At 44.8% G+C, this 115,343-nt stretch carries 111 protein-coding genes, 1 pseudogene and 2 riboswitches (1 of these 114 running past the window's edge); of the genes and pseudogenes, 73 read left to right on the top strand and 39 right to left on the bottom strand.

Going from position 1 to position 115,343, the window contains the following annotated elements; genetic code table 11:
• Both LCM00_RS14035 and mscL read right to left on the bottom strand, forming a co-directional pair.
• Positions 1-606, bottom strand: the 5' portion of a protein-coding gene (locus LCM00_RS14035) for a Bax inhibitor-1/YccA family protein (protein ID WP_224903089.1). The gene continues 33 nt to the left of window position 1, outside the view; the window shows 606 of its 639 coding nt (coding positions 1-606); it begins with the start codon at positions 604-606; the stop codon falls past the left edge of the window.
• Between the two features lie 56 nt (positions 607-662).
• On the bottom strand, positions 663-1,052 hold the full coding sequence (mscL, locus tag LCM00_RS14030) for a large conductance mechanosensitive channel protein MscL (RefSeq protein ID WP_224903086.1): 390 nt from the start codon (positions 1,050-1,052) through the stop codon (positions 663-665).
• Positions 1,053-1,385: 333 nt separating this feature from the next.
• Between mscL and queF the strand changes: the two genes are divergently transcribed.
• Genes queF through panF form a run of 5 tightly spaced genes read left to right on the top strand, consistent with a single transcriptional unit; the run spans position 1,386 to position 4,697 of the window.
• A complete protein-coding gene (queF, locus tag LCM00_RS14025) occupies positions 1,386-1,883 on the top strand; it encodes a preQ(1) synthase (protein ID WP_009792185.1) in 498 nt (165 codons plus the stop codon).
• A gap of 15 nt (positions 1,884-1,898) precedes the next feature.
• Positions 1,899-2,528, top strand: a complete 630-nt coding sequence (locus LCM00_RS14020; RefSeq protein WP_224903083.1) for a queuosine precursor transporter — start codon at positions 1,899-1,901, stop codon at positions 2,526-2,528.
• Positions 2,529-2,575: 47 nt separating this feature from the next.
• On the top strand, positions 2,576-2,914 hold the full coding sequence (locus LCM00_RS14015) for a hypothetical protein (RefSeq protein WP_224903079.1): 339 nt from the start codon (positions 2,576-2,578) through the stop codon (positions 2,912-2,914).
• A 47-nt stretch (positions 2,915-2,961) separates the two neighbouring features.
• On the top strand, positions 2,962-3,252 hold the full coding sequence (locus LCM00_RS14010; RefSeq protein ID WP_224903076.1) for a YhdT family protein: 291 nt from the start codon (positions 2,962-2,964) through the stop codon (positions 3,250-3,252).
• Positions 3,249-4,697 carry a sodium/pantothenate symporter gene (gene panF, locus LCM00_RS14005; protein ID WP_224903073.1) on the top strand — a complete coding sequence of 483 codons (1,449 nt, stop codon included), beginning with the start codon at positions 3,249-3,251 and terminating at the stop codon, positions 4,695-4,697. The genes LCM00_RS14010 and panF overlap by 4 nt, the downstream gene beginning before the upstream one ends.
• 46 nt (positions 4,698-4,743) lie before the next feature.
• Here the strand turns inward: panF and LCM00_RS14000 are convergent, their stop codons facing one another.
• Positions 4,744-5,019, bottom strand: a complete 276-nt coding sequence (locus LCM00_RS14000) for an acylphosphatase (protein WP_224903069.1) — start codon at positions 5,017-5,019, stop codon at positions 4,744-4,746.
• A 352-nt stretch (positions 5,020-5,371) separates the two neighbouring features.
• Between LCM00_RS14000 and LCM00_RS13995 the strand changes: the two genes are divergently transcribed.
• A complete protein-coding gene (locus LCM00_RS13995; protein ID WP_224903066.1) occupies positions 5,372-6,553 on the top strand; it encodes a DUF4309 domain-containing protein in 1,182 nt (393 codons plus the stop codon).
• A gap of 510 nt (positions 6,554-7,063) precedes the next feature.
• On the opposite strand, the gene LCM00_RS13990 is transcribed toward LCM00_RS13995, so the two are convergent.
• The 4 genes from LCM00_RS13990 to LCM00_RS13975 form a co-directional block, all read right to left on the bottom strand.
• Complete coding sequence (locus tag LCM00_RS13990) at positions 7,064-8,296, bottom strand: aminopeptidase (protein ID WP_224903062.1); 1,233 nt, start codon at positions 8,294-8,296, stop codon at positions 7,064-7,066.
• 198 nt (positions 8,297-8,494) lie between these two features.
• Positions 8,495-9,775, bottom strand: coding sequence for an MDR family MFS transporter (locus LCM00_RS13985; RefSeq protein WP_224903059.1), 1,281 nt, complete (start codon positions 9,773-9,775; stop codon positions 8,495-8,497).
• Between the two features lie 106 nt (positions 9,776-9,881).
• On the bottom strand, positions 9,882-11,198 hold the full coding sequence (locus LCM00_RS13980) for a short-chain fatty acid transporter (RefSeq protein ID WP_224903056.1): 1,317 nt from the start codon (positions 11,196-11,198) through the stop codon (positions 9,882-9,884).
• A 472-nt stretch (positions 11,199-11,670) separates the two neighbouring features.
• Positions 11,671-13,767, bottom strand: a complete 2,097-nt coding sequence (locus tag LCM00_RS13975; protein ID WP_224903054.1) for a DNA topoisomerase III — start codon at positions 13,765-13,767, stop codon at positions 11,671-11,673.
• Between the two features lie 282 nt (positions 13,768-14,049).
• Here LCM00_RS13975 and LCM00_RS13970 point away from each other — a divergent pair, with 282 nt between their 5' ends.
• The 5 genes from LCM00_RS13970 to hutH all read left to right on the top strand — a co-directional run bounded on the left by LCM00_RS13970 (position 14,050) and on the right by hutH (position 18,086).
• A complete protein-coding gene (locus tag LCM00_RS13970; RefSeq protein ID WP_224903052.1) occupies positions 14,050-14,595 on the top strand; it encodes a sigma factor-like helix-turn-helix DNA-binding protein in 546 nt (181 codons plus the stop codon).
• Positions 14,588-14,752: a YvrJ family protein gene (locus tag LCM00_RS13965; RefSeq protein WP_094769799.1), complete on the top strand. Its 165-nt coding sequence runs from the start codon at positions 14,588-14,590 to the stop codon at positions 14,750-14,752. The genes LCM00_RS13970 and LCM00_RS13965 overlap by 8 nt, the downstream gene beginning before the upstream one ends.
• Positions 14,733-14,954 carry a hypothetical protein gene (locus LCM00_RS13960; protein WP_224903050.1) on the top strand — a complete coding sequence of 74 codons (222 nt, stop codon included), beginning with the start codon at positions 14,733-14,735 and terminating at the stop codon, positions 14,952-14,954. Before LCM00_RS13965 ends, LCM00_RS13960 begins: the two co-directional genes overlap by 20 nt.
• Positions 14,955-15,177: 223 nt before the next feature.
• Positions 15,178-15,879 (top strand): CDP-diacylglycerol--serine O-phosphatidyltransferase, encoded by a 702-nt coding sequence (pssA, locus tag LCM00_RS13955; protein WP_224903048.1) that lies wholly within the window; start codon positions 15,178-15,180, stop codon positions 15,877-15,879.
• Positions 15,880-16,598: 719 nt separating this feature from the next.
• Complete coding sequence (gene hutH / locus LCM00_RS13950) at positions 16,599-18,086, top strand: histidine ammonia-lyase (protein WP_224903046.1); 1,488 nt, start codon at positions 16,599-16,601, stop codon at positions 18,084-18,086.
• A 23-nt stretch (positions 18,087-18,109) separates the two neighbouring features.
• On the opposite strand, the gene LCM00_RS13945 is transcribed toward hutH, so the two are convergent.
• Positions 18,110-18,268, bottom strand: a complete 159-nt coding sequence (locus LCM00_RS13945; RefSeq protein WP_170939608.1) for a hypothetical protein — start codon at positions 18,266-18,268, stop codon at positions 18,110-18,112.
• Between the two features lie 191 nt (positions 18,269-18,459).
• Here LCM00_RS13945 and LCM00_RS13940 point away from each other — a divergent pair, with 191 nt between their 5' ends.
• Positions 18,460-19,029 (top strand): peroxiredoxin, encoded by a 570-nt coding sequence (locus LCM00_RS13940; RefSeq protein ID WP_224903263.1) that lies wholly within the window; start codon positions 18,460-18,462, stop codon positions 19,027-19,029.
• Positions 19,030-19,124: 95 nt separating this feature from the next.
• Here the strand turns inward: LCM00_RS13940 and LCM00_RS13935 are convergent, their stop codons facing one another.
• The gene (locus tag LCM00_RS13935) at positions 19,125-20,957 is read right to left on the bottom strand and encodes a solute:sodium symporter family transporter (RefSeq protein WP_224903044.1); all 1,833 of its coding nucleotides are present in this window, start codon (positions 20,955-20,957) and stop codon (positions 19,125-19,127) included.
• 149 nt (positions 20,958-21,106) lie between these two features.
• Here LCM00_RS13935 and LCM00_RS13930 point away from each other — a divergent pair, with 149 nt between their 5' ends.
• From LCM00_RS13930 to motB, 3 genes are all read left to right on the top strand, one after another.
• Positions 21,107-21,484, top strand: coding sequence for a DnaJ family domain-containing protein (locus LCM00_RS13930; RefSeq protein WP_224903041.1), 378 nt, complete (start codon positions 21,107-21,109; stop codon positions 21,482-21,484).
• Between the two features lie 187 nt (positions 21,485-21,671).
• Positions 21,672-22,466 carry a flagellar motor stator protein MotA gene (motA, locus tag LCM00_RS13925; RefSeq protein ID WP_224903038.1) on the top strand — a complete coding sequence of 265 codons (795 nt, stop codon included), beginning with the start codon at positions 21,672-21,674 and terminating at the stop codon, positions 22,464-22,466.
• Positions 22,459-23,268 (top strand): flagellar motor protein MotB, encoded by an 810-nt coding sequence (gene motB, locus LCM00_RS13920; protein ID WP_224903035.1) that lies wholly within the window; start codon positions 22,459-22,461, stop codon positions 23,266-23,268. Before motA ends, motB begins: the two co-directional genes overlap by 8 nt.
• 434 nt (positions 23,269-23,702) lie before the next feature.
• Here motB and LCM00_RS13915 read toward each other — a convergent pair whose 3' ends face one another.
• Positions 23,703-24,905: an MFS transporter gene (locus LCM00_RS13915; RefSeq protein WP_224903032.1), complete on the bottom strand. Its 1,203-nt coding sequence runs from the start codon at positions 24,903-24,905 to the stop codon at positions 23,703-23,705.
• Positions 24,906-24,983: 78 nt separating this feature from the next.
• The gene (locus LCM00_RS13910; protein ID WP_224903029.1) at positions 24,984-25,403 is read right to left on the bottom strand and encodes a MarR family winged helix-turn-helix transcriptional regulator; all 420 of its coding nucleotides are present in this window, start codon (positions 25,401-25,403) and stop codon (positions 24,984-24,986) included.
• A gap of 155 nt (positions 25,404-25,558) precedes the next feature.
• On the opposite strand from LCM00_RS13910, the gene LCM00_RS13905 reads away from it, so the two are divergent.
• From LCM00_RS13905 to LCM00_RS13895, 3 genes are all read left to right on the top strand, one after another.
• On the top strand, positions 25,559-26,944 hold the full coding sequence (locus tag LCM00_RS13905; protein ID WP_224903026.1) for an alanine/glycine:cation symporter family protein: 1,386 nt from the start codon (positions 25,559-25,561) through the stop codon (positions 26,942-26,944).
• Positions 26,945-27,101: 157 nt separating this feature from the next.
• Positions 27,102-28,199: a carbohydrate kinase gene (locus LCM00_RS13900; protein WP_224903024.1), complete on the top strand. Its 1,098-nt coding sequence runs from the start codon at positions 27,102-27,104 to the stop codon at positions 28,197-28,199.
• Positions 28,200-28,216: 17 nt separating this feature from the next.
• A complete protein-coding gene (locus LCM00_RS13895; RefSeq protein WP_224903021.1) occupies positions 28,217-29,128 on the top strand; it encodes a pseudouridine-5'-phosphate glycosidase in 912 nt (303 codons plus the stop codon).
• A gap of 35 nt (positions 29,129-29,163) precedes the next feature.
• Here LCM00_RS13895 and LCM00_RS13890 read toward each other — a convergent pair whose 3' ends face one another.
• Entirely contained in the window at positions 29,164-29,511 is a 348-nt protein-coding gene (locus LCM00_RS13890; RefSeq protein ID WP_224903018.1) for a helix-turn-helix domain-containing protein, read from the bottom strand.
• 215 nt (positions 29,512-29,726) lie between these two features.
• Between LCM00_RS13890 and LCM00_RS13885 the strand changes: the two genes are divergently transcribed.
• Positions 29,727-29,924: a hypothetical protein gene (locus LCM00_RS13885; RefSeq protein ID WP_224903015.1), complete on the top strand. Its 198-nt coding sequence runs from the start codon at positions 29,727-29,729 to the stop codon at positions 29,922-29,924.
• Positions 29,925-30,167: 243 nt separating this feature from the next.
• Positions 30,168-30,274: riboswitch (cyclic di-GMP riboswitch) on the top strand.
• A 35-nt stretch (positions 30,275-30,309) separates the two neighbouring features.
• Complete coding sequence (locus tag LCM00_RS13880; RefSeq protein ID WP_224903012.1) at positions 30,310-30,444, top strand: anti-repressor SinI family protein; 135 nt, start codon at positions 30,310-30,312, stop codon at positions 30,442-30,444.
• 145 nt (positions 30,445-30,589) lie between these two features.
• Here the strand turns inward: LCM00_RS13880 and LCM00_RS13875 are convergent, their stop codons facing one another.
• Positions 30,590-30,913 carry a helix-turn-helix domain-containing protein gene (locus LCM00_RS13875; protein WP_009792142.1) on the bottom strand — a complete coding sequence of 108 codons (324 nt, stop codon included), beginning with the start codon at positions 30,911-30,913 and terminating at the stop codon, positions 30,590-30,592.
• A 232-nt stretch (positions 30,914-31,145) separates the two neighbouring features.
• Here LCM00_RS13875 and LCM00_RS13870 point away from each other — a divergent pair, with 232 nt between their 5' ends.
• The 5 genes from LCM00_RS13870 to LCM00_RS13850 all read left to right on the top strand — a co-directional run bounded on the left by LCM00_RS13870 (position 31,146) and on the right by LCM00_RS13850 (position 37,628).
• A complete protein-coding gene (locus tag LCM00_RS13870; RefSeq protein ID WP_224903009.1) occupies positions 31,146-31,529 on the top strand; it encodes a MerR family transcriptional regulator in 384 nt (127 codons plus the stop codon).
• A complete protein-coding gene (locus LCM00_RS13865; RefSeq protein ID WP_224903006.1) occupies positions 31,526-33,043 on the top strand; it encodes a class I adenylate-forming enzyme family protein in 1,518 nt (505 codons plus the stop codon). The genes LCM00_RS13870 and LCM00_RS13865 overlap by 4 nt, the downstream gene beginning before the upstream one ends.
• Positions 33,044-33,055: 12 nt before the next feature.
• A complete protein-coding gene (locus tag LCM00_RS13860) occupies positions 33,056-34,729 on the top strand; it encodes an acyl-CoA dehydrogenase family protein (protein ID WP_224903003.1) in 1,674 nt (557 codons plus the stop codon).
• A 593-nt stretch (positions 34,730-35,322) separates the two neighbouring features.
• Entirely contained in the window at positions 35,323-36,642 is a 1,320-nt protein-coding gene (locus LCM00_RS13855) for an FAD-dependent oxidoreductase (protein WP_224903000.1), read from the top strand.
• A complete protein-coding gene (locus LCM00_RS13850) occupies positions 36,639-37,628 on the top strand; it encodes a class I SAM-dependent methyltransferase (RefSeq protein ID WP_224902997.1) in 990 nt (329 codons plus the stop codon). The genes LCM00_RS13855 and LCM00_RS13850 overlap by 4 nt, the downstream gene beginning before the upstream one ends.
• Positions 37,629-37,681: 53 nt before the next feature.
• Here LCM00_RS13850 and LCM00_RS13845 read toward each other — a convergent pair whose 3' ends face one another.
• Positions 37,682-40,975 carry an EAL domain-containing protein gene (locus LCM00_RS13845; RefSeq protein ID WP_224902993.1) on the bottom strand — a complete coding sequence of 1,098 codons (3,294 nt, stop codon included), beginning with the start codon at positions 40,973-40,975 and terminating at the stop codon, positions 37,682-37,684.
• A gap of 50 nt (positions 40,976-41,025) precedes the next feature.
• A riboswitch (cyclic di-GMP riboswitch) is annotated at positions 41,026-41,108 on the bottom strand.
• 116 nt (positions 41,109-41,224) lie between these two features.
• Here LCM00_RS13845 and treR point away from each other — a divergent pair.
• From treR to map, 4 genes are all read left to right on the top strand, one after another.
• Positions 41,225-41,950, top strand: a complete 726-nt coding sequence (treR, locus tag LCM00_RS13840) for a trehalose operon repressor (RefSeq protein ID WP_224902990.1) — start codon at positions 41,225-41,227, stop codon at positions 41,948-41,950.
• Positions 41,951-42,058: 108 nt separating this feature from the next.
• The gene (locus LCM00_RS13835; RefSeq protein ID WP_224902987.1) at positions 42,059-43,378 is read left to right on the top strand and encodes a lysine N(6)-hydroxylase/L-ornithine N(5)-oxygenase family protein; all 1,320 of its coding nucleotides are present in this window, start codon (positions 42,059-42,061) and stop codon (positions 43,376-43,378) included.
• 61 nt (positions 43,379-43,439) lie between these two features.
• Positions 43,440-43,964: a type 1 glutamine amidotransferase domain-containing protein gene (locus tag LCM00_RS13830; RefSeq protein ID WP_224902984.1), complete on the top strand. Its 525-nt coding sequence runs from the start codon at positions 43,440-43,442 to the stop codon at positions 43,962-43,964.
• A gap of 370 nt (positions 43,965-44,334) precedes the next feature.
• The gene (map, locus tag LCM00_RS13825) at positions 44,335-45,084 is read left to right on the top strand and encodes a type I methionyl aminopeptidase (protein WP_224902981.1); all 750 of its coding nucleotides are present in this window, start codon (positions 44,335-44,337) and stop codon (positions 45,082-45,084) included.
• Positions 45,085-45,334: 250 nt separating this feature from the next.
• Here the strand turns inward: map and LCM00_RS13820 are convergent, their stop codons facing one another.
• Together LCM00_RS13820 and LCM00_RS13815 are read right to left on the bottom strand one after the other, a co-directional pair.
• A complete protein-coding gene (locus LCM00_RS13820; protein WP_224902978.1) occupies positions 45,335-46,156 on the bottom strand; it encodes an MBL fold metallo-hydrolase in 822 nt (273 codons plus the stop codon).
• Positions 46,157-46,229: 73 nt separating this feature from the next.
• Complete coding sequence (locus tag LCM00_RS13815) at positions 46,230-46,454, bottom strand: DUF1128 domain-containing protein (RefSeq protein ID WP_224902975.1); 225 nt, start codon at positions 46,452-46,454, stop codon at positions 46,230-46,232.
• Positions 46,455-46,622: 168 nt separating this feature from the next.
• On the opposite strand from LCM00_RS13815, the gene LCM00_RS13810 reads away from it, so the two are divergent.
• The 4 genes from LCM00_RS13810 to LCM00_RS13795 all read left to right on the top strand — a co-directional run bounded on the left by LCM00_RS13810 (position 46,623) and on the right by LCM00_RS13795 (position 49,925).
• Positions 46,623-47,090 carry a low molecular weight protein-tyrosine-phosphatase gene (locus LCM00_RS13810; protein ID WP_224902972.1) on the top strand — a complete coding sequence of 156 codons (468 nt, stop codon included), beginning with the start codon at positions 46,623-46,625 and terminating at the stop codon, positions 47,088-47,090.
• A 25-nt stretch (positions 47,091-47,115) separates the two neighbouring features.
• On the top strand, positions 47,116-47,502 hold the full coding sequence (locus LCM00_RS13805) for a YtxH domain-containing protein (RefSeq protein WP_224902969.1): 387 nt from the start codon (positions 47,116-47,118) through the stop codon (positions 47,500-47,502).
• A gap of 17 nt (positions 47,503-47,519) precedes the next feature.
• The gene (locus tag LCM00_RS13800; RefSeq protein WP_404802164.1) at positions 47,520-48,332 is read left to right on the top strand and encodes a YihY/virulence factor BrkB family protein; all 813 of its coding nucleotides are present in this window, start codon (positions 47,520-47,522) and stop codon (positions 48,330-48,332) included.
• Between the two features lie 600 nt (positions 48,333-48,932).
• On the top strand, positions 48,933-49,925 hold the full coding sequence (locus LCM00_RS13795) for a DUF3231 family protein (protein WP_224902963.1): 993 nt from the start codon (positions 48,933-48,935) through the stop codon (positions 49,923-49,925).
• Between the two features lie 35 nt (positions 49,926-49,960).
• On the opposite strand, the gene LCM00_RS13790 is transcribed toward LCM00_RS13795, so the two are convergent.
• Together LCM00_RS13790 and LCM00_RS13785 are read right to left on the bottom strand one after the other, a co-directional pair.
• On the bottom strand, positions 49,961-51,880 hold the full coding sequence (locus LCM00_RS13790; RefSeq protein WP_224902960.1) for a heavy metal translocating P-type ATPase: 1,920 nt from the start codon (positions 51,878-51,880) through the stop codon (positions 49,961-49,963).
• A 244-nt stretch (positions 51,881-52,124) separates the two neighbouring features.
• Positions 52,125-53,306, bottom strand: coding sequence for an MFS transporter (locus LCM00_RS13785; RefSeq protein ID WP_224902958.1), 1,182 nt, complete (start codon positions 53,304-53,306; stop codon positions 52,125-52,127).
• Positions 53,307-53,455: 149 nt separating this feature from the next.
• Here LCM00_RS13785 and LCM00_RS13780 point away from each other — a divergent pair, with 149 nt between their 5' ends.
• The gene (locus tag LCM00_RS13780) at positions 53,456-53,842 is read left to right on the top strand and encodes an OsmC family protein (protein ID WP_224902956.1); all 387 of its coding nucleotides are present in this window, start codon (positions 53,456-53,458) and stop codon (positions 53,840-53,842) included.
• A gap of 45 nt (positions 53,843-53,887) precedes the next feature.
• Here LCM00_RS13780 and LCM00_RS13775 read toward each other — a convergent pair whose 3' ends face one another.
• Positions 53,888-54,304, bottom strand: a complete 417-nt coding sequence (locus LCM00_RS13775) for a pyridoxamine 5'-phosphate oxidase family protein (RefSeq protein ID WP_224902953.1) — start codon at positions 54,302-54,304, stop codon at positions 53,888-53,890.
• A 224-nt stretch (positions 54,305-54,528) separates the two neighbouring features.
• Between LCM00_RS13775 and cax the strand changes: the two genes are divergently transcribed.
• The 5 genes from cax to LCM00_RS13750 all read left to right on the top strand — a co-directional run bounded on the left by cax (position 54,529) and on the right by LCM00_RS13750 (position 59,532).
• The gene (gene cax, locus LCM00_RS13770) at positions 54,529-55,593 is read left to right on the top strand and encodes a calcium/proton exchanger (protein ID WP_224902950.1); all 1,065 of its coding nucleotides are present in this window, start codon (positions 54,529-54,531) and stop codon (positions 55,591-55,593) included.
• 333 nt (positions 55,594-55,926) lie between these two features.
• Positions 55,927-56,538: a YczE/YyaS/YitT family protein gene (locus LCM00_RS13765; protein ID WP_224902947.1), complete on the top strand. Its 612-nt coding sequence runs from the start codon at positions 55,927-55,929 to the stop codon at positions 56,536-56,538.
• Between the two features lie 65 nt (positions 56,539-56,603).
• Positions 56,604-57,425, top strand: a complete 822-nt coding sequence (locus tag LCM00_RS13760) for a YfkD famly protein (RefSeq protein ID WP_224902943.1) — start codon at positions 56,604-56,606, stop codon at positions 57,423-57,425.
• A gap of 159 nt (positions 57,426-57,584) precedes the next feature.
• Entirely contained in the window at positions 57,585-58,562 is a 978-nt protein-coding gene (locus LCM00_RS13755) for a ring-cleaving dioxygenase (protein ID WP_224902940.1), read from the top strand.
• A 490-nt stretch (positions 58,563-59,052) separates the two neighbouring features.
• Positions 59,053-59,532 carry a GNAT family N-acetyltransferase gene (locus LCM00_RS13750; RefSeq protein WP_224902937.1) on the top strand — a complete coding sequence of 160 codons (480 nt, stop codon included), beginning with the start codon at positions 59,053-59,055 and terminating at the stop codon, positions 59,530-59,532.
• Between the two features lie 171 nt (positions 59,533-59,703).
• On the opposite strand, the gene LCM00_RS13745 is transcribed toward LCM00_RS13750, so the two are convergent.
• Positions 59,704-60,159: an AraC family transcriptional regulator gene (locus LCM00_RS13745; RefSeq protein ID WP_224902934.1), complete on the bottom strand. Its 456-nt coding sequence runs from the start codon at positions 60,157-60,159 to the stop codon at positions 59,704-59,706.
• Between the two features lie 155 nt (positions 60,160-60,314).
• On the opposite strand from LCM00_RS13745, the gene LCM00_RS13740 reads away from it, so the two are divergent.
• Positions 60,315-61,328: an NAD(P)-dependent alcohol dehydrogenase gene (locus LCM00_RS13740; RefSeq protein WP_224902931.1), complete on the top strand. Its 1,014-nt coding sequence runs from the start codon at positions 60,315-60,317 to the stop codon at positions 61,326-61,328.
• Between the two features lie 121 nt (positions 61,329-61,449).
• Here LCM00_RS13740 and LCM00_RS13735 read toward each other — a convergent pair whose 3' ends face one another.
• On the bottom strand, positions 61,450-61,785 hold the full coding sequence (locus LCM00_RS13735; RefSeq protein ID WP_224902927.1) for a hypothetical protein: 336 nt from the start codon (positions 61,783-61,785) through the stop codon (positions 61,450-61,452).
• A gap of 100 nt (positions 61,786-61,885) precedes the next feature.
• Between LCM00_RS13735 and LCM00_RS13730 the strand changes: the two genes are divergently transcribed.
• On the top strand, positions 61,886-62,059 hold the full coding sequence (locus tag LCM00_RS13730) for a hypothetical protein (RefSeq protein ID WP_224902924.1): 174 nt from the start codon (positions 61,886-61,888) through the stop codon (positions 62,057-62,059).
• A gap of 50 nt (positions 62,060-62,109) precedes the next feature.
• Here LCM00_RS13730 and LCM00_RS13725 read toward each other — a convergent pair whose 3' ends face one another.
• Positions 62,110-62,424 (bottom strand): hypothetical protein, encoded by a 315-nt coding sequence (locus tag LCM00_RS13725; protein ID WP_224902921.1) that lies wholly within the window; start codon positions 62,422-62,424, stop codon positions 62,110-62,112.
• A 60-nt stretch (positions 62,425-62,484) separates the two neighbouring features.
• Positions 62,485-63,600 carry a radical SAM/CxCxxxxC motif protein YfkAB gene (gene yfkAB, locus LCM00_RS13720; protein ID WP_224902918.1) on the bottom strand — a complete coding sequence of 372 codons (1,116 nt, stop codon included), beginning with the start codon at positions 63,598-63,600 and terminating at the stop codon, positions 62,485-62,487.
• 157 nt (positions 63,601-63,757) lie between these two features.
• Here yfkAB and LCM00_RS13715 point away from each other — a divergent pair, with 157 nt between their 5' ends.
• The gene (locus tag LCM00_RS13715; protein WP_224902915.1) at positions 63,758-64,642 is read left to right on the top strand and encodes a hypothetical protein; all 885 of its coding nucleotides are present in this window, start codon (positions 63,758-63,760) and stop codon (positions 64,640-64,642) included.
• 172 nt (positions 64,643-64,814) lie between these two features.
• A complete protein-coding gene (gene ggt / locus LCM00_RS13710) occupies positions 64,815-66,503 on the top strand; it encodes a gamma-glutamyltransferase (protein ID WP_224902912.1) in 1,689 nt (562 codons plus the stop codon).
• Positions 66,504-66,543: 40 nt separating this feature from the next.
• Here the strand turns inward: ggt and LCM00_RS13705 are convergent, their stop codons facing one another.
• Complete coding sequence (locus tag LCM00_RS13705) at positions 66,544-67,053, bottom strand: DUF421 domain-containing protein (RefSeq protein ID WP_318247615.1); 510 nt, start codon at positions 67,051-67,053, stop codon at positions 66,544-66,546.
• Between the two features lie 179 nt (positions 67,054-67,232).
• Between LCM00_RS13705 and LCM00_RS13700 the strand changes: the two genes are divergently transcribed.
• From LCM00_RS13700 to rlmD, 5 genes are all read left to right on the top strand, one after another.
• A complete protein-coding gene (locus LCM00_RS13700) occupies positions 67,233-67,418 on the top strand; it encodes an SE1561 family protein (RefSeq protein ID WP_224902908.1) in 186 nt (61 codons plus the stop codon).
• 411 nt (positions 67,419-67,829) lie between these two features.
• Positions 67,830-69,353 (top strand): fumarate hydratase, encoded by a 1,524-nt coding sequence (locus tag LCM00_RS13695; protein ID WP_224903260.1) that lies wholly within the window; start codon positions 67,830-67,832, stop codon positions 69,351-69,353.
• Between the two features lie 114 nt (positions 69,354-69,467).
• Positions 69,468-70,265, top strand: a complete 798-nt coding sequence (gene pdaA, locus LCM00_RS13690) for a delta-lactam-biosynthetic de-N-acetylase (protein WP_224902905.1) — start codon at positions 69,468-69,470, stop codon at positions 70,263-70,265.
• A gap of 112 nt (positions 70,266-70,377) precedes the next feature.
• Complete coding sequence (locus LCM00_RS13685) at positions 70,378-71,223, top strand: DNA-3-methyladenine glycosylase family protein (protein ID WP_224903257.1); 846 nt, start codon at positions 70,378-70,380, stop codon at positions 71,221-71,223.
• 18 nt (positions 71,224-71,241) lie between these two features.
• Positions 71,242-72,636, top strand: a complete 1,395-nt coding sequence (rlmD, locus tag LCM00_RS13680) for a 23S rRNA (uracil(1939)-C(5))-methyltransferase RlmD (protein WP_224902902.1) — start codon at positions 71,242-71,244, stop codon at positions 72,634-72,636.
• A 278-nt stretch (positions 72,637-72,914) separates the two neighbouring features.
• Here the strand turns inward: rlmD and LCM00_RS13675 are convergent, their stop codons facing one another.
• Entirely contained in the window at positions 72,915-73,445 is a 531-nt protein-coding gene (locus tag LCM00_RS13675) for a helix-turn-helix domain-containing protein (RefSeq protein ID WP_224902899.1), read from the bottom strand.
• 159 nt (positions 73,446-73,604) lie between these two features.
• Between LCM00_RS13675 and LCM00_RS13670 the strand changes: the two genes are divergently transcribed.
• From LCM00_RS13670 to LCM00_RS13660, 3 genes are all read left to right on the top strand, one after another.
• On the top strand, positions 73,605-74,729 hold the full coding sequence (locus LCM00_RS13670; RefSeq protein ID WP_224902896.1) for a hypothetical protein: 1,125 nt from the start codon (positions 73,605-73,607) through the stop codon (positions 74,727-74,729).
• A gap of 422 nt (positions 74,730-75,151) precedes the next feature.
• Complete coding sequence (locus tag LCM00_RS13665; RefSeq protein WP_224902893.1) at positions 75,152-75,352, top strand: hypothetical protein; 201 nt, start codon at positions 75,152-75,154, stop codon at positions 75,350-75,352.
• Positions 75,353-75,371: 19 nt separating this feature from the next.
• Complete coding sequence (locus LCM00_RS13660; RefSeq protein ID WP_224902890.1) at positions 75,372-75,956, top strand: DnaA N-terminal domain-containing protein; 585 nt, start codon at positions 75,372-75,374, stop codon at positions 75,954-75,956.
• 256 nt (positions 75,957-76,212) lie between these two features.
• Here the strand turns inward: LCM00_RS13660 and LCM00_RS13655 are convergent, their stop codons facing one another.
• The gene (locus LCM00_RS13655; RefSeq protein WP_148973543.1) at positions 76,213-77,766 is read right to left on the bottom strand and encodes an ABC-F family ATP-binding cassette domain-containing protein; all 1,554 of its coding nucleotides are present in this window, start codon (positions 77,764-77,766) and stop codon (positions 76,213-76,215) included.
• Between the two features lie 270 nt (positions 77,767-78,036).
• Between LCM00_RS13655 and LCM00_RS24670 the strand changes: the two genes are divergently transcribed.
• Complete coding sequence (locus tag LCM00_RS24670) at positions 78,037-78,453, top strand: ATP-binding cassette domain-containing protein (protein WP_263623358.1); 417 nt, start codon at positions 78,037-78,039, stop codon at positions 78,451-78,453.
• A 115-nt stretch (positions 78,454-78,568) separates the two neighbouring features.
• On the opposite strand, the pseudogene LCM00_RS13645 reads toward LCM00_RS24670, so the two are convergent.
• Positions 78,569-78,864: pseudogene (locus LCM00_RS13645) on the bottom strand (ATP-binding protein); the annotation flags it as partial.
• A gap of 215 nt (positions 78,865-79,079) precedes the next feature.
• Positions 79,080-80,504: a DNA-methyltransferase gene (locus tag LCM00_RS13640; RefSeq protein ID WP_224902887.1), complete on the bottom strand. Its 1,425-nt coding sequence runs from the start codon at positions 80,502-80,504 to the stop codon at positions 79,080-79,082.
• A 1,438-nt stretch (positions 80,505-81,942) separates the two neighbouring features.
• On the opposite strand from LCM00_RS13640, the gene LCM00_RS13635 reads away from it, so the two are divergent.
• The 7 genes from LCM00_RS13635 (at position 81,943) to LCM00_RS13605 (ending at position 89,850) form a co-directional block, all read left to right on the top strand.
• Entirely contained in the window at positions 81,943-82,404 is a 462-nt protein-coding gene (locus tag LCM00_RS13635) for a BglII/BstYI family type II restriction endonuclease (RefSeq protein WP_224902884.1), read from the top strand.
• 12 nt (positions 82,405-82,416) lie between these two features.
• On the top strand, positions 82,417-83,733 hold the full coding sequence (locus LCM00_RS13630; protein WP_224902881.1) for a hypothetical protein: 1,317 nt from the start codon (positions 82,417-82,419) through the stop codon (positions 83,731-83,733).
• Positions 83,734-83,736: 3 nt separating this feature from the next.
• A complete protein-coding gene (locus tag LCM00_RS13625; protein ID WP_224902876.1) occupies positions 83,737-85,638 on the top strand; it encodes an SNF2-related protein in 1,902 nt (633 codons plus the stop codon).
• Positions 85,619-86,473, top strand: coding sequence for a DUF3883 domain-containing protein (locus LCM00_RS13620; RefSeq protein ID WP_224902873.1), 855 nt, complete (start codon positions 85,619-85,621; stop codon positions 86,471-86,473). Before LCM00_RS13625 ends, LCM00_RS13620 begins: the two co-directional genes overlap by 20 nt.
• Before the next feature lie 1,075 nt (positions 86,474-87,548).
• Positions 87,549-88,070, top strand: coding sequence for a hypothetical protein (locus tag LCM00_RS13615; protein WP_224902871.1), 522 nt, complete (start codon positions 87,549-87,551; stop codon positions 88,068-88,070).
• Positions 88,071-88,102: 32 nt separating this feature from the next.
• On the top strand, positions 88,103-88,744 hold the full coding sequence (locus LCM00_RS13610) for a hypothetical protein (protein ID WP_224902867.1): 642 nt from the start codon (positions 88,103-88,105) through the stop codon (positions 88,742-88,744).
• Between the two features lie 20 nt (positions 88,745-88,764).
• A complete protein-coding gene (locus LCM00_RS13605) occupies positions 88,765-89,850 on the top strand; it encodes a hypothetical protein (RefSeq protein ID WP_224902864.1) in 1,086 nt (361 codons plus the stop codon).
• 535 nt (positions 89,851-90,385) lie between these two features.
• On the opposite strand, the gene LCM00_RS13600 is transcribed toward LCM00_RS13605, so the two are convergent.
• The 3 genes from LCM00_RS13600 to LCM00_RS13590 form a co-directional block, all read right to left on the bottom strand.
• On the bottom strand, positions 90,386-90,670 hold the full coding sequence (locus LCM00_RS13600) for a hypothetical protein (RefSeq protein WP_224902861.1): 285 nt from the start codon (positions 90,668-90,670) through the stop codon (positions 90,386-90,388).
• Positions 90,671-90,854: 184 nt separating this feature from the next.
• The gene (locus LCM00_RS13595; RefSeq protein WP_224902856.1) at positions 90,855-91,100 is read right to left on the bottom strand and encodes a helix-turn-helix domain-containing protein; all 246 of its coding nucleotides are present in this window, start codon (positions 91,098-91,100) and stop codon (positions 90,855-90,857) included.
• Between the two features lie 373 nt (positions 91,101-91,473).
• Entirely contained in the window at positions 91,474-92,394 is a 921-nt protein-coding gene (locus LCM00_RS13590) for a DNA/RNA non-specific endonuclease (protein ID WP_224902853.1), read from the bottom strand.
• A gap of 360 nt (positions 92,395-92,754) precedes the next feature.
• Here LCM00_RS13590 and LCM00_RS13585 point away from each other — a divergent pair, with 360 nt between their 5' ends.
• The 5 genes from LCM00_RS13585 to LCM00_RS13565 all read left to right on the top strand — a co-directional run bounded on the left by LCM00_RS13585 (position 92,755) and on the right by LCM00_RS13565 (position 97,322).
• Complete coding sequence (locus LCM00_RS13585) at positions 92,755-92,922, top strand: hypothetical protein (protein ID WP_224902850.1); 168 nt, start codon at positions 92,755-92,757, stop codon at positions 92,920-92,922.
• A gap of 305 nt (positions 92,923-93,227) precedes the next feature.
• Entirely contained in the window at positions 93,228-93,779 is a 552-nt protein-coding gene (locus LCM00_RS13580) for a hypothetical protein (protein WP_224902847.1), read from the top strand.
• Between the two features lie 322 nt (positions 93,780-94,101).
• Entirely contained in the window at positions 94,102-94,425 is a 324-nt protein-coding gene (locus LCM00_RS13575; protein ID WP_224902844.1) for a nucleoside triphosphate pyrophosphohydrolase, read from the top strand.
• Positions 94,426-94,429: 4 nt separating this feature from the next.
• Entirely contained in the window at positions 94,430-96,868 is a 2,439-nt protein-coding gene (locus LCM00_RS13570) for a DEAD/DEAH box helicase family protein (protein ID WP_224903254.1), read from the top strand.
• Positions 96,869-96,926: 58 nt separating this feature from the next.
• Positions 96,927-97,322, top strand: a complete 396-nt coding sequence (locus tag LCM00_RS13565) for a (deoxy)nucleoside triphosphate pyrophosphohydrolase (RefSeq protein WP_224902842.1) — start codon at positions 96,927-96,929, stop codon at positions 97,320-97,322.
• A 130-nt stretch (positions 97,323-97,452) separates the two neighbouring features.
• On the opposite strand, the gene LCM00_RS13560 is transcribed toward LCM00_RS13565, so the two are convergent.
• Positions 97,453-100,602: a DEAD/DEAH box helicase gene (locus LCM00_RS13560; protein ID WP_224902839.1), complete on the bottom strand. Its 3,150-nt coding sequence runs from the start codon at positions 100,600-100,602 to the stop codon at positions 97,453-97,455.
• A 91-nt stretch (positions 100,603-100,693) separates the two neighbouring features.
• On the opposite strand from LCM00_RS13560, the gene LCM00_RS13555 reads away from it, so the two are divergent.
• The 3 genes from LCM00_RS13555 (at position 100,694) to LCM00_RS13545 (ending at position 103,448) form a co-directional block, all read left to right on the top strand.
• Positions 100,694-101,206: a hypothetical protein gene (locus tag LCM00_RS13555; RefSeq protein WP_224902836.1), complete on the top strand. Its 513-nt coding sequence runs from the start codon at positions 100,694-100,696 to the stop codon at positions 101,204-101,206.
• A gap of 109 nt (positions 101,207-101,315) precedes the next feature.
• Positions 101,316-102,329 (top strand): HNH endonuclease, encoded by a 1,014-nt coding sequence (locus LCM00_RS13550; protein WP_224902833.1) that lies wholly within the window; start codon positions 101,316-101,318, stop codon positions 102,327-102,329.
• A gap of 276 nt (positions 102,330-102,605) precedes the next feature.
• Positions 102,606-103,448 carry an Nmad3 family putative nucleotide modification protein gene (locus LCM00_RS13545; RefSeq protein WP_224902830.1) on the top strand — a complete coding sequence of 281 codons (843 nt, stop codon included), beginning with the start codon at positions 102,606-102,608 and terminating at the stop codon, positions 103,446-103,448.
• Between the two features lie 198 nt (positions 103,449-103,646).
• Here the strand turns inward: LCM00_RS13545 and LCM00_RS24665 are convergent, their stop codons facing one another.
• Positions 103,647-103,781 carry a hypothetical protein gene (locus LCM00_RS24665; protein WP_263623357.1) on the bottom strand — a complete coding sequence of 45 codons (135 nt, stop codon included), beginning with the start codon at positions 103,779-103,781 and terminating at the stop codon, positions 103,647-103,649.
• 259 nt (positions 103,782-104,040) lie between these two features.
• On the opposite strand from LCM00_RS24665, the gene LCM00_RS13540 reads away from it, so the two are divergent.
• From LCM00_RS13540 to LCM00_RS13525, 4 genes are all read left to right on the top strand, one after another.
• Entirely contained in the window at positions 104,041-104,934 is an 894-nt protein-coding gene (locus LCM00_RS13540) for a hypothetical protein (RefSeq protein ID WP_224902827.1), read from the top strand.
• A complete protein-coding gene (locus LCM00_RS13535; protein ID WP_224902823.1) occupies positions 104,931-105,239 on the top strand; it encodes a hypothetical protein in 309 nt (102 codons plus the stop codon). Before LCM00_RS13540 ends, LCM00_RS13535 begins: the two co-directional genes overlap by 4 nt.
• A complete protein-coding gene (locus LCM00_RS13530) occupies positions 105,190-106,506 on the top strand; it encodes a replicative DNA helicase (RefSeq protein WP_224902822.1) in 1,317 nt (438 codons plus the stop codon). Before LCM00_RS13535 ends, LCM00_RS13530 begins: the two co-directional genes overlap by 50 nt.
• A 517-nt stretch (positions 106,507-107,023) precedes the next feature.
• A complete protein-coding gene (locus LCM00_RS13525) occupies positions 107,024-108,346 on the top strand; it encodes a DUF3238 domain-containing protein (RefSeq protein ID WP_224902820.1) in 1,323 nt (440 codons plus the stop codon).
• A 27-nt stretch (positions 108,347-108,373) separates the two neighbouring features.
• On the opposite strand, the gene LCM00_RS13520 is transcribed toward LCM00_RS13525, so the two are convergent.
• The 4 genes from LCM00_RS13520 to LCM00_RS13505 form a co-directional block, all read right to left on the bottom strand.
• Positions 108,374-108,739 (bottom strand): hypothetical protein, encoded by a 366-nt coding sequence (locus tag LCM00_RS13520; protein ID WP_224902817.1) that lies wholly within the window; start codon positions 108,737-108,739, stop codon positions 108,374-108,376.
• A 450-nt stretch (positions 108,740-109,189) separates the two neighbouring features.
• Positions 109,190-109,636, bottom strand: coding sequence for an AAA family ATPase (locus LCM00_RS13515; protein WP_224902815.1), 447 nt, complete (start codon positions 109,634-109,636; stop codon positions 109,190-109,192).
• A 152-nt stretch (positions 109,637-109,788) separates the two neighbouring features.
• A complete protein-coding gene (locus LCM00_RS13510; RefSeq protein ID WP_224902813.1) occupies positions 109,789-110,910 on the bottom strand; it encodes a hypothetical protein in 1,122 nt (373 codons plus the stop codon).
• 224 nt (positions 110,911-111,134) lie between these two features.
• A complete protein-coding gene (locus LCM00_RS13505) occupies positions 111,135-111,587 on the bottom strand; it encodes a MarR family winged helix-turn-helix transcriptional regulator (protein ID WP_224902811.1) in 453 nt (150 codons plus the stop codon).
• Between the two features lie 148 nt (positions 111,588-111,735).
• Between LCM00_RS13505 and LCM00_RS13500 the strand changes: the two genes are divergently transcribed.
• Both LCM00_RS13500 and LCM00_RS13495 read left to right on the top strand, forming a co-directional pair.
• Positions 111,736-112,488, top strand: a complete 753-nt coding sequence (locus tag LCM00_RS13500) for an SDR family oxidoreductase (RefSeq protein WP_224902807.1) — start codon at positions 111,736-111,738, stop codon at positions 112,486-112,488.
• 73 nt (positions 112,489-112,561) lie between these two features.
• A complete protein-coding gene (locus LCM00_RS13495; protein ID WP_224902802.1) occupies positions 112,562-113,533 on the top strand; it encodes an aldo/keto reductase in 972 nt (323 codons plus the stop codon).
• Between the two features lie 67 nt (positions 113,534-113,600).
• Here the strand turns inward: LCM00_RS13495 and LCM00_RS13490 are convergent, their stop codons facing one another.
• Both LCM00_RS13490 and LCM00_RS13485 read right to left on the bottom strand, forming a co-directional pair.
• Positions 113,601-114,257, bottom strand: a complete 657-nt coding sequence (locus LCM00_RS13490) for a hypothetical protein (protein ID WP_224902799.1) — start codon at positions 114,255-114,257, stop codon at positions 113,601-113,603.
• 254 nt (positions 114,258-114,511) lie between these two features.
• On the bottom strand, positions 114,512-115,111 hold the full coding sequence (locus LCM00_RS13485) for a TetR/AcrR family transcriptional regulator (RefSeq protein ID WP_224902796.1): 600 nt from the start codon (positions 115,109-115,111) through the stop codon (positions 114,512-114,514).
• Positions 115,112-115,343: the final 232 nt, after the last annotated feature.

Here is a 115,343-nt window from a genome sequence, read left to right as displayed (position 1 = left end):
AAGAATATTGATAAACAGATTGATAAAATCGAGATACAGATTCAGCGCCATGAGCGGCACTTCCTCAGCGCTTACTCCGAACTGCTTCATACGGTTGAAGTCAAACAGGACGTATCCGCTGAAAACAAGCACGCCGATGAAAGAAAAGGCGAGCATGGCAGTGGAGCTTAACGGCCAGATAATATTGAAGATTGAAATGCAGATCAGTGCCAGCAGGGCTGCCATCAGCATGCCGCCAAGAAATGACAGGTCGCGCTTGGTCCTTGTTGCATAAAAAGCAAGTCCGCCAAATACAACAGCTGTCGTTCCAACCGCCATCAGGACAGTATTGGCACCTGTTGCCGCAATATAATGCGCAATGATCGGGTAGGTTGTAATTCCAGAAACAAAGGTGAAGCTGTACAGAAAAGTGTAAGATATTGATTTTTTTCGCCTTAAAAAAAACGCTCCGATCAGCATGGCCGCTTCAAGGATGACGAGCGGCAGAAACAGCGCCGGCGGGACATAGACGCCAGCCATCGTCCCGAGAAAGGCAAACGCCAGTGAAAGGGCAAAGGCTCTTAAAACAGATGGAAGATAGCCGGTGTTGGCAGTTTGTGCATACATATGTTTCACCTCATGTGAATTGATTACCTTTTATACGAAGAAGATTGGATAAGGTTTCAATTCATTTTTTCTTCTTTTAATAGATCGCGGATTTCTTTCAGCAGTTCTTCCTTCGCATCGACGGTCGGTGCTTCCTCTACATGTTTTTCCTGTTCGTGCCTGCTCTTCAGCCTGTTGATGAACCTGACAAAGAGAAAGATGGAAAAGGCGATGATAACAAAATCAATGATAGATTGGATGAATGCACCATATTTGATAGTAGCGTCCTCGATTTTTACAGAACGCTCGGAAAAATCAACTCCTCCGGTCAGCAGTCCGAGAAATGGCATGACAATATCATTGACGAGCGAGGTGACGATTTTTCCAAAGGCTCCGCCGATGATGACACCGACTGCCAGATCGACCACATTGCCTTTGATGGCAAATTTCTTGAATTCCTTCAGCATACAGGTCATTCCTTTCTTTATTATCCAAGTTGTATAGCGATAAAAGTTATTATACTTCCAAAAGGGCCGGTTGTTAAGGAGAGAGAAGCTTCGGCGCATAGTATTGACAGAATCCGGCTTTTTCACTATAGTTACAGAGGACAAAAAAATATACGACATTCCTGCATCATGCAGGAGAGGTTCATAGCAACAAACCCTCTATAAAAAACTATGGTTCTGATAAAATTGATCAGCCATATCCGCGGGGATATGGTTTTTATTTTTTTCGGGCTGATTTTTATATATCGAGGAGCCTCTCTTGTATGCGCAGTACCATATGAGGAGGCTTTTTCTATGTCTGGAAGAAAAGATGAAGAATTGAAGGATGTTACTTTGCTCGGCAATCAGGGGACACAATATTTGTTTGAATACTCGCCGTCCATCCTGGAGGCTTTTGATAATAAGCACCCGAACCGCGACTATTTTGTAAAATTCAACTGCCCTGAATTTACAAGCCTGTGCCCGAAAACGGGACAGCCTGATTTTGCTACGATTTATATCAGCTATATCCCTGATCAGCGAATGGTAGAAAGCAAGTCACTGAAGCTGTATCTGTTCAGCTTCCGCAATCACGGCGACTTCCATGAAGACTGCATGAACATCATTATGAATGATCTGATTGAGCTGATGGACCCTCGCTATATCGAGGTTTGGGGCAAATTCACTCCGCGCGGCGGCATTTCCATCGATCCGTATACAAATTACGGAAAGCCGGGCACAAAATATGAAAAGATGGCAGAATACAGGATGATGAACCACGATCTGTACCCTGAAACCATCGACAACCGCTAAAAGGAGATAGACGTTTTGCTATTATATTTAAATGCCGCATTTGCCGGCCTGCTTATCTTATCCAATATTCTCGCCGTCAAGCTGTTCAGCCTGGGATCCTGGGCTGTTCTGCCGGCGGCTGTCATTGTCTATGTTTTCACGTATCCGATCACTGATATCATCGGTGAAGTTTATGGAAAAGAAGCTGCCAGGAAGACCGTGCTGGCCGGGTTCGTCACGCAGCTGCTGTCAGCCGTTTTCATTTTTGCAGCGATCCATCTGCCATCTGCACCGTTCTTCGGGGCGCAGGCAGAATTCGAGACGATCCTGAGCGGAAGCTTCCGCATCACCATTGCAAGCCTTATTTCTTACTTGGTCAGCCAAAACCTCGATGTGTACGTCTTCCATAAGCTGAAGGAAAAGCATGGCAGTAAGAAACTGTGGATCCGCAACAATCTGTCTACAGTCTCAAGCCAGCTGATCGATACTTCTGTTTTCATTCTGATCGCTTTTTACGGCACAATGCCGGCAGGAGCGCTCCTGGCGATGATTGGAACACAATATGTCTTTAAGTTCCTTGTCGCGCTGATTGACACACCACTGGTTTACCTGCTGGTCGGCATGGCCAGGAAAGAGAAGAAGCAGCCTGCCGAGCTGGCAGGCTGACAGCAGAATCTGCCCTATGAAAACAGCCTCTTGAAGGGGGCTGTTTTTTGATGCTGCCGTCTGATGGTGCCAGGTACCATAAAAGGACAAACATGGCCGAAGTGTCCACGGATGGTGTCAGGTACAGTGAAAAGACAAAAATGGCCAAAGTGTCCACGGATGGTGCCTGGCACCGCGAAAAGACAAAAATGGCCGAAGTGTCCGCGGATGGTGCCAGGCACCGCGAAAAGACAAATGGCCGAAGTGTCCACGGATGGTGCCTGGCACCGCCAAAAGACAAATTGGTCAAAAGTGTCCACCAATGGTACCTGGCACTGAAACGGGCACCGAAACCAATTTTTTGTTTCTGGCTGGGTGTTTTTGGTTTACAATCAAGGTGGAAATAATTCTTAATTTTTCAGTGAAGGATAAATGGAATGAGGGGGGAAAGGACTTGGATAATAAAGCCGGGGGAAGGGATCCCCGTTTTAAGGTGGCGAAGAGGGAAGCCTGGATCGGTATCGGTCTTGTCCTTTTTAATTTTCTATGGTGGTTTGGCTTTGCCTACGGGATGGGATCAGGGCCTGTTGAAGAGTATACATATATCATGGGGCTGCCTGCGTGGTTTTTCTATAGCTGTGTGGCAGGATTTGCAGTTGTGTTTGTCCTTGTTTGGGCAGCCGTGAAGTTTCTGTTTAAAGAAGTTCCTTTCGATGACAGTGAAGAAGGGGGGAAGGCGGAATGAATATAGGTGTCATTATCCCGCTTCTTGTGTTCCTGGTGGCGATTTTTCTGGTAGGCTTCTGGGCGAGCAGGCATGTCCGCTCGACAGATTCCTTCCTGCAGGAATATTTCCTTGGCGGAAGGGAGCTGGGCGGATTCATCCTGGCGATGACGATGATTGCGACCTACGGCAGCGCCTCAAGCTTCATCGGCGGACCCGGTGTCGCTTATACCCAGGGTCTCGGCTGGGTGCTGCTTGCGATGTCACAGCTTGTGACAGGCTATTTTGTGCTGATGGTGCTCGGGAAAAAATTTGCGATTGTCGCCAGGCAGTATAAGGCTGTCACACTGATCGACTTTTTGAAAGAAAGGTATCAGAGCAAATGGGTGGTGCTGCTGTCAGCGCTCAGCATCATCATTTTCCTGTTCGCCTCCATGGCGGCCCAGTGGGTAGGCGGCGCCCGCCTGATCGAATCGCTGACAGGCCTTTCCTATGGGACTGCCCTGTTTATTTTCGCGGCATCGGTCCTTGTGTATGTCATCATCGGCGGCTTTAGGGCCGTGGCTGTGACAGATGCGGTCCAGGGGGTCATCATGTTTGCGGGGACCCTGATCCTTCTGATCGCTGTCATTATTGCGGGCGGAGGAATTGGAAATATCATCACAGACCTAAGGACGGAAAATCCGGGGCTTGTTTCGCCGTATGGCTTTGACGGCGGACTGTCCCCGCTCTATGTGTCTTCCTTTTGGATTCTTGTCGGCGTCGGGGTGGTCGGCCTGCCGCAGGTGACTGTCAGGGCGATGAGCTACAAAAACTCCAGGGCCATGCACAGAGCGATCATCATCGGAACGTTTGTGGTCGGCTTCATCATGCTTGGCATGCATCTGATCGGTGTATTCGCCCGTCCGATCCTGCCGGGGATTGAGGTCGGGGACAAGGTGATGCCGCTCATTGCAATGGAAGTTCTGCCTCCGTGGCTGGCAGGGGTAGTATTGGCCGCCCCGATGGCAGCGATCATGTCGACTGTCGATTCCCTGCTCCTCCTGGTCAGCTCGGCTGTCGTGAAGGATGTGTATTTAAATTATATTAAGCCTGATGCAAGTGAAGGAACTGTTAAGAAGCTTAGCCTGGGCGTTACAGCGGTCCTTGGGATTCTGGTCTGCCTGATGGCGCTCAGTCCGCCTGATCTGATCATCTGGCTCAATCTGTTTTCCTTTGGCGGGCTTGAGGCCGCCTTCATTTGGCCGGTCGTTCTCGGCCTCTACTGGAGCAGGGGAAATAAGCATGGGGCCATTGCTTCCATGATCACAGGTGTGGTCTCGTATATCCTTTTTTATACGTACTATCCGAACGCCTTTGGCATGAACACAGTCATCATGCCGATCATCCTGTCTTTTGCCGCCTACATGCTCATCAGCATGCTGACGGCCGGGACAGCACAGAAGGATATGGGGCAGCCAGCCTGAAAAAAGACGGGACAGCTTTTGCTGGTCCCGTCTTTTTGTTTATAAACTAATATTTTATCTTAAAGGAAGAAGATAATCCGTCCTGTCCATCCAGTTCATCCACTTGCATATGATCGATCGCCGAGAAAGGGTTCCCTCTCTTCAAATCCCTCATAAAGGAATCCATCTGCTTTTTGTCACCCATTGCCCGGATTTCCACAGAACCGTCATCCAGGTTGCGCACCCAGCCATTGATGCCGTATTGAACAGCTTTTCTTTGCGTAAAAAAGCGGAATCCCACTCCCTGCACCTTTCCGGAAACTATAATGTTCAAATGGATCATCTTCTTCTCCTCCGGCATCATAATTACCTACATCGTCCCACAAAAGACAGGCTAATGCAATATTCAAGAGAACGGAAAAAATAGAGGACGGCCCCCATAAAATTTTTCGGGATAACGAAAAATGTAGATAGTCTTTAAAAAGCAAGACGCTGGAAATGTCTGCCTGTAAGAGAAGGGGTTAAAAAAGTTTCCGGTTTTATGTTACAATTAGATTACAAACTGTTTAAAAAGCAATTAAAACAGATTTGTAGAATATAAACGCTTTTGTTAAACTTTAGAAATGTGACCGGCCATGACAAGGAAAATGCGTCAGCCGGCATAATAAATCAAGCTTAAATGAGTGGGAGATAAAATGAATAAACTTATATATGCAATGCTTATGCTGCTGTCAATGTTAACCGCCGCGTGCAGCAATCAGATCCACACATCACTGGCAGAAGAAATTTCGAATAAAGCCGAGAAGCAGGAAGACGACTCTGCTGTCCTGACAATCCAGACAGAAGGCAAGGATAAAAAGGATACTTCATGGCTCAAGGAAAAGTCCCTTTACAGCTTTGAAGCGGCCGATGAAGGCCTGGCTTATGAAATCTATATTTATGCGGAAAATGAAACAAGCGTCAAGCTTGAACAGGCAGGCGTCCTGGGAGATAAACAGGACACCGTGCATGAAGGGAACTACTCAGTCTATATGGCCAAAAAAGGGGCGAAGGCTGCCTTTAAGCAGGATATTCTTTCTACCCTGCCGCTTGTTTTCAATGAAGAGGTGAAAGGGGCGTATCCGCTTAAGCTTGGTGATAAGACCCTGCTTGCCATCGTCCAGCCTGAGGGGGACAGCCGGTTCTCGGCAGAGCTGTACAGCATCCAGCATGGAGAGCTGAAAATGGTCCAGTCCGGTGAAGGAATCCGATCCATACTCGGACCTCAAATCAAAGCAATCAAACAGGAATACATCCAGACAGTCCAGTCCATTGATGGCAATGGGGGATTTGTTTTTTCAACATGGGCATTTGACAAGCAAAAGCTTGAGATCAATCAGGTCAGCGAGACGGTTTACGATGATTCTGCAATGAAGGACGGCCTGAGCGAAGGGGAGAAATGGTTTAAAATCTGGAGTGCAGCCGAAGAGAACTATCATCCTTTCTACAACATCCAGCTTGAAAAGGGCATTATCGATAAAGCCTCCCAAGGCATACTGGCCGGGAGCCAATATCCGATCGGCACAAATATCAATGATGTTAAAAAGGCAAGCCCCCCTTCTATTGAAGCAGGGAAAAAAGGCAAATATGCGTATCTGAAATATCCGGAAGTGACGTATTTTTATGATGAAGCGACACAGGAAGTAGCAGTTGTTTCAATTCCGGGAATCCGCCTGCAGTCAACGCTTGCAGATATCAAGAAAATGTTCGGCGAGCCGTTCAGGGAGAGCAGGAGAGGAACAGAGGTGCTGGCAATCTATGCTGCCGGAAAATACAATATTGATGTGTATGCAGACCGGTCAGGAAAAATAAAGTCTGTTCAGCTGAGGAAGCTTTAAAGGATGCAGAAAAAATCCCGCGGGTGCATGGCCTATTGAATGGAACAGTTGAACTGGCCACTGTTGGCCATAGTTCGAGAACGGATCATTTAAGCATAAAGGTTATTTTTTAGTAAGGTATTTTAATTTGAGTCTTAAAATAAGCGGAGAATTTCCGGTTACGCTGCTGAATATGGCAAAAGTGGGTGTAAATAAGCGGAGAAATTCCGGTTAAACGGAGCGAAGCAGCCCGTTTTCCTGTTTTTTAAATCGATAGGTGGAATTTCTCCGTCTATTTGAGCTATTTTTAGAATTTTTTTAAAAATAGGGGGAATTTCTCCGCTTATTTTTCAACTCATTCGGGTCCGGAAAGGTGCGCTCTTTTATGGCTGGGCGGAGGAAATACCTCTCCAGAAGAATACTTTTTCTCACGTCTTATACGGATGGCAAGATAGCAACGATATATGCGAATAAAGCTAACATAAAAAGCTGCAGGCCTAAATGGCCCGCAGCTTCCTTTTGTTATATCAATTAAAACGCCCAGTCGCCTTTACGGAAAACTGGTTCTGACTGGCCGTCTTCCTTAATGCCGTCAATATCCATCTCGGCTGAGCCGATCATGAAATCGACATGTGTAAGGCTTTCGTTCAGGCCATTTTCAGCAAGCTCTTCAGAGGACATTTTCTTGCCGCCCTCGATGCAGAATGCATAAGCGCTTCCGATTGCCAGGTGATTAGAGGCATTTTCATCAAATAATGTATTGTAGAAAAGCAGATTGGATTGTGAGATTGGCGAGTTGAACGGTACAAGGGCCACTTCTCCAAGATAATGGGAGCCTTCATCTGTCTCAACAAGCTGCTTCAGGATCTCTTCGCCTTCTTCAGCCTTCACGTCCACAATGCGGCCGTTCTCAAAAGTGATGGTGAAATTATCAATGATATTGCCGCCATAGCTGAGTGGCTTTGTGCTGGAAACATGCCCGTTGACACCGGTTTTAAGCGGAACGGTGAAGACTTCCTCTGTCGGCATATTAGCCATGAATTCGTGGCCTTTTTCATTGACGCTGCCTGCCCCGACCCATAGATGCTTCTCAGGAAGCTCGATGGTCAAATCGGTGCCTGGCGCTGTATAATGCAGTTTTTTATAGCCTTTGCTGTTCAGATAATCGACTTTTTCATGCAGGGAAGCGTCATGATCCTTCCATGCCTGCACAGGATCTTCAAGATCTGCACGTGTTGCTTTGAAGATGGCATCCCAAAGCTTTTCCACACGGCTTTCCTTAGGCTCGTCTGCGAATACTTTGTCTGCCCAGCCTTCAGATGGGACAGCGATGACTGTCCAGCTCACCTTATCAGACTGTGCGTAGCGGCGGTATTTGCTCAGTGCCTTTCCGGCTGCCTTCTGGAAATTGGCGATTCTTTCAGATTTGACCCCTTTTAACAGGTCAGGGCTTGCTGATACGATCGACATGAACGCAGCGCCCTTTTCTGCGAGGTCTTCCATTTCCTTGGCGCGGAACTCAGGATACTCTGTAAAAGACTCCTCAGGAGCCAGATCATACTTCAGGCGTGTCACTGTATCATCAGACCAGTTGACAACCACATTGGCTGCGCCTGTTTCATAGGCTTTTTTCACGGCCAGGCGGACAAACTCTGCTGCATCAAGTGCTGCATTGATTACAAGCGTCTGGCCCTCCTGGACATTGACGCCGACCTTGACTGCCAGCTCGGCATATTTTTCTAGATTTTGCTGGAATTGGCTCATAGTATGTATCTCCTTTTTCAGAATCTTCCTCCTCATTTTATCGGTTTCTGCGGGAAAAAGAAACAGTTTGGCCTGATTCCTTTTTTTACGGGAGATACGCAAGGCCCCTGAAAGGATCTGCATTAAGAGCACCAGGATCCCTCCCCTGGAAATGGGGCAAGGCACTTTACAAATGAAAAAGCCGGCTCATGGCCGGCTTTAAATCGAGTTTTGCTTGGCAGGTGTCTTTGACTGCTTTTCATATAATGCAAACATGAGCCAATAAAGAAATGCGCTTATAACTGCGAGCACAGCGAGAATGGCAAAGGTCCAGTCATAGCCGATCCAGACGGTCAGCGGGATGGAAATGGGAGCGATCGTCTTTCCGACGGTAAAACGAAGGCTGGCCGCTGCGAAATATTGGCCCCTCATATTCTCCGGGGCGATGCGCGACACAAAGCTCTGCTGAAGCCCGACCGCCATCAGCTCTCCTAAAGTAAAGACCGCCATGGCAATGATCAGGCCCCAAATCCACTGCGTCTGCCCGAACATAATGATGCTGGCAGCGTAGAAAAGGGACGAGGTGACAAACACATTCCGCTCTTTAAATCTGGCTACATATCTAGTGACGGCTACTGTGAATAAAGCCACAAGAAAGCCATTTTCCGAAAGCAGCACGCCAAAGGCCTGCTCGCCGTGGACAGTGAACGACCAGCTGCCGATGCTGAAGAGGGACTGGTTCTCGACGGCCTCTTTCGTATAAACAGGGATCAGCAGGTCCAGCTGCATGAATGTCTGGGCAGCAAGGACGCCTGCGATGATGAAAAGCAGGAAGGTCCTGTCCCTGAAAATGATGCCGTAATCCTTCACCTGTGCACCAAGGAAGCTGTACCATTTATCATTTTCCCCTGCTACAGCTGTATTCTCCGGTACCGTTTCGCGGGTCCACTTCGCAAGAACCAGGGCGAGCAGGATACAGACGATGCCGGCGATCAAAAGGAGCTGTGAACGGTACTGCACGTAAAAGAGGGCCCCAAGGATCGGCCCTACAACCACCGCTATATTGATGGAGGTATAAAAGATTGCAAACACATCGCTGCGGTGCTTTTCCTCCACAACATCAGCCACCATCGCCTGGCTCGCCGGCCAGTAGAAGGCGCCGAACACTCCTACAAAGGTGAAGCAGACAAAGCCGAGCCAATAGGATTCGATGGCAGGGGAGCTGGCGATGGCAAACAGGATAAAGCAGATCCCCTGCCCGAAGGCCGACAGCACCATCATCATCTTCCTGCCGAAACGGTCGGCGCAATAGCCGCCCATCAGGTTCGCCAATACTGAAAACACCTGCGATAAGATAAGCAGAAGGCCGGCCTTATCCTTGCCGAACGCCTCCGCAAAATAAATCGTCAAAAACGGAAAAAACATCCAAAATGTAATATTCATCAAAGATTCGCCAAACAGGCGCACCTTCAGGTTAAAATCCCAATCTCTGATTCTCATGCTGAAATCCTCACTTCTCTGGTCAATATCGCTATCATACTACCTTTTTGAAAAAAATGACAGGTGCATGAGTACGGAATTGGTTTTTGAAGAGAGGATGATGCTATTAATAGACAAAGAACATCATAACGGTAGTAACGGCTCCAACCCAGATGGCCAGGAGGATGCAATATCCCATAATATGGCGGATATGCAGGCCGACCACGCTCAAGATCGGAAGTGCCCAGAAAGGCTGGATCAAATTAGTCCAGGCATCCCCCCAGCCGACAGCCATTGCAGTGACAGCGGGATCAACCCCAAGCTGGAGGCCTGCCGGAACCTGCAGGGGACCCTGAAGCGCCCATTGGCCTCCGCCTGAAGGAGCAAGAATATTCACAAGGCCGGCTGACCAGTAGGTGAAAATATCAAAGGTATCCTTGCCTGCAATGGAAGCCATCCCGTTAATCATCGACTCGGCAATTCCGGAACTGCCGAGCATGGCAATGATGCCTGCATAAAAAGGGAACTGCAGGATGATGGGCGATATCGCCCCCGCAGCATCCTTGAAGGCTGCTGCATAACTGGCAAGGGAACCGTGGAAAAGGAGCCCGAGCGATAGAAAAGCAATATTGATCAGATTCAAGTCAATGTCCCGGCCATTCCAAAATTCATAAACCAAATATCCGAGCCCGATGATTCCAATCAGACTTCCTAATATTCTTGTTTTTTCAAGAGAGGAAGCAGGGGTGCTTTCTACAGGAGCTATCGCACTTTTTTCTGTCTTTGCCTCGTCTGCCGGCTTATAAGGAAGAATCCCTTCCTTAGGGGCCATGAAATAAATGAAGAGCGGAATCGTTGCCAGCAGCACGAGAAAAATCGCTATGGTTCCAGGATGGAAAATAGTTTCTGAAGTCGGTATTACACCGGTCAATTCTTCAAGAAAGTGGCCCTTCGTCGCTACAGTCAGGCCGATGGAACTGGACAGGCCGGCTGTATACAGGACGGTCGGCGCATAGGCAGCCGCGACGAGCAAAGGAAAATGGGCATTCTGGTTTCTTCTGCCGACCTCCCGCGCCATAATGGCGCCGACGACAACAGCCAATCCCCAGTTCACATAATAAGCAGCCGCAGACACAAGAAAAGTCAGAATATAAGCCTGGCCGGCTGTTTGCGCTTTTGATGAAATTACAGCAAGCAGTCTCTGCACAAAAGGCACCGAAGCAAGCGCCATCCCTGTCATGAGCAGCAATACCATCTGCATCGTGAATGCCAGATACACCCAGAACCCATCTCCGAAAGACTTAACAAGCTCCATCGGCTCCTGCGGCTTCATCAGGAAACCTGCAGCAAAAACAGCTAAAGTCATCAGCACAGCAATGACAAAAGCATCCGGCAAATACCTTTCTACCAGTCTCGAAAATCGGTCTGCCAGTTTTGTCAGCATCTTATCACTCCTTCCATAATTAGTAGATGACTATGGACTGAGAGGTGGAAATATTCCGTTAAAAGTGGAGAAATGGGGGAGGAAGACTGGCAGGGGAGATATGCAGATGGGGATGCCAAGGAGAATGAAGGAGAATGTCAGGCACCGCAAAAGGACAAATAGGGTAAAAGTGTCTTTTGAAGGTGCCAGGCACTCTCGGGTTCGAAGGTGCCTTCCGAAAGCTTCGCAGCCCCCCTCCGAACAGAATGGCCTTTCGCGCAAAAGCCCTCCGAGGCATTCGGAACCCTTTTCGGAACTTGTCAGCTTATCTGAAAACCCTCGGAACCTCCCTCCGAAAGCTTCGGAGGCGCATCATAAATGTCCCTTGGGCCGCGCTAATACTGCCGTCACGGGGGGCGAGGGGAATCGGAACCTGCCGGAAGTGTTCAGCCAATAAAAAAGACCCCGGCCGCTGCCGGCCGGGGTCCTGCTATCAATCGTCGTCCTTCATGGCCGCTTTCAGCAGATCGCCGAGGCTGGTTCCGAAGGATTCTTCGTTTTTGCTGTATTTCTGCACAAGCTTGCGTTCTTCGCGCTTGTTGACTGCTTTCTTTTTATTCTGCGCTTTTTCCACAACATTGCACGGGCGGCACTGGAAGTAGGTGCCGGCCTTGCCATTATGGATTTCCATCTTTTTATGGCATTGCGGGCAGCGGCGGTTGGAGAGCTTTGGATCTTTGCGCTTCCGGTAGCTGCATTCCATGTCAGAGCAGACGAGCACTTTGCCGTCCTTGGTGTTGCGCTCTTTCAGGAAGGAGCCGCATTCCGGGCATTTGCTGCCGGTCAGATTATGGGCTCTGTACGATTTGTCGCTTGTCTTGATTTCAGATACCAGCTGCTGGGTCTGCTGGCGGATCTTTTTCAAAAATTCCTTCGGGCTTGCCTTGCCGCGGGCAATCGCTTCAAGCTCCTGCTCCCATTTGGCTGTGAGCTCAGGTGATTTAAGGTCCTCGTTCACAAGGTCCATCAGCTGCTTGCCTTTGCCTGTTGGGTGGAGGCGTCCGCCGGCCTGGCGTTCAACGGCTTCGGTCGTAATGAGGCGTTCGATGATTTCTGCCCTTGTCGCAGGTGTGCCAAGGCTGTATTTTTCCATTTGTGATAAAATGTCGGCCTCGGTATAGCGTGCAGGCGGCTCAGTCAGCTTTTGCTCGGAAGAGACTGATTTTACTGTCAGAGACTGTCCTTTAGCCAGTGAAGCAAGATTCAGCTTAACTTCCTTTTCTTCACCTTTTCCTGTCACCTGCCGGAAGCCTTCTTCGATAACGGCGGTTTCTCTTGTTGAGAATGATTCGCCGTTCAGGTCAAAGGAAGCCTGGATCGTTTCATATTTGTACGGCTCATGGAAAAGAGCCAGGAAGCGGCGGACAATGATGTCGTACAGCTTTTTCTCATCATTATCCAGGTCGCTCAGGATGAGGCGCTCCTCGGTTGGGATGATGGCATGGTGGTCGGTTACCTTTTCATTGTTGAACACGCGCTTGGCAAGGACCTTCCCTTTTTTGGCCAGAAGCGGCTTCACCTCGTCCCTGTAGCCGGAGGCGATTCCATGCAGGCGGTCCAGCATCGTTGCTTCCATATCCTTTGTCAGGTAGCGGGAATCGGTCCTCGGGTAGGTGACAAGCTTGTATTGCTCATACAATCGCTGCAGGACATTGGATGTCTTTTTCGCCGAAAAGCCGAAGCGCTTATTGGCATCCCGCTGCAGCTCGGTCAGATCATAAGGAAGCGGCTGCTGCTCGCTTTTTTCCTTGCGGCTGATGGACTGGATCAAAGCTTTGGCTGAATTGGTTTTCGCAACGATGGCTTCTGCAGCATCTTTAGAAAAAGTCCTCTTCTCGCCATTCTTTTCCCAGTCTGCTTTAAACGGCCCAACCTGGGCTGAAATCGTCCAGTATTCCTTCGGAGTGAAGGATTGGATCATTTTCTCCCTTTCCATGATCAGGGCAAGCGTTGGTGTCTGTACACGCCCGGCAGAGAGCGGGTCATTGTATTTTGTAGTCAAAGCCCTTGTCACATTCAATCCGATCAGCCAGTCAGCTTCAGCGCGGCATACCGCTGAATCGTACAGGGCAAGGAACTGGTCCCCGGGCTTCAGGCTCTGGAAGCCTTCTTTAATCGCACGGTCTGTGACAGAGGAGATCCACAGGCGCTTGACCGGCTTTTTCCAATAAATTTTTTCGAGAATCCAGCGGGCTACCAGCTCACCTTCACGTCCGGCATCGGTCGCGATGATGATTTCGCTGATATCTTTCCGTTTGGAAAGCGTGTCAATGGCACGGAACTGGTGGCTTGTCTGCTTCATGACCTTCAGTCCCATCCGGTCAGGGATGATCGGCAGGTCCTCCAGGTTCCAATGCTTGAATTTCGTATCATAATTCTCAGGCATTTTCAGTTCAACCAGATGGCCGAGCGCCCAAGTGACAATGTATTTATTTCCTTCTATATAAGATTTATGAGTCTGCGTACAGCCGAGCACACGGGCAATCTCCCGGGCCACACTCGGTTTTTCCGCAAGTACGAGTGATTTCATGTAAAGCTCCTTTCAAATCTGTGCTTCCTCTATAAGTATAACGGAAACGCAGGAAAAATTGTAATGGACAAACAGAATGGGAAGCCGGTAAAAAGGATATAAAGGAAATAACAGCAGCTGGCACCAAAGGCCCTTATAAAAAAGGGAGGGCAATGTTAAAATAATGCAGGACAGGTTGTTTTTTTTCATAATTTTTATACTTTATAAAGTAGAACAGGCAAGCTTGTTCTCATTTTTTTAACTCAAAAACAGAACATACGTTCTAAATGAGGAGGTGTCAAAATGGAAGGCAGGGAGCCGAATATGGTGGTTCGTGAATTTTTGAGGCAGGAAGCGCATCAAAAGCTGTATGAGGATTATCTGGATGATCCCCATGAGAAAAATAAAGCCCGGCTTGAAGCAGCCTTTAAAAGGTATTTCAGGCATGTCCGCTTCGTTTCTTATCTAAGTAAGACCATTTATTATGAGTCAAGGAAGTTCGACATGAAGACGAGGGAATTGCGCGCCAGATATCAGCTCACACTGGATGTGCCTGCTTCAGAAGCAGAGAGCGGGGCAGAACCCATGATACAGCTCCTCGAAGACGAGTCAGCGCTCCGGCCTTTCATGGAAATCCCCTCCGGCAGGCTGGAAGATTACACAGCCGATCCCCGGCTAGCCAGAATCATCAAAGCGCTGACACCAAGGCAGCAGGAAATTCTCTTTTATGCATTTGTCCGCAGCCTCCCTGATGCCGAAACAGCCAGATTGCTCGGCATCAGCCCGCAGGCAGTATCAAAGACTAAAAATAAGGCGATTGAAACCATAAGGAGGAAATACAATGCTTGAACAGCTGAATCTTTTGCAGATCATCGGCAATTTCGGATTCCCCATTGCCATTACCATGTATTTGCTGCACCGCTATGAAAACCGGTTTGAACAGCTGAAAACAAAAATGGAGGACATTTCCCGAAGCATCGCACAGATTGAAAAAGACAAAGGGTGAAATCATGAATTTGTCACAGCAGGAAATAGAGGAAATCATGAAGGCCATCGAGCCTAAAATCAAAAAATCCCTATACCAGACAGGCAAGGAAAACCGGGAAGACCTCGAGCAGGAACTGCGCGAAGCTGTCCTCCGCAAGCTCCGCGACAACAAACTGGAGGAAGTTCCCGGCTTTTTCGAGATGATGGAGAGGGGGGAGTGAAGGTGACAGGCACCTATACCAGTTATAGACCAGTTGCGGGTGGCCTTGTGATTAGCACTTCAGGACTGCGGGTAAAGGGAAAGACAAACTTTTGCCCCAGTTTTTTTCTTCCCTGCCGCATTGAAGTGGTATAATGGCTGTAACGGCTGCGGGTGCCAGGCACGGGGTAAATGTGCCTGGCACCCGGCGTACATATTATGTTGCTGGAGTGTGATGGAAGCCTGTGCGATTACGATTTACGAAATCTATCCCCAATCTTGTCACTCAGGGAAACCTGTACTGCGGTTTCCTATCTATAGGGTTTGCAGCGAACGGCCAATTCAAGAATGCGGCGATCCTCATTCTGATCGGCATGATGCTTGACAGCATGGACGGCAGGCTTGCCCGGATGCTGAAGGCTGACAGCGCGCTCGGAAAAGAGCTCGACTCGCTCGCAGACATCGTCACTTTCGGGGTGGCGCCGTCCTTTTTAGTGTATTATACATATTTTTATCAATTCGATATTCTTGGCCTTGCAGTCGCCGGCCTTTTCCCGCTGTTCGGAGCATTCAGGCTGGCCAGGTTCAATATCAGTTCCCCAAAATCGTCTATGAATTATTTCGTCGGCGTCCCAATCACGGCTGCAGGGGGCATCATGGCGCTCCTCACGCTGTTCGGGGACAAAATCCCGAATATCGTCACGACCGTTATTTTTACAGCATTATGCTTTCTAATGGTCTCAAAAATCAGGATCCCAAGCCTGAAGGAAGTCCCGCTTCCGAAATACGGAACGATTGTCACCATCTTTCTCGGCTGCCTTCTGTATCTGATCTACAAAGGAACATACGAGCAGTTTCCCTACCTGATCTATATTGCGGCACCCATGTATATCGCCTATCTGGCCTATATCTTTGTAAAAGGGAAAAATAAGAAGGATATCGACTGAAAAAACCGCTGAGAAGCGGTTTTTTTTGATTGGGCGGAGCTTTCGAGGCGGAGGATGATCCGGTAATGTCGTTAATGAGGTGGGCGGATGAAGGGAGAGAGCTCTGGGAGGCGGGGAATCTACCGAACTAGCGAATTAATCTGCCGATTGAGAGCATTAATCTACCGAATTAGCGATTAATTTAACCAATTGAGCGGATAATCTACCACCTCCGCGAAATCGGCTGCAAATTCGTGGTTTTTAACCAGTTTGAGAGCGGGAGCTGCCAGGGTTTGCGGTATTTTTGTGAGTGGAGTGCCTCCATTGCGGCTATTTTAATGGTATGAGAGCGGAATCTACCGAACTAGCGAATTAATCTGCCGATTGAGAGCATTAATCTACCGATTTAGCGATTAATTTAATCAATTGAGCGGATAATCTACCAACTCCATCATTCATCCACCCGAAAAGCCACAAAACAGCCCGCTGCCAAAAAACTTCACCCCGCTACCATGCTAATCATCTAACAATCTAATATGTTAAAATTTGGTAAAATTCTGTTGACATCATAAAAAGTCTATTCATACAATGAAGAATAGAATAAATAAATCATAATGGATGATGCGCAATGAAGAGGAAAACACATCAACTTATAACATTTTCGAAAGAGGCTGTATTTCAAACCCTGGTTTGAATGCAGCCTCTTCTTTATTTCGCTAATATGCTGAGGGGGAATAACAATGATTGAATTGACAGGCGGCACATTAACATTGGAACAGGTTAGGGAGATTGTTTTTGAAAAAGAACAGGCGGCTGCATCTGCCGGGAGTATGGAGCTGGTGAAGCAAAGCCATGAGGCGGTGCGCAGGATTGTTGAAGAAGAAAGGGTCATCTATGGGATCAATACAGGTTTTGGCAAGTTCAGCGATGTGCTGATCAATCAGAAGGATGTTAAGGCGCTTCAGCTGAATCTCATTCGTTCCCATGCATGCGGGGTGGGGGAGCCTTTTCCTGAATCTGTTTCAAGGGCGATGCTGCTGCTGAGGGCAAATGCGCTGTTAAAAGGATATTCAGGTGTGAGGCCGGAGCTGGTTGAAAGGCTGCTTGTGTTCCTGAATGAAGAAATTCACCCTGTCATCCCGCAGCAGGGCTCGCTTGGCGCGAGCGGGGATCTTGCTCCATTGTCCCATCTTGCTCTTGCCCTGATTGGTGAGGGGGAGGTTTTTTATAAAGGGAAGAGGGTGCCTTCATCAGAGGCCATCGAGTCTGCCGGACTTGCGCCTTTCCATCTGGAGGCGAAGGAGGGGCTTGCCCTCATCAACGGCACCCAGGCTATGACCAGCATGGGTGCGGTCGCTTATCTCGAAGCAGAGCAGCTGGCTTTTCAAAGCGAGATGATTGCGGCTATAACGATGGAAGGCCTGAACGGCATTACGGATGCCTTCGATGAAGGGATCCATCTGGCGCGCGGCTATCAGCAGCAGATTGATACTGCAGCAAGGATGAGGGATTATCTTGCCGGAAGCCGGCTGACGACCGTTCAGGGGCAGCTCCGCGTCCAGGATGCCTATTCCCTCCGTTGCATCCCCCAGGTTCATGGCGCCAGCTGGCAGGCGCTTGATTATGTAAAAGAAAAATTGGAGATTGAAATGAATGCAGCGACCGATAATCCGCTGATTTTTGATGAGGGGGACCGGGTCATTTCGGGCGGAAACTTTCATGGGCAGCCGATCGCTTTTGCAATGGATTTTATGAAGATTGCTGTGGCAGAGCTGGCCAATATTTCGGAAAGAAGAATCGAGCGGCTCGTCAATCCGCAGCTGAGCGACCTGCCTGCGTTCTTAAGCCCGGAGCCTGGCCTCCAGTCTGGAGCCATGATCATGCAATACAGCGCGGCATCGCTTGTTTCGGAAAATAAGACGCTGGCCCATCCGGCGAGTGTTGATTCCATTCCGTCCTCCGCCAACCAGGAGGACCATGTGAGCATGGGGACGATCGGATCCCGGCATGCGTGGCAGATCATCCAGAATGCGACCCGGGTGCTGGCAATTGAGCTGATCTGCGCCCTGCAGGCAGCCGAGTTCAGGGGCGTTGAAAAAATGGCTCCGAAAACGAGAAAAATTTATGAAAAAGCAAGGGAGATTGTGCCTTCTATTACGGAAGACAGGATTTTCTCCAAGGATATTGAAAAATGTGCAGCCTGGCTGAAGGAAGGAAAAATAAAATAGGGGAGGACCGCCTCCCCTTATGCTTAATCTTCTTCTTCGACCCGGTTTTTAAAGGCTTCCTGGACGACGATGAATTCTTCATCCTCAATCGCGTCTTTAGAGTGCCTTTCAACTAGCGTCCCCTCAGGGAAGTTTCCGGGATGCCCTTTGCGTTTATGGTTAAAATGTTCTCCTCGTGACATAAGCAGATCGTCTCCTTTCATAGGTGGGAATAGGTTCTTATCGTAGCTTTCCCGCCCCGGCCGCCGGATATGTGCCCAAAACTTGTTCAGCTTTTGCAGGATGTGCATATCTATAATGATATATAGCACATTAGAAAGGAGAGATGCGTATGCGGGAAGCGTACCAGGCGGAGGAACTGGCCAAACAGCCTATGCCTTTTACAGCTACAAAAGGGGATCCTGCCCCGCTGTTTACAGCTGATGCCGTCATTGACCAGGGAATCCAGAAGGTCAGCCTGCAGGATTTCAAGGGCCAGTGGGTGCTGCTGTTTTTTTACCCCAGCGACTTTACCTTTGTCTGACCGACAGAATTGGCGGCGGTCGCCGCTATTTACCCTTATGTAAAGAACATGAATGTGGAAGTCCTGGCCATCAGCACGGACAGCGTCTATTCCCACAAAGTGTTCAAAGAAACATCGCCTTCCCTGAAGCATGTGACCTTCCCGCTCCTGAGCGACCGGACCCACAGCATCAGCAAGGCCTACCGCGTTCTTGATGAAAACTCAGGCGCATCATTCCGGGCATCTGTGTTCTTGAACCCGGAGCAGATCATTCAGGCAAAATTGATTTATCCCGGCAATATCGGCCGCAATCTCCATGAGCATGTCCGCATCCTTCAAGCCCTCCAGTATGCAAAACAGACAGGCAAAGGCACACCTGCCAACTGGATGCCGGGCCAGCAGGGAATGATCAGCGACCCGAATATGATTGGAAAAATATAAATTGGGGTTGCTGCAGGAACCAGCGGCTGTCCAATAAACAAAAGACCCGCCTTTCATAAAGCGGGTCTTTTTGCTTGATATATAAACTGACTTTCCTAGTCTTTAACCGCAGTTTGCTTGGCATTGACAATCAGCGGATTCAGGCCGGAGCCTGTTCTTTTGACTTGCGTGGCGCCTTCTGTGTTCTGGCCTTCCAGATAGGAAGCGTATTTTCTGTTCCAGAATTTCATGGACAGATAGATGAAGATGCCGGCAATGATAAAGATGGCGACTGTGGCAGGCCAGAAGGCTGGTGAAACGACAGCAGCTTCATAAGCAAGGCCGATTTTTGAAAAGACGATATACGTAAAAGCAACGAGCGCGAGGAGAATGATGGAAACCGGAATGACGCCCTTCCACGGAACCATATTCACCTGGGCATCTGCACGGAAATGATAGGCAGAGGCTCTCGGTTTTATTTTACCGATAATGATCATCATCAGAATCTCGACAGCAAACAGGATGGCATAGATATGAATAAAGTGGATCGGAACCGAATAGCCAAACAGATGGTCAGTGCCCCATACGAGCATATAATAAGCAATCACATGGAAAATAATGACCACTTTCGGCGCCAGTGCCGGGATATATTTCGAGAATATGCCGACGAGTACGATGGCGATGATCGGTATGTTGAAAAATCCAGTGAACCTCCGAATCAGGTCCCAAAGTCCGTCAGATGCGTTCATCAGCATCGGAGAGATGAATAAAGAGACAATGGCGAGGACAGTCCCGAACCATTTACTGATGCTGATCAGCTTTTCATCACTCACATTAGGGTTGATTCTTGGCTTGTATATATCCAGTGCAAAAAGGGTTGCGGCGCTGTTCAGCAATGAATTGAAGGAGCTGAACACGGCTCCCAGCAGGACCGCAAGGAAAAATCCGGACAGATAGCCGGGCATCACATCTGAAATCAGGGTTGGGTAGGCAAGGTCGACTGATTTCAGTGAATTGCCGTAAAGATGAAAGGCAATGACACCGGGAATCATCATGAAAACAGGGACAAGCAGCTTATAAAAGCCTGAAATCATGACACCCTTTTGGCCTTCAGCCAGATTTTTCGCACCTAATGTACGCTGGATAACATACTGATTAGAAGCCCAATAGAATAGATTGGCAAAAATCATTCCGGTAAAAATGGTGCCGAATGGGACAGAGTCTTCCTTCGTCCCGATGCTGTTCAATTTTTCAGGATGATCAGTGGCAATGGTTTTCAGGCCGCTGAAGAAATTGCCGTCGCCAAGGGCGAAGAAGCCAAGAACCGGGATCAGGATACCGATGATCAGGAGGCCGATTCCGTTTAATGTATCAGAAACAGCAACAGCCTTCAGTCCGCCGAAAATGGCGTAAATGGCGCCGATGATGCCGATGATCCAAATGACGAGCCAAACAGATGATTCATATGTAATACCTAAAAGGGACGGCACATCAAACAGCTGCAGCACAGCCAGTGCCCCCGAATAAAGCATAGATGGTATAGTAACAAGGATATATCCAAGCATGAACAGGATGACGGTGTAGCGCCGCACCCCTTCATCAAAGCGCTTGCTTAAAAACTCAGGCAGCGTCGTGAAGTTTCCGCCCAAATATTTTGGAAGCAGATAAACAGCCATGAAGATGATGGCGAAAGCTGCGGTAACTTCCCAGGCCATATTGCTCAAATTGGTCCGGTAGGCCTGTCCATTCAGGCCGATCAGCTGCTCGGCCGACAGATTTGTCAGCAACAGCGATCCGGCGATGAAGCCCCCTGTCAATCCCCTCCCTGCCAGGAAATATCCTGTTGAATCGCTGACTGCCCCTTTCGTTTTCACATACGAAATCCAGGCAACGATCGCCATAAAAAAGGCGCAGGATATTAAAGTGAAAGCAATTCCCCCAGTAAACATAGGTGCACTTCCTTTTCTCTTTTTAGTTCGTTAAATAACCTCAAAACACTTATTTCAAACCATTTTCTAAAAAGGAATATAATGCCATCTGCTTTAAAATAGAGGTAGAGGCCTTTATAATAAAGTAAAGGATTGAAAGGAGGCCGCAGATGGACCTTTTTGGAATCATTTCAGAAGAACGGATCAAGAAAGGCTATAAAGAAGGCGAATTTGAAAACCTTCCCGGCTTTGGAAAACCGCTTCCCCATGATGAGCTTTCCCATGTCCCCGACGATTTGCGCATGGCCTACAGAATGATGAAAAATGCAGGCTACACAGAAGAAGACAATGCTTTAAAGCAGGAGATGTCCACCATCGAGGATCTTATAAAAAAATGCGAAGACCCTGCAGAAAAGAAAGATCTTCAGAAGCAGCTGAACCAGAAGCTGCTGAAATTCAACAGCATGATGTCTAAAAGGCGGGCAAGCACAAACTCCTCGATCTTTAAAAACTATGAAGATAAGATTCATCATAAATTGATTGATTGAAAGCTCCCTGATTAGGGGGGTTTTTTTGAGGGCGGATACATCACGGTAGGTATATATGCCTATTTTACAGGCTTTTATTTGTCTGAAAGTAAAAGAATTGCAGATTAATATTAGAATTGGCCTAAATAAATGAGGGTCCCTGTCGAAATAAATAGAAATAGACATTTTATTAAGACAGGTGACGTATATGGATAAATCATCATTAATTGGGCTTATTCTGGCAATCATTGGCGTAGGAGTCGGTATGGTGCTGAAAGGGGTGCCGCCTTCAGCCCTGGTAAACCCGGCTGCCATCCTGATTATCATCGTTGGGACAATAGCGGCGGTTACCATCGCTTTTCCGATGAACGAGCTGAAAAAAGTGCCAAAGCTTTTCGGTATTTTATTTAAGGAACAAAAACAGATGGTTCCGACAGACCTGATCAGGATGTTTTCAGAGTGGGCACAGCTGGCGCGGAAGGAAGGCCTTCTTGCACTTGAAGCCAAAACGAATGAAATTGATGACCCATTTTTGAAAAACGGCCTTTCGCTCGCAGTGGACGGACAAAGTGCCGATTATATCAGGGATGTACTCTCTGAAGAGATTGAGTCAATGGAAGAAAGGCATCTTTCAGGAGCCGCCATTTTCACACAGGCCGGGACATATGCCCCGACCCTTGGAGTTCTTGGAGCGGTTGTCGGCCTGATTGCCGCCCTGGGGGATATGACGAACACCGACGCACTCGGGCATGCCATCAGTGCGGCCTTTGTGGCAACCCTGCTTGGAATTTTCACTGGATACGTTTTATGGCATCCTTTTGCCAACAAGCTGAAGCGCAAATCAAAGCAGGAATCAAAGCTCAAATATATGATGATCGAGGGAGTACTCTCCATCCTGGAAGGAGAAGCACCGCGCGTCATCGAGCAAAAGCTGGCATCCTATCTGCCTGCAGGGGAAAGGAAGCAATTCCTCGAGGAAAGCGAAGTGAAGGCAGATGAGTAAGCGGAAGAAAAAGGAGCATCATGAGGAACATGTTGATGAGTCCTGGCTGATTCCCTATGCTGACATCCTGACGCTCCTGCTTGCCCTTTTCATCGTCCTGTTTGCAATGAGCTCAGTGGATGCCCAGAAGTTCGAGGCCCTTTCAAAGGCCTTCAATGATGCATTCAATGGCGGAACCGGCTTCTTCGAGTTCCCGAGCCCGATGCCGGACGGCGCCATGCAGTCAGCCGATAAGGCTGAGACCGAAAACAAAGACGAAGTAGAGCAGGCCTCTGCTGCCGGCACCTTAGAAGAAGGCCAGAACGATATTGAAGCAGAAGGCAAAATCCAGAAGCTCACAGACAAGCAGGAACTCAAGGAAGTCGAAGAAAAGGTGAAAACCTATATTCAAAACAATGGCCTCACAGACAAGCTTGAGACTTCACTGACAGATGAAGGGCTGCTTGTAACGATCCGGGACAACGTTTTTTTCGCTTCCGGAAGCGCTGAAGTAAGGTCCGGCGAATTGACGATCGCCGACGAAATCGGTGAATTGCTCGTCATGGACCCGCCGCGCAATATCATCATCAGCGGCCATACAGACAATATGCCGATCAAAAACTCCGAGTTTGAATCCAACTGGGAATTAAGCGTCATGAGAGCCGTAAACTTCATGAAAATCCTTCTGCATAACAAAGACCTGGATGCCCGGGCCTTCAGTGCGAAAGGATTCGGCGAATTCCAGCCGGCCGCCACCAATGACACAAAAGAAGGCCGGGACAAAAACAGGCGGGTTGAAATTTTAATATTGCCAAGAACATAGACCGGACCGGATGGGTTCGGTTTTTTTGTTTGTATCGGCGGAGTGCTGCAGTCGAGCGGACGGGGCAGGTTAGTCGCAGATATAATGGGAAAGCTGCCAATAGAGTTTGAAGCGGCTATTGGGGAATCAGGCCGGTTTTAGGAGAGTTGAAAATAAAAGCTGGAAGTCGCAAATAAACTGGGAAAGTCGCAAATAAGAGCTGCGGGTCGTTTTAGCAGAGTTGCTAATAAAAGCTGGAAGTTGCTAATATAATGGAAAAGTTGCTAATAAAATGAAAAAGTTGCTAATAAAAGTGGAAACTTGCTAATAAAACGAAAAACTTGCTAATAACCGCAAAATGAAGCTGCCCATCAACCCAAAAACCGGAACTAAACGCCTGAATTCCATCCGCAAACATAAAAACAGGACCCTCCAGCCGGGGGTCCTGTTCAATATTACATAGAAATATTCACTTCTGACTGCATGTCTTCTTTGGCTGCTGCTGTTTTTTTCCCATGAAGGATATAGTAGAGCCCAAGGCCGATCAGTGAGACCAAAACTAGCACCATGTATAGCTTGGCAAATCCTGTGTAGACGGCGACGATGCCGAGTACATAGGAGCCAAGGCCGATGCCTGAGTCGAACATCGTAAAGAAGGTGGAGGTGGCCAGCCCTCTTTTTGCAGGATCGGCATTTTTAATCGCAACGGTCTGCATGCTCGGAACGATGGTGCCGTAGCCCAGGCCAATCACGGCGCCGGCAAGCAGGAACAGGAAGCTATTGTCTGCAAGGCTGAGCAGGAACAGGCCGGCGGCGAATAAGACGATTGCCGGATAGATGACCCTGTTTTCACCGTACATGTCAAACCAGCGGCCTGTGAACGGGCGTGAAATCAGGATGAAGGCTGCATAGACGACAAAGAAAAAGGACGCCGCCTGCATTAGTCCCAGCTCCTTGGCATACACCGAAATGAAGGATAATACACCTGAATAGGCAAACGCGAGCGTGCCGGCTGCAATGGAAACCGGAACGGCATTTTTTTCAAACAGGCTTGAAAAAGCGAATGAAGGCTGCTTTGTTTTTTCGCCAGTGTTTTCCGGGATGCTGATGATAGATGACAGCACCAGAGCCAGGACGGCAAGCACCGTACATAGAACAAAAATCCAGCTGTATGCGGCATACTGAATGATGGTCAGCCCTGTGAAAGGCCCGATAACCATGGCAAGGTTCATGAACATGGCATAATAGCCAAGCCCTTCGCCGCGCCTTTCAGCCGGTACGATATCAGCGACAATGGCACCAGTGGCCGTTGTAGCCATTCCGAAGCCCGCGCCATGCAGGAAGCGGACTGCCAAAAGCATAGGCAGGCTGTCTGCTGTAAAGTAGAGTGCGGAAGCAATTGTAAAAATAACCATAGAAATCATCAGGATTTTCTTGCGGCCGATTTCGTCGATCCATTTTCCTGTAAAAGGCCGGGAAATGACGGCGGCGATCAGGAATACCGAAATGATGAGGCCGACCTGTGATTCACTTCCTTTTAAATCATCGAGAATGTAAATGGGAAGAGTGGTGAGCAATATATAAAACCCGATAAATAAGAAAAAACTAGTAATAGAAACGCCTAAAAAGTCCTTTGTCCAAAGGGGTTGTTTCTTCATGATTGTCCTCCTTGATGTCATGTTTACTGAGAGTCTGTGAAGTAGTGAGAAGAAAAACGGAAGATCTTGCGGGGCTGATCAACGTCCGGAATTTTGCTTCATTTTTTGCATGACTGATATGGCAGCCATTAATTCTTCTTCAGAAATATCCTCCAACATTTTTTGTTCATATCCTTCTACGGCGGCCAGCCAATCTGGATATTGAGTGAGGGCTGCATCTGTGAGCAGAATCTTTTTTTCGCGCTTGTCTTTCCCCGGCACCCTGCTGATCCAGCCTGATTTTTCAAGGCGAAGGAGGGCTCTTGTCATGGTCGGGGCCTCAACGCTGAGATAGGTGGAAAGCTCAACCTGTGTGCTGGGGCCTGTTGTTTTCAGCCTGTAGATGATCGGCCATTGTGCGGCATAAAGTCCCATTGGGGTAAGCACATCGTTCAGGCCCTTGGAGAACTGCCGGGTACATTGGTTGAAGCTGTGAAAAAAAGGATCCATTTTATTCATATATTATCACCCGTTTCAATTAGTTGCCTAGCTAACTATAAGGGAAAAAGACATATTTGTCCAGTCCGTTTTTAGGAAACAGGTTTGAAGAGCGGCTTGAAGGGAATGGGTTAAACAGCAGCAATGTGCAATTTATCTACTAGGGGGAAATTCAATTGGACTCATTTTTAGAGCTTGTGGGAAGTATATCGGCTTGGCTGTGGGGGCCGCCGATCATCATCATCCTGGCTGGAACGGGCATATATTTAACCTTTTTACTGGGATTCTTTCAATTCAGATACCCGGTTTATATTCTCAAGCAGACCTTCGGCAGTGTGTTTAAAAAGCCGAAAGGAGAGGGGACGGTCACTCCGCTCCAGGCGCTGACATCTGCACTGTCCTCGACAATCGGAGCGGCAAATATCGTCGGTGTACCGGCAGCCATCATGTTCGGCGGACCCGGTGCAGTCTTCTGGATGTGGGTGATCGCTTTAATCGGCATGGCCATCAAGTTTTCGGAAAGCGTCCTGGCGGTCAAGTACCGTGAGAAGAATGAAGATGGCGAGTATGTCGGCGGGCCGATGTACTATATGACAAAAGGGCTCAATATGAAATGGCTGGGCGTCTGGTTTGCTTTTGCGCTTATGATCGAGCTGATCCCAAGCATCATGGTGCAGGGAAATGCGGTGTCATCGGCTGTTTCAGAAACATTTGAAATCAATGGGCTGTGGACGGGAATTGCTGTGGCAGCAGTTGTATCATTAATTGTATTCGGCGGGATCAAGCGGATCGGACAGGTGACCGAAATCCTGGTTCCGTTTATGGCATTGATTTATGTAGGAACAGCACTTGTAATCCTTTTTATGAACATCAGCAAGGTTCCTGAGGTATTGGAATTAATCTTCACATACGCGTTCCAGCCGGCAGCGGCGATGGGCGGCTTTGCAGGTGCAGCCATCGGCGAGGTCATCCGCTGGGGCTTTGCGAGAGGATTATATTCCAATGAAGCAGGACTTGGAACTGCTCCGATTGCCCATGCGGCCGCACAGACGGACCATCCTGTACGGCAGGGCTTTTGGGCGATCGTCGGCATTGTCGTTGATACGCTGATTGTCTGCTCTGCGACAGCTTTTGTGGTGCTGTCTTCAGGCGTCTGGCAGAGGGAAGGAGCTATGGATGATCCATCATCCCTGACAACAGCAGCTTTTTCCCAGTACTTCGGACAGACAGGCAGCCTCATTGTTACGATTTCACTTATATTCTTTGTTGTATCAACCATCATTGTGGTCATTTTCTATGGATCAAAGCAGGCGGAATTCCTGTTTGGCGATTTTGCCGGACAGGCCATCAAGTTTGTTTATATCGGAGCTATCGTGCTTGGGTCGGTAGGCGCTGCGCAGACGATCTGGCAGTTCCTTGACCTGGCGCTGGCAGCAATATTGGTTCCAAACATCATTGCCGTCCTTCTGCTGAGCAAGCAGGTGAAAGAGCTTAAAAATGAGTTTTTCACCTCGGAGAAATACTATTTGAAGGATATTAAAAAGAAAGATGATGCGGCATAAAAAGGCGGGGATTTCCCCGTCTTTTTTTGTGCAAATCCTTGTGTGGTCTGACTTCATACCTATAAGTCAGACCTATGTTTTTTCCCGAAACCCATTGTTCTTTCGCTAAACAAGTGTTTATAATTTAGACAAAAGTTTATAAAGGCGGTGAAACGCTGTGAATGAAAAAGAGCAATTCATTTTGAATTTAATAAAAGAGGATCCGTTCATTTCCCAAAGTGAGATTGCAGAGAAGACGGGGTTATCACGCTCTGCTGCAGCAGGCTATATTTCCTCGCTTGCCAGGCAGGGTAAAATTCTTGGAAGGGCTTATATGCTGCCGGACAAGAAAGAAGTTCTCTGCATCGGCGGGGCGAATATCGACCGTAAAATTCAGGCGATTGGCAAAATTGAAAGCGGTACCTCGAATCCGTCGGCGAGCTCGCAGTCATGCGGCGGGGTGGCCAGAAATATTGCCGAAAACCTTGGGCGGCTTGGCTGTGACGCAAGTCTTATGACAGCCGTGGGCGATGATACTGAAGGCAGCTGGCTGCTGGGCTATACAAAGGATTTTGTCGACATCACCCCGTCCCAGACCTTGCCGAATACCGCAACAGGAACATATACAGCCATTCTGGATCATGATGGCGAAATGACAGTCGCCTTTGCCGATATGGCCTTATACGATCGGATAGATTCAGAATTTATCGAAAAAAGATGGGGCTATATTGCCTCGGCAGAGATTGTCCTGCTGGATACCAATTTCCCGGCAGAGGTATTGAAAAAGACAATTTCCCGCTGCTACGAAGAATCTGTTCCGCTTTGCATCACGCCGGTCTCGTCCCCAAAGGTGAAGAAGCTGCCCGAAAACTTGATGGGTGTCACATGGCTGATTGCCAATCATGACGAAGCTGAGGCGCTGTCAGGAATGAAGATTGATAGTGACGGAGATTTCTTTAAAGCGGCTGAAAAGATCATGAAAAAAGGCGTGGAGAAGGTCGTCATTACAAGAGGTGACAAAGGGCTGATTTTCTACACGAAGGAAGGCGAGGCAGGGGTGCTGCTTCCGCCGAAGATCAAGGTGCAGGATGTGACAGGGGCAGGCGACTCGCTTGTAGCCGGTATCCTATACGCCCACCTGAAAGGGCTTAATACAGAAAACGCCTGCAAAATCGGCATCGCCTGCAGCATGCTGACACTGCAATCAGAAGAAACCGTCAGTCCGATTTTAAATAATGTCAGACTGCAGGAAACATTTCAGCAAAATTTCAGCTAATAAAGGAGAATCATAATATGTTAGAAAACTATCTTGAATTTTCAGAAGAAGTATTGGAAGCTCGAAAAGCAAATAAACCGGTTGTGGCATTAGAATCAACAATCATCTCACACGGCATGCCATATCCGCAGAATATCGTGACAGCCAAGGAAGTAGAAGACATCATCCGCCAAAATGGTGCGGTGCCTGCAACCATCGCCATCATCAATGGAAAAATCAAGATCGGCATCTCTGAGGACGAGCTGGAATTCCTCGCCCAAAGCAAGGACATTGAAAAAGCCAGCCGCCGCGACCTTCCTTATCTGATCGCCCAGGGCAAAAACGGCGCAACCACTGTTGCAGCAACGATGATCTGCGCAGAGCTTGCCGGAATTGAAGTATTCGTCACAGGCGGCATCGGCGGCGTCCACCGCGAAGCAGAAACAACAATGGACATCTCAGCTGACCTTCAAGAGCTCGCCCAGACCAATGTAGCAGTCGTCTGCGCAGGCGCCAAATCGATCCTGGATATCGGCCTGACACTTGAATACCTGGAAACACACGGCGTACCGGTCGTCGGCTATGAAACAGACAAGCTGCCGGCATTCTACACAAGGACAAGCCCATTTGACGTCAACCACCGCGTTGATGCTCCAGAAGAGGCAGCCAGCCTGATCCGCACAAAATGGGAGCTTGGCCTGAACGGCGGCGTGGTAATTGCCAACCCGATCCCGGAAGAAGATGCCCTGGAAGAAAGCTTCATCACAAACGTCATCGAAACAGCGCTTCAAGAAGCAAAAGACAACCAAATCGCCGGAAAGCTGGTAACACCTTTCCTCCTAAGCAAAGTAAAAGAACTGACAGAAGGAACCAGCCTTACAGCCAACATCGCGCTAGTTAAGCACAATGCGGAAGTTGGAGCGAAAATTGCGGTTGGGCTGCAGAAATAATGGTGGAGAGCCGGTCCCTGGTGGGGGCCGGTTTTTTACTGTCTTTTTTTCTGTTCGCGATTATATTTCAGAAAATCAAGATAATAGCTGAAATCCTCTTTTGAGATGCCCTGTTCGATTGCTTCGTGGACAATCTCGATCCACTCTGGATCTGCTGCAATCTCCGAATTTTGAGTTTTAGTTTGGGCCTCAACCTCAATCAGTTCATCAAGCCGTACCTCTAAAGCTTTTGACAGCTTGGATAGGATCTGGAGTGATGGATTCATCTGGACGTCTCTTTCAATATAACTAAGATAGGACTTAGAAATGCCGGCTTTTTTTGCCAAGGCATTAAGCGAGTAGCCTTTTTTCAATCTCAGATATTTTAATTTTTTTCCGAGCATATAATCTACTCCCTCACATACCTTTTATACATTATAACGAACAATAAAGTAATTTATAAAATACAAAATAGTAAGAAAACGAGAGAAAATACAAGATAAAGAACGAAAAACGTTCTATTTGACGAAAATATGAATAAATATGGAAATTTATTTAAGAGGAGGCATAAACTATACTATTCCTAACTTAGCAGAAGCATTTTGGAAGGAGCTCCCTTATGTACCGAAAAAACTGCCCCAAATGCCACCGCCCATCCTACAGCAGCAGCGAAATAGGCGAATGGCTCTGCCCGGTGTGCGGCAATGATCTGACGCACTTTCCGTTTTTTGATGCGTTTACGTTTGAGCAGCTTCCTGTGAAAGTGGTTCCTTTTAAGAGAAAGATGGAGAGCTATAAGGGGAGGATCGTTAAATAGATAGAGGGAATAAGGCCTATTTGGAAGATGTCGACTAAATGGGTTGAAATCTAACACTTTACCCTTTCATTCACCGGGCCATAAGACTCATTGTCTTTCGGAAAATTTCTAAAACTATCCAATTATCCTTCATTTTGTCGAATAATATCTTAAAATAATTTGAAGAATTTGACAAAAAACAACACGCAAATGTTGGGAAAACTTTTATAGTAGTCTTATTAGGATATGAAAAAAGCAGGAGTGAGCAGAAAAAGGCAAACCTGTTGAAAGATGGGGACGCAAAGTCACAGGTCTACCGCGCCTATTGAGAGTAGAGTCGGATGAGGCGCCAGGACGGCTGGATTGCCTGGAATACGAAATGTATTTTAGGGGGAAGAGAGCGGTTATGAAAAATAATTTGCAGGGATTGGACTTGGAATGGGTGGCACTAATTGCTGAAGCAAAGGAAATAGGCCTGAAAAAAGAAGATATACTTAACTTTCTCGCCGGCCAGCCGGCAATGGAACCTGATTGCGGATAACGGCTGAAAATAACAACAGAATATAGAAAGCTAAGTGTTTCTCTGCAGGAGAAATGCTTTTTTATTTTGCGCAGGAACGGCGGAGGCTGTCAATCAGGGTGCTGCTGACAGGGTGCGGTTCTTTGTATAACAGCCTCGGTTAGCGTTACTTTTTTTGGTTGATCCTCCATTTGTTGAATTCGAGGAATTCACGGAACTGGTCTTTTGAGATGCCGGAATCCATTGCTTCTTTGACGATGTTCATCCATTCAGAATCCAGTTCTTCTTTATTGGGCTGGTCCAGGATCAGTGTATCAACCGGAACATGAAGAACAGCAGAAATTTTTTCCAAAAATTGAATAGAAGGGTTCGTCTGAAGGTTTCTTTCCAGGGAGCTTAAGTATGACTTTGCCACTCCTGCCTGTTCAGCGAGCTCTGATAGTGACATCTTTCTCTCCTGACGCAGTCTTTTTACACGTTCGCCAATCATTGATTCCACACACCTTTTATCCAGAAGTTATATGACCGAAGGGTTATTTATTAAGAACGTTTTGTTCAATCACTATATTTCATTTTAACACAACTGTAATATCTTTTCCTAAGGGTGCAGACGAAAAAATCAAATTTTTCTTAATAGAAACTGGATTTGCCGAAGACTTGAACTTTACGTTAACGTAAATGTTATATTGGTGTCAGAATAGTGAAAGAATTCAGGTGATTGTATGGAATACACCATTTCGGAGCTGGCAAAGGCTTTCGATGTCAGCACCAGAACCATCAGATATTATGAAGAGCTTGGCTTATTATGCCCAAATAGAAATGAAAATGGGAGAAGAGTTTTTGCGAAAAAGGATTATATCCGCTTGAAGCTGATTTTCAGGGGCAAGCGCTTTGGTTTCAAGCTGGATGAAATCAAAGAGATGATCGTGCTGTTTGACCAGGACCGGTCGGGGCGGAAGCAGCTGGAGCGGACAGTCGAGTATGGCAGGGAGAGAGTAAAGGAGGTGAACGCCCGCATCGAGGAGCTGCTTTTTTTAAAAGGGGAAATGGAAAAAATGCTGGACCAATTCGAAAAAAGGCTGAACGAAAAGGGGGATCATATATGAACGTATCTGAACTGCTGGCGAGGAACGGAAGGAAATATCCGGACAGGGAGGCTGTCATTTCCGGGGAGGAGAGGCTTTCTTACAAAGAGCTGAACAGCAGGGTCAATAAGCTGGCGGATGCATTGAGGACAAGGGGCTATGCAAAAGGAGACAGGATTCTGCTTTTCATGCCGAATGTTCCGGAGTTTGTGATTACGTATTTCGCGGCAATGAGGATTGGCGCATTGATTGTGCCGGTGAACAGCCGGCTGACGGCTTCTGAATTGGGCTATATTTTGGATCACAGCGGGGCAAGGGCAATATTTGCTCATGAGATGCTGCTTGAACAGACGGGAGGTTTGAATGAACGGACTGGTCTTGATTGTGTGAAGACAGGCAGCTCAGTAGCTGGATGGGACAGTTTTGAAGAACTGCTGGAGAACGGCAGGGATTTAGATGCGGGAATTCCTTTGATGGAGGATGACGAGGCGGCAATCCTTTACACGTCAGGTACGACCGGAAGTCCGAAGGGGGTTCTATTTACACACCGGAATATTCTTTCTGCAGCGATCATGATGGCGGTGGAGATGGCAATGAAGCCGGAAAGCCTCATGCTCCATCTGATGCCGCTCAGCCATTCGGCGCCGCTTCATCTGTTCCTGATCGCAGGCACCTATGTGGGGGCCGCCCATATCCTTGCGCCGGTTTTTACACCAGAGGTCCTGCTAAAGCTGGTCTCTTCGGAAAAAGCGACCCATTTCTTCGGTGCGCCGGTTGCCTATCTTTTCACAGCAAAGCAGCCTGATATTGAAAAATATGATCTGTCTTCGATGGAATATTGGGTGTACGGCGGGGCTCCGCTTGGGGAAAAGGAAGTCCGGCTTGTGAAGGAGCGGCTGAAAACGGACAGCCTCTATTGTGTGTATGGACTGACAGAGGCCGGACCGAGCGGGACACTGCTGCTGGCTGGCGAGCATGGACAGAAGGCTGGCAGCATCGGGAAGAGGGCGGCGCTCGGAACGGAGATGATGATTGCTGATGAAAAAGGCAATCCAGTCGAACCGGGCGAGGTTGGCGAGATCCTCCTGAAGGGCGAAGGCGTTATGAAGGGGTATTATAAAGATCCTGAAAAAACAGCGGAAACGTTTAAGGACGGCTGGCTCTATTCCGGTGATATGGCCAGATTTGATGAGGACGGCTACATCTGGGTCGTTGACCGGAAGAAGGATATGATCATTTCAGGCGGTGTCAATATTTTTCCGAAAGAGATTGAAGAGCTGCTCGCTTCGCACCCTGCCATTTCCGAGACCGCAGTTGTGGGTGTGCCGCATCCGGAGTGGGGCGAAACAGTGAAGGCCTATGTTGTGCTGAAGCAGCCGGGCAGTCTGGATGAGAGTGAGTTAAAGGCATTTTTGTCAGGAAAAATAGCTGATTATAAGATACCGAAATTATATGAAGAAATAGAGGCACTGCCGCGCAATGCGACTGGCAAGATTTTGAAGCAGTCATTGAGAGAGCAGGAGCAGTCTGTTTAAGGAGGGGCAGGAATGAACTTTTATCAGGAAGACCCGAATCTGGCATTTGTGCTGAAGCAGTATATGGATGAGGAATTTTTTGCATGGGCTGAAAAGGAGCTTGAAACGTTCGGGGGATTATGTGCCGGGGAGATTGACGAGCGTGCGGCACATACCGACAGGGAAGGCCAGCCGTGGCTGATCAAGTATGACAAAATGGGCAATGATATTTCCCATGTGTGGCTGAATGAGGGCTATAAGAAAACGGTGGAGCAGACTTATAATGCCGGCATTGTCGGCTATGTTCATAAGGAAATTCCTGAGCTTGGGCGCAAGGGGAATTATGTGTATTCGTATGCGCAGGGGTATCTGCTGTCACAAACGGAGCCTGGCTTTTACTGTCCGGTCACTTTGACGATGGCGACCGCTTATCTGATCGACCATTATGCGGATGAAGAGCTGAAGGAGAAGTATCTGCCTCATGTGATTAGCACTGGCGAGACCGAGCTTTTTGAAGGAGCGACCTTCCTGACGGAGCGGCAGGGCGGTTCTGATGTGGGCGCCAATGAAGTGAAGGCTGTGCTGGAGGACGGGGAGTACCGGATTTATGGGGAAAAATATTTTGCCTCTAATGCGGGTGCCTGCGGTGTGGCGATGGTTTTGGCCAGGAGAGAGGGGGCAGCTTCGGGATCGAAAGGCTTGAGTTTGTTCCTTGTTCCATGGCGGAAGGAGACCGGTGAGCTGAACGGGCTTGAGATCAGGCGGCTGAAGGATAAGCTTGGCGTCCGCGCTGTGCCGTCAGGGGAAGTGGTGTTCTACGGGGCAGAGGCCCATCTGGTAGGCGATGCGGATAAAGGGATCCACTATATGATGGAAGCGCTGAATTTATCGCGGATCTGCAATAGTGTCGCAAGCATCGGCATCATGCAGCGGGCTTTTTTGGAGGCGAAAAAATATGCCTTTATGCGGAACGCCTTTGGCAGCCGCCTCGCTGATTTTCCGATGGTAAAAGAGACACTTGCCAAGCTGGCTTGTAAACAGGAGGTTGAGACGAGTGCCGTGTTCAGTCTGATTGCCCTGTATGACCGGGTGGCTGCCGGTGAGACTTCCCGCGAAGAGGAAGCGATGAACCGGCTGCTGATTGCCCTGCTGAAGAAAGAAACAGCTGAGCAGGCGATCCATTTTTCCCATGAATCGATTGAGATGCATGGCGGGAACGGATATATTGAAGACTTTGTCACGCCGCGGCTATTGCGGGATGCGCAGGTGCTGACCGTTTGGGAAGGAACGGCTAATATTCTTGGACTTGAGGTTTTGAGATTAATAGAGAAGTTTCGGGTGGATGAGCTGTTTGTCGGGAAGATGGAGGCGGAGCTTGAAGGGCTGGATGGGGCGCTTCAAGGGTTTGCGGCGCCGGTTTATGCAGGTCTTTTGAGGTTGAAGGAACTGCTTGCAGCTGTTGGACGCGGAGACCGCGATATGCAGACGTATCATTGCAAGCGGGCAGCTGTGCTGATGGGGAAAATCTATGAAAGTGTGGTCGCTTTGAAGGATGCAGCCTTGGGCGGCGAGCGGAAAGAGATTGTGGCGCGGGTGTTTTTGAATGATGCGTGGGGGCTGACTGAGGTTTTGGATGAAGAAATGCTGCCGGTGAAGCATTTTGATGTGCTGATGCATGCCGGTGAAGCGGCGGAAGTGGAGGTTTGAGTGGAATGGGGCGCTGAATCTGGGGATTTGGCGCTTTTTTTGTGCTTTTGCGGTGGTTGGCTGGGGTTCGGAGGATGGTTATTTGCGAGTTTGAGCGGATATTTGCGGGATTTTTGATATATTTGCGAGTTTACTGGGTTTATTTGCGAGTTTTCGATTATATTTGCGACTTGGGTCGGCGGGGGTGGCTAGGTTGAGGGGGCGGCTGGCTGGAAGGGAGCTGCTGCCGGGCGGATATTAGCAAGTTTTTCATTTTATTAGCAAGTTTTCCAGTATATTAGCAACTTTCGCCATATATTAGCAACTTTTCAATTATATTAGCAACTTTCAGGTTTTATTAGCAACTCCGCCGCCAGGCCGCTCCACCGCATCCGGTGCCAGGCACCATCCCGCGGAAAATCGCGCCAATGCTGAATCCCCGCTTTCCAGGTACCGGGCACCCCCCTTAAACCACCTGCTATCCCGTGCCAAGCACACCACCACTCACAATCTCCGTACCACTCCATACCCTCCCGCCGCACCTCCCCCAGCACACCCCCTGGTTTCAAAATCCCAATTCCAGGCTATAAGATGAGAAAAAGGTGGTGGACTGGATGGTTCTTAAGACAGAGGTGGCGATATTGGGCGGCGGAATCGGCGGGCTGACGCTGGGGCTTAAGCTGGCGCAGGCGGATGTGCATGTGACGGTGATTGAAAAGCTTGATGGTCCGTCGCCGGTGTATAAGGGAGAGCTGCTGCAGCCGAAGAGTCTGCAGATTTTTGAGCAGCTGGAAATCCTGAGTGAGATTGAGTATAACGGCCATAAGTTTTCGAGGATCAATTTTTCCGAGATTGATGAAGAGGAAGAAGAGCTGGCGATGGATTACCAGGTGCTTCCCGGCGAGTTTGATTATGCGCTGATGATCGAGCATGAGACGCTGAAGGGCATCCTCCTGAAGCACGCGATGAGCTATTCTAATTTCGAATATATAAAAGGCGGGCTTGGCAAAGGGTATTGCGAAGACCGGCTGATTGTGGAGGTCCGGAAGCGGAAGGAGCAGTTTTCGCTGAAGGCGGATTTCTATGTCGGGGCGGAGGGACGCAATTCGCTGACGAGAAAGAAGATTGAGAGCGAGACGAAGAAGATTGATTATAATCATCATTTCCTGACGGTGACGTTCCCGCGGCCGGACAGTCTGACAGAGGGGCAGATCATTACAGCGAAGGATAAGTTCCTCGGATTGTTCCCGCTTCCGGATAATAAGGTCCGTTCGGTGTATCTCATACCGGAGGGTACCTACAAGGAGTTCCAGGAGAAGGGCATCGAGCATTTTCACCAAAAATACATCGAGCTTTATCCTGAGCTTGACGGCTATGTGACGAAGCTGCAGAGCTGGAAGGATATTCAGCTGATGATTCCAACGGCTTTTTATGCTGACAAATATGTGGACGGGAATCATGTCATCCTGGGCGATGCGGCGCATACTGTCCATCCGATGGCCGGAGAAGGCATGAATATGGCGATCCAGGATGCAGACGTGCTCGGCGAGCTGTTCGTGACCATGTATGAGACAGGCAATCTCAGCCCGAAATGGCTGAGCTGCTATGAAAAAGTCCGCAAGCACCGTGCGGAAAAAATGATCAAGTTCAGCCATTTATCAGCACTTGCCTATTCCTATCCCTATCAGCTTGTGACAGGGATCAGGCAGAAGGGGCTGAAGCAGATTGAGAGGGACAAGAAGCTGCAGTTCAAACAGATGCTGAATATTTCAGGACTCGGATTCTGGCAGGAAAGCCTGCTGGACCGCGCCATTCAGATCGGGATGCTGCCTGCCCGCGAGAAGAAGCTCTCGCCAGCAGAGAAGGAAAGTTATTTTTACAAAGAAAAGGATGACTATCCTTGGAAAACGAAATTGGCAGGAGGCGTGCTATGATCTCAGAATATATAAGACTATTAAAAGCAAGGAACTGGATGAAGAAAAACCAGCCTTTCCTGTACAGCTGGCATGCTTATGTGGGGTTTGAATTGGATTTGTTCTCCCAGTTCAAGGATCCGAAGACGGTCCGCGAGGTGGCGGCGGCGCATGATTATCAGGAGGAGCTCCTCACCAGATGGGTGGAGGTGGGACTGGCGGTCAAGCATCTGAAAAAGAAGCGCGATGGAAAAATCAAGACTGCTTCGAAGTTCAGCCTCCCGTCTTCGCCAAAAAATCCACGCTCGACCGGTGTCATCCTGAAGGAAATGATGGAGCTGCATATCCCGACACTGCTGACGTATCCGGACATGATGCGGAAAAATGAGCGGAACACATTTGACAATGACGAGCACGGCCCGACCGTAGCGCGGACCTCCTCCCTTTTGGAGCAGCTGGCATTGCCTAAGATGTCCAAGGTAATCAAAAATAATGAAATAAAATCGATTCTGGATGTAGGATGCGGCGAAGGAGGGTACCTTAAACGGATCAGCCAGAAGCATCCGGAAATTACCATGACCGGCATTGAAATCAATGAAGATGTTGCAGAATCTGCATCAGGCAATTGCGCTGACAATCCGAATATCAGCATCGTCCACGCAGATATGCAGGATTATGAGCCGGAGAAAAAGGCAGACCTGATTATGATAAACAATCTTCTTCATTATATTGAGCCGGAGGAGCGGGAAGGGCTGTTTGAACGGATCAGCGGCTGGCTGTCGGAAAAGGGGACGATCACTGTCATCACTCCGATCCTTCATTCCAAGAAGGGCGAGGAGTTTTCAAGCGTCTTCAACAGCTTTTTCTCGGCATTCGAAAATCTGTATGCCACACCGACTGAAGAGGATATGATGAAAATAGCCGGAAAGCTCGGGATGGAAATTAAGACCTTCAAGCCGATCATCACAGAAGGCGGATGGTATTTCGTTGAGCTGGGACGGGCATAGAAAAAAGACGGGGCAGTGGCTCCGTCTTTTTTACGTGGCAATACGGCACAACATCAGAAATAATCAACAGGGCACTCAACCTCTACCTGCCGTGAATCAGGGAGCCTGGCACTTTTCCCTGCTTCACCCTGTATTTCGTTCAGAAGCTTGGTGAGCTCTTCCCGGCGCTTGTCATCTATGCTGAACTCCAGCCCGTATTGTGTCACCAGGTCCGATTTTTCTTCTTTCCAGACAATATGCCCGTCTAGGCTGAGTGTTTCTCCAAGAATCTTTGTTTGAATCTGGAAGAGGATATCCTGTCTGATCGGCAGCTTGATGCTGGTATACAATCTGGCGCCGCCAGGTCCGATATTTTCGATCAGCACTTCAGTTTTGCCCATCTCCACCTGTTTATCCTTCAGCTTGAGGATGGTCAGGTCAGCACTGAGAGGAAGGGGAAGGTCGATCCGGAAATATTTCCTCTGTTTTTTCAGCTTGTCCAAGCCTTTACCAGCATCCGGCTGAATATATCCTTCTTTTAGAAAGCTTCTGAACACACTGTCAGATACAGGCCGGGAAAAGAGGAAGCCCTGGATTTCATCGCAGCCTTTTTTTTTGAGAAAATCCAGCTGCTCGAACTCCTCGACTCCTTCAGCGACGACCTTCATATTCAGGCCATGGGCCATGTCGATCAGGCTTGAGGTGATGGTGGCGTCCTCCAGATTTGAGATGATATTTTTGGTAAAAGATTTGTCTATTTTCAGCGTATTGAACTTGAAATTTCTAAGGTGCGTGAGAGATGAGAATCCTGTGCCAAAGTCATCCAGCGACAGTTTTATTTTTAATTGGCCAAGCATTTCAAGCTCCCGCAGAACCTGGTCCGAATATTGGATCAGGCTGGATTCAGTCAGCTCCAGCTCCAGCAGCTCGGGCGGGATCCCATGCTTTTGGCAAAGCGCCCTGATCATTTCTGCGAGGTTATTTTTATAAAAGCGCTGCCCTGAGACATTGATGGAAATGGGTACGAGAGAGAGGCCGCTTAAACGCCATTCCTCCATCCTGGATATTACGTTTTCAATCACCCAGTCGCCAATTTCAACGATCAGCCCGGACTCTTCAGCAACAGGGATGAATTCCATCGGGGAAACGATGCCCCAGTCAGGGTGATTCCAGCGCAGAAGGGCTTCAGCGCCTGCCAGCTTATTGGTCTTTGGCTGGATCTTAGGCTGGAATTCCACGTAAAATTGATCCTCTTTCAGTGCATTCCGCATATCCCTTTCCAGGCAATACTTTTTGAATGATTCAATATTCATCGATGAGTTATAGACCTGATGGCTGTTTTTTCCCATCTGCTTGGCATGGTACAGGGCGGCATCTGCATTGCGCGCCAATTCCTCCGGGGTGCTGCCATTGTTGGGATACAGGCTGATCCCGATGCTTGCAGTAATGAATAATTCATAGCCTTCAATATGATAGGGCTTCTGGATGCCGAGGGTAATGTCTGCTGCCAGCCTGCTTCCATCCTCTATGCTTGCAGTGTCCGGGGCGATAATGGCAAATTCGTCCCCGCCCATCCGGAAAGCAAGATGATCCTCCGGTATAGAGGCCTTGATCCGCCCGGCCGCCTCTTTCAGCAGCTGATCGCCGATCGGATGGCCCAGGGTGTCATTGATATGTTTAAAGCGGTCAAGATCCAAATACATAATCGCGAACTTTTTAGGATCTTTGTCCTCAAACAGGCCATTCAGAGTCTGGTCGAACAGGCGCCTGTTCGGCAGGCCTGTCATATAGTCATGATAGGCGAGGAATTCCATCTGTGCCTCAGCCTGCTTTTGGGCTGTGATGTCGGCTACGATGCCGTCCAGGCGTATAAGCTTCCCTTTATCATCAAAGATGGGGATGAGATGGTCACTGATCCATTTAAGGCCTCCGTCTTTCGTGATAATTCTGTATTGCTGCCTGATGATATTTCCTTCTGATACTTTATTCTGATTGTTCATCACTTCCCGGACATCATCCGGATGAATGGATCTATTCCAAATACGGGGGTCTCTATACAGTTCTTTTTTTGTATACCCATAGATGGCAAGGATCGCATCAGAGCAGATCAGGACCTTTTTGCCGGCAGGGTCGAGCGACCAGACACCCACATCTGAATTATTATAGAAGCTCTTGAATTGCTCGGTGTTCTCAGCAAGTCTTTCCTCTATTTCCCGCTGTTCCGTAACGTCCCGTGAAATGCCGACTGCCCGTTCTGGGTTGCCATCTTCATCCAGTATTAAGGTGGACTGGTGGTGCAGCCGGCGAATAACGCCGTCTTTCCGGATAATCCGGTACTCCAGATTTGCGGGGTCTTTTTCTGCCAGGGAAGTGCGGTAACGATTTAGGAATAAAGGCAGATCCTCAGGGTGGATGAACGTTTTATAGTATTCAAAGGAAGAGTTGAAATCTTCTTTTAATACGCCAAACATTTCATACATATGCTCAGACCAGTAGGCGGAGTCTTCCTTGAAATAATAGTCCCAATAGCCAAAGTCAGCCGTCTTCTGGGCGAGATTCAGCCTTTCCTCTGCCTTCTTCAGCTTGCGCTCCTTCTCAGCCAGTTCTGTGATGTCCTTGGCAATCCCGAATATACCGGTAATCTGATTATCTGTAATGATAGGAATATTTGTGATATTCACGTCAAACTTTTCCCCGGATCTGGTGATGCCTGTCATATTATAGTTTTGCGGTTTTCCTTTCAGGGCAATCTTGAACTTGCGCAATACAAGGCTCATAGATTCCGGGGCGACGAATTGCCTGAAAGATATTCCATGCATATCAGGGTCATAATTGAACAAACGGGCCAATGACTCGTTAAAAGTAATCACATCCCCATTTAAATCAAGTGAATAGACAGCATCAGGATGGTTGTCAAAAAGGGATCTGTACATCTGTTCACTCAACGAGAGCTTTTGCTTTAAGTTTTCCTCGGCTGTGATATCCTTGGAAATGCCGATGATCCCGACTGTTTCGTTTTGGTGAATAATCGGGATGGTGACACTGTTTAACAGGATCAGTCCCCCGTCCCTGCGGTTGATCCGGAAGATATGTGTCTGTGTAGAGCCTTTCAATACAGCCTGAAAGCTCTTCGCAGCCTTTGGGAGATCCTCGCTGAAGACAAAGGGAAAGAATCCCCTTTCCTGGATTTCTTCCGCTGAAAAGCCTGTTGCCCTGACAGTTGCTTCGTTCACCTTAAGGATTTGTCCCTCTTTATCCAGTATGTAAGCGAGGTCTGATGTATTCAGGAATAAGCTTTCATAGATAGAGTGATTCTCAGCCAGCGGGACTCCTGGCTCTTTCTGTTTCGAGTCATCTATTTTTTTCAATGATTTCTTCACCTTTCTAATAATCTGGCAAAGTGTCATGCTAAAAAATAGCAAGCAGCCCGGCTGCCATAGCATGAGCCTTAGGCCCGCAGCTTTGCGTCTTTTATTTTCATAAAATTTGCCACTAATATAGTAACATATCCCTAATGTGGAAATCCTGGTAATTATTTTGGTAAAATATAACTGATAACATGATTGGGCATTCACAACCCACTTCTAACACGTTAAAATATCCGTAGGTGATTAAAAATGAAGAATAAATATCTGTTAATATACGAAGATTTGGCATCAAAGATCCAGGATGGATATTATCCTGCAAAAAGCATTCTGCCGTCTGAAAATGAGCTGACGGAAATGTTTGAGACTTCGAGGGAAACGATCCGGAAGGCGCTGAATCTGCTGGCGCAGAACGGGTTCATCCAGAAAATCCGGGGCAAGGGTTCGATTGTGCTGGATCTGAAGAAGCTGCAGTTCCCGATATCAGGCCTGGTCAGCTTTAAGGAGCTGGCAGGAAAGATGGGGCAGAAGGCGGAAACCGATGTGGCGGAGTTTGCGCTAACATACCCGGATAATGATTTGATGAGGCAGCTTCATATTAAGGAAGATGAAAAGATATGGAAGGTGCGCCGTGTGCGTAAGATTGAGGGAGAGCGGATCATCCTTGATAAAGATTTCCTGGTAGAAAAGCTTGTTCCCGGACTGACAGAGGAGATCTGCCGGAATTCAATATTTGAGTATATCGAGAATACGCTCAACCAGAAAATCAGCTTTGCGAAAAAGGAATTCACTGTCGAGGAGCCGACAGAGGAAGACCGGAGGATGCTGGACCTGGAAGGATACCATTCGGTCGTCGTTGTGAAAAATTATATCTATTTCGATGATGCCTCCCTATTCCAATATACCGAGTCCCGCCACCGGCCGGACAAGTTCCGGTTTGTCGATTTTGCGAGGCGGATGGACACGCCTTCAGGCTGACAGGATGTGCAGGGCATGGCTTGAAAAAAGAGAAAGCTGGGTAAAAACTAACAGATTAAAGTCTGTTAGTTTTTTTGTTGTGAAAAATCCTTGAGAAGGAGAATTTGCATGCACATATATAATCTGATTGGCATTGGCATCGGTCCATACAATTTAAGCCTGGCGGTCATGCTGCAGAAGGCACACGGCCTTACTGGGCTCTTTTTTGACAAGACGCCGGAATTTTCCTGGCATCCAGGGATGCTGATTGAAGGCTCTGAGATGCAGGTGCCGTTTCTGGATGATCTGGTCACCCTGGCTGATCCGACAAGCCCATATACGTATTTGAATTATCTGCATGAGCATGACCGGCTGACCCAGTTTTCCTATTTTCACAGGCTGGAAATCCCAAGGAAGGAATATAATCATTATTGCCAATGGGCTGCTTCACGCCTTGATAATTGCAGATTCGGCATGGAGGTGGCGGATGTGCGGGACAGGGAGGAGAATGGAGAGCACTTTTTCGAGGTGACGGTGTTCAATATCGAAAAAGGAGTGGAAGAGACCTATTTTGCCTATAATCTGATTCTCGGTACAGGGAATGAACCATTGGTGCCGGATAATATGAAGGATTTTCTGGGAGAAGATTGCATTCACTCCAGCCGCTATCTGCAGCATAAGGACAAGCTGGTTGAAGGCGGATCCATCAGTGTGATCGGTTCAGGGCAGAGTGCCGCGGAAATCTTTTATGATCTTCTGCAATGCCAGAAGACGCATGATTTTCAGCTTAATTGGCTGGCCCGCTCTGCCGGGTTCCTGCAGCTGGAAAGCACAAAACTGGGACAGGAGTTTTTTTCACCGGAATATGTGAACTATTTTCACAGCCTGCCATATGAGGAACGGATCCAGTCACTGGATACATTGAACGGCCTCCGCAATGGCATTGAGCCCGGGCTGCTGGACCTTATCTACAAAGAGCTTTATCACCAGACAATCGGCGGTGAGTCGAGCAAGGCGAGGATCCAGCCGCATGCCGAGCTTCAAGGGATGGAGCGCACATCATCCGGTTTCGAGCTGCAGCTCCAGCAAAAGCAGGCCGAAACGCCCTTTAAGCTGGACTCGGACAAGGTGGTGCTGGCGACAGGATATCGGCCGCATCTGCCGGAATGGCTGCTCAGCCGCTATGCTGACGAAATCATCTGGGAGGGAGAGCGCGAATTCAAGGTGTCTCTCTCTTATGAGATCCTTTTTAAAAAGAAGCGCCAAAACAGGATTTTCACCCTGACCAATATTGAGCATTCCCACGGGGCCGCTGCCACCCATCTCGGCTTGTCAGTCGACAGGAACAGGCGGATCATCAATACCCTTGCTGAAAAAGAAATCTATAAAAGCAACAAGAAAAACGTCTTTCACCGCTTTGTCCCAAGAGAAGAAGAAGTTGTACTGTAAAACAAGGTTTTATCACTGCCCAGGAAGGGAAATCTCATTAATGTGATCAAATTTAAAGGAGATGACAGAATTGGCTAAAATCGCATGCTTAATTACCGAAATGTTTGAAGACGTAGAGTATACAGATCCTGCGAAAGCTTTCAAGGAAGCGGGACATGAGATTACGGCAATCGAGAAGGAAGCAGGCAAATCTGTCAAAGGCAAGCAGGGAAATGCAACGGTTGAGATCGATAAAAGTATCGATAATGTAAATCCTTCCGACTTTGACGCGCTATTCCTGCCAGGCGGATTTTCTCCTGACCAGCTTCGTGCAGATGACCGTTTTGTCCAGTTTGCGAAATCCTTCATGGATGACATGAAGCCGGTACTGGCGATCTGCCACGGGCCGCAGCTTCTTATCACAGCTAAAACGCTAGATGGAAGAGACGCAACTGGCTTCAAATCCATCCGCGTCGACATGGAAAATGCAGGCGTTAACTTCAAGGACCAGGAAGTCGTCGTATGCCAGAACCAGCTGGTAACAAGCCGCAACCCGGACGACATCCCGGCGTTCATTAAAGAATCATTGAATTTGCTTTCAAAATAAATGTGAGGGGAGCGGGAGCGCTTGGTTGAGCGTGGCCCGCTCTTTTTTTGTGGTGCGTGGTTTTGGGTATTTTTGTAAAGTGGAAAAATTATCGCTGTTTTTGGGGTGAATCCCTCTTAAAGTGGGGTGAAAAAACCGCAATCCGGGGAGAAAAAATCAAATTTCAGGGTGAATAATTCAAAATGCAGGGAGAATGGCAAACTTCTGTTTTGTAGCACACCCAGCCTGCCATACATATAGTGATAGTGGGCATCAGGCGCCATTCCTTTGAAATTCTTCCTTTGTCGCGATAAGATAGAGAAAGGGACTTTTTTGCTATCTGAAAAATATACAGGTCTTACATAAATGAGCGGGGAAGGCAGGTAAAGTGATGATTGTATTAAAATCAGCGCGTGAGATAGAAGCGATGAAAAAAGCGGGCGAAATTCTTGCCCTATGCCATAAAGAGATTGCCAAAAGGATCAAGCCGGGCGTGACGACCTGGGAAATCGATGAGTTTGTGGAGGGATTCCTCAAGGAGCACGGCGCGACTCCGGAGCAGAAGGGCTATAAAGGCTATAAATATGCGACATGTGCCAGCATCAATGATGAAATCTGCCACGGCTTTCCGCGCAGGGAAGAATTGAAGGATGGCGATATCGTCACCATTGATATGGTCGTGAGATATAACGGCGCGCTGGCGGATTCCGCCTGGACGTATGCGGTCGGCAATCTTTCCGAGCAGCATCGGAAGCTGCTGGAGGTTACGAAGGAAGCACTTTATAAGGGAATCGAGCAGGCAGTGCCTGGCAAGCGGATCGGAGATATCGGCCATGCGATCCAGACATATGTCGAGGGTGAAGGCTTCTCTGTTGTCCGCAATTTCATCGGCCACGGGATCGGCAATGTGATCCATGAAAAGCCGGACGTGCCGCATTTCGGCCTTGCCGGTAAAGGGCCGCGCATCAAGGAAGGCATGGTCTTCACAATCGAGCCGATGGTCAATGTCGGCGTGTATGACACGAAAATGGACAATAACGGCTGGACAGCGAGGACAGCAGACGGCAAATTCTCTGCACAGTATGAGCATACCATTGCCGTTACGAAGGAAGGCACATTGATTTTAACAGATCAGGAATAAGCGGAAGGCAGGTCTTCGGATCTGTCTTTTTTTATAAAAAGCGAGGCCCTGTGAAATGTTCACAGGGCCTCTTTCGATATACAAGGTGTCGCCTGCCGAGCAGAATGTTGGTTGCCATTAAAAGGCTTATCCCCATAAAACAGTCAAACTATCCACAAAAGTGTATATCTTTCTGAAAAATCACGCTTATCCACAGGGGATTTGCCGAAAAATTGTTTATCCACAGAAAAAGCCCGGCAGGTGCCGGGCGTCAGTTGCCAAATTCCTTCTTCATCAATTCGATATTGCCATCATGGAAGTCCTTCATGATGCGGGGATACTTGTAGTCTTCAAACAGAACATAGCTTTCTGCTGCTTTCCCTTCCGCCACGTATTCCTTCAGTTTGGCAAGATAGCCGGCAGAGGACTGGATGCGGGATGAAATCTCCTCATTGCTGTAAGCCGGCAGTCCGTGCCCGGTCATCATGAGACTGAAGCTGTGGTCTGCGAGGCTGTCCGCGAATTTTTCCAAAGTGAGCAGATAATCTGTGCTTGAAAAATAAACATAAGGGAATTCTGTATCACATAAATAATCTCCGGCAATCAGCAGGTCCAGGGACGGGATGATGCAGGCAATCCCGCAGTCAGTGTGGCCGGGCGTCTGGAAAAACTTAAGCTCGGTCCCGCCGACAGCCAGTGTCTGCCCGTCCTGTGAAATGACGATGTCAGCGGCGGGATAGGAAGGTGTATAGTCCCGGTCGATATAATATGAATCATCCCATGCAAGAATCTGCTCGATGATTTTTTCCCTTTCCTGCCCGTCCTTTTCATTCAGGGCTTTGCTTGCGATGATGGTCGCATCAGGAAAGCTGCCGTGGCCGATAATATGGTCATAGTCAGAATGGGTGTAGAGCACAAAAATCGGGCGGCTCCCGGCTGTGCGGTAGGCATAGGAGCGGATTTCTTCAATCTCATGGGGAAGCCAGCATGGATCGATGACAAGGACCAGATCCTCCGTTTGAATGACGGCAGAGTTGGTCTTAAACAGGCTGCTCTGAAAAATCGCTGTGTTTTGGTCTTTATGGATGAGCATGTGATTCCTCCTTTAGTAGTGCCTGGCACCACTTTTTATAAAACAAAAGCAGACCCAATAGGCCTGCTTAAAATTACATTTTCCTCAAGTTGCCGAGCTCTTCTACAAGCGCCTGCATTTCATTTGGGCTGAATGAATCTTTTTTCATGACAAGTTCGTAGATTTCCTTCAGCTCTGTGTACATTTCCTCGTCAAAATGGGACGGTTTAATGGCGCCGAGATTCAGGACCTTCAGCTTTTCTTTGATCTGTTCAATCATATATTCGACATTTTCAGTTGATTTTTCCGATAAGTTCATGGGGGTGTCATCCTCTCATCACGATATCGACAGGGAGTGCCTGTCCTTTACTCTTCATCTTTCCATGATAAGAGCGGAATGTCAATCAAATTATAGAATGACCTTCCTGCTTATAGTTGCATGAAAGCAGTGAAATAGAAGAAAATGTAGCTAAGGGGGAATGTGCTTTTGATACGTGTATTATTTGTGTGCCTCGGCAATATTTGCCGCTCGCCGATGGCAGAAGCCATGTTCAGGGACCAGGTCAAAAAGGAAGGGCTTGAAGGAGCCATCGAGGCTGATTCTGCCGGGACAGGTGACTGGCATGTCGGCAAGCCGCCCCATGAAGGGACGAGGAAAATCCTTGAGAAATACAAGGTGGATGCAGCAGGATTGGCCGCACGGCAGATTAAAGCAGCCGACCTGGATGAATTCCAGTGGATCGTGGCGATGGACAGCCAAAACCAGGCAGATATTCTGAGCCTTAAAAAAGGCAATCCCGCAGCAAAGGTTGTCAGGCTTCTTGACTACAGCGACCGCAAGGATAAGGATGTGCCGGATCCGTATTATACCGGCAACTTCGAGGAAGTATACAGCCTCCTGAAGGAAAGCTGCGCAAGGCTCCTGAAAGAAATGAGAATAAATCATCATTTATAAAGTAAAAATGGAAAGAGGGATAAGCATGGGGAAAACCAAATTATTGCAGGGAATGCTGCTTGGTGCGATTGCAGGCGGCGCATTGTCACTATTTGATAAGGAAACACGCCGGGCCGTACTGGAGACAAGCCGCAAAACTGCGGGAAGTGCTGCCTATTACATAAAAAATCCTTCAAAAGCGGCCGAATCGGTCAAACAGACGGCAAGCTCCATCCGGACGACCATTGAACAGGTGACAGAGGATGTGGCTTTTATTACGGAAAAGGTTGAGGAGCTGAGGGAAGTGACTCCACAGGTGATGGACATTGTCCAGGAAACACGCTCCGCTTTTTCAAAAGAAGCAAAGAAAGCTCCTTTGGCCGATGAGGAGCCATTGAAGAAGACATCAGCTATCAGTACAGAAGAAGAATGAGCAGGGGAGGGGCTGCAATGGGGAAAGGAATTCCGTATTTATGGAAAAAAATCCACGAAGACGATATATTTGGCCTCGCAGCCCAGCTGGCCTACTTTTTCCTGCTTTCACTATTTCCGCTCCTCATTTTCCTCGTCACCCTCATCACCTATCTGCCCGTCAGCCAGGTGGATATCCTTGGCTTCATCAGGGATTATGCGCCCGGCGATACGATGGCGCTGATCGAATCGAACCTCAACCAGATCGCAGACCGGAGCGGGGCACTCCTGTCCGTCGGGATCATCGGGACCATCTGGTCGGCTTCCAATGGGATCCATGCAATTGTCAAAGCCTTCAATCTTGCTTATGAGGTGAAAGAAAGCCGTCCGCTGATCGTGGCGCGCGGGATGGCGATCCTGCTGACGTTCGCCATGATCTTTGTATTTGTTGTGGCCCTTCTGCTGCCGGTGTTCGGGAAGCAGATCGGCGTTTTCCTGTTTTCCGCCTTTGATCTGTCATCACAATTCCTCTCAGCCTGGAACGCCCTGCGCTGGCTTGTCAGTATCGTCATTTTGTTCATTGTCTTTCTTGTGCTGTACTGGATTGCCCCCAATATAAAAATGAAATGCATCAGCGCGCTGCCCGGCGCCATTTTTGCCACAGCGGGGTGGATCCTGGCATCACTCGCCTTCTCCTATTATGTCAGCAATTTTGCCAATTACACCGCTGCCTACGGAAGCATCGGCGCCATCATCGTCCTCATGGTCTGGTTCTACCTGACCGGCGTCATCATCATCCTCGGCGGCGAGGTCAACGCCTATGTCAGCAAGCGGAAAAATGGGGATTGCTAGGGAGCCGCACCTGATATTGCCTTCTTAGAAAGAGGGTGTGAAGTCCACACTATAAAAGGGGAACACACCACCATCACCAGGAGGGGAAGACCATGGGAAAAGGCAAAACAAAGCAAAAAGGCAAAGACAGCCCGAAGCAGAAAACATCGGGTTCTGCGAATAAATCGAATGGATATCATTAGAGTGGAGGGCGCCCTGTTGTGGGGCGTTCTTTTTTGGGGTTTGGCGGGGGGATTAGTGATGCTGCTGGGGATAGGGGGGGATTCTACATGGAATTCAGTGATTTTGCTTGGAAATGGGGTGATTCTGCAAAAGCTTGCGGGGATTCTACATATTTAACATAATTTTACAACCGGAGGGTCCCGAGGCGGCGGACGAGCGGGAGTTGCTAATAAAATGGGAAAGTTGCTAATAAAAATGAAAAGTTGCTAATAAAAGGAAAAAGTTGCTAATAAACCGGAAAAGTTGCTAATAAAACCCAAAACTTGCTAATAACCCAAATATCCACACCCTCACACCGCACAAAATCCCCCCGCCAGACCCCAATCCCCGGTTAATCTCCCTTAAATTAGCCAAAACTAAGTCCCGGAGGTGTTCTACATGCAGCAGGAAAGGCTGTCTTCATCTGAAATATCAAATATATGGACTCATTATATCCGCGAAACGATGGCGGTTTGCATTACGAAATATATGATGAAGCACGTAAAGGATAAGGAAATCCATGAATTCCTTCAATATGCGCTGGATCTGTCATTTCAGCATATCGATTCGCTCACAGAGCTTTTCAAAAAGGAAAAGTTTCCGCTACCAAAGGGTTTTTCGAAGGAGGATGTGAATATGGATGCACCGCCATTGTTCACAGACGCCTACTGTCTCTTATATATGCATACAATGACGATGCACGGGATGCAGGCTTATGGCCTGGCATCAAGTGTGTCCATCCGGAAGGACGTACGCACATTTTACAGCGGGTGCAATCAGGATACGCACGATCTCTACAACCGGGCAATCGAGCTCCTGTCCGCAAAAAATCTGCTCGAAAAGCCGCCGCTTTACGCAACGCCCGAAAAACCGGTTTTTGTCCCGGACTTTAAATATGTCACCGATGTGTTCGGAAAGAAGCGGAAAATCAATACAATCGAGGCGGGCAATATTTTTTTCAATCTGCAGAAAAGCTATATCGCCAAAAGCAGCTTTATTGCGTTCAAGCAGGTTTCACGGGATACAGAGGTGCAAAAGTTCCTGGATAAGTGCATCAATAATAAAAACAAGCATATTTCAAGCTTTGCTTCTCTGCTTTTAAAAGAAGGGCTTCATTCGCCAAGGCCATTCGAGTCGGAGATCACGAACTCAACGACTGCCCCTTTTTCGGAAAAGCTGATGCTGTTTCATTCCGGCTTTTTCTTTGCAGCGGCGATTTCGTATTACGGCGCGGCTGCGGTTGCCTGCATGAGGGCCGATATCGCGGTTTTGGCCGAAAAAGCAATTTTCGATGATCTCCTGGTGTATGGAAGCTTCGGCAAGCTGATGATCGAGAAGAACTGGATCGAGCAGCCGCCTGACGCGGATGACCGGAAAGTGCTGGAGCAATAGAAAAACGCCCGGGCACCATCCCCGAGCGTTTTTCGCTATGATTTCAAAAGCCTTAAGCTATTCAAGATAACCAGGATCGTACTGCCTTCATGCCCGATGACGCCGAACGGCAAATCAAGGATCTGCAGGAAGTTCGAAGCGATCAGAAGCATGATGACGGTGATGGAAAAAATGACATTCTGCTTGATGATGGTGTTCATCCGCTGTGAGAGAGTGATGGCTTCGGCAATCTTCGGAAGCTCATTTTTCATCAGGACAACATCGGCTGTTTCCAGCGCTACGTCTGTCCCTTCGCCCATGGCGATGCCGACATTGGCTGCGGCGAGCGCTGGGGCGTCATTGATGCCGTCACCGACCATGGCGACATTCTCATAGCGCTTCTTCAGGTCCTTCAGATGCTCGACTTTATTGGCCGGCAGGCACTCCGCGATATATTCATCCACCGTGCTTTCAGCAGCAATCGCCTGGGCGGTCTTTTCGCTGTCGCCTGTCAGCATCACCGTGTAGATGCCCTGAGCGTTCAAGGTGCTGATCGCTGCCTTCGTTTCCTCGCGCACAACATCCTTCAGCGCCAGCAGTCCGGCGATCTTGGAGCCTTTTTTAATAAAAACAATCGTCTTTCCTTCTCCGGCCAGTGACAAGGCTGCTCCGTCAGCGAATCTTTCCGCTTCTTCACGGCCGATAAAGTCAGCTTTGCCGATCTTCCATTCTTCATCCTGGAGCATGGCCTTGACGCCAAAACCGGAGATATCTTCAATGCTTTCCGGGCTTACAAGCGGATGCTTCAGCTCGGTCTTCGCATATTTGACGATGGCGCCTGCGAGCGGGTGATTGGAGTGGCTTTCAATCGATGCTGCCGCCAAAAGAATTTCTTCTTCTTCCATATCCTCGCACGCCAGATAGTCAGTCACCTCAGGCCGGCCCTTCGTCAGGGTGCCGGTTTTATCAAAAGCAATGGCCTTCAGATGGCCGAGATTCTCCAGATGGACACCGCCTTTAAAGAGGATTCCGCGGCGGGCTCCGTTTGAGATGGCCGATAATGTGGCCGGCATGATGCTTGCGACAAGGGCGCACGGACTGGCGACAACAAGCAGGATCATCGCACGGTAAAAGGTTTCCGTCCAGCTCCAGCCCAACAGGTAATGGGGCAGGACCATCATCGCCGCTACTGCAGCGAGGACGACTTTTACATAAGTGCCTTCAAATTTCTCGATAAACAGCTGGGATGGTGACTTTTCGCTCTGTGCGGTCTGGACAAGCTGGATGATCTTTTGGAACAGGGTGTCGCTGGCAGGCTTTGTGATCTCGACTGTAATGGAGCCGTTCAGATTCACTGTTCCGGCGAAGACCTCGTCGGAATTGCCCTTGCTGACAGGGATGGATTCTCCTGTGATGGCGGCTTCATCCAGGGTGGTGGTGCCCTTCAGGATCATACCGTCTGAAGGGACACGCTCTCCCGGCTTTACAAGGATATGGTCGCCGATGCTCAGTTCGGATACGTGCACACGCTCTTCTCCGCCGTCTGTTAAAAGCAGGGCTTCCTCAGGCTGCAGCTCCATCAAGGACGAAATTTCTTTATTGCTTTTGTTCATCGTGTACGTTTCCAGGGCGCCGCTGACGGCGAAAATGAAAATGAGGATGGCGCCTTCTGTCCAGTAGCCGATGATGGCCGAGCCGATGGCCGCGAAGATCATCAGCATTTCCACATTCAATTCTTTGTTTTCGATCGTTTCCTCGATGCCTTCCTTGGCTTTGGCAAAGCCGCCGATCACAAAGGCAAGCAGATAGGAGGTGATGGAGGCGGCCCCCATATCATTCCGCGCAAGCAGCCAGCCGGCAAGGATGAGGATCCCGCTCAGGATGGCGGCGATCAGCTCGGCATGGGGAAGTATTCTTTGAAGCAGGCTTTCCTGTTCTTGCTTGAGTTCTATTAGTGCTTTGGCTTCTGTCGTCATTGGAATTCCCTCCTGGGTTATCGGTTTCTCATTGAGAAGAATAATCAACATCAATACCCCTATTAAACGACGAAAGCTGCCCCCGCCGGAGGAATTTACCTCTTTTGGGGACAGCATTTTCGCATAGGTTTCTAGATTAGTATCGTTATCATATCATAGTCATTTTTATTTAAAAAGGGGGTTAGGGGGAAAAAATAAAAATGGGCTATATTTCTTTTTACCCGGCCCGCCAGGAAGGCAAACCTCACTGGCTCAGCGAATGCTGTTCGGCCCTCTGCCCCGCTCCGCGGTTGGTCAGGACAGCCAGGAAAATCACGAGCAGCATCATGCTGATAATATTGAAGAATGAGATATTCTTGAAAAATTGAATGAAGATGCCGCCCAGATAAGGGCCAGCCAGGCTTCCGAGGCTGAAGGCAATGCCGCAGAGCAGATTGCCGGTCGGCAGCAGATCCTTTGGCATCAGGTCGGTCATATAGCTGATCCCGAGTGAAAAAGTGGAGCCGACCGCCATGCCGGCAAGGAATAGCGTAGCCGTCAATGCCCAGACAGCTCCTTCCAGGAAGCTCGCCAGGAAAAAGAAGATGGAGCCCGACAGAAGGATGATGGTCAATATCCGCTGCCTCCCCAATTTATCGCTCAAGATCCCAAGCGGAAGCTGGAAGACAATGCCGCCGATTGCAAAGGCCGTCAAGAGAACCGAGACGCTTTTCACCTCAAGCCCGATGCGCAGGCCGTAGACCGGGAAGCTGCCGTTCAGGGACGATTCCAGGAATCCATAGCCGAGCGGCGGCAGGAAGGCGACCCACGCATACTTGAAGGCAGCGGAGAATCGCTTCAATGTATTTTTCATCGAATTGACCTCGATTGTCTGCTCCGGATAGTCATTTTTTAAAAGGAACAGGAATACCCATGCCAGCAGGCAGAGGACCGATGACAGGATGAACGGCAGGGTTTCATGCACATTGACGAGCGGCGCCATCAGCGGGCCGACTGCAAAGCCGACCCCGAAGAACAGTCCGTACAGGGAAATATTCCGGCCGCGCTTATGTTCAGGCGAGAAGCTGGTAATCCATGTCTGTGTTCCGAAATGCAGCGCATGGTCGCCGATCCCGATCAGGAGCCTGAGCACGAACCAGAACCAGAATGACTTCCATAATGGAAATAAGATTAATGATACGATGACAAGCAGTCCGCCAAGAATGATGACCGGCTTGTAGCCATATTTCCGGAGAGGCTGCTCCATAAAAGGGGAGACGAGCAGGATGCCGACATAAAGGCCGGTCGCATTCAGGCCGTTCAAGCTTGAAGACAGCCCGTCATTTTCAAATATAATTGCAATAAGGGGAAGCAGCATGCCCTGGCTGAATCCTGAGATTGCCACAATGCTGATTAAAATCCAAAAACGCATGTTTTCTTTATTCATGTTGTTGGCCTCAATTTCTAAAAGTTCTTTCCAAATTGATGGTAACGGCTCCCCGGCGGCTTTGCAAGGAAAAAAGAGCGTATTGCTCATAGCTATGGCAGAAAAAGTAGTATAATCACTGCATACAAGAGAAAAGAGGAGTGGAAACGATGGAATTTACAATGAAGGATGTCGGCTTTTTCACGGAAACGAGCTATGGAAAACTGGATGTAGCCGGTGATGAGGAGTACGGCTTCAGGCCATATCAGCTGCTTGTTTCCTCAGTGGCAGTGTGCAGCGGAGGCGTGCTCCGCAAGATTCTGGAAAAGCAGAGGATTGATGTGGAGGATATCAAAATCAGTGCCGAAGCAGAAAGAGTGGAAGAGGAAGCCAATCGGGTTTCGAAAATCACAGTCCATTTCACAATCACTGGAAAAGGTCTGAAAGAGGAGAAAATCCAAAAGGCGATGGAGCTGACGCGCAAAAACTGCAGCATGGTCCAGTCTGTGAAAGACAGCATAGAAATCGAAGAAACATTCACATTAGTGGAAGCATAATAAAAACAGGGGCGGATCCGGTATGTGGATGCGCCCCTGTTATTTTTATAGAGAAAGCTCTTCAGGCTCCGCGCCCGCTTTTTCAAAATAGCGGATCAGTGAAGGCTCCATTTTCAGGAGCAGGTAGTCCGGATCGTCCGGGCCGGAGAGCCAGTCTTTGAGCTTTTCGCTCCAGAACTTCTCCTTCAGCTCGCTGGAATCCTCGAAGGAGGCTTTCGCTTCAATTTCACAGTACGGCCCGTCATATCCGCCCTGTTCAACCCCCAGCAGAATATGGACATTCGGATTTTTCTCAATGTCTTCTACTTTATGGGCATCTTTGTCTGTCGCGGCAAAAAGAATCAGATCATCATGGAAAAACAGCATAAAGCGGCTGTAGGGCCTGTCATTCCGGATGGATGCCAGTGTGCCGATGCTGTATTTCTCGAACATATCAAGCACCTTCTGCTTTGTGTCTGCCATTTCTTTCACTCCTCGCAATTTTCTTCCCTTTATAATCTGTCATTTTTCCGCTTGTATTATCCGAGCGAAAAATCATCAGGAATGCAATTTTAAAAAGCGGGTATATATGTTGAAGGGCCGCGCCGGATATTTATGCCGGGGCAGGAAAAGCTGTACATAAGGAGTTTTTTTTACGCGGCTTCAAGAATATGATGTGAAAAAATAGAAAGGTGGGAATCGGAAGAATGGTCAATAAAATTTTTATGGTGCTCACCTTTGCAGGCGTTCCCTTGTCTGTCATCGGGACGCTTCTGGGCTGGCCGAGTGTTGCACTTTTTATTATTTATTGCTTAACCATCATCGCCCTAGCAAGCTATATGGGCAGGGCGACGGAAAGCCTTGCAATCGTAGCCGGGCCAAGGATCGGCGGACTGCTGAACGCTACCTTCGGGAATGCGGTCGAGCTGATCATCTCAATTTTTGCGCTGAGGGAAGGGCTTGTCGAGGTCGTCCTGGCGTCACTCACGGGGTCAGTGCTGGGGAATCTGCTGCTGGTCGCCGGACTCAGCTTTTTTATCGGCGGGGTCAAATATAAGCGCCAGAAATTCAATGTGTATGATGCAAGGCATAATTCAGGTTTGCTGATGTTTGCCGTAGTCGTGGCGTTCGTCATTCCTGAGGTGTTCTCCATGACAATGGGAGAGGGAGAGCGGATGACGTTCAGCATCGGGATTTCTGTCATTCTGATTGCTTTATATCTGGCAGCGCTCTTGTTCAAGCTTGTCACACACCGCGGTGTCTACCAGCCCGCTGAAAAAGAAGCGGCAGCAGCTCATCATGAAGAAGAACCGGAATGGAGCAAAGGCAAGGCGATTGCGATACTGGCCATTGCGACTGTAGCGGTTGCGTATGTATCGGAAAATCTTGTCCACACCTTTGAAGCGGTCGGCGAGACATTTGGCTGGTCAGAGCTCTTCATCGGGGTTGTCATCGTTGCGATTGTCGGTAATGCGGCCGAGCATGCTTCTGCCATCATCATGGCATTCAAGAACAAGATGGACATTGCCGTTGAAATTGCCATCGGCTCGACCCTGCAGGTAGCGATGTTCGTCGCACCGGTGCTGGTGATTGCGTCACTGTTTTTCCCAACATCGATGCCGCTCGTCTTCACACTGCCTGAACTGATCACGATGGTCACAGCCGTGCTGCTCATGGTCGTCATCTCCAATGATGGTGAAACGAACTGGTTTGAAGGGGCCACGCTCCTCGCAGCCTATATTATTGTGGGCATCGGCTTTTATTTATTATAGCGATAATAAGAAAAGGCTCTGCACTTGTGCAGAGCCTTCTTTATGCTTCTATTGGACTTGCTTTTTCTATCATAAGTATCCTTTTGGACGAATATGTTGTAAAAGACGGAAATCAATCGCTTAACTCTACCTGCATCTATCACCCGCTTTCATGTCTTGTTGGACAAGCTCTTCATGAACAAATGGATAATAATGAGTGTTTAGCCTCCTTTGCTGTGATAGAAGCGATTCCTTCAGCCCTCCTTTGCTGTTGTTAAGGTAATTATAGATTATTTTTATAAAAATGTAAATATTCAGATTTTTACAATTGTGTAACAGTTGGGGGAGTGAATTATGAAGCTGCTTGTAAGGGTTATTTTTTATGTGGCGGGCCTGGTCATTCTGACTTTGGGCATCTGTATGGCAATCCTATCCAATCTCGGGGCGGGTCCCTGGGATGCGCTGAATGCAGGCCTGGCCAGGACCGCCGGGCTCACGATCGGGAGCTGGGTCATCATCATCGGCATCATCCTGATGATGGTCAATGCCTGGCTTCTAAAAGCCAAGCCGGAGTATCTCGCGCTATTGACTGTATGCCTCATTGGCTTTATGGTCGACTTTTGGATATTGCGGGTATTTTCCGGCGTATACATACTGAATGTCTATTTTCAAATCACGGCGCTGATTCTTGGGCTTGCGCTTATTGGATTGGGGGCGTCCATGTATTTGCAGGCAGAGTTTCCCCTCAATCCGATCGACCATTTTATGATGGCCATCAAAGAGCGGTTCGGGGTGAGCCTGATGATGGCGAAAACCATCGGGGAAGCGGGAGCGCTGTTTTTGGCCATGCTCTTCCATGGGCCAGTCGGTGCAGGGACCATCGTCATCGCTGTCCTGATCGGACCATTCATCCAATTATTCTTTCCTTACTGCCAGCAGCTGCTAAAAAGATTTTCCGGCACTTAGGATAAATCAGGGGAACTCCGAAAAAACTAAGAGCAGATACAAGCATTTGAAAGGAGTTCCACATCATGAGAAAGTATGTATCCGTTCTAATTATAACTCTTCTTGCCATGCTTTCTTTTTTGCCCGATGCCGGAGCAGAGAAAAAGCAGGACAAGACCGAGCAAAAGCAGCAGCTGAGCATTCCGATCCCCAGTTCTGTCCTGAATATCACGAAGGAAAATACGTATCCCAACCCGGTGCAGGACCAGCCGACACTGCAGCCGAGCGAGCTGACACAGTCGCTGCTTGATACGTCCAAGATCAAGATTGAAAACCCGGATTTGATCAGGATGCTGAACGAGTCTTCTGTCAATAGCACGCCGTTTGCATTCGGCTACAGGGCCATCGTCTATCTTGGGCAGTGGCCGCTCAATTACGAAAGCACAGAAACGGCGCCAAACTGGGAATATCAGAAAATCAACACGAATTATTTTGATAACAGGGGCGGAAAAGCGCCTTATCAGATCCACTATGTCCAGGAAGCCCAGAAGGTCGTAAGGGGAGCCCTGACAGCCAAAATCCCGAAAGCCCAGGATGTCCAGAAAATGATGCTCCTGAAGGCGATGGAAAAATCCAAGCTGCCGCTCGCTTTCGAAACAGTGGTCGGCGCCGGGACGAAAAAGGATCAGATCTATAATATCCCGCCAAAGCGTCTCGGCTATCTGTACGGCTATGCACCTGCCGTCAATGAAAAGGGAAAAGTCACTTATGGCGAGGTGTATCTGATGCTGAAGGGAAGCAAAAGACTGCTTGTCATCAAGAATGTCACCTCCCAGGGAATCGGCGCCTGGATTCCTGTCCAGGACCATATTTCCTTCGGGTTCATGGCATCAGAACGACCGCGTTAATCTTAGCGCCGGCTCTTGCAGCCGGTGCTTTTTCTATAGGAAGAGACATTCCTTGCATAAAAAGAGGGCGGCCATTTATAATAATATTATCTTGAATTCGAGATAAATTTAGCCCTCTTACGGGTATTGATAAAAAAGTCTTAACTATGGAGGAACATGATGAACCATTTAAAAGGTATACACCATGTCACTGCAATCACAAGCAGCGCGGAAAAGAATTATGAATTTTTCACTTTTGTCCTTGGGATGAGGCTGGTCAAGAAAACCGTCAACCAGGATGATATCCAGACATACCATCTGTTTTTCGCCGACGACAAAGGCAGCCCGGGCACTGATATGACTTTCTTCGATTTTCCCGGCATCCCTAAAGGAAGGCACGGCACAAATGAAATTTCAAAAACATCCTTCCGGGTGCCGAATGACGCAGCACTGGATTATTGGGTGGCGCGCTTTGACCGCCTTGATGTGAAGCATACCGGCATTAAAGAGCAATTTGGGAAAAAGACGCTGTCATTCGCAGACTTTGATGACCAGCAATATCAATTGATTTCCGATGAAAATAATTCTGGTGTTGCTTCCGGCTCTCCTTGGCAGAAGGGGCCGATTCCACTGGAGCATGCAATCACAGGTCTCGGGCCGATTTTTGTCCGCATCGCGAACTTTGATTATTTTAAAGAAATGATGGAAAAAGTCCTGCTCTTCAAGGAAATTGGACAGGAGGGCGCATTCCATCTGTTTGAGGTCGGGGAAGGCGGAAATGGCGCCCAGGTGGTTGTTGAGCATAACGCTGTCCTGCCGCAGGCCGTGCAGGGATTTGGAACTGTCCACCACGCGGCATTCTGCGTCGAGGACCGGGCTGTATTGGATGAATGGACCGAGCGCCTGCCGCAGTTCGGCTTCCAGACATCCGGCTTTGTGGACCGCTTTTTCTTCCAGTCCCTATATGCACGGGTCGCACCGCAGATTCTGTTCGAATTTGCGACAGACGGACCAGGCTTCATGGGCGACGAGCCATATGAAACACTGGGCGAAAAGCTGTCATTGCCGCCATTTCTTGAAAACAAGCGCGAGCAGATTGAGAAGCTTGTCCGTCCGATCGACACGGTCAGGAGCACAATTGATTTTACAAAAGAATAACAGGAGGAGCCTTCCTTGGCGGGGAGGCTCTTTTTGTAAAGAATGCTTTTAATCATATTATGGTATCGCATCCTCATTTGAATGGCCGGCAAGCCTTTAAAATAAGCGGAGATTTTCCGCTTATGCTGCTGAATATGTCACGGGCGGGTGTAAATAAGTGGAGAATTTCCCGTTATGAGGAGCGAAACTGCCCATTTTCCTGTTTTTTGAGTCGATAGCCGGAATTTCTCCCTCTATTTGAGCCACTTTTAGCGTTTTTTCAAAATTAGAGGGAATTTCTCCGCTTATTTTTCAACCTGTCAATGATTCCCTCAGTCGGGTCCTGGAATGTCCGCTCTTTTATAGCTGGGCGGGGAAGAAACTGCTTTTTTGTCAGGCACACGATCCGCAATTTTTTTCCCAACCTCTTCTGTCGAAAAAACACTTTCCTGAAAAAGGAAAATGAAAGGTCCCTAGCGAAGTAGTAAGCAAACCAAAGGAGCTGGTATAAATGGAAATCAGATTAGCGGAAAAAGCAGATACTGAAGAGGTGTTCGAGGTGCTGAAAGGGGCGGCCCAATGGCTGAAGGATAAGGATATCAGTCAATGGAGCTTCCTGCTCGGCGGCGGTGAGGATGGGGAAATCAAGCAGGCGATCCATGACCGCGAAACCTATGTGCTGTGCGATAAAGGCAGGGTGAAGGCGACCTTTACCCTTTATGAAGGGCCATCAGGCTGGGACCGGCATATTTGGGATGGGGAAGCGGACGGAGCCATCTATCTGCACAGGCTTGCCGTTCATCCTGACAGCATGGGGAATGGGCTTGGGGAAAAAGCAGTGAGCTGGATCTGCAGGAAATACAGCGGCACACCGCTGAGGCTCGACTGTGTGGGTGACAATGAGAAGCTGAACCAATATTATCAAAAAATCGGGTTTGTGCTGAAGGGTGTGACAGACAGCCATTCGCGGTATGAGAAGGCTGGGGAGTGAAGGTAGAGGCAGTATTTCCTGACCGGGATGGAACTATTGGCGGTGATGAGACTATTCATTATTGCTGAGAATCTGCAGGATGCGGTTGAGTAGCTGTATCAACCGCAGGGACTGCTATTTCTACATAGAAGAACCGGGACGGGAGGAATTCCCGTCCTTTCGTGCACCAGGCTACAGTTCTTTGACTGGAAGGCATACCTCGCACTGATGATTCAATAGCATCGCACCGATATACCTTTCAAAAGCTGGCCTGTTATCGAGCTGGAATCCGAGGTTATGGAGAGTTGGAAGGATTTCTGCCCAGAGTTTCTGAATCTCTTCTTCTGTATGCTGGACCTGGAAAACAGCGTATTCTCCGCCAGGGAATTTACCTTCTTTCAGTGATGCGTCCATTTTAAATTCCTCGGGTATGACAATGCAGGCGTCATATCGGCAGCTTTCAGGCGGCACTGTCTGCGGATTATCATGGGAAATTCCGAGTATGATGGCGGCTTCGTCCAGCAGACTGTTTTCTTTTGCCCACAGTTTCAACTCCTCCATCACATGCTGGTTGGCAGGTCCATAAGGTCCGGTCTGACGTACATAGGCGATTCGGTATTCAGGCACCATTTCAGTTTTGAAATCCATCTTACATTCTCCTCCCTTTCCTGTACTGTCTTTGATGCTAGCATGATATAAAAAAATATTCACAGCTATTTTTAAAATGGATAGAGCCGGACGGAAGGACTATTTCTGCCGGAAAGTCCGTATATATTATGGACTAATGAATCAGAGGTGGAGATATGAAGGCAATTGTATATAAAAAGTACGGACCTCCAGAAGTCCTTCAGCTGAAAGAAATTGAAAAGCCGGTCCCAAAAGAACATGGGATCCTGATCAAGATAATGGCGACAACGGTCACAGCAGCGGATATCCGGGCGCGGAGCTTTACAGTGCCCCGTTCAGTGGTGCTGCCCGCGCGCCTGGCCCTCGGACTCCGGCAGCCGAAGAAAGCGATATTGGGAGCGGAGCTTGCCGGGGAAGTGGAGGCAGTCGGGAGGAATGTAAAGAAATTCAAGGCAGGCGATTCGGTTTTTGCCGCTTCACTGGAGAATTTCGGCGCTTATGCTGAATATATTTGCCTCCGGGAGGACGGGCCTGTGTCAATCAAACCTGCCAATATCACGTTTGAAGAAGCCGCGGCCATTCCGATTGGCGCACGGACAGCTTTGTATTTTCTGCAGAGAGCCAATGTCCGGAAGGGCCAGAAGGTATTGGTGTACGGGGCTTCCGGCAGTGTCGGCAGCTATGCGGTACAGATTGCCAAGCACTTGGGGGCAGAGGTTGATGCTGTCTGCAGCGGTCAAAATCTTGAATGGGTAAAATCTCTTGGGGCCGGCAGTGTCCTGGATTATCGTTCAGGGAACCTCCCAGTGGTGGACGGTGCCTACGACGTCATTTTCGAAGCGGTAAACAAAAGTTCCTTTAAAGATTGCATGAAATGGCTGAAAAAGGGCGGCACCTATATAAATGTCACAGAGCCGCTCCCCAGCGCGCAAATGCTGTGGGCTAAATGGAAGGGCGGCACGAAAATACTGCTGAGCCGCAATGCGCCTGAAACAGCTGAAGCCTTAGACTATTTGGGAGAAATGGCGGAAGCGGGAAAGCTTAAGGTGAAAATTGACCGAAGCTATAAGTTAGATGAAATAGTTGATGCCCATCGGTATGTTGATGATGGGCATAAGAAGGGGAATGTGGCGGTGGTAGTGAGCCGGGATCTGATAGACCCAGGGCCTGATGCTTCTTTCTTTGATTAAAGCAGAACTGGAGTAGATTTATTATGGAAAAGTGGAAAACGTTAAAGTCCGAATACCTGCATAAAAGCCCCTTCGGCAATATCAGAAGAGACCGCTGTGAGCTGCCGAATGGGCTGGTTATTTAGCCTCTCCCATACTCAGCATGCAGTAATCTTTTACACTCATCCCAAGCAGGGATATTTTCTGATTCCCAATGGATATATTCCAGCTCATCTGCTAATTTTCGGGATGCTTTCATAGCTTCTAAATGATGGCCGGCATTGCGGTAGTTCCTCATCATCTCTTTATTTTCCCAAACCGTCAGGGTCCAGAACGTAGTCCAGCCTTCTTTGTTAAAAGAAGAGAATTTTAACCCTGGCGCTTTTTTTAATTGCCGTGATGATCTGAGTGTATGCAGGAAAAATTCCGGCAGTTTTCTTTTGCCTCTTAGATGGAGCCTTGTTACTGAAATAAACATAGTATCCACTCCTGACAGCCTATAAGATAACAGAAACTCCTCTCTAAAATAGGAGAGGGGAACCCAATTCTAATTATAAAATTTTTCCAATTTTAAGTCTATGTATTATTTAATATGGAATGATGGAAGAAAAATCATCTGGAGCAAAACACTTAAAGAAAGCGGACAGGGAACTTTCACAGCAGTTGCCGCAAGCAGGATTCATGGCATTAATTTAGTTGGCGATAGCACTAAAGGCAGCTGCCGGGTGGAGTTCAGCGAAAAGAAGAATTGATTCTAATATGAAAGAAAAAAAAGCTCAGAACACACTGCTCTGAGCTTTTTTCAATCCTTTTCATCTGTATAAATCCGTAAGGCCCCAATGATAAAAATGACCGGAAGAATCACCACACCCAATCGGAAAGGCCCGATATCCAGTGTCATGAGCAATATAAATACAGGCAGTGCAATCATCATAAACAATGAAGCAAATTTAGTATAGCGGATCGCAGCTTCGGAAACTTCAGGTTCTTCACTATACATCCATCGCTTCCCCCAGAGAATACTTTCCTCAGCGTTAAAATAAGTCCACAGCAGCAAAGCATAGACAGGGATCATGAAAACAATAAGCAGATATGCGTCAACCATACGATCAACCATAAGAGGCCTCCCAAGTATGTCTTACTATTCATACGTTCGGCTCCCTGGAAAAGTTTCACATTATATCCGCGAACTGTTCTTCTGAAAATCAACATCCTGATAATAACTGTTTTTCACCAATACATTCGGGCCAAGGCATTTGACGGCCGGGCAGTGGCAGTTGAGTTCGCCTGCGAGCTTTGTTTCCTGCCAGCTGTCGAAGATGTCAGGCAGGGCGTCCCTCTGGATATTGCCGAGCGCCGGGGTGTCGCCGAAGTCGGTCACGATCACATCGCCTGTGAAAATATTGACGTTGAGGCGTGAGCGGCCGTCAGGGTCATTCCGGACGGTGACATTTTTACTGCTGTACAAGCGCTTCAGGAGCTCCAGGTCTTCGTCCTTGGTGCTGCACGGATAAAACGGCAGGGTGCCGAACAGCATCCAGGTGTTTTCGTCCCTTACATCAAGAAGGTGGTGGATCGCAGCCCTGACTTCATCAAGATTCAGAGTTTCCAGTGATGAAGCGAAGTCTGATGGATACATAGGGTGAATTTCATGGCGCTGGCATTTCATTTCCTCTGTAATCTGTTTATGTATGCTTTCCAGATAGGGGAGGGTCCGTTTATTGAGCATCGTTTCCGCAGACACCATGACACCTGCATCCACCAGGGCGCGGCTGTTTTCGATCATGCGGTGGAATAGCCGCACGCGCTGCTCTCTTGTCGGCTTCCGCTCCATCATGGCGAAGCCGCCTTCGATGAAGTCCTCTTCTGTTCCCCAGTTATGGGAAATATGCAGCACATCCAGGTAAGGGGAGATCATTTCGTATCTGTCCATATCAAGTGTCAGATTGCTGTTGATCTGGGTGCGGACTCCGCGCTCTGATGCATATTTGAGAAGAGGCAGCACATAGTTTTCTACCGATTTTTTCGAAAGCATCGGTTCTCCGCCTGTGATGCTGATCGAGCGGAGGGCAGGGATTTCCTCAAGCCGCTTGAGAAGCAGGGGGAGGGGCAGGGCGTTCGGGTCCTTCGGCTGGAGTGTATAACCGACGGCACAGTGCTCGCATCTCATATTGCAAAGGACTGTGGTCGTAAACTCAATATTGGTTAAAGTCAGCTTGTTATATTGTTCCATATCCATATAAGCTTCCCATGGATCATGCTTCGGTGTAATCTTTGTTTTTTCAATAATCATGCGGTAAAACTCCTTTTAAAATGTCCTTAATCATTACTATGCCTTGAAGCCTATGTCAATGATTTTTTGTGCCACTCTGCAAAATCATAGTTTATGAATCTCTCAGAATGGGAAATAACTTAGTAATGATAGCATAAATCAAGAGGAGGAATGCAAGATGGCACAGCAATATGATAATACCAATTCGAATTCGGAAACCACTGGAACCACAGCGGGTGTATCTGTACCGGGAACTGGATCAAGCGCAGGCACAATGACTAGCACAGGTACAACTTCGACTTACAACACAGGCTCTACAACTATGAGTTCTGATTCTTCAGGCATGAGCTCTGATTCTTCAGGCATCAGCCCTGATTCTCCAGCCATGAAATCCGAATATTCAAGTTCAAGCAGCCACTATGGTTCAACGAATGACAACAGCAAGCTCCTGAAAGGGATCGTGCTTGGAGGAATTGTCGGCGGCGCCCTTGCCCTGCTTGATACTTCGACTCGCAACAAAGTGATGGGCACTGCGACTGACCTGAAGGATTCTTCCATGAAAATGTTCAATGAAGTCAAGGAAAATCCAGGCGAAGCCAAGGATAATATGATCAGCCAATTCAAGTCTGCATCATCGACATTGAAAGAAGCGATCAGCGATGCCCAGAAACTGTACGAGCGCGTTAATAATGACGTATTCGGAAAAGTGAATGAGTTTAAGGGCATGTCAGGCGATGCGAAGTCTAACTTCCAAGACGCGAAAAGCGGTCTCATGGACGCAAAGGACGATCTGATGGATATCGGCAGCAAGGTAAAAGATGCCGGCTCTGAACTGGTTGAAAGCCCAGTGGGCGGTTCAGGCTCATCTGACAGCTCAAGCTCTTCAAACAGCTCTGACAGCTCATCATCATCTTCAAACAGCAGCTCAAACAACAGCACTAACAGCAGCAAGTCAAACAATTCAAGCACTGGCTCAAATGAAACCACTGCATTCTCAAGTGATTCCAGCAAGAGCACTGCGACTGCAACTCCATCCACTCAAAAGAACAGCAAAAACCTTTAATATAACCATCAAAGGCGGCATCCATTCCGGGTGCTGCCTTTTTGTGTGTTTAGACAATATTTGGGCAGGCTGGAAAAGCTTTTGCTCTCCGCCATCGTTTCAGCCCGGAAAAGAAGGGGTATTGATTGGTACTACCCAACAAGCAGATAACCATTGAACTGGAGGAATATGTATGATGTTTCGCAAAGGAAAGAACATGACAGCGGAGGATGAAAAAGTCTCGCATGAAAGGGAAAGCGCAGAAGGAACGAAAGCGATGGTAGCGGCGCCTCACCATGTGGCAGCCGATATCGGCGAAAGGATTTTGAAAGAAGGCGGAAACGCAGTCGATGCCGTCATCGCCATTCAATTTGCCCTCAATGTCGTTGAGCCAATGATGACAGGCATCGGCGGCAGCGGCTTTATGATGGTCTATGATAATGAGAAGAAGGATGTCAAAATCTACGACGGCCACACAAGAGCGCCAAAAGCTGCCCATCCGAAAATGTTCCTCGATGAAAATGATGAGGTCATCCCGTTCCGTGAACGGAGCACACATGCGACAGCTGTCGGGGTTCCCGGCATCCTGAAGGCGATGGATGAAGCACTTAAAGCACATGGAACAATGAAGCTTGCCGATCTTATCCAGCCGGCGATCGAAATTGCGGAGGAAGGAATCGAAGTCAACTGGGTGCTTGCAGAAGCGCTCGAGAATTTCCACTACCGCCTCGGCCAGCATGCCAAGGATTTCTTCATGCCTGAAGGAAAAGCCCTGAAGGAAGGCGACATCCTTGTGAAAAAGAAGCTGGCCAACACATTCAGGATCCTGCAGGAAAAAGGGGTCGAGGCCTTTTATGAAGGAGAAATTGCCGAAGCCATCATCAAGGCATTGGATGACCTCGACGGGTTCATGACCCTGGATGACTTGAAAAATTACCGCGTGACAATCGATGAACCGATCTGGGGCGAATACCGCGGCTATAAGATTGCCTCTTCAGCCCCTCCAAGTGCCGGAGGACTGACAGTGATCCAGATTCTGAAGCTTCTTGAAAAATTCGACCTTAGCCAATACGGGCCGAAATCATGGGAAAAATATTACTTGTTCACAGAAGCGATGCGGATTGCTTTTTCCGATAAAATCGCTTACAACACCGATCCTGAGTTTGAGGATATGCCGATCAAAGGCCTTCTTGATGATGACTATATAAAAGAACGCCAGAAGCTGTTCAATTTTGAAAGAAGAAATGACGCGGTCGACTTCGGCAATCCGTGGAAATATGATGACGGCGAGCCGAACAAAGTTGTCCGCCAGCCTGATGATCTGGAAAAAAGCGAAACAACCCATTTCACCGTCCGCGACCAGTGGGGCAATATTGCCGCAGTCACCTCAACGGTTGAGCATCCATTCGGTTCAGGCATCTTCGTACCGGACCACGGCTTTATGCTGAACAATGAGCTCACAGACTTTGATGCCAATCCTGGCGGCATCAATGAAGTGGAGCCTGAAAAGCGTCCGGTCAGCTGCAAAAGCCCGACCATCCTTTTCAAGGACGGTGAACCGGTCCTCACACTCGGGTCACCGGGCGGGCCGACCATTATCGGCTCTGTCTTCCAGACCATCGTCAATGTCATTGACTTTGGCATGGATCTGAAGGATGCGATTGAAGAGCCGCGCATCTTTGCGAGCACCGGCCCGCTTGTTGAATGGGAGCCGGGAATCAGTATGGAAGCAAAGGGCGAATTGGAATCCCGCGGCTATGAATTCGGGGACAACCCCAGCCGGATCGGGAATGTCCAGGCCATTCTAATTGATAAAGAAGCAGGCAAGCTTTACGGTGCGGCCGATTCGAGCCGCGAGGGGAAAGCAGTCGGGCTGGAATAATAAAAAAACAGGCTGCCTTTCCCGGCAGCCTGTTTTGCTGTTATTTTTTATCGATGTTCTGCAAGGTGGAGGATCCTTCTTTATCCGACTTTTTAATGACCGAAAAAGATCCGTCGGACTCGAGCACAACCGCTTCTGCTTTTTCGAGCGAGGAAAGGCCCTGGCTCCTTGCCGCCTGGAGGATTTCCACCTCCAGGACACGCTCCTTCTTCATTTCATGGTGAAGATAGCTGCCTTTATAATATAAAAGCGTTGGATTCGATTTGATCAGCTTGCTCACGGTCTTGCTATGGATGGAGGTCCAGGCCACCAGATATTGAAGGCCGATGAGGACGCAGAAGGCAACGAACCCTTCAGCCAGTGCCACTTTTTTATTCAAAAGGATCGTGGCGAGCGTTGAACCTAGTGCGACCGTCACGACCAGGTCGAAGGCATTCATCTTCGACAGTGTCCGCTTCCCTGACACACGCAGCACGAGAATGAGCAGAATATAGCTGCATATCCCGACGATCACCGTTCTGTATATATTATCCCAGCTGTTAAAAAACATCATATACCTCCCAGCAGTCTTTTATTAACCTTTTCCTCCCGGCTCGTCCGCTGAAACATCTAACCTTTTTGGGATATACTAAAAACCGTCAGCATTTGCGAAAAATCGATATTTCCGGTAAAGTAAAAAGAGCATTTCGGATGCCTGTGATGGGCACCGGTTTGAAAGGAGAGATTGCTTTGGGCAGTCCAATACAAGATAAAAACCAGCAGGTAACATTCCTGAAGCACCGCTTGAATATGTTCATGGATGTCCTGGATGCGATAGATCCGGAAGAAGCAGAGCTTGAAGACATCGACCGTTTGATCGAAATGATCGACGAGCTGGAATCTAAATGCCGCGAATTCAATAACCGTGAAGAGTAGGAGGGAGCCCTGGTTTGAGGGCTCTTTTTGTTTTTGGGGGCGGTGGTTGTGAAAAGGTGAGCATTTTACGCGAAGTGCTGCTAATAGAAGCCGGAGGGCCGCGTAATATTCGAGGTCGCAAATAAAAACCGAAACTCGCAAATAAAAATGAAAAGCCGCAAATATATCCTGAAACTCGCAAATAAAACAGAAATCCCGCAAATATCCCCAAAAACTCGCAAATATCGCCCCAGCACCACACCCCGCCTCCCACCAAACCGCCCTTCTGTAACCGATTTCACCTCCCCCTTTAAATCACCAAAGGATAGGAGTATAATAAAATCGTGAAAATTCGTACAGAAACAGAAGATTTTTGAGGGGAACGAAAGGGAAGGGGATCTTGCTGTGAATTTCGAGACATTACAGGAAAGCATGTACAGGTTGATTGTGGAGACTTCTACGAACCTGCCGAAGGATGTGCGCCGCGCGATCAAGAGTGCGAAGGAGCGCGAAAGTGCCGGCACTCGTTCGGCGATGAGCCTTGGGACGATTACAAATAATATTAAGATGGCGGACGATAATGTATCGCCGATCTGCCAGGATACAGGATTGCCGACTTTTAAAATCAAGACGCCGGTCGGTGTGAACCAGCTGGAAATCAAGGAAGCGATCAAGAATGCGATTGCGCTTGCGACGAAAAACGGGAAGCTGCGCCCGAACTCTGTTGATTCGCTGACAGGAGACAACAGCGGCGACAATCTTGGCGCCGGCACGCCGGTCATCAAGTTTGAGCAGTGGGAAAAAGATTATATCGACGCGCGCCTGATCTTAAAGGGCGGCGGCTGTGAAAATAAAAATATCCAGTACAGCCTTCCATGCGATCTGGACGGGCTGGGCCGCGCGGGCCGCGATCTGGACGGCATCCGCAAGTGCATCCTGCATTCTGTGTACCAGGCACAGGGACAGGGCTGCAGCGCCGGCTTCATCGGCGTCGGCATCGGCGGCGACCGCTCTTCAGGCTATGACCTTGCCAAAGAGCAGCTGTTCCGTTCCGTGGATGATGTGAACCCGCATCCTGACCTGCAGAAGGTGGAAGAATATATACTCGAAAATGCCAACAAGCTTGGCATAGGCACAATGGGCTTCGGCGGCGAAACCACGCTGCTCGGCTGCAAAATCGGTGTCATGAACCGCATCCCGGCCAGCTTCTTCGTGTCAGTAGCGTACAACTGCTGGGCATTCCGCCGTCTCGGCATCAGCATTTCACCTGCGACAGGCGAGATCAATGAGTGGATGTACCAGGAAGGCGAGAAGATCGACTTCGCACCAACAGAAGCCGAGCTTGAAACAGCGGCTGCTGTAGAAGAAACCGCTCAGCAAGTGGTGACGCTGCAGGCGCCGATCACGGAAGAGCAGATCCGCGCTCTCAATGTCGGCGATGTGGTGCAGATCAACGGAATGATGTACACAGGCCGTGACGCGATCCACCACCATCTGATGGACCATGATGCACCGATCGACCTCAATGGCCAGGTGATCTACCACTGCGGTCCGGTTATGATGAAGGACGAGGCAGGAGAATGGCATGTCAAAGCGGCAGGGCCGACTACAAGCATCCGCGAGGAGCCTTACCAGGGTGATATTATGAAAAAATTCGGCATCCGCGCCGTTATCGGAAAAGGCGGTATGGGGCCGAAAACACTGGCAGCCCTCCAGGAGCATGGCGGCGTTTATCTGAACGCCATCGGCGGCGCAGCCCAGTATTATGCAGACTGCATTAAAAAAGTCGAAGGCGTCGACCTGATGGAATTCGGCATTCCGGAAGCGATGTGGCATCTGAAGGTTGAAGGCTTCACAGCCGTCGTAACGATGGACTCACACGGCAACAGCCTCCACCAGGATGTGGATAAGTCTTCACTCGAAAAACTGTCCCAATTCAAGGAACGGGTTTACTAATAAGAAAACAAAAGCGGGGAGCTATGTGCTTCCCGCTTTTTTCTAATGTTTGACAGAATGCTCCCGCCCATTTTCACAAACACTAAAGCTAAAAGGTTTGAAGGAGGAAATGGGATGAGATATTGGAAGCAGCTTGCGATGGCCATTGTGCTTTTTTTTGCCGGGAGTGCTTCGGCCCATGCAGGGACCGCCAATTCACCGATCCACTGGGGCTTCCAGAAGGCAAAGGATGAAGTGCCGGCAGAGGCGGGCAAGCCGCTCGATGATCTGCTGGAGCGGTATGGGTCTTATTATAAAGGCGATACAACCAAAAAGGATATTTACCTGACATTCGATAACGGCTATGAAAATGGCTATACCGAGAAGGTTCTTGATGTATTGAAAAAAGAACAGGTGCCGGCCGCCTTTTTCGTGACTGGCCATTATTTGAACAGCGCCCCGGACCTTGTCAAGCGGATGGCGAAGGAAGGCCATATTGTCGGCAACCACTCCTGGCACCACCCGGATATGACGCGGATCAGCGATGAGAAGCTGGCAAAGGAGCTGGAGATGGTCCGTGCCAAGACGGAGGAGCTGACAGGCATCAAGCAGATGGCGTACCTGAGGCCGCCGCGCGGCGTTTTCAGTGAGCGCACACTCGACCTTGCGAAAAAGCAGGGCTATACCCATGTATTCTGGTCGCTCGCCTTCGTCGACTGGCATACGAACGCACAAAAGGGCTGGGAATATTCCTATAACAACATCATGAAGCAGATCCACCCCGGCTGCATCCTGCTGCTGCATACCGTCTCAAAGGACAATGCCGATGCGCTGGAAAAAGCGATCCAGGATCTGAAGAAAAGGGGCTATACGTTCAAAAGCCTTGATCAATTGGAGATGAATAAAGCGTTCGAACATGATATGCTGTACTAGACACCTGCCCAAATCGCAACGGATTTGGGCTTGTTTCTTGGGAGCAGCATGCTTCCCGGTGTTATAATAAGGTAAAAACACAAGGGATGGATGAGAGTTGGCTATTTTTCAAATGAAAGGACCTTATAACTTTGATCTTGTACTGGACAGGCTTTCGCTTGATCCGCTTCATGCTGTTGACAAGGAAAAGCGGAGCGTGAAGGTTCCTTTGATGATTGAAAATGAACCGATCGCTGCCGAGGTTGTAGCGGCCGGAACCACTGAGCATCCTGAATTCATCATAAACGGCATAGAGGGAAAACATAAAGAAAAAGCGGAAGAGCGACTGGCGCAGATCTTTCAATGGCATATCCCGCTCGAGGATATCCATACCCATTTCCAGGGGACAGAGCTGAAGGCGATTTTTGACGAGCATTACGGCACACCGGTTGTGCTGGATTTCGATTCGTACGGCTGCCTGCTGAAATGCATCATCCACCAGCAGCTCAACCTGTCCTTTGCCTTCACGCTGACCAAGCGATTTGTGGAGACATTCGGCTTCCAAAAAGACGGCGTCTGGTTCTACCCGCGCCCCGAAACAGTGGCCGCCCTGACCGTGGAACAGCTCCGCGAGCTCCAGTTCAGCGGCAGGAAGGCCGAGTACGCTATTGGCCTCTCAAAGGAAATCACCGAGGGAAGGCTGAACCTTGAGGAGCTGGCAGAAGAGACTGATGAAGTGATCATGAAAAAGCTCATCAAAATCCGCGGCATCGGCCCATGGACGGTCCAGAACTTCCTGATGTTTGGACTCGGCCGCCAGAACCTTTTCCCGAAGGCAGACATCGGGCTGCAAAATGCCCTGAAGAAATTATATCAACTTGAAGCAAAACCGACCCAGGAGCAGATGGACGAATATATGCTCAGTTGGGATCCTTATCTAACCTATGCTTCCCTGTATCTGTGGCGAAGTATTGAATAAATGGAGTGAAGCAGCACGATGAAAAACGAACAAACCGTGAAAATACAAGAAAAGCAGACCTTCCCGCTCACAATCAAGCGGCTCGGCATCAATGGCGAGGGCGTCGGCTATTTTAAAAGACAGGTCGTCTTTGTACCAGGTGCGCTGCCTGGCGAAGAGGTCGTCGTCGAAGCCACAAAGGTGAGCCCGAAGTTCGCCGAAGCCAAAATCAAAACGATCCGCAAAGAATCCGAGTACCGCGTCCAGGCGCCATGCCCGGTCTACGAGCTGTGCGGCGGCTGCCAGCTGCAGCATCTCCGCTATGACCGGCAGCTGCAGGAAAAGCGCGACATCGTCATCCAGGCGCTCGAACGCCATACGAAGCTTCCGGTTGCAGGGCTCGATATCCGCGACACAATCGGCATGGAGGATCCGTGGAACTACCGCAACAAAGCGGCCTTCCAGGTGGGCCAGGAGGATGGAAAAATCATCGCCGGCCTCTATGGACTCAACTCCCATAACCTGATCAACATCCCGCAATGCGTCGTGCAGCATCCGCACACCAACAAAGCGATCGGTGTTGTCAAAAAGGTCATGAACAAAATAGGCATCTCTGTCTACAACGAAAAGACGAAAAAAGGAACCGTCCGCACCATCATGGCCCGGACCGGCATCCAGAGCGGCGAGCTCCAGATCGTCATCATCACATCAACCAAAGACCTGCCGAAAAAAGAGCAGCTCATCACTGAAATCACCAAAAGGCTGCCGCAGGTCAAATCAATCATGCAAAACATCAACGGCGAAAAAACATCCCTGATCTTCGGAAAAGAAACGCGCCATATGCACGGGGAAGAATACATCCAGGAAACACTCGGCGACCTCTCATTCGAGCTGTCCGCCCGGACCTTCTTCCAGCTCAACCCCGAGCAGACCGTCAAGCTCTATAACGAAGTCAAAAAAGCCGCCAGCCTCACAGGCAAAGAAAAAGTCGCAGACGCTTACTGCGGCGTAGGCACCATCGGCCTCTGGCTCGCCGGCCAGGCAGGCGAAATCCGCGGCATGGACATCATCCCGGAATCCATCCAGGACGCCAAGAAAAACGCCGCCCGCAACAACATCAAACACGCCAAATACGAAACCGGCAAAGCCGAAGTCCTGCTTCCGAAATGGATGAAAGAAGGCTGGAGACCGGACGTGATTGTGGTAGATCCGCCAAGGACTGGCCTTGACCAGGCGCTGCTGAAAACGATTTTGAAGGTGAAGCCTAAGAAGGTTGTTTATGTGTCATGTAATCCGTCGACATTGGCGAAGGATATTGCGGTGCTGGATCCAGAGTATAGAGTGGAGTATATGCAGCCGGTGGATATGTTTCCGCAGACGGCGCATGTTGAAGTGGTAAGTGAATTGGTATTGAGGAGTGGAGCAGGTTCCTGAGGAGGGGGCCTGTTTTTTTACTGAGGATTTCTACTATTTAATTTAATAGAGAAAATATGCTACTGTATTCTCTTCATTATTAAATAAGTATTTCTTGCAGCGATAACCTCCAGTGTTAAGGGTGGTCAACTTTTTGGTTAGCGTAAACCGCTAGAGTGGTCAACTTTTATTTTAGCGATATTAAAGAAACAGCCTATAAAAATTATTAGGCTGTTTTCTACTTTATCTATTAAGGAATTGAAAACCATAGTTATAGATTTTAATTAACTATTTAGGGTTTATTTCTTATCAATAATATTTGCTAATTCATCTAAATAGTGAGTGGGTAAATCAGTTAAACGCTTTATTGAATGTTTAAGATGATAACTTTGATGAGAAATATGAGCAATAACTCTTAAATGGTCACCATCTAAATCCAAAAGATTAATTAAAGTTGTAGAATCGAGCTGTTCTACTTCCGCTGATGCTACCTTTTTTACCTTTTCAATTAAAAGTTTACGCGATATATCATGTTCTTCTTTGGTTATTTCTTTGGTTTTACCCGATTCAAAATCAAGCATAAGCTGTCCTGGCATCTGCAAATAAGTGTAATAAGATCCTGAAATTAGAAAGTCAGTCGAAACCTTATATATGGAAGATAACTTCTTTATAATATTATGATCAGGTGTTCTATCGCCAGATTCATATCGGGACAAAGCACTTTTGGTTGTACCTAACTGACTAGCTACTTCATCTAATTTTAAATTATTTACTGACCTGGCCATTTTCAACCTTTCACCAAATTCTATTTTATTGTTCATAGTATCCATTAAATTCCCACCTTTAAAATTTTAAAAAGATGTTGACGCTATTCCTACCTTGCAGTATAGTAAAAAAAAAGACACCCGTCAACTTTAACCTAATCGGTAACTAGTTACCATTATGAGTTTATGTTTCCGTTTTTTAAAAATAACTTAGGGGGTATTTAAATGGAATGGTTTAATAAAAAACATAAGAACAATTTTAATTTACAAAACAGTAATCAAGGGAACCCATTTGGGGGAGACCCAAATGGTCATCATCAGGTAGAGCAGTTTGGAAATGGCATGAATAATACTCAGCAATGGAACCCATTTGGGGGAGACCCAAATGGTCATCATCAGGTAGAGCAGTTTGGAAATGGCATGAATAATACTCAGCAATGGAATTCATTTGGGGAAGACCCAAATGGTAATCATCAGGTAGAGCAGTTTGGAAATGGCATGAATAATACTCAGCAATGGAATCCATTTGGGGGAGAACCAAACGGTAATCATCAGGTAGAGCAGTTTGGAAATGGCATGAATAATACTCAGCAATGGAACCCATTTGGGGGAGAACCAAATGGTCATCATCAGGTAGAGCAGTTTGGAAATGGCGTGAATAATACTCAGCAATGGAATTCATTTGGGGAAGAACCAAATGGTCATCATCAGGTAGAGCAGTTTGGAAATGGCATGGACAATGCTCAGCAATGGGAATTTGAAAAAGGAATTAATAGTTCTTATCAAAATAAACAAGAAGGAAATTTTAATACATTCAATTTTGAAAATCGTATAACTCCTTACATTGATTTAGAATTATTAGAAGGATGTGAAAGTATTGAAGATTTTGCTGACTCTGTAGATTATATTGATGGTATAAAGGTGTATATTTTTAATAAAAATTCCTCAAAAAACTTATTAATGTTGAATAAGAGTGATAATAATGCAAGTTTTAAAACCTCAAAAAACTATAACATGTATTTAGTTGATAGTGTGCTTCTCCGTTCTCGACCTGAAGTGAGAATTTATAATGCATTAAAAGAGGCAGGGGTATTGTTTTTCCCTAATTCGAGAGCGGTTGTATGTAACAAAAGCAAAGAACCTGACTTTATTGTTATTATTCAGGGGCAAGCTTTTTATATGAATCTGTTGAATAATCACACTCATACACCCGAGAATGATGCTAATGATACTAGGTTTTACCAAGATCATGGAATTTTTACTAGACCGTATTGTACTTCCGATTGTGAGCGTAATCCACATGGAGTAGTTGAAGATTTCTTAAACTGGGTGAAAGGAATGGTGAATTGACCTCTATACTTTGGGAAAACCTCTACAAACTTTTTATATTATAATAGATGTGTTAAGGAGGAAGTTTTGGTTAGATTATAATTTTGTTTTTACAAGACATACAAAGAAAACGGTTATACAGCGGGATTTATTATTAACTTCGCTGTCAGTTTCTTTTTATCCCTTACGATGAAGACAAAACTAACTCGTTTGGAAATTCCTCAAAATAATTTATTTGTAGTAATAAAGTTGATTAAAGATGTTACTTATATTGCAAATAGCATCTTAATGCTTCGTGTCAACTACATATGCCCAACTATTTTAAAGATGAAATAAGATTGTTACGAATATTTGTAACAGGTAACTTATTATAAAGATACATGATTATAATTGAAGATGCACCTATCAAAATAGCCTAATTGTAGATTAGAGGTAACAATATTATGGACATCTTATTTAAAATTTATGTACTGCTCATTGCTGCAACAATTGGAATGACGATCTCTATTATCCTGGCTTTTCTATTCTTCAAAATTAATCCAACACCACTACTGATTGTCGCTACAGCTTCCAACTGGGTTTTAATGATTAAGTTGAATCCTGTCTGGCAAGAACTGTGGGAAAAATGGACTTCTAAAAAATAATTTTAAGGGGATGTTGTAAATGGAATTATGGTCAGAAGTTTTAAATAGCCTTAGTAAAAAACTTTCTAGACCAAGTTTTGAGACTTGGCTAGTAAATACTACAGCAGAATGTAAAAACAATGTTGTTTTTGTGAAGGCTGAAAATAATTTTCAAGCTGAATGGCTTGATGCACGCTATAAGCTATTGATTTCTAAAACAGTAGAAGAAGTAGTAGGTAAAAGCATGGAAATTAAAATCCTTATCACTGATGAACGAACAGGATTAGAACGAAAGGAATTCCAAAAATATTCAGTTAGCAACGGACATGAGGAGTTAATAAGTCTAATTGAAGCACAACAAGATAAGATTAATGAGTTAGAAGATAGAATCAATCGCTTAGAAAAAAACGGAGAGAATTATGTTTATTGTAGACAGGAAGAGGCTACGCATGTAAAAGTGATTGATAAAAGTGATCCAAATTTAACTTATGGAAAGATTTATGAATATTTATATGATCCAGATTCATCAGAACAGACACATTATATAATAATGGATAATGGTATTCCTTTTTATGATTTTGAGTGTGTAGTAAAGGTAGAATATCTAAAGGACTCAGGAAATTAAGAAAGGTTACTAATTTACTATTGTTCTTAGTAAATTATATAAAACCTCATATAGGCTCATTGCAGTGAACCGTATCATACATAAATGAGGTTTAGTAAATACAGTGTCTTTAAATTAATATTGAAATAAAAAGCCCATTCAAACAATTAGTTTGGATGGGCTTTTGTCAAAATAATGAAAGGAATGAAAAATGCTTTTTAGCAAAAAAGAGGTACCTAAGTGAGCAATATAATTTCATAAGATACCCCAAAAATAATCAAAACACCTTCGTAGTCCAATCCTCACAATTCCAAATATCTGTCGCAATTTCACGATAGAAGTCAGGTTCGTGGGATACCATTAATATACTTCCGCGATAGGCTTTTAGAGCACGCTTTAGTTCTTCTTTTGCGTCGACATCCAGGTGGTTGGTAGGCTCATCTAGGATGAGTAAATTCGTTTCTGTGTTTAAAATTTTGCACAGGCGGACTTTGGCTTTTTCGCCGCCGGATAGGACTTCGACTTTACTTTCTATATGCTTGGTTGTTAATCCGCATTTTGCAAGTGCAGCGCGGACTTCAGCCTGATTCAGGCTTGGGAATTCGCTCCAGATTTCTTCGATACAAGTGTTATAGTTGGCCTCTTTCACCTCTTGCTCGAAATAACCGAGGTGTTGATATTCACCGCGTTCGACTTTACCCGAAATCGGATTAACCAGCCCAAGAATGCTTTTTAAAAGAGTAGACTTACCAATACCGTTTGCACCTACGAAGGCAATTTTTTGTCCGCGTTCCATTTTTAAATTCAGCGGGCGGGACAGTGGTTCATCGTATCCAATAACAAGATCTTCAGCTGTGAAAATCCAGCGGCTGGCTGCACGGGCTTCTTTGAAATGAAATTCCGGCTTCGGCTTTTCTCTCCCCAACTCAATCACTTCCATTTTGTCGAGCTTCTTCTGGCGGGACATCGCCATATTGCGAGTCGCGACATTTGCTTTGTTACGGGCGACAAAGTCCTTTAAACCAGCAATTTCCTGCTGCTGACGCTTGTAAGCAGACTCCAGCTGCTGCTTCTTCATTTCATGTATATTTAAGAAGTTATCATAGTCACCAACATAGCGATTCAATTCCTGGTTTTCCATATGATAGATCAAGTTAACCACACTGTTCAAGAATGGAATATCATGTGAAATCAGGATAAAGGCATTTTCATATTCCTGTAAATAGCGCTTCAGCCATTCGATATGCTGTTCATCCAAATAGTTCGTAGGCTCATCCAGCAACAGGATTTCAGGTTTTTCCAGCAAAAGCTTAGCCAGCAGAACTTTCGTACGCTGACCACCGCTGAGATCATCTACATCCCGATCCAGTCCGACGTCATCTAATCCCAGACCACGCGCAACTTCCTCAACTTTTGAGTTAATCTGATAGAAATCGTTACTATCCAACGTTTCCTGCAGCTCGCCAACTTCAGCAAGCAGTGCCTCGATATCAGCACCTTCATCACCCATTTTGCCATAAAGTTCATTGATCTCTGCTTCAGCATCAAATAGATATTGAAAAGCAGTACTCAAAGCCTCTCGCATCGTCGTCCCTTTTTGAAGTACAGAATTCTGATCTAAATAACCAACACGAACTTTCCGTGACCACTCCACTTTGCCCTCATCAGGCTGCAGCTTGCCAGTTACAATATTCATGAAAGTAGACTTACCCTCACCATTTGCCCCAACCAGTCCAACATGTTCACCTTTTAAAAGACGAAAAGACACATCATTAAAAATCGCCCGATCACCAAAGCCGTGGCTTAGATCTTTTACATATAATACGCTCATTTTTTTACCCCCATGTATAAATGCCTCTAGTGGATATTTTACTTGATTTAGACTGAATTTTGTACTTGAAGTTATTTCATGTTCAAAATGCTGCTTCCAAATAAGTAACGGTTGAACAGAGCAATACTGTATACGAAAAAAACCTTTCAAAAGGCCTTTTTATTTTCCCAACTTATCCTCCGGTGTAATAATTAGAAAATTTAAAATTCCATATAGATTTCCGGTAAGGATATGGTGAAATTTATCAGGTGATAAGGTGGGAGGATGAATTTGGAAAGGGTAATTGAAGTTGAGAGCCTATCAAGGCTGTATAAAATGAAAGAGGGTAGTAAAAAGGCAGTTCACGATATTTCTTTTGAGGTCTACAAGGGAGAGGTGTTTGGTCTTCTTGGCCCAAATGGAGCAGGCAAGACAACGACGATTAAGATATTGACGACACTGCTGCTGCCATCTGCCGGCAGTGCAAAAGTATTCGGCTTTGATGTGGTTTCTGAAAGCCGGAAAATCCAGGATAAGATCAATTTTGTCTATGGCGGGGAAAGAGGGGTATACGGTAGGCTGACTGCCAAAGAGTATCTCCATTATTTCTGTAGCAATATAGAATCAAAAATAAGCTGCAGCCGGGACTGCAAGCTTAAAGCTTTGGTATCTATTTTTATTGCCTTTTTCTGTATTCTTTCAATTTGAATCCAATTTCTTTTAAAAGATAATTAAACATACATTACAAATTTCCCGATTTATAAATCCTTAACTATCCTAATATTCTTGTAACTGTAAAGTAATTTTGAACAGTTTTAGCTCATTAAGTTTGAACACTTTGTGCTTCAAAAATTGTTCTCCGATTTGTAATTCGATAACTTTCTCCGTTTAAATGAATCACTTCAACTTTATGAAGCAACCGGTCTAATATGGCTGTTGTTAGTCCTTTGTTTCCCATCAACTTTCCCCATCCGTTCAGGTCCTTTGTTCGATGTAAGGAATGATTGAACTTCGTTTATACAAGTCGTTGATAAGATGAAAGAATAATTTGGCTTCCTGTTGATCCATAGTCACATACATTAAGTCATCTACAATGATAAGATATGCTTCTTTAAGTTGAAGCAAATCATGAATGGAGCGCGTTGCTGAGGCTTTTACCGACTATATTTTTCATTTATGGTAGTTTGTAAAGAGTCCGATTTATACATTTTAGATAAAATGACATAGCCTTTAGCATACCTATCAACTAAGTCGCCGGTATTTAGGAAAATATTAAAATACATTTTAAATGTTCACCCTGAAAAATAAAATACAGTTGGGTAATCTAGGAGTTATCAATAAAGATAACCCCTTTTTATATACTTTTCTTTAGGGATTTCATTATAGTCATCCAACCTTATTTGGATATTACTAAAGATTGGTGGTATATCCTTGTCAGTATGTCTATGATTTAGAACTCCTTCTTCTATAATTCTCTTAGCCTCTTCAGGTGTAACTTGACCGAAAGTATCATTGATATTACCTTTAGTGTATAAATTTAGGTTAGCGCTTAAGGAGTTTATTATTATTGTTGCTTCATCTGGAGTAACGAATTTCACATTAGTAATGAGCCCGTATTTAGAAAATGGGGCTTTGCTAATAATATCCTTTAAAGAATAATCCATTTCTTCTGTAAGTTCAGCTTCAGTTACTAAATAGTAGGAGGCTTTTCCTATTTTATGCTTAACTTCATTTTCTTCATTACTCATTTCTATATTGATCGCTAAAGCTGCTTTAATAGGTAATAAATTTTCTGATTTATTCAGAAATTTAATCAGGGCTTTAGGAAACTTTAATACCCTTAATTTATATATTGCTTCTTGAAGAAGGCTTTTTAATCTATCTTGTTCCTGATAATAGTAATTAATTTCATTTATTTTGCTATCAATAAGAGGCTTGGTAACATGCTCAAAAATTTGTTTGTACTCTGGATTTGTGTCCAGACCTAAATATTTTCTGTTAAGTTTTTCGGCAGTAGCCAATAGGGTTCCTGTCCCTGCGTATGGATCAAACACAACATCACCTTCATCAGATGATAGTTTAATTATTCTAGCCATCATTTCAGGAGGGAAAGGGCAAGCATGTTTAAACTCTTTATCCCCAAAGTCTTTCTTGGTTCCCCAGCTACCTTGTGTAGGTATGATGTATTCCCAAATATTATCTGGTACTTTTCCTTCAGGACTGTATCTTTCGGGATAATCAACCCACCATTCCTTTAATTCATCTACTGTTTTCACCCGTTCAATATAATATTTGTAATTTTTGGATTTAGTAAACATGTGAATATACTCGAATGTGTTTCTCATCTGACCTTTTCGTGACCAGGGAAGGGTTTTTCCTTTGTCCCAAATGATTACATCTTGATGGATCCAACCAACCTCTTCTAATCGATTGGCGATGTCATCAGGTAATCTAATTATCCGTCCATTCCGCTTAAGAGTATCACTATTAACATACAGTGTGGCTGTATCTTTCGATAGTTTATAAAGAGTATCAAATGTTTGTTGAATATCATTCAAATATTCTTCGTAAGATTGATGAAAACCAGTTTGTTCCACATCTCCATACTGCTTCATGTCCCAATAAGGAGGTGAAGTAACAATTAGGTCGATAAATGGCTCTATATTAGCGGGCATATAATTTAGAAATTCAGTCGAATTACAAGTTAAATATTTATTAAATTCTCTTAAATTGAGGAATTGATTGTTAATGTTAATCATGCTATCCTTCCTTACTAATTAATCTGTGCTTTTCATTATAACAATGTAAAGGCAAAAGATCTATCCTTTTCTACAAAAACATTTTAAGTAATAACCAGTTAAGTATATATGAATTTAACTTAATTGTTATATGGGATAATTTACACCAACTAATGAGGAAAGAGTTTTAAGCGGATTTCTAAAGTGAAAAATATAGAGTGAAAAATTGTACTATCTATTTGTAATTAAACATTGTGCTAAAAACTAAAGGTTAAGATTGTATGCATTGACTATGCGAGATGAAAGGAGCATTCTGCTTTTAAAAAATGATGTGGGGAAAAACACTTAAAATTAATCTAGAGAATAATAGTGGTTTTTGTAAGTCATAGAAGGTATTTAATTTTACTGAATATAGAGGATTCAACACTCCTTTCAAGACAAATGGGAAATAGGCAGAGCAAAACAGTGGTCTAATAATTGATTAGAAATTTTTGGGGTTCAATAGGTATCAATAAGAGAATGTATGTTCCTGTATCTTATTTTACAAGAAGCACAATTAATAGTGCAAGTAGAATAAAAATAAAATCAATTATATACTCATTTTGAAAATCGCATGTCTTTTCAATGAGGATTGCAGTGTTTGTCCGAGGTCGAATTGTCACAAAAATTATCCATATCGCCATTGAGCAAGTTGCATCGAATCCACCGTACAATATAATATATTGCATCGCCTTGAAGAGGGTAGTTGACAGAAGCAGTTAGTTTAGATCTTTATGTCTTAATTTTTTGTTGGTTCCATATAAGTAGCTTTTTAATACCCGTCTGGTGAAATTATGTTTACAGGTATAGCACTTGAAGAGTCCGCCAAAAAAGTACTGACTACAGTGTGTCCGTCCACATTTGAATCCTTAACAGTTTTTATATGACGAAGAGTTCTGGCGATGATTGTTGTTGCTCTGAATTAAGTAGTGAATTGAAAAAGCTCGATTTCTACCTCACCCTCGCTCTAGTTCTAATGAACCGTCTTAACTATATAAGTGAGCATCTCGCTTTTATCAACACAGTAATAAGGGACATAGTGACTGCTTGGGGTACTACTATATTTAAGTTAGGCAGTGTTATTCAATCAATAAGTGGAATATTTAGGAAAAGAAACTCCTATAATATATTCTTAAGTTTCTTTTCCTGCATACTTAATTTAATTTTGTTTTAATTAATATCTTTATGTTAATAGTCTCATATTATATAATTTTAATAGGGAAATTTTACAAATGGCCAGGCCTTATTTCCTTGAAAAATAATGGTTACGTTATATTAGATTAAAATAAAATTTGTAAAAATAAAGAATGAGGTTAAATAAACACCAATCTTTTAAAAAAATATCTATAATAACTACTATAGAATATTCAGACTTTTTTAGAATGAAAATGGTGCAATTTTTTGAAAGTAGGAGTATAAAATGAGGTTAGCATACTATCACTCCCATCATTATGGTGAAGAGGAATGGAAAAAGCGGGGGCTTGACATTTGGATCAAAAATATCTGTAACGAACCTTCAATTAATATTAAATTTGCTAAGACCAAGGAAATTCAGGGATATTTTCGTGACGAACTCACTAAAAAAGGTTGGTCTGATCCCGCAAGGATTTCTGTTGATTGTAATTTGACTGTTTCTTCTTTACATAGTGATTTGGTCTTTCAGGTTCAAACAGGCAATGTTAGTAGATATGCATATGACTTATTAAAATTCCAATACCTTTACCAGTGTGGGAAAATAAATGCTGCAGCTCTTGCATTGCCTACTAAGGAAGGTGCTAAACAAATAGGTGATAATGTTGCTAATGCTGAACGAGCTTGGAATGAGCTATGTGTATTTAATAGAGTTATAACTGTACCAATAATATTACTTGCTTTTGAATAGGAGTTGAAGAAGATGACGAATGATGCACGCTATAGTATTAGCGTAATTCCAGTAGAACAAAGAATAGAGCAAATTGAGATACAAAAACAACACTCTGAAAGGAAATATCCATTTCATCATTTTAGAGGTGAACCAAAGGACTTACCTGTTGTAAGAGTTCCGGTTGACCTTCCTATTTATAGAATGGAGAATATTAGAACGAAAAAGGTACAAAAAATTTATATAAAAACAAATAATAGGCCAGAGAGTTTCTTCTTAGCTGGTCAAGAGAATGTTTCCGCTCAACAAATACAGCATCAACTACTATATACCTTTGCGCAAAAGGGAAAAGGAGATAGTATCGTACCTATCAAAGAAGTGCTTGAAGATGAACAGCAACATGAGCCAATTTTAATAACATATGACGGTGTCGTAGTTAATGGGAATAGAAGATTATCTGCTATGAGAGAGTTGTATTTATCCGGAAAAGACAACTATAGTCATGTAGATTGTATGGTTTTACCAGGTGATGCCACTTTACCTGAAATTAGCGAAATAGAATTTAAGTTGCAGATGACTAGACAAACTATATTACCTTATGATTGGATTCCAGAAGGTTGGGCAATAAAGGAAATGCTAGATTCTGGTGTACCTAAACAAAAAATAGCCGATCTAATGAGAAAGAATACTTCCGAATTAGATAATCATATTATAGCAGTTGACCAAGCTGAATTGTACCTCACAGAGTGGGCTGATTCACCTGGAGATTACTCCAAATTAGATGACCAAAAGGAACAGATTTTTAAAGATATTGCTAAGAACCTAAAGAATAAGAACGGAGAAGACTTCGAAGCTTCGAGATATATTGGATTCATACTTGCCGATAATTCTCGCGAGTTAGGAACTAGGGTTTACGATTACAAAGGAGCATTTGGGACAAGTTCTACAGAAGTAATAGAACGGTTGGCAAGACGTTATGAGTTAGATTTGTCTCAAGCACCCGATGATAATCTAGAGCAATTTGAATTGGAATTTGATTTAGAAGAAGAGATACCAGTAAGAAGCTACCGTCCTGTAATCGATTTACTCAAGGATAAAACCAAATCCTATGAATTGGTAGAAAATATTACAGACATTTTTGATGGTATAAAAGCAGAAAGAGACGATCGTAATGCTGGTCGACTTGCACTTAAAAAAGTTAAAGAAGCTTATACCAAACTTATGGAAGCTGATATTAGTAGATCAGATGAATCGACTTACGATTCAATAGAGCAACAACTCACATCCATTAAACAAAGAATAGAAAGATTAGAACATGACCTCGGGTTAGCCAGAGGTTCAGGAGAATAAATTATGGATAATATAGGTGTCTTAAATGTTCAATATCTTCAAGAGGGAATAAAAGGTAAATTGATCCCGGGTGATAATTTATCAGAAAATATTCTCATAAGAATTAGACAATTCACAATGAATATTGAACCCGACTGCATTTTTAAACTTAATGGAACAATAGAATTAAGTTGGACAGGAGTACTTACAGTTCTAAGGGAATTTATCCCGATGCAAAAGACATTAGGTTTTAAGTTTTCTGCTGACCCCGAGACCAGTAGAAAAATAGCTGCTTTCATAAAACAAATAAAAGAGGTAAACAAATCTCGAAACGCTCTTGCCTTAGATATATCAGAGGAAGAAATTAATCCTCTTCTAAGAAGTAAAGGTTTTACCGAGAGAACTTTAACTGATCAACAGATTCGTGATGCAAGTAGGTTATTAGCCCTTCAAAATGGTGCTAACTTTTCTGTACCAGGAGCTGGGAAAACAACAGTTACATTTGCAGTGCATATTTTGACTAGGAATCCTGAAACAAAGTTACTTGTAGTGGCCCCTAACAGCGCTCACCAAGCATGGAGAGATGTGGTAACAGAATGTATGGGTCCTAACGCACCAGATAATGGCGCTGAAGAATTTATTACTATTACTGATAGAGATACTATTACTGAAAAATTAAACAGTGGTGGAAGTCGATTTATAATTTCTTATGACCTTCTAATTAGAGTATCAAATATTATTAGTAACTTTATGGCTAATAATAAAGTTCATTTAATACTTGATGAAAGTCACAGGATGAAAGCGGGCTTAGGATCCCAACGAGGGACAGTTTTATTAAATTGTTCCCCTTTACCTATAAGAAGGGATATATTATCTGGTACCCCGATGCCACAGGGGTCTTCTGACTTAGAATCACAGCTTGATTTTTTATGGCCAGGTATAGGTCTAGGACAACGAATAAAGACAGGTGAGCAGCCTAGAGATGTTTTAGGAAATTTGTATGTAAGAACCACCAAACGTGAATTAAAACTTAAAGATCCAAACAGAAGATTTATTCCAGTACCAATGTCTAAAGGGCAATTAGCTCTATATACAATACTTAGAGATGAGACAAGAGCCCAATTAACATCCTTTAGACAGGATCAAAGAATTGACGTAACAAGAGCCAGGAAATCAATTATGAGGTTGTTACAAGTAATGACAAACCCAACGCTTGCCTTAGATGCTTTAGTATCAGATATTCCTAGAGATGAACTACCAGCCATTGCACAAGCTATTCGTGAAGAAGGTCCATCACAAAAAATAAGGCAAGCTGCTTCTCTTGCAAGGGAGTTAGCTAATAATAATAATAGAAAAACAATAATTTGGACGATATTTACTAACACAATACTACAGCTAGAAGCTCTACTGGCTGACTTAAACCCTGTTTGCCTTTACGGAGGAGTTCCGTCTGGTAATATCAATGATCCAAATACTAGAGAAGCTGGGATAGATAGGTTTCATAAAGATCCGGATTGTAAGGTGATAATTGCGAATCCTGCAGCAGTATCGGAAGGGATTAGTCTCCATAAAGTTTGCCATGAGGCAATATATGTAGACCGCAGCTATAATGCTACGCATTATCTACAATCCATTGACAGGATACATCGTTTAGGGCTAGATCCAGAAGAAGAAACGAATATTTATATTTTACAAACATTAGCTCCTTTAGGATTAGGTTCAATTGATCATTCTGTTAGTAGAAGGTTAGCAACTAAAATTAGAGCGATGCAACAATTATTAGATGATCCAGACTTGCATCAAATTGCCTTTGATGAAGAAAACGCAGATGCCCCAATTGATTTTGATATTAGACCAGCCGATTTAGATGACCTTCTTTTGGAACTAGAGGGAGGCCTCACCTTTAATGAAGAGGAGGATTCATAAGGTAGATATGCGTAGGGGAAATTCAGAAACGTATCTTAAAATGAGTGTGATCAATGCTTTCTTTACTTTAAAGAAATACATTGAAATATACCCTGACAAAAATATCAAAGAACTAATTGATCTAATTAAAGGTATTGGCTCTTATGTGAGCGTATATGATTATGAGAATGCAGAAAGTCTCTTTAATGATGATGATAACTTGAAAATATTAGATAAGCGGGAGTATATATATAGAATATTAACTAAAGAGCAGCCGAGCTGGCTATATCAGGTACCCTTTGGGAGAGAGTTGGTAGCATCGAGTCTTAAAGATAATGAGTATTTTGATATTTACCAGTGCTTTGATAGCGTTGGCCTCTTTAATAAAGAAATAGATATGGATACCATTGAATGGTGGGATAGTTTATCTTCTTTTATTAGAAAGAAGCAGGATAGCCAGAAGATAATAAATGGGCGGATAGGTGAACTTCTCACAATAAAATACGAAACAGAAAAGCTTTCTGGTTCTGAGCTAACACCAAAATGGGTATCTATAGAGAATAATCTTGCAGGTTATGATGTTTTATCATATAAGATTGAACAAGGTAGTCCTAAACAGATTATGATTGAAGTAAAGACTTGTAGCTCTTATCCAGTATCATTTTACATCACAAGAAATGAATGGAAAATAGCGCAGGATTTTGGAGAGAACTACATTTTTTATGTTTGGTTTTTACCGGAAAAAAGCTTACATAAATATAATGTGAAGGATATTGAGTCTAATATCCCAATAAACAGAGGGAGCGGTTCTTGGAAAGACGTACTAATCGAAGCTCCTTTAACAGATAATATATAACTCCTGTAGAAACTACCGTACTAAACAGTGTGTGAACCTATTATAAACGAGGGCCTGACTCCACATTCGGTGAAGGCCTTCGACGTGTTTTTGCTATGCCAGTTTGCCAATGAATTTACCATACAAAACAATAAATTGAATTTCCTTAAATAGAAGAGGGAACAATAGTTGTTAACTTAGCGAAAAACTATCGGCTTATGTCTATGGTTCTTTTAGTGATGTTATAAAAGGAGCTTGTTCAATACCGTCTGGAGAATAATAGTGAAGAGGCTCTTCCTTTAGCTACCAGGCATAGCTCTCGGAGAGCCTTTCTTAAGGCATTGCCTTCCTCCGATTCCTAAACAGTCTTTGTATGGGGAGACTCCTCAGAAATGGGTGCTGTTACTTTATAATAAGCAGGGAATTGCAAAGAATAATTTCTACTCATCACCATGGTCTTTATCCTTACGACTTGAGAATTGTAATAGTCGGTTATTACCAATTTTACCTGTTTCAATAATTAGAATTATTTGGAATATTGGTCTAATGACGACTCTTGACTTAGGAAAATAACAGCTTATCACCTTTATCAATCCAGATATAAGGGGCATAAGAACGGTACTCAACCGAAGTATAAGATATTAGTTACATTTACTCCAGGAGTACACTACTTGAGACTTTTGCTATTTCTTTTCCAGGTGGGTATTTTTCTTTGCTAGCGATACTAATTCCCATATCTTTAATCCAAGTACTTTGGCGATTGTTGCTGTGGCAGTATATTCGATGGGGTCAATATAGTTTTGTCCCACTTTGCTTTGTTGTAATTGCAGAACTGAGCAGGTGGAAACACTATGAACTATAGTTTATTTTTAAAGGGTTAAGGTACCAAGTAAGCCCTAACTAATTAAAAAATACATGAAATAATGCACCCAAGAATGAGGCGTTAATATGTATTAGGGATGAGTAAAAGACCATTACATTCAGAAAAATAACATAAATTCTTAATATGAATAATAATGTAATACATAAATATCGCTGCTTTTATATGTGAAAAATATCCTTTTTACATTATAATAATTATAGTGGGGTGAAGGTAATGGAAAAGCAAATTAAGATATTCTGGAATATAAAGCAATTTAAGAATGAAAAAAAATCAAGCTTTCATACTTTCCCAAAATCAAACCTAATCGGTATAGAATATAAAGCCAATTCAGAAGACTTATGGAATGTTACAAGTGAAATGGTATTTGATGGATTTAAAGAAATCTTTTTCACTCCTACCAATTTTAATAAACTACTGCATTTTACGAAAGGTAATAGCCTTATTCGAGTCAATGAAATAAGTTTTTCCACTGACCCAGATGTTGATTTAGAGATGCAGGAACTATTAAATGCATTTTATTCAGAAGAGAATAGCAAAAGGAACAAGCATCTTAGTAATAGACTTGAAAAATTAATTTATGAATGTAATGCTTCTAAGATATCCTTTTTTTATAAAGCTAAAAACCCTGCAGTAAAAGTTAACCTTTATCAAGCCGGAATGGTCCACTTAACAGATAGGACAAATGAAGAAAACTTAGAATGGCTGGATGACATATTATTAGAGGCTGTTAATTAATGAAATTTTTTAGGACTTTCTCCCAACCAATATTGTTAGTATTAGTATGGCTAGCAAATATTAGACCAGGTTCTTATATAATCGACCAGATGTTTAAAAATCCAAGTCCGAGTATTCCACAAACCGCTAAAAGTGCAATTGATGTTGCAATTCTTGCTAGCATAATAGCTTATTTATCTAACTTGTGGAAGCCGCCAATAGAAATTAGTACAAAGTTAGTTAATATAGATACAAGAAGAAATCATTCTACTTTTACAGGGGAAAACCCACAGGCAGTTCAAAATGTTTGGTTAGAAATAAATATGAAAGTAAAAACAGGTAAATGGGTGAACTGGAATAAGGTTTTATGTAAAATTGGTGGTTTTTATTTAAGTCTCAAGGAAAATTCATTTGTAGGATACCAATTTGATTCACAACAGTTACATCCAATGATAGTAACTGATAAAGGAGTTTCTAAAATACATTTATTTAAGGGGTCATTTGAAGTTTCCGAAACCGCTGAGCTGCAGTACATAGTTTATTGTAAGCGTACTGCTCTTGAAGTTAGAACAGCTGAGCTTATAACAACAGTAGAGAGTACACACAATAACATTTTCATGAATTTTATTTCCAAGTTTCTTCTTAGTCAATTGTTAAAAGTAGAAAACGGAAAACATAACGTCTTTTTTAATTGAAAGGTAGGTTCGTTTTAAGAATGGCAAAATATACTATATTGGAGCTTAGGGCAAGCCTTAGCTTAGAAGATATTCTTGAAGTATTAAGAAGAAAAGGAAAAGTGGAACTGACACCATCAGATGAGAATTGGCCAAGTCAAGAAAGAATATACGCAAGTATGCTACCTTTTGAAAACCAGTTTACCATTAAAGAGATTGACACAAAGATTACTATTCCTGAAAAAATAGAAATAGATAAAATAAAAGAGAAATATACAGTTGAGTTAACACCAGAAATAATAGAGAAGAAAGAAAGGGTGATTTTTTCTTACGTTGAGATCCAAAGACCAAAAACGGATTGGTATGATAACCAAGACAGGCTTCTTTCGTTGGATAAAAGAATAAATCTGTTTGAATCTGATTCACTCTTTTTTGAAGAAGATGACACTTGTTATGTTGCTATTCAGGGTGCTCCTAAAAGTGATAAAGTTTTAAGAACTAAACGTGATATTCTACATGCGAATAATCTTTTGGAATGGCCAAAGTCTGTTAAGTCAGAGTTAGTAGGAATTCCTCAAAACTTTGTACTAGATTCTGACTTTTTTTATTGGTTATATTATTTACACAAGGAAAAAAATGGACGCATTGAATCCTTATCACACTCTATTTTTATCTTAGAATTAAGTGGGTTCCATGGTACCTCATTATCAGAAACACAGAGAACAAAGAGTCAAGGTGATAGGATTACCCAGTTGTTAACAACAAATGCATTTATTTTTGGAAAAGATGACTTGAAGGCTCTTCGGCTTACGCTACAATATGGAAATGAAATAGTGGAACTTGAACTTCACTATGATGGTAGTGTGGACTTATTAAGCTATGATGGTGAATTTGCAAATGGTACTACATTAAGAAGTCAAGCACAGCTGATTTTAATATACAAAATTTTACTACCTTTCATTCAGGAAGTATATCAATCTCAAAAAAAATCCGGACAGTGGAGTCAAACTGTTTTAGAGTTATTCTTACATAAGATAGGTAATGAAATGATTACATCCATAACTAACCAAGTAAATAAATTAATTGCTAAACATAAGGTAACACCCACACCCGATAGTGAATCTTGAATTTTTTGAGATAATTAACTACTAAATATTAATTTTCCAACTATGGTTATTTTATAACGTGAAATAAGAAAAAGCACCCTGCTAATTACCATTTTGATATATAACAATATGGTAATTAGAGGGTGTCTTTTCATATGCATAAAAGAAAAAGGATTTATCAGTAAACTGGTAGTCATATGGAAAATAGAACACAAAGCATATTATTAAGCGTGAATTTAGTAGAATAAATAACAATTGCTGAATAGAAGCACAAATAGTAAATACCATACCAAAAGCCAACAATGCTAAAATACAAATAAACATACATTGTCTTTTATTTTTAGAATTAACACACGTAAACGTAATAATGTGAGGGCATCCCCTCATTCGGTGAATGATTAAAGTATTTATATTGCGTCTGATTAAGTCATAAAATATCCACCTCATTAGTTCGCTAATGAATTTACCATGCACGACAATAGCATTCCCAGAGGAAGGGAAGGAGGAGAATCGGTTAGTTAGAGAAACTAGCTGCTTTACTTTGTGGTTTAATTTTCTATTTCACAAAAAGGAGCTTGTTTAAAAACCGTCCGGAGAACAATAGTGAAGAGGATTTTCCGTAAGCGTCCAGATATAGCTCTCGAAGTGCTTTCCTTAAAGCACTGCGCTCCGTGTCATCGTCCACTCCAATCCCTATACAGTCTTTGTAGGGTGAATAATCCTGGCAAATGGTTGCTGTTACTTTGAAATAAGAAGGGAATTGCAGAAGCTCAACTTCTACCTCATCCCCGTGTTCGTTCTTTATCCTTATAACTCTTGAATTTCGATATTCAGTTATCAACGATTAGTCCCCTTTCAATGATTAAATTTATATAGCAGCTCGTTCTAATGTACACTCTTAATTAAATGGAAATGACAGCATACTCCCTTATCAACCCAGATTAAGGGGCATAGTGAAGGGACTCAACAGAAGTAAAAGATATTAGTTACATTTACTCCTCGACCACTCCATTTTGACGCATTTGTTATTTCTCTTCCAGCTGAGTATTTTCCTCAGCTATTTTTACTAATTCCCACGTCTTCAATCCAAGTGCTTTGGCGATTGATGCTGTACCAGCGCCGAGGCTGGGATCAATATGATTTTGTTCCACCTTACTTATGTACTCGCGTGAATAGCCGGTTAAACCTGCAAGGTCCTCCTGGCTGAGTTTCTGCTCTGCTCTTAGTTGTTTGATTGTGCCCCCGATATAAAGAATCTGCTCTTTGTCCAAAGGAAATTTCTCCTTTTTACAGTAATTACATAACTGAGCAGACCGAAACACTATGAACTATAGTTCACAAAACATGTTAAATTTTATAAAGTGGAGGTTTTTTATCACGGGAAGGTCTGTTTTACATGATATCGAAGGCGTGACCACACGTTTATGAAGGATTGAATGCTAGTTTGGAATAAATTTGGTTATAAGGCATAAGAGTAGAGGTCGGTCTTTTACTAGGGTGGGGTTCATGAAAGACAAATAGTTTAAACTTCATTATTGCCCTCAATAAAAAGGGCGCGATCTTCTTACTGAAGAAACGCACCCGTTAGTGAAGAATATTTATATTTTCTTTCTTTCATTTATTCCGCCTCAAAGTTCCAGTGGATTACTCACCTACCATACCGTCGCCATCACGGTCGTCCATATATGGGTATAACCAATGATCACTCGTTATTGGCATACTAAAACCTGCTGCTTTTGCTTCTTTAATCGTCACCTGTCCATTACCGTTAGTATCAACACTAGAAATATCACCGGTTGTGTTTGGATTAGTTGTTTCTGTTGGCTCGCTGCTTGTTAAACCGAGTGATTCGTTTACTTCATCAGGGTTCACATTGTCAAATGTATCAACGATCTCATTACCCATTAAAGTATAGGTATACTGATAACTCGAAGGAATCTGCGTTTCCGTATTCGGATATGTGATAATTGCTTCAAAGTTAGCAGCTCCACCTGCTTTACGAATCGCATCTTCCATATAAGCTTGATCGCCATGCCGGTTGAGCGTACTATCTTGTGGAGTAATATTATAAGCATTTGATACTCCGCCAAGAGAATCAGCAATGATATGTCCTTCATCCAAAACGTCACTTTCGACACCAGGAACCTTTGCCTCATCAGAATAATACCTTCCAGTCGACAATACAGGTTCGGTACTGTCATCTTGCAGAATGATTTCCTCAGCAATGACACGAACTAGCTGCCCGTATTCATTCGTAAATGCCCAATATTCCCGGTCCCCATAACCAATGTCAACGACGACTTTGGATTCACGATAACCAGATACATCACCGCCATCAATTTCAATAAGTTTATATCCTGAGAACAGTTCATTATTAGTTTGGGTTGATGTTTCCTTGGCAGCTGGAACACTTGCCGCGTTCTCTTCTTCTGGTTTAACAGTAACTGTAGATTCTTCTTGTGGAACTTTATCTGCATTTGTATTGGATGCATCTTCTGCGTTGGTACAACCGGCAATGAAGATGATCGTTAAAAGTGAGATTAAATAGTTTATTTTCTTTTTCATTTGAGTACTCTCCTATAAAAGTGTAAGTGATAATCCTTAAAATCTCTGAATGTTAACGTAGATTTATATTGTTAACTTATTCATATTACCACTAAGTTCCATCCTTTTTTGAGTGGTATATATTTCCGATTAGAAATACAAATACTTTGTGAGGGTTATTGACTATTCTACCTAATGCATTAAGGTCATTCCTAGTAATAAAAAGGTTCCTGCCCCAACACCAGCTAAAGCTTTAGTGTTGGGGCAGGAACCTTCTACTATGAAAAAAAGCCAAGGAGCTTGTCCCCTTAGCTTTTGTGTATTTTCTTCTTTCTGTTGTACCTATATATATGAATAAGCTTTTAGGGGAGTGAGGGATACATGGAAAAGAAGAAGTTATTACTAGAGCTAATTGCCGAGAAGATGACAGAATTCACGAAGATGTATCCTGTGCTTTCAGTAAAGACTTTTAATATGAATTCTGTAAAAAAAACCTATGTAAGAAAAAAGTCCTTCGAATATGCTTGTTGTGAAGCATTAAACAATTGAAACACAATGCAAAAAGAGGCTAAACGAGCCGCGTAGTCGAAAAATAGGGGTGTTTAAGAAGAGGAATTGGAACAATTACACATGCCTAAAAGAGTTACGGATATAGAGAAATATCAAATAAAAAAGATGTTCGAAGAGTTATTTAACAAACCAAACTGTCGGTTGATGCAGATTGGTTTTTTGTTGTTCAATGTACTTTTTTACATTTCTATAAGGACAAGGGAGAGAAAAATATGTGCCAACCACGTAAAATTTTTATCAGAACATTACTTAATAATAGCGTATCTGAGGAGTTTGACGTGTCTATGACAGAATGGGTAGGTATTGGTACGATTTCACTATTTGAAGTAAATTTCACAGCTAATTGTGAATTGTGTGGTGCAGCTGTTTATAAGGTGAATCATGTAATCTACAATATTAAAACGAAAAGGGTATTAAAAATCGGCTCAGATTGTATTCAGAGATTTGAAATGAGTACGAAAGCCTATATAAATAATAAGCCACGAACTGTTCGTAAATTAAGGAAAAAGCATAAACAACAGCAGTTAAGAATTAAGCTAACTGATCAGTATCATTTTAGATGCCATCAGATATTACCAAGTACAAGGTTGTTCAAAGAGTTTCGCAGAGACTTAATCAGATTGCTCAAGTCATATAAAAAATTGTACTTGCTGGAATCTCCTGAAGGGACTATAAAGGTTCTAACAAAGTTGCTAAATAAGAAGGAATATACGAAGTCTGAGGTAAAAAGGATGCAATTAATTCTAGAACACCCTAAACAAGCCATAAATATAGTTGTTAAAACACCTAGAAAACCAAGAAAAGTCATAGATAAATATGGGATAGTTCAAGACTAAAAAAGTTATTCTAGGGAATAATCGCTGGCTGAAATAGGTGCCTGACCTTACATTAACTAAAGCTCAGAATGATTTTAATCTTAGTGGTATAAGAGTAGAGGGTAGTGTATTTATGAGATAGAGTTCAGGAAGGCTACATTATTTATCTTAATGTCATACTGAATAGAAGTATTTACGAACCAAGGGGGGACAGATACTAGGCACTTTTTAGGCTGGGCCATGGGACCTTTCCCCTCGGCCTTGTTTAACCCTCCCTCTTACCGTTATACTAATTTTATAAAGTGGAAGTCTTTGTAATTTACATAATCAGGAGGTCATACATATGCCAACCTACAACAAATTAGTCCGCGATAAAATCCCGCAAATTATCGAGAAAAGCGGAAAGAAGTTCTCTACAAAAATATTAAATGATCAGGATTACATCAAGTATCTAGAGCAGAAAAGCTATGAAGAACTGGATGAGTATTGTGCGGCAGAAACCAACGAGGATGCTGTGGAAGAGCTGGCAGATCTATTGGAGATTATTCACTCTTTTGCTCATCATCATGGTTCATCCATTGAAGAGGTAGAGAAGGTGCGTGAAAAGAAAGCCGAAAAGCGCGGAGGATTTGAAGAGAAAATCTTCTTGATTGAGGTTGAAGATTGATTTTATGAAACCCTATCAGTTAGTTACTTCTCGTTTAGGAGAACAGCTGCAGGAAAAGATTATGGTTGGCAAGACGATCTATATCCTTACTTCTTTCTCAATGAAATCAGGTGTACGATTGTTAGAACCAGCATTGCATTTTGCCGCAGGGCAGGGAGCAGATATTAAAATCCTGACAGGTGATTACCTTTATATCACTCAGCCCGAGGCCTTAACGAGTTTATTGGCTATACATCCAGTTATTGAGATAAGACTTTGGAAAAGCAAAGGAATCAGCTTTCACCCTAAGGCTTACTTAATAGAAACAGCAGCAGAAAAGGACCATTTCTTTATCGGTTCTTCCAACCTCTCTGCTTCTGCCATGAATAAAGGGATCGAGTGGAACTTACTTGTGAACGATAATAAGGAGCTGTTTGAAGAAGGCTCTGAAGAATTTCTTCAGCTGTTTTATCATGATCAGACTGTCCCGCTTAATGATGAAAGCTTGTTGGAGTATAAAGGGGACTACAGAAATTTTCATCAAAAGCATACTAATCTTGAGAAGGTATGGACCGAGCAGGAAGAAGTAAATCTCATGCTCCCGGAGGAGAAGGAATCTGAGGCGGAGAGTGTTGTTTTAGAGGCTCCTGCTGCTTACGGAGAAATCGCACCCCGTTTTGCCCAAATAGAAGCTTTAGAGGAGCTCAGCAAAACTTATAAAGAAGGCTATAGAAAAGCTCTTGTGGTAATGGCTACAGGGCTCGGAAAAACCTATCTGGCCGCTTTCTTCGCCAAACAGTTTAAAAGAGTTCTCTTCATCGCTCACCGTGAAGAAATCCTCAAACAAGCGGAAAAATCCTTTAAGAATGTTATGCCTGATTTAGAAACAGGGCTTTATAATGGCGTCGGAAAAGAAGGAGATAAGGCTGCTGTATTTGCATCCATTTACACGCTTAGCAGGCAAAAGCATATGAAAAGCTTTAGTCCTAATGATTTCGATCTCATTATTATTGATGAGTTTCATCATGCAGCTGCCAATACCTATCAAAGGGTTTTGGAGTACTTTCAACCGCAATTCTTGCTAGGAATTACAGCCACACCAGATCGCAATGATAACAGAGATATTTACTCCATTTGTGAAGGCAATCTTGCATATAAAATTGACTTCCTTCAGGCAATCGGCCATGGCTGGCTATCTCCATTCAATTATTATGGGGTTTATGATGAAACCGATTATTCCCAAATAACCTGGCTAGGGTCCCGCTATGATGAGGAGCAACTAATGGCAGTCCAGCTAAAGGAAAGTTATGCGGAACGAATTCTTAAAGCTTGGGAAAAGCATAAGCAAAATAGATCTTTAGTATTTTGTTCTTCTATCCGCCAAGCAGAGTTTCTGTCCGACTTTTTCAAAGGAAATGGTTATAACACACTCGCTCTGACATCAAATTCAACCGGCAAAGACAGGTCCGATTCTATTAAAATGCTGGATAAAGGTGAATTGGACGCCATCTTTACAGTGGACTTATTCAATGAAGGAGTAGATATTCCTTCAGTAGACACCCTGCTGTTTGTCCGACCGACTGAATCATTAACCGTGTTCACCCAGCAAGTAGGGCGTGGCCTGCGCCTTCAAGAAAATAAAAGCCACTGCGTAATCATTGATCTGATCGGGAATTATCGGAACGCAGACGTAAAGGTATCTCTGTTTGAACAAGACCCAGGTAAAAAGGGAAACCGCTCAAAAGCTATCCCAACAGTTCCACAGGGCTGCAGCTTAAATTTAGAAACGAGAGTTGTAGATCTACTGGCAGAAATGGCCCGTAAAAAGCAGCCTCGAAAAGAAGCGCTCAAAGAGGCTTATTTCGAGCTGAAATATGAGCTGGGGAGAAGGCCCACCTATTTAGAGCTCCATTTGCAGGGGAGAATGGGAGCAAAAGCTTATTATGACGAATGGAAATCTTATCATCGTTTCCTTTATGAAATAGACGAGCTGAGCGAAATAGAGGAAGGTGCCTATCTACTTTATGAGCAATGGCTGAAGGAAGTAGAAAAGACCGGGATGACGAGAAGCTATAAGATGGTCTTGCTTAAAGCAATGCTGCAAAAAGGACCTTCTGAATGGTACAAACCCATTACACCAGAGGAAGCAGCCCCGTATTTCCACTACTACTTAACCTGTGAAGAATTCCGGAGATCGATCGACTTCTCAGGCAAGTCTCATAAACAGATGTGGGAGTATGATGAGAAGAAGGTAGCGAGCCTAATTGGGAGTATGCCTATGACTAAATGGAGTGGGAGTTCTAGTGGGCTTATCACCTTTGAGGATGGGATTTTTGATGTAGGGTTGAATATACCTGATCAATTTCAGGCGCTTATTTTTAATTTTACAAGCGAGATTTGCGAATACCGGCTTCATGCTTATTTTCAGAGGAAAGCTAGTGGAGCATCTAGTGACCTAATGTAGTATTTAGAGGCGTTATGTTATTCTTTGCAATAAATGAACCCTTTAGTAGGAGCCAATAATGAAAAAAGATATACATGTTGTAGGAGCAGTTATTTTTAAAGATAATAAAATTCTTTGTGCTCAAAGAGGCAAGGAAAAGTCTTTACCACTATTGTGGGAATTTCCAGGTGGCAAAATTGAAAAAGACGAAAAACCTGAGCAAGCTTTAGTACGAGAAATTCAAGAAGAAATGCATTGCACGATAGATATTGGAGAAAAGATAGAGCATACGGTCTATGAATATGACTTTGGTATTGTTCATTTAACAACCTACTATTGTAAGTTGGTTGAAGGAGAGCCGGTTTTAACTGAGCATGCTGCGATCAAGTGGTTGGCTCCTAAAGAATTGCCCTCTCTCGAATGGGCTCCAGCTGATATTCCTGCTATTGAAAAAATCAGTAAAGTATACGCGTAAAAAAAGCTATCCAACTTCCCTGTTGGATAGCTTTTTTATTGGGCACTGTTTACAGAAAAATAGGTGTCTGCTCCACATATATTACAGCATTTAAACATGTGGAGGGCACGGCACATTTTATTCTAATTGACTACAGAATATTCTTATTAGCCCTCGGCACCAAATAAGAAGGCATCTCTTCTTCAAGCTCCCAAACAAAATTCATCGGTTTGTTCCCTGAATGTTTTATATAATTTGCAGTTCCAAGGAACACGAAGGGTGAAGGGAGGCTGCCTTTTTCTTTTTTATATTCCCTGACGAACAGAGCGATTTTGTTCCCCGTGTTACGGTGGTGGATATACCGTTGGCCAGTCGGGCTCTCCTCGCTTACTTTACTCTGGGTTTGCCAATGAAATAATCTTTCGTTTATGGCATAGTCCTCGTATAGCGTTGAGGGTGAGAAATCTTTTTCTGATTTGTTTAAAGTGATAAAGAAGATGTCGAGCTTCTTGTCTTTAAAGTATTTGACGCCTTCTCGGAATGCTGGACTTTGTTCTTCGTTATTGTAGTCCAGTCCAGCCAATACTTGGGCAGTTGAATAGCGGCTGTGTACTTTAAGCGGACAAGGGAAGTCAAGGTTAGGCGGTAGTTCTACCGTTTCAAGTGAATCGTATAATACCCCAATAATCTGTTTGATTTCCTCTTTGAAGACAGAATGCTTTAATACTTTTTCAATGCCTTCCTTAATAGAAGAAAGCCCTTCTTTTTCAGGATGGGATTGATAAAAAGAGTAATATAACATGTTCAACATCAGTTCTTCTTCTTTGCCACTGGATTTTCCTGTTTCTATATAATCTTGTAAAAACTTCAGCAGCTTTCTTGAATTAAGATGAAATAAGCTTGGCAATCGTTTTGTCAGCCAATCCTCGTTCTCATACTTAAAGTCTTCAGCCTGGCCAGCCTCTACTAATAGCCGGGAAAAGCTTCGGTCTTTATTTCCTCCATAAAAATCATAGAGGTCCAGATGATAGTGCTCCAGGAAATTTTTCAAAGAGAGAGATTTCCCGGTATCGTGATCAAAGGTTCTTAACTTGGCTACTAGGTTTCCTTTGGTATTGGCACCTGCTCTGATGTTTCGAAGGATGTATTCTTTCGCTTGCTTTTCTAACTGGATGAAGCAGCCTTTTGGCAGGTTGAAAAATCCGTTTTCCACATAGTACTGGACAGAGTGTTTTGACTTTCCGATCAGAGCTCTCAGCTTTTCCTCATATGAATAGTTGCGGTGAGCTTGTCCGACGAAATCCAAGACGGTCAGGCAATCTTTGTCTTCTGATAAACGAAGGCCACGTCCAAGCTGCTGCAGGAAGACTGTCATACTCTCAGTTGGGCGCAAGAACAGGACGGTATTGATTTCTGGGATGTCGATTCCTTCATTGTATAGATCAACGACGAAGATGAACTTAATTTCTCCTGAAACAAGCAGCTGCTGTGCTTCTAAACGGGATTTTCTGTCCGTTCCTCCAAACAAGGCGATAGAAGGGATACCGGACTTGTTAAAAAAGTTTGCCATGTACTGAGCGTGGGCAATTGACACGCAAAACCCTAATCCTTTTACATCGCTAATATCCGTGACATACTTCTGTACGCTCTGAACAATTTGAGAGCTTCGAAGGTCGTTGGACGTATAGACATTTTCTAATTGCTTGGTATCGTACCCGCCTCTCGACCATTTCAAGCTTGAAAGGTCGACGGTGTCGGTGACACAGAAGTATTGAAAAGGGCTTAACAGCTTTTGATTGATCGCTTCTGTTAACCGCATATCAGCTGCTATATGATCATCAAAGTAAGAGAGGATGCTTTTCCCATCCATCCTTTCAGGAGTAGCGGTCAATCCTAGGAGAATTTGCGGCTGATAATGATTGAGCAGCTTTTGATAAGAGTCTGCCGCGGCATGGTGGAACTCATCCACAATAATAAAATCGTAATAACCGCTTTCGGTATGCTTATCGAGTTCCTTGCTATTAAAGCTCTGAATACTGACAAATAAGTGATCCAGGGAGGACGGTTGTTGTGCTCCTACAAGCATGTCCCCAAAGTTTGGTTCTCGTAAAATGGCACGGAAGGTATCCAAGCTTTGCTTCAGGATTTCTTCACGGTGAGCAACGAATAGTAGCTTTGCTTTGCCATCATTTGCTTTCCTGAAGCGTTTGTAATCGAAGGCGGAAATCACGGTTTTCCCCACACCAGTTGCTGCAACTAGCAGATTTTTATAGCGATGATGAACCTCCCGTTCTGCCTGCAGCTTTTCAAGGATCTCTTTTTGGTAAAAGTAAGGCTGAATATCAAAAAGATATTGAACCGATTCCTCAGCCACTTTGCTTTTTTCCAAGGCCAGCTTAAGAGTCTGATTGTCCTCCTCATTCTCTCCATTAAACTCTTTGAACTCCCTATCATTCCAATAGCTTTCAAAGGTGGCTTCACACTTCTTAAGAACATCAAAGGAATCCTTCTCCGTTACCTTTACATTCCACTCGAGCCCAGAAGTTAGGGCTGGATTGGAAAGGTTAGAGGAGCCAATATAAGCCGTACTGAACCCGGTATCTCTTTTAAAAAGATAAGCCTTGGCATGAAGTCTTGTCCGCTGCACATCATAAGAAATACGGATCTCAGTATTGGAAAGCTTACTCAACTCCTGAATCGCCTTGTAATCAGTGGCTTCCATATAAGAAGTCGTAATCACCCGAAGTCTGCCACCACGCTCAGTGAAAGTCTTCAGTTCCTCTAAAATGATTCGCAAGCCGCTCCACTTGATGAAAGAAACTAGCATATCAATAGAGTCAGAAGAGACAATTTCCTTCTTCAACTCACCCAGCATATTCGGCTCATAGCTAGAACCAGTGAATAACGAGCTCTCAGAGATGGGCGTTATGGGACGGATGACTTCCTGTTTGCCGATGCTTCGGATGGAGTTCATCTTAGAGTAGATATGAGTCAAGACCTCGCCTTCCTCGGCGATTTTTAGCTGTTCAAATTCCTGGTGATCTAATCGCTGACTTAGAGTGCTAATGATTTCATTGCAGGTCTCGATTTGTTTTAAAAGCGCCAGTTGGTCATTTTTTTCCTCATCGCGAACAGCTTTTAGAGCCTTTCTGGTAACTGAGCTGATGTAGGAAGAGAGGACTTTTCTTGCTTCCTCAACGTCCAAAGGCGACCTTCCAATATCAAAATCCAAGTTGGAGTCTGTGAGCTCTTCTTGGAGCTTTTTTGTAATGATTTCTTCGTAGATTCCTTGTTTTAGCATGGATGATCCTTTCCTGATATATGGGTTTATTTGGTATAATTATAATAACATAGATATAGTCGAATCGTGGTTGCGTATAGAGGAGGACCCCATGCTTAATAAAACCTTAGAACTTTCAAAGCTTGAAACAACAATCAGTAGAAGGCAGAAAGAACTGTTGGAGTTGGAACAGAAGATAGAGGAAAAGAAAAGGCTGCTGAAGCGGTTAAATAGGAAAGTCCGAAAGTTTGAAGACTACAATGCTGCTGAAAAAGAGGTGGCTGTAGCGGGAGCAGTAGAAAGCGTGCATGCTTTTGAAAGGAAGATAGGGGTTATCGCCCAAACAGACTTGAGAAAGCTTTTGGAAAGTGGTCGTGTTCCACTATCAGTGATAGAGAATTTGAAGGACAAAAGGTATTCCAAAAACACTTTTGACCTGAATTTTCCTTTGCTTAGGGAAGTAACGGACATGGGTAAGATTGATGAACTCAAGATGGATCATACTGGGCGGAGCCGGTATTATGCTAAGCCTGTTAGCGTTTTGGGGAAGAAGTATTTGTTGTGTTCGCAGTGGTATGAGTATAGTAGGTCTAGGTTGGTTGGGTGGATTGGTAGGTATAGATAACTATTTTTAGTTCACGATTTTTGTATAGGGGCAGTTTTTAAGAATTGGAAATACTACTTAAAAATTGAATTTATCTTTTGGCATAGCAAATATGGGAGTTGTTTACTGAGTGACAAAACATGGAGACAAGGGATTAGGATTTGAGATTGTAAAAGCGGTTATATCTGGAGAAATAAAGGAACCAATTACTACTGAAAAGGTAAGAAGTTTTTGTGAAAGAAAGGAAATACATGCGAGCGAGAATCTGATAAAAGTGATTTTGCCTAATGCGAGCGAAAATACTCACAGTCCAACTTATAAGAAGTACTTCGAGAGAATTGATAGAGGGAAGTATATAGTTTTGCCCGAATATATAAGCAGAACAAGATATTACTGGTTAAACGTGGATTCATCAGCCTATGGCTGGACATTTTCTTCTATAAAGATAGGGACATGTCAAACCTATTCTAACCTCAATCCCGATGGGAATAAGCGCAAAAATCCAAAGTGTTTTAATGAGATTAAAGTGGGTGATTTAGTATTTGCCTATGAGACAGGAGATATAAGAGCAATTACTACTTTATGTAAGGTAGTCGATAAATACGAAGAAGATAACGAATTATTTGTAGAGTTTCAAAAGATTCAAGACTACGAGAATGTCTTAGAGTGGGAGATCTTAAAAAAAACTAAAGCGTTAGATGATTGTGAGACCGTTTATTTTCATAGAGGAACATTGTTTGAAATTGACAAAAGGCATTATGAAGTAATAGATCAATTACTTAAAAGGCTAAACACAGTTGTGGATACTGATGAGGAATTATATCAGGCCGTGAAACAGGCTATGAAAGATGATACAAAGAAAAGGGAAGCACGATTAAAAAATAGAAACTCTTCTTACCCAGAAATATATGAGGTTACAACAAAGGCTTTTAAGCGGAGTGCGGACGTTATTGCAGAGGTTTTAATTCGAGCGGATGGATTTTGTGAGAAATGTGGAAGCGAGGCGCCCTTTAAAAGAGCTTCAGATGGAACTCCATACTTAGAAGTCCATCATATAACGAGATTAGCAGATGGTGGGAAGGATACAGTGGAAAACGCAATTGCGGTTTGTCCGAATTGTCATAGAGAGTTGCACTTTGGGTAGGGATAAATGTTAATAGAGGAGGATGAAGATGATATCTTTTATTATACAAACAACAAAAGATATCAAAAATGATGCATAGGTATGTCTTTAGCTAATTTGGTGGTATAACAGCTAACAGAGCAGGTATGAATAAATTACATAAAGTTGTTTGCTCCAAAATATGGAGAATAACAGATGAAGGAAGGCGAACTGCATTATATGACTTTCAGTAGTTCTGTTCATTAGCAGCCGCACTTTTATAGTCTTTAATGTTTTTTAGGAAGGGGATCAAAGAAAATGGCAAGGAAGGTAATAATAAGTCGGAAAGGGTTTGATAGTACTACTGGTGGAAAGCCAAGTCCAATTTTAGATAATAAATTTGTTTCTTTACCTATTCCAAGGGCTGATTCAGGTGATTTCTATAAGGACTTGAAATATTCAAGAGATGAAGACTATTTAAAAGTAATGAAGGATTTGGGTATTAATTTATTTTCAGAAGCACATTTGGATCCAGATTTACAAAAATCTATATTAAAGGAAAGACCTGAGAGATGGCGAGGATTATTTGGACAATCCGGAATTTCAGAAGGAACCTTGCGTAATCGCTTTGTTGGGGAGGGAGACTTATTCCTGTTCTTTGGTTGGTTTAAAAAAGCAAGAAAGGTGAATGGAGTTTGGAGATATAGTAAAGACGTTCCTGATGTTCATGCTATTTTTGGATATTTAGAAGTTGATAGAGTATTAGACATTAAGGCAAGAAAACCAGTTCCTTCATGGACGACTTACCATCCCCATATTAAGAAGAGAAGCGATTATGGAAATAAAAGAAATACCGTTTATGTAGCATCAAAGAAATTTTCAACGCATCCTAGAAAGGCAGGGTGGGGGACCTTTATGTACGACAATGAGCTAATACTTACTAAACAGAACGCAACAAGTAAATCATTTTGGGAATTGCCTTCCGTCTTTAAAGGAGAGCAAAAGCAGTTCACTCATAACGTTAACGTGTGGAATGAATTACCTAATGGTAGAATTGAGATGCAAACAAATGGTAGGGGCGATCAAGAAATGTATATTAGTAGTAATCCTGAAGTTGTTAAGTGGGCTGAAGATTTAATAAAGTCTTGTTCTACTTATTAATAATATGGCTGTCTAGGTAATGAATTTAGAAAACAGGTAGCCAATATAGAGTAGTAGGGGAGGGATAAGAAACTTATCCCTCCAACCCATTAAAATAATGTCTTCTATTTCGGTATACTTTTTCGAAAATTCTAACAGATAAATACATGGTAAAACTCAAGGAGAAAAGCCAAGGGGACAGACCCCGTGGCTCTTTTCTTAAATTTCCTTCCCATCGACTGTGCCTAGGTCCACTCCGGGAACTTGTCCTTCTTTGACATAGAATTCGGTACCGATGGCTAAGTGGACGAAAGGCAGTTTCAGGTATTTTTTCAGCGATTTCACCTGGTTCATGACGGTTTCGCGGGCGAGCTGTACAACTAGGATCAGCGGGGTGTTATTTTCTTAGGCCAAATTCGCGTATGTTTCAAAAGAGCCAGGGGACCAGACCCAGTGGCTTCCAAAAAGAGCCGAGGAACCAGACCCCACGGCACAAAAAAAAGCCAATGGACCAGAACCCATGGAAAAACCAAAAAAAGTTCCGCACACCATGTCCATTTCCCATTCACATCTATATATAAGAGGTGAACAAACAAAAAGGAGTGATTGGGGAATGCAGATGCAGATGAATGGGTGGACGCAGTTTGAGAGGCAGGTTCGGTGGAGTGAGGTATTTCATCATGTGGAGGATTTGCGGTTGTATTTGCTGCTGAAGAGTGATGCGATGGTGAAGGATGAGGTGCCGTGCGGTGAGTTAGTGCTGAATGCGGGGCAGTATGTTCGTTCGATCACTCTGCTGCGGGAGGATCTGTGGTTTTATAATGTGAAGAAGAAGGATTTTTACAGTCATTCGCGGATTCAGCGTTCGATTAAGCGGCTGGAGAAGCTCGGTCTGATTACGGCGGAGCGGTTTCCGCATGGGTTTTTGTTTACGGTGCTTGGAGTGGAGGAACCTGCGGATGGCCGTGAACTGGCTGAAATGGGTGTGGAGGAACCAGCAGATGGCCGTGAACTGGCTGAAGTGGAAGCAAAAAATACGGCAGAAGTACAGGCTGAAAACGGACAGGATCCTTTTTTGCCGCCTGCACGTGAATCGGACGTGGAGGACTCGCGAATCGAACCTGAAGACACAATAGAGAAAAGAAATAAAAGAGAGAAAAGAAAGAATAAAAACAACAACAACAACAGCATCTCCGAAGATGTCCGGAGAGCAAAAATCGCTGCTGTTGCTGAACATTTCATGGTGAGGAGAGGCAAAGGATTTTTCCTGACAGCAATGGATTTGACAGCGATTGAAAGAATTTGTGAGTCTCCGCTATCGACTGAGCAGCTGACAGCGTTTATGGATGATCAGTTTGACAAGGTGGAGCAGGGCGATGTACATGATACGATCAACAGCCCGAAATATTTGGAGAAGATCCTGGAATCGTATGAACCGCCGGAGGTGCTGGAGCAGAGGCTGGAAGAGGCGCTTGCCGCCTTGGGTGAGAGAGTGGAGAATGCATGACGCTGGAGGAGTTCAACAGGGTGATCAAGGAAATCCATCTTGCTTTTCCTGGAAAGCGGATGGACCTTGATACCCTTGAGATCTGGAATCATCATTTATCGGAATGCAGGTATCTGGCCGTGAAGCAGCGGCTGGATGCTTATATCAGGCAAAATTCTTACCGGCCGGCACTGGCGCATCTTTATGTGAGGGATGAGACGGAGACAACGGTGCTGGACATGATGAAAGAATGGGAACGGGAAGGGGAGAAGAAGATTGGGGACAGAAGGTATAGGGATAAACTACGACCGCCTTGGGAGGAGTGACCAGCCGAGGGAAAAGCTGCTGGAGGCAGAAAGCATGATACTTGGGGCAGTCCTGCTTGAGCCTCAGGTGATTGAGCAGCTGACCCTGGGACCGGAGCATTTCACACAGGCGGAGAACCGGCAGATTTTTTCCGCGATGAGGGCTTTGGAGAGCAAAAAATTGAAGATTGATATGGTCATGCTCGTGGAAGAGCTGGGCGCCCAGATTGAGAATGCCGGTGGTGTGAGTTATCTTGTGGAAGTTGCTAATAGCTGTCCGACGGCTGCCAATCTTGATCAGTATGAACAGATTGTCCTTAAGTATTATCAGCTGGGTCTGATCCGCAAATCTGCCCACTATTTCCTTGGCGATTTCACCCCTGAAGCAGCGGCAGAGCTTTATAAGACGCTTATCCAATATCACACCATTCATAACAAAGATAAAATGACGAAAGATGATCTTTTGCTGCAGCTGTATGAATCGCTATATGAACAGAAGACAGGACTACCGGGCGTGGACACTGGCTTTGAAACACTCAATGGGCTGACAGGAGGCTGGAAGGAAGGGGAACTCATCATCCTCGCCGCAAGGCCCTCGATGGGGAAGACGGCGCTTGCCATCCAGCTCGCCTGGGAGTGTGCAAGCAGGAACGGAATATCGCTTGTCTTCTCACTGGAAATGAGCGCAAAGCAGATCTTCCAGCGGCTGCTCTGCAGCCTGTCCGGCATCAATATGATGAAATGGCATAATCCTCATAAATACCTGTCGATTGAAGAGATGGGGAGGATGCAGGAAGCCATGAACAATGTGTATAAAGCCAATTTGGCCGTGGAGGAAAACGGTCTCGTCACCCTCATGGAAATCCGCCAGCATATCATGAACCTGAAGCGTGAGCATCCCACCGAGCCCTTCCTTGTCGTCATTGACTACCTGCAGCTCATTACCGTCAAGGAGCGCTTTGACCGTCACGACCTTACCATCGGGTACATCACAAAGCAACTGAAGAGCATGGCGAAGGAATTCAAGATTCCGATTATCCTCTTGTCGCAGCTGTCCAGGGGAGTGGAGTCAAGGGCGGACAAACGTCCCCGGCTTTCTGATCTGCGCGATTCAGGCAATATTGAGCAGGATGCGGATTTGGTGCTGTTTTTGTATAGGGATGCTTATTATGACAGCAAGAGTGAGGTGGGGAATGAAGTGGAGGTGAATATCGCGAAGAATCGGAATGGGCCGGTGGGGATGGTGAGGTTGGGGTTTGAGAAGGAGGTGGGGCGGTTTTGGGGGTGAGGGAAAAAGTACAAAAGAGAGGAAGTTGTGATCAAATTATGATTAATAGAAGTTAGCATAGTCATTGAAAGGATTTCCAAAAAAATGAACAAAGCCCTTCTTAAAGAGAGGGCTTTTATTTTATAAAAAAATTGGATTGTTTGAAAAGGGGCCGATAGTAAAAGCTCTTACTAGACCTAAACTATATACTTTATAAATGCTTTTTTTCCAATATAGTAATTTTAATCCTTGAGTGTTCCCATAGTCATTTAAAGAAAAAGAAATCTAAGACTAATTTCAGATACTTTAACAAAGTAAGGTATATAAAAAATCAATCTTAAGTATTCGCAGTATTTTTGAAAGTGATAAACTTTTCTTTTAAAGCAGATTCTCTTAAATGTATATGGGTTTTAAATACATTTTTGTAATAAAGTATACAAATATAGTACTTTCTACTGATTCTCTATAGTTTTTATTATGTTAATAATTTACTTGTAATTTATTGGTATTTCAATCTTAGATAAACAGGAGGAGAAGTATGAAAAAAGTATTTTTAACAGGTTTCATGGTACTAATGGGATTATTTTTTTCTCTAAACAGTGCCAGTGCATCTAGTGATTTGGAAGTAAAGTATCAGGCTAGCAAGAATAGTGTGCGTATTGAGTGGGAGTCGGATTCTCCTGCTTTTAAACTATTTTCGGGAAAAAAAGAACTATGGTCTGGAACTGAACATGAATTTACAGTTGAAAAACTGACTCCAAAGAAGCAAAATAAGTTTTTACTTGTTTCATTAGATGAAAATAATAAAGTTGTAGATCAAGTAGAATTAAGGATCATGACTAAAGCAGATAAAAAGAAGACACTTTTGAAAGTAGCAAAGAAAGAAAAATTACTGGATGAGACAACAATTGATGCAGTAATCAAAAGAAACAAGGTAACAATTAAGTGGGATGAAAATTTACCAGATGAAGATGGTACTGTAGACCTTTACAGAGATGATAAATATCTAGGTGAAGTGAGGGGAAATCAATACGTTGATACTGATATTGAACCAGGGAAATATTACACGTATCGTGTATTAGGTGAGAAAAAGAAGAGCGAGGCAGAAACTTTTAAAGCAATTGAAGAGGCTAAAGTGAGTGGGTGGACAGTTACTCCCGATATCGCTAGAGATTTGTCTTACGAACCATTTGACTTGGGGAAGATTGTAAAAACATTTAGCGAAGGACAAGAAAATAACCAAAGTTTAGCTGGAGCACAGACTTATTCTATCGCTGCTGCAACTCCTCAGAAATATAACTTTAGATACGTTACCTTTATTCCAGATGTAAAAGTTGGTATTCCAGGAAACCCCTTATCTTGTCCAACTTTTAGGGGGGACGGTAGAACCTTTGCATTTAATAGTTCAAAATATAGAACTAAAACGGAAGTACAAGCTTATTTTCCAGGAAGTTCTACCGCATCAACTAGTTGGGTAACTCGAGATGTAGGCCAAAGTGCAAGATACAATTGTAATGGTACTACGGATCTTAAAACTCAAACGAGCTATACAATGTCAAAAACTAATGTTGAGGCCACTTCTTCTTTTGTTTCCTGGAAAGTAGTACATGCAGTTGGAGACCCTTTTGATATTATTGGTGCGGAACCGCCTGTAATTGATTATACTTATGTAGGAGCTGTAAGCTATGACGGAGATATCCAAATAAGTGGAACGCATGATCAGGCTCCAGCTCATGAAATGTACGCATACATTCCAAATTCTGATGCGAAAATAACTATTTTTACGCATGCGAATAAAGGGTTACTGTATCTGGCTCCACCAATGCCAAATGCATCTATAGAATTTAGTATCTATAACTAAAAAAACAAAACCCAAGTGAAATTAAACTTACACTTGGGTTTGTTTTTTTCTTAAATATTCGTCTAATACAAAGTATATAATTGCAATTATAAACGCGTAGATAGTAAATATCACAGAAGGTGAGAGTAAAGAGAATACAATTAAGGCGAGTAAATATATAAAAGTTTTAATCAAAACACGGTTACCACGAATTATTCTTATGCTTATGATTTCTGCTACGATAGAAGAAATCCCACCATATAACAAAATAAATAATAACGAGTACAAAAAAACTACAAATATAGCTGGTACCTTATCTTCAATGCCTTGTAAGGTATTTGGCAATAAGATAACAGTTAAGACAATGGCTGACAATATAATACTAATAATAGTTCTGTAGAAAAAATTTTTCATTATGAATTCTCCCTTCCTTCCTTAATTATACATTATTCTTTTCATTGTTCATTGATTATATAGATTCAATTTTGTATCTTATGTAGGTTAAATTCTATATAAGGATAAGGTTGAGAGGGCTTTATACTTCTATTAGTATAATACTCTTCAATCTCACAATCGCAAGCTCGAATAACAGCCTCCCTCTCAGAAGATACCTTTACCTTAAGAACCTGGTTTTCATTTAGCTTTTGATTAAAAACTTAACTACATATTTTGCTTTGACATTTTCAGTATGTTTAATGCTATGCTTCCTTATCCATTCCTCAATTAGTTTCATAAAAAGACCCCCTCCATAGGAAGGGGATTTATAAGGTTTATTGTTTTCTCTCAAGATTTATACCTTCCAAGGTGGAAAACGAAACATGGAAGAACAGTGTTTTATAGTCTCACTGAAATGGAACATCTGCCCTAATTAAAATATTCATTAATTTTTTTAAACATTTCTTCAGTTGCTATTTTATATTCTGTTTTAATTTCTTTGTTATTATCGTCTAAAAAGAAGACCTCTCTAGCATTTATTCCAAGCATATGTGGATTTCGGTAATCTTTTAGTGCCCCTTGAATAAATCTATTATGTTTATTACTCAACTGTGAAACAGTGGAGGTTCCGTTTTCTAAGTGTACCCTTGAAATAGTAGCACCGTTTGCAAGATTCTCTAGGTTAACGAAGTATGGTGAGTAGGTTGCAATAATTATTTGTCTATCCTTAGCCATCCTAGCTAAAAGTTTAGATAGTCTTTTTTGATATGTTGGATGGAGTGATAGCTCAGGCTCATCAATGGCAATTATGTCTTCAGGATTAGAATCATATAGAGCATCAATAATAAATATGAATACAAGTAGTATAAATTTCACCTCCTAGTCCATTGCTGTTTTTCGTATTTTTTTCCTAATACACAATGTATTGAAAGAGGTTATCTTTTACAGGGTCTGTTGCTGGACAGTACAACGAAACTATCAAAAAGAGCCAAGGGAAGAGCCAAGGGGACAGACCCCTTGGCTCTTTTCTATTGATAATTAACAAACCCCGGAGCCGGATCCAATTCCAAAACATCCTTAGGTGTCATCAACGGCTCATCCTTTTTATAGAACACTTTAAAACCGCCGTACTGAATAGGCTCCTTTTGCACAAATTCATTGTACCCGGCTCTTTTGATGGCATCCAATCCATGGCCGTCGAAATTGATGACGACTTGTGTGTTGTCTGTAGGATGGATGGAGTCCTTGTTGATGAGGACATTTCCTGCGAATTGATGGACGATGACCAGTTTGTCAGGCAGTCCATTTTCGGCTGTTAGGTTTGATACATATTCAATTGCCTCTTGAATTTCCTTCCCATCGACTGTGCCCAGATCCACTCCGGGAATTTGCCCTTCTTTGACATGGAATTCGGTATCGATGGCTAGGTGGACGAAAGGCAGGTTCAGGTATTTTTCCACCGATTTCACCTGGTTCATGACGGTATCGCGGGCAAGCTGGATATCCAGGATTAGCAGGGCGTTGTTTTCTTCGGCCAATTTCGCATATGTTTCAATGTCTTCACTGGCTGTCGGGTGTATGTAATCACCATCATCTCCCGGGCTCCGCTGGGCGACGGTCGAAATCAGTTCAATCGCCGGGATGGCTGGCCGTTCAGGATCCAGTTCGGAATATTCCTTGGTCTGGGCCTTCAATTTTTCCATAAAGACTTCAGGACTGTATTCTCCCAGGATTCCCATGTTTTTAGAATTGGGATGCCCATAATAGGAAACAATTCTATGTTCCTTAAGCGGTCCATCTGTTTGATCTTCAGCGCCAGCTGCCAGGGTCTGACCAAAAGGAACGCTTCTTTTCGTACTGCCTCCATGTGCCTGCGTCTTCGGCATTTCCTCAAGCTGCTGGCTTGTGTAATTAGTTTTCAACGGCTTTGCCCCTTGAGAAGGTTCGATTGCTTTATATGAAGCTTCACGTGCAAACCTGGGTGACTTTGCAGCTTCGTCAAGCGTATAATGCATCTCACTAAGAGGCAGCTTCGACTCTTCAAGCATCCTTGATCCTTCTTCCGACGACGTTACCGATTGCGAGCAGCCTGTTAACATCAAATAGGGGATGGCTGCCAGACAAGCCCCTGTTCTCAATCTCTTATTCACGTAATCCCACCTAATAAAAATTGATAAGAGGTCCCTTGGCTCCTTTTGTGGCTGAGTTGGGGACCTGTCTCTGTTAATCTCTATACCCTCGGGAAGGGGAATCTATTACACTATGATAACATTCCTTGACATGAAAGAGCCAAGGGGACAGACCCCTTGGCTCTTTCTGATGGTGTGGGCCAAGGGACCTGTCCCCCCGGCTCCTCATTAGAGTGGCGGGGGGTTCAGGTTGATGAATGCTTGGTTTTTGTTTTTTCTGCCAGGCTAGTAATCGACTCAATGTCTTTTTCTGTTAATAAATTCAAAAAGTGCTCACGTATTGCCAAGGAAACGACAGGGCGAGCGTCATCTAATATCGATTTTCCCACCGGAGTAATGATGACCTGAACGCCTCTTTCAGTTTCTATTGGTTCCCTTAAAACAAGTCCGCGTTTTTCCATCCTCGTTAAATGATGAGACAGCCGACTCTTTGTCCAATCCATCGAGTCTGCTAATTCTTGTTGGCGAAGTTTACCTTTCCCATAAAGATCCAAACGATCTAATATACCAAAGTCCCCTTCTGATAGACCAGTTTTCTCCGTCATGTCTTTTACTACGCGACCAAAAATATTCTTATAAGACCCTTTCCACCTATGCCATAGCTGCATTTCTTCGTCACTAATCATTTGTTTTTTCATAAATGAAGTATAGCAGAGTTGACGTATCAACCACAAGGTGTTAAAGTGGTTCCAGGTTGATGCGTCAACCTGGTTGAATGCAGGGACACGTTACAGAAGATTTATCATTAGCGACAAGAACTGCTGCGTATAAAAAGGAGCGTTAATCATGCATAAAAAACCCGTTGCTTTGGTTACTGGAGCCAATAAAGGGATTGGCTTTCAAATCTCAAAAGATCTTGCAAGACACGGATTCACTGTCCTTGTCGGATCTCGAAATCTCGACAAAGGAAAAGAAGCGGCCATAAGTATTGGGGAAGGCGCTCTAGCTATTCAGCTTGATGTTACGGATCAGCATTCTATCGATGCGGCAGCAGAGCGTATCCGTAGCGAGTTGGGTCGTCTCGATGTCCTTATCAACAATGCGGGTATATCGCACGCGGGGGAGATTGGCAGAAAGCTTGAAGAGGTAGGTAAATCTGGGAGACCAAGTGTTGCATCTCTTGAAGAGGTTCGCACGGTTTTTGAGACAAACGTATTTGGTGTCATTGCTGTCACACAGGCAATGCTGCCCCTGCTTCGCAGAGCTCCTGCTGCACGCATTGTAAATGTATCTAGTGGTGCAGGATCGCTGGCACTCAGCGCTGATTCGCGCAATACGCATCGTGAAATGTTTGGGGCAGTTTATAGCCCTTCAAAGACTGCGCTCAATGCTATTACCCTTGCTTTTGCAATTGAACTTGAATCAACAGGGATTAAGGTTAATGCAGTGTGCCCGGGCTTCACTGCAACTGACCTCAACAACTTTGAAGGAACAGGTACTGTTCAACAGGCAGCACGTCATCCAGTGAAGCTTGCACTGCTCGATGAGAACGTTCCTACAGGCACTTTTTCGAATGAGAGACGTCAACTTCCCTGGTGATGATGGGAGTTATCTCGCTGATAATAAGGATAACCGTCCATACATTAATGATTACAGAAGGAGTGAGTTTTAATTGGAGTATAAAAAACTAGGAAAATCTGGTCTGGAAGTCTCACAATTATGCCTTGGAACCATGAGTTTCGGAATACCTGAAAGAGGTAATGCACCATGGTCATTAAATGAAGAAAATAGCAGACCGATCATAAAAAAAGCTCTTGATTCAGGCATAAATTTCTTTAGTACTGCTAATATGTACTCTGACGGCACCAGTGAAGAAATTCTTGGACGGGCATTAAAAGATAATGCCCAACGCGACGAAGTTGTCATTGCAACAAAGGTATTCGTTCCAATGCGTAAAGGTCCAAATGCAATGGGACTTTCCCGTAAAGTGATCATGGCGGAAGTGGATAATAGTCTAAAACGTTTGGGCACAGACTACATCGATTTATATCAAATTCATAGATGGGATCCCAATACACCTATTGAAGAGACAATGGAAGCACTGCATGATCTTGTTAAGTTAGGAAAAGTAAGATATATCGGTGCCTCATCCATGTCAGCCTGGCAATTCGCAAAAGCTCAACATGCAGCAGAACAGAAAGGGTTGACCCGATTCATTTCTATGGAGAATAGACTCAATTTACTTTATCGTGAGGAAGAAAGAGAAATGCTGCCTTTCTGTAAAGATGATGGCGTTGGCGTGACGCCATATTTACCTTTTGCTGCAGGTCGATTAACCCGAAATTGGGATGAACAGACTTCACGATCGGAAATTGACCAAGTGGCCAAGAATCTATTTATTAAAACAGAAGAATCCGATCGCAAAGTGGCGGAAAGAGTAGCAGAGGTTGCTGATAATCGCGGGCTTCCACGCGCACAGGTGGCACTTGCCTGGCTGTTACAAAAAGAAGAGGTCACCTCACCAATAATTGGCGCTACCAAGGTCACCCATATTGAGGATGCAGTTTCAGCATTATCAGTCAAATTAACATCTGAAGAGATTCATAGCTTAGAAGAACTTTATATACCCCACCCTCTGGTATAAAGCCAGGGGGACAGACCCCTTGGCTCTTTTTGAAGATGGGCCAGAGGGTCTGTCCCCCCGGCTCCTATTAAAAGCTGCCGTCTAGCAATGCGTTCCATTTTAGTCGCGTTGCGCGCTCCACACTCCCTGCTGCAGCGCAGAGACCGAGTCCAATGTTGAGCCACATCGGCAAGGTAATGGGTGAGTCGAAGGTTCCGAAGCGCTGAGCTATCAGGGGTACCTGAGTCACCGCATCGATGATCTGAGGGATGGCTAGAACTAGGGGAACGATGAGCATAATCAATGAAATATAACCGATCCAGCGGCTCAATGTCGGGTGTTCGCGATCAAAACGAGCGCGTCGGCCTTCAGCAGAACTTTCATCCGGGGTAAGCTGGTGCACCGTCCCTTCGCCGGTGACAAAATGGCAGCGTTTAAGGCCAAAAACCGTAGATGCTACCTCGATTCTTCCTCCAGCCACTGCGAAGGCGGCAGGGAGTTTAGACTCAGCGTAATGTTTGCCATCAAGATACAGGTGGGCCTTACCTTTACCGTTTTCTGAGAAAAACTGCTGCCAATACGAGAAGTCCACTGCGTACACCATTTGTCGGCCGGCTTCGTTTGTCAATGTGAGGTAAAACAGGGAACGGGAGAACGGCTGCCACCAGCGGTATTTCTTTAGCGGAAGCCCGTTCCCGTCCTTGACCCGTCGCGCGGCTCTATATCTACTTATCTTTTTGAGCATATCGTCACCTTCCTTTTGTATATTAAAAAAACAACAGAGGGAAACCCTTCCTCAAATTTTTCACTCTCTGTTTATACTGACGGCACATATTACCGGATCCGGATATCACCCAATAATGTCCTTACCTTAATATTTGCTGATTGTTTAACTTTAATATTGATCAGTCAATCAGTTTTCGGATAAATAAAACATGGTTTTTTTACTCTTAACGAGTGTAAGACTTTTTTACACTCGTTCTTTTTTTCATCAACAAATTATTTAATCATTTTCAAAATGTTTTCCTTCACTTTGCCACTATAATCTTCAAACCTTTGATCATCTTCAATCTGTGGCAAGGACATTGAGAGCGATATTGCTCCCCTAATAATCATTGCAGCCACTTTAATATCAAAGTCACAGAATTCCCCAGCTTTTTGTCCTTCTGACAGGATTTCTTCTAACAAAAGATTTAACTCTTCTTCAGGATGCATTTCTACCCTGAAATAAGGTACGTTGCCTGGTGTGCGGACATTGAAAGCAATTTCCAGCAATGCTGTCGTATTTTCACGCTTTATGCCCCGATACGCAATGCCTTCCTCTATAAACGCCATTAATTTATCGGTATACGTTTGTTGATTATCTATTTTTTCTTTAATGAAGGCTTTTTCTTGTTCAGCCAGATAAAGTAAGGTATTATTCATTAAATCTTCCTTACCTGAAAAATGATACGATAGAAGCCCTGTACTGGTTTCTGCTTTATCAGCTATTTTAGAAAGACTCGTGTTTATATAACCATAGTCTCTTAATGCATCTATTGCAGCTTTAATAATTTGTTCCTTACGTGCATCCGCTATTAAATATTGTTTATTTTTCATCCCTATTCATCCTTTAAAGTTTGAATGGTTATTTTTTATTTTGAACGGTTGATCAGTTTATCCTAAGTTACTATTCAATTTTTGTCAAGCCAGGGGGACAGACCCCCTGGCTCTTTTGTGTGCCGGGCATGTTCATCAACTAGGCGGTGCAAGTCCGCTATGGGCGTTGGGATATGCGAACCATTAGCTGAAGGCAAGGGTGTCCACGGTGACGTGGAATCTGAAGGAAGCC

Source organism: Bacillus infantis (assembly GCF_020171945.1).
In the GTDB taxonomy this organism is placed as follows: Bacteria; Bacillota; Bacilli; order Bacillales; family Cytobacillaceae; genus Bacillus_AB; species Bacillus_AB infantis_A.
This window is presented reverse-complemented; position numbering and strand designations above follow the sequence as displayed.

Excerpts from the sequence above, each read along its gene's own strand:
- mscL (WP_224903086.1), bottom strand. The coding sequence starts at position 1,052 with ATGCTGAAGGAATTCAAGAAATTTGCCATCAAAGGCAATGTGGTCGAT.
- queF (WP_009792185.1), top strand. The coding sequence starts at position 1,386 with ATGTCTGGAAGAAAAGATGAAGAATTGAAGGATGTTACTTTGCTCGGC.
- panF (WP_224903073.1), top strand. The coding sequence starts at position 3,249 with ATGAATATAGGTGTCATTATCCCGCTTCTTGTGTTCCTGGTGGCGATT.
- LCM00_RS14000 (WP_224903069.1), bottom strand. The coding sequence starts at position 5,019 with ATGATCCATTTGAACATTATAGTTTCCGGAAAGGTGCAGGGAGTGGGA.
- LCM00_RS13995 (WP_224903066.1), top strand. The coding sequence starts at position 5,372 with ATGAATAAACTTATATATGCAATGCTTATGCTGCTGTCAATGTTAACC.
- LCM00_RS13990 (WP_224903062.1), bottom strand. The coding sequence starts at position 8,296 with ATGAGCCAATTCCAGCAAAATCTAGAAAAATATGCCGAGCTGGCAGTC.
- LCM00_RS13985 (WP_224903059.1), bottom strand. The coding sequence starts at position 9,775 with ATGAGAATCAGAGATTGGGATTTTAACCTGAAGGTGCGCCTGTTTGGC.
- LCM00_RS13980 (WP_224903056.1), bottom strand. The coding sequence starts at position 11,198 with ATGCTGACAAAACTGGCAGACCGATTTTCGAGACTGGTAGAAAGGTAT.
- LCM00_RS13975 (WP_224903054.1), bottom strand. The coding sequence starts at position 13,767 with ATGAAATCACTCGTACTTGCGGAAAAACCGAGTGTGGCCCGGGAGATT.
- LCM00_RS13970 (WP_224903052.1), top strand. The coding sequence starts at position 14,050 with ATGGAAGGCAGGGAGCCGAATATGGTGGTTCGTGAATTTTTGAGGCAG.
- LCM00_RS13965 (WP_094769799.1), top strand. The coding sequence starts at position 14,588 with ATGCTTGAACAGCTGAATCTTTTGCAGATCATCGGCAATTTCGGATTC.
- hutH (WP_224903046.1), top strand. The coding sequence starts at position 16,599 with ATGATTGAATTGACAGGCGGCACATTAACATTGGAACAGGTTAGGGAG.
- LCM00_RS13945 (WP_170939608.1), bottom strand. The coding sequence starts at position 18,268 with ATGTCACGAGGAGAACATTTTAACCATAAACGCAAAGGGCATCCCGGA.
- LCM00_RS13935 (WP_224903044.1), bottom strand. The coding sequence starts at position 20,957 with ATGTTTACTGGGGGAATTGCTTTCACTTTAATATCCTGCGCCTTTTTT.
- LCM00_RS13930 (WP_224903041.1), top strand. The coding sequence starts at position 21,107 with ATGGACCTTTTTGGAATCATTTCAGAAGAACGGATCAAGAAAGGCTAT.
- motA (WP_224903038.1), top strand. The coding sequence starts at position 21,672 with ATGGATAAATCATCATTAATTGGGCTTATTCTGGCAATCATTGGCGTA.
- motB (WP_224903035.1), top strand. The coding sequence starts at position 22,459 with ATGAGTAAGCGGAAGAAAAAGGAGCATCATGAGGAACATGTTGATGAG.
- LCM00_RS13915 (WP_224903032.1), bottom strand. The coding sequence starts at position 24,905 with ATGAAGAAACAACCCCTTTGGACAAAGGACTTTTTAGGCGTTTCTATT.
- LCM00_RS13910 (WP_224903029.1), bottom strand. The coding sequence starts at position 25,403 with ATGAATAAAATGGATCCTTTTTTTCACAGCTTCAACCAATGTACCCGG.
- LCM00_RS13895 (WP_224903021.1), top strand. The coding sequence starts at position 28,217 with ATGTTAGAAAACTATCTTGAATTTTCAGAAGAAGTATTGGAAGCTCGA.
- LCM00_RS13890 (WP_224903018.1), bottom strand. The coding sequence starts at position 29,511 with ATGCTCGGAAAAAAATTAAAATATCTGAGATTGAAAAAAGGCTACTCG.
- LCM00_RS13885 (WP_224903015.1), top strand. The coding sequence starts at position 29,727 with ATGTACCGAAAAAACTGCCCCAAATGCCACCGCCCATCCTACAGCAGC.
- LCM00_RS13880 (WP_224903012.1), top strand. The coding sequence starts at position 30,310 with ATGAAAAATAATTTGCAGGGATTGGACTTGGAATGGGTGGCACTAATT.
- LCM00_RS13875 (WP_009792142.1), bottom strand. The coding sequence starts at position 30,913 with ATGATTGGCGAACGTGTAAAAAGACTGCGTCAGGAGAGAAAGATGTCA.
- LCM00_RS13870 (WP_224903009.1), top strand. The coding sequence starts at position 31,146 with ATGGAATACACCATTTCGGAGCTGGCAAAGGCTTTCGATGTCAGCACC.
- LCM00_RS13865 (WP_224903006.1), top strand. The coding sequence starts at position 31,526 with ATGAACGTATCTGAACTGCTGGCGAGGAACGGAAGGAAATATCCGGAC.
- LCM00_RS13860 (WP_224903003.1), top strand. The coding sequence starts at position 33,056 with ATGAACTTTTATCAGGAAGACCCGAATCTGGCATTTGTGCTGAAGCAG.
- LCM00_RS13855 (WP_224903000.1), top strand. The coding sequence starts at position 35,323 with ATGGTTCTTAAGACAGAGGTGGCGATATTGGGCGGCGGAATCGGCGGG.
- LCM00_RS13850 (WP_224902997.1), top strand. The coding sequence starts at position 36,639 with ATGATCTCAGAATATATAAGACTATTAAAAGCAAGGAACTGGATGAAG.
- treR (WP_224902990.1), top strand. The coding sequence starts at position 41,225 with ATGAAGAATAAATATCTGTTAATATACGAAGATTTGGCATCAAAGATC.
- LCM00_RS13835 (WP_224902987.1), top strand. The coding sequence starts at position 42,059 with ATGCACATATATAATCTGATTGGCATTGGCATCGGTCCATACAATTTA.
- LCM00_RS13830 (WP_224902984.1), top strand. The coding sequence starts at position 43,440 with ATGACAGAATTGGCTAAAATCGCATGCTTAATTACCGAAATGTTTGAA.
- map (WP_224902981.1), top strand. The coding sequence starts at position 44,335 with ATGATTGTATTAAAATCAGCGCGTGAGATAGAAGCGATGAAAAAAGCG.
- LCM00_RS13820 (WP_224902978.1), bottom strand. The coding sequence starts at position 46,156 with ATGCTCATCCATAAAGACCAAAACACAGCGATTTTTCAGAGCAGCCTG.
- LCM00_RS13815 (WP_224902975.1), bottom strand. The coding sequence starts at position 46,454 with ATGAACTTATCGGAAAAATCAACTGAAAATGTCGAATATATGATTGAA.
- LCM00_RS13805 (WP_224902969.1), top strand. The coding sequence starts at position 47,116 with ATGGGGAAAACCAAATTATTGCAGGGAATGCTGCTTGGTGCGATTGCA.
- LCM00_RS13800 (WP_404802164.1), top strand. The coding sequence starts at position 47,520 with ATGGGGAAAGGAATTCCGTATTTATGGAAAAAAATCCACGAAGACGAT.
- LCM00_RS13795 (WP_224902963.1), top strand. The coding sequence starts at position 48,933 with ATGCAGCAGGAAAGGCTGTCTTCATCTGAAATATCAAATATATGGACT.
- LCM00_RS13790 (WP_224902960.1), bottom strand. The coding sequence starts at position 51,880 with ATGACGACAGAAGCCAAAGCACTAATAGAACTCAAGCAAGAACAGGAA.
- LCM00_RS13785 (WP_224902958.1), bottom strand. The coding sequence starts at position 53,306 with ATGAATAAAGAAAACATGCGTTTTTGGATTTTAATCAGCATTGTGGCA.
- LCM00_RS13780 (WP_224902956.1), top strand. The coding sequence starts at position 53,456 with ATGGAATTTACAATGAAGGATGTCGGCTTTTTCACGGAAACGAGCTAT.
- LCM00_RS13775 (WP_224902953.1), bottom strand. The coding sequence starts at position 54,304 with ATGGCAGACACAAAGCAGAAGGTGCTTGATATGTTCGAGAAATACAGC.
- cax (WP_224902950.1), top strand. The coding sequence starts at position 54,529 with ATGGTCAATAAAATTTTTATGGTGCTCACCTTTGCAGGCGTTCCCTTG.
- LCM00_RS13765 (WP_224902947.1), top strand. The coding sequence starts at position 55,927 with ATGAAGCTGCTTGTAAGGGTTATTTTTTATGTGGCGGGCCTGGTCATT.
- LCM00_RS13760 (WP_224902943.1), top strand. The coding sequence starts at position 56,604 with ATGAGAAAGTATGTATCCGTTCTAATTATAACTCTTCTTGCCATGCTT.
- LCM00_RS13755 (WP_224902940.1), top strand. The coding sequence starts at position 57,585 with ATGAACCATTTAAAAGGTATACACCATGTCACTGCAATCACAAGCAGC.
- LCM00_RS13750 (WP_224902937.1), top strand. The coding sequence starts at position 59,053 with ATGGAAATCAGATTAGCGGAAAAAGCAGATACTGAAGAGGTGTTCGAG.
- LCM00_RS13745 (WP_224902934.1), bottom strand. The coding sequence starts at position 60,159 with ATGGATTTCAAAACTGAAATGGTGCCTGAATACCGAATCGCCTATGTA.
- LCM00_RS13740 (WP_224902931.1), top strand. The coding sequence starts at position 60,315 with ATGAAGGCAATTGTATATAAAAAGTACGGACCTCCAGAAGTCCTTCAG.
- LCM00_RS13735 (WP_224902927.1), bottom strand. The coding sequence starts at position 61,785 with ATGTTTATTTCAGTAACAAGGCTCCATCTAAGAGGCAAAAGAAAACTG.
- LCM00_RS13730 (WP_224902924.1), top strand. The coding sequence starts at position 61,886 with ATGTATTATTTAATATGGAATGATGGAAGAAAAATCATCTGGAGCAAA.
- LCM00_RS13725 (WP_224902921.1), bottom strand. The coding sequence starts at position 62,424 with ATGGTTGATCGTATGGTTGACGCATATCTGCTTATTGTTTTCATGATC.
- yfkAB (WP_224902918.1), bottom strand. The coding sequence starts at position 63,600 with ATGATTATTGAAAAAACAAAGATTACACCGAAGCATGATCCATGGGAA.
- LCM00_RS13715 (WP_224902915.1), top strand. The coding sequence starts at position 63,758 with ATGGCACAGCAATATGATAATACCAATTCGAATTCGGAAACCACTGGA.
- ggt (WP_224902912.1), top strand. The coding sequence starts at position 64,815 with ATGATGTTTCGCAAAGGAAAGAACATGACAGCGGAGGATGAAAAAGTC.
- LCM00_RS13705 (WP_318247615.1), bottom strand. The coding sequence starts at position 67,053 with ATGTTTTTTAACAGCTGGGATAATATATACAGAACGGTGATCGTCGGG.
- LCM00_RS13695 (WP_224903260.1), top strand. The coding sequence starts at position 67,830 with ATGTACAGGTTGATTGTGGAGACTTCTACGAACCTGCCGAAGGATGTG.
- pdaA (WP_224902905.1), top strand. The coding sequence starts at position 69,468 with ATGAGATATTGGAAGCAGCTTGCGATGGCCATTGTGCTTTTTTTTGCC.
- LCM00_RS13685 (WP_224903257.1), top strand. The coding sequence starts at position 70,378 with ATGAAAGGACCTTATAACTTTGATCTTGTACTGGACAGGCTTTCGCTT.
- rlmD (WP_224902902.1), top strand. The coding sequence starts at position 71,242 with ATGAAAAACGAACAAACCGTGAAAATACAAGAAAAGCAGACCTTCCCG.
- LCM00_RS13675 (WP_224902899.1), bottom strand. The coding sequence starts at position 73,445 with ATGGATACTATGAACAATAAAATAGAATTTGGTGAAAGGTTGAAAATG.
- LCM00_RS13670 (WP_224902896.1), top strand. The coding sequence starts at position 73,605 with ATGGAATGGTTTAATAAAAAACATAAGAACAATTTTAATTTACAAAAC.
- LCM00_RS13665 (WP_224902893.1), top strand. The coding sequence starts at position 75,152 with ATGGACATCTTATTTAAAATTTATGTACTGCTCATTGCTGCAACAATT.
- LCM00_RS13660 (WP_224902890.1), top strand. The coding sequence starts at position 75,372 with ATGGAATTATGGTCAGAAGTTTTAAATAGCCTTAGTAAAAAACTTTCT.
- LCM00_RS13655 (WP_148973543.1), bottom strand. The coding sequence starts at position 77,766 with ATGAGCGTATTATATGTAAAAGATCTAAGCCACGGCTTTGGTGATCGG.
- LCM00_RS13640 (WP_224902887.1), bottom strand. The coding sequence starts at position 80,504 with ATGATTAACATTAACAATCAATTCCTCAATTTAAGAGAATTTAATAAA.
- LCM00_RS13635 (WP_224902884.1), top strand. The coding sequence starts at position 81,943 with ATGAGGTTAGCATACTATCACTCCCATCATTATGGTGAAGAGGAATGG.
- LCM00_RS13630 (WP_224902881.1), top strand. The coding sequence starts at position 82,417 with ATGACGAATGATGCACGCTATAGTATTAGCGTAATTCCAGTAGAACAA.
- LCM00_RS13625 (WP_224902876.1), top strand. The coding sequence starts at position 83,737 with ATGGATAATATAGGTGTCTTAAATGTTCAATATCTTCAAGAGGGAATA.
- LCM00_RS13620 (WP_224902873.1), top strand. The coding sequence starts at position 85,619 with ATGAAGAGGAGGATTCATAAGGTAGATATGCGTAGGGGAAATTCAGAA.
- LCM00_RS13615 (WP_224902871.1), top strand. The coding sequence starts at position 87,549 with ATGGAAAAGCAAATTAAGATATTCTGGAATATAAAGCAATTTAAGAAT.
- LCM00_RS13605 (WP_224902864.1), top strand. The coding sequence starts at position 88,765 with ATGGCAAAATATACTATATTGGAGCTTAGGGCAAGCCTTAGCTTAGAA.
- LCM00_RS13590 (WP_224902853.1), bottom strand. The coding sequence starts at position 92,394 with ATGAAAAAGAAAATAAACTATTTAATCTCACTTTTAACGATCATCTTC.
- LCM00_RS13585 (WP_224902850.1), top strand. The coding sequence starts at position 92,755 with ATGGAAAAGAAGAAGTTATTACTAGAGCTAATTGCCGAGAAGATGACA.
- LCM00_RS13580 (WP_224902847.1), top strand. The coding sequence starts at position 93,228 with ATGACAGAATGGGTAGGTATTGGTACGATTTCACTATTTGAAGTAAAT.
- LCM00_RS13575 (WP_224902844.1), top strand. The coding sequence starts at position 94,102 with ATGCCAACCTACAACAAATTAGTCCGCGATAAAATCCCGCAAATTATC.
- LCM00_RS13570 (WP_224903254.1), top strand. The coding sequence starts at position 94,430 with ATGAAACCCTATCAGTTAGTTACTTCTCGTTTAGGAGAACAGCTGCAG.
- LCM00_RS13565 (WP_224902842.1), top strand. The coding sequence starts at position 96,927 with ATGAAAAAAGATATACATGTTGTAGGAGCAGTTATTTTTAAAGATAAT.
- LCM00_RS13560 (WP_224902839.1), bottom strand. The coding sequence starts at position 100,602 with ATGCTAAAACAAGGAATCTACGAAGAAATCATTACAAAAAAGCTCCAA.
- LCM00_RS13555 (WP_224902836.1), top strand. The coding sequence starts at position 100,694 with ATGCTTAATAAAACCTTAGAACTTTCAAAGCTTGAAACAACAATCAGT.
- LCM00_RS13545 (WP_224902830.1), top strand. The coding sequence starts at position 102,606 with ATGGCAAGGAAGGTAATAATAAGTCGGAAAGGGTTTGATAGTACTACT.
- LCM00_RS24665 (WP_263623357.1), bottom strand. The coding sequence starts at position 103,781 with ATGAACCAGGTGAAATCGCTGAAAAAATACCTGAAACTGCCTTTCGTC.
- LCM00_RS13540 (WP_224902827.1), top strand. The coding sequence starts at position 104,041 with ATGCAGATGCAGATGAATGGGTGGACGCAGTTTGAGAGGCAGGTTCGG.
- LCM00_RS13535 (WP_224902823.1), top strand. The coding sequence starts at position 104,931 with ATGACGCTGGAGGAGTTCAACAGGGTGATCAAGGAAATCCATCTTGCT.
- LCM00_RS13525 (WP_224902820.1), top strand. The coding sequence starts at position 107,024 with ATGAAAAAAGTATTTTTAACAGGTTTCATGGTACTAATGGGATTATTT.
- LCM00_RS13520 (WP_224902817.1), bottom strand. The coding sequence starts at position 108,739 with ATGAAAAATTTTTTCTACAGAACTATTATTAGTATTATATTGTCAGCC.
- LCM00_RS13505 (WP_224902811.1), bottom strand. The coding sequence starts at position 111,587 with ATGAAAAAACAAATGATTAGTGACGAAGAAATGCAGCTATGGCATAGG.
- LCM00_RS13500 (WP_224902807.1), top strand. The coding sequence starts at position 111,736 with ATGCATAAAAAACCCGTTGCTTTGGTTACTGGAGCCAATAAAGGGATT.
- LCM00_RS13490 (WP_224902799.1), bottom strand. The coding sequence starts at position 114,257 with ATGCTCAAAAAGATAAGTAGATATAGAGCCGCGCGACGGGTCAAGGAC.
- LCM00_RS13485 (WP_224902796.1), bottom strand. The coding sequence starts at position 115,111 with ATGAAAAATAAACAATATTTAATAGCGGATGCACGTAAGGAACAAATT.